The organism is Neoroseomonas alkaliterrae (assembly GCF_014199195.1).
Classification (GTDB): domain Bacteria; phylum Pseudomonadota; class Alphaproteobacteria; order Acetobacterales; family Acetobacteraceae; genus Neoroseomonas; species Neoroseomonas alkaliterrae.
Genome location: NZ_JACIJE010000004.1, coordinates 1 through 110,560 on the forward strand (window position 1 = coordinate 1; position 110,560 = coordinate 110,560).

Annotated in this window: 104 protein-coding genes and 3 pseudogenes (1 of these 107 cut by a window edge); 70 read left to right on the plus strand and 37 right to left on the minus strand. The window is 74.0% G+C overall.

All coding sequences use genetic code 11. From position 1 onward, the window contains the following. Positions 1-244, plus strand: a pseudogene (locus FHS88_RS08225) (IS5/IS1182 family transposase); the annotation flags it as partial. Here the strand turns inward: FHS88_RS08225 and FHS88_RS08230 are convergent. Further along, positions 241-1,842: an alkaline phosphatase D family protein gene (locus tag FHS88_RS08230; protein WP_184483459.1), complete on the minus strand. Its 1,602-nt coding sequence runs from the start codon at positions 1,840-1,842 to the stop codon at positions 241-243. The pseudogene FHS88_RS08225 and the gene FHS88_RS08230 overlap by 4 nt on opposite strands. A gap of 303 nt (positions 1,843-2,145) precedes the next feature. Between FHS88_RS08230 and rpsB the strand changes: the two genes are divergently transcribed. The 17 genes from rpsB (at position 2,146) to FHS88_RS21200 (ending at position 18,443) form a co-directional block, all read left to right on the plus strand. Then, positions 2,146-2,958: a 30S ribosomal protein S2 gene (gene rpsB / locus FHS88_RS08235; protein WP_184483461.1), complete on the plus strand. Its 813-nt coding sequence runs from the start codon at positions 2,146-2,148 to the stop codon at positions 2,956-2,958. A gap of 69 nt (positions 2,959-3,027) precedes the next feature. Further along, positions 3,028-3,966 (plus strand): translation elongation factor Ts, encoded by a 939-nt coding sequence (gene tsf / locus FHS88_RS08240; RefSeq protein WP_184483463.1) that lies wholly within the window; start codon positions 3,028-3,030, stop codon positions 3,964-3,966. A gap of 107 nt (positions 3,967-4,073) precedes the next feature. Next, the gene (gene pyrH / locus FHS88_RS08245; RefSeq protein WP_184483465.1) at positions 4,074-4,799 is read left to right on the plus strand and encodes a UMP kinase; all 726 of its coding nucleotides are present in this window, start codon (positions 4,074-4,076) and stop codon (positions 4,797-4,799) included. Between the two features lie 19 nt (positions 4,800-4,818). After that, complete coding sequence (gene frr, locus FHS88_RS08250; protein ID WP_184483467.1) at positions 4,819-5,385, plus strand: ribosome recycling factor; 567 nt, start codon at positions 4,819-4,821, stop codon at positions 5,383-5,385. Positions 5,386-5,465: 80 nt separating this feature from the next. Then, positions 5,466-6,212 (plus strand): polyprenyl diphosphate synthase, encoded by a 747-nt coding sequence (gene uppS, locus FHS88_RS08255; protein ID WP_184483469.1) that lies wholly within the window; start codon positions 5,466-5,468, stop codon positions 6,210-6,212. Between the two features lie 71 nt (positions 6,213-6,283). Continuing rightward, positions 6,284-7,066, plus strand: a complete 783-nt coding sequence (locus FHS88_RS08260) for a phosphatidate cytidylyltransferase (protein ID WP_408902358.1) — start codon at positions 6,284-6,286, stop codon at positions 7,064-7,066. After that, complete coding sequence (gene dxr / locus FHS88_RS08265; protein WP_184483471.1) at positions 7,063-8,244, plus strand: 1-deoxy-D-xylulose-5-phosphate reductoisomerase; 1,182 nt, start codon at positions 7,063-7,065, stop codon at positions 8,242-8,244. Before FHS88_RS08260 ends, dxr begins: the two co-directional genes overlap by 4 nt. 30 nt (positions 8,245-8,274) lie before the next feature. Next, a complete protein-coding gene (rseP, locus tag FHS88_RS08270) occupies positions 8,275-9,372 on the plus strand; it encodes an RIP metalloprotease RseP (protein ID WP_184483474.1) in 1,098 nt (365 codons plus the stop codon). A 115-nt stretch (positions 9,373-9,487) separates the two neighbouring features. Continuing rightward, a complete protein-coding gene (bamA, locus tag FHS88_RS08275; protein ID WP_184483476.1) occupies positions 9,488-11,800 on the plus strand; it encodes an outer membrane protein assembly factor BamA in 2,313 nt (770 codons plus the stop codon). 18 nt (positions 11,801-11,818) lie between these two features. After that, complete coding sequence (locus tag FHS88_RS08280) at positions 11,819-12,580, plus strand: OmpH family outer membrane protein (protein ID WP_184483478.1); 762 nt, start codon at positions 11,819-11,821, stop codon at positions 12,578-12,580. 5 nt (positions 12,581-12,585) lie between these two features. Then, on the plus strand, positions 12,586-13,629 hold the full coding sequence (gene lpxD, locus FHS88_RS08285) for a UDP-3-O-(3-hydroxymyristoyl)glucosamine N-acyltransferase (RefSeq protein WP_184483480.1): 1,044 nt from the start codon (positions 12,586-12,588) through the stop codon (positions 13,627-13,629). Next, complete coding sequence (gene fabZ, locus FHS88_RS08290; protein ID WP_184483482.1) at positions 13,626-14,096, plus strand: 3-hydroxyacyl-ACP dehydratase FabZ; 471 nt, start codon at positions 13,626-13,628, stop codon at positions 14,094-14,096. Before lpxD ends, fabZ begins: the two co-directional genes overlap by 4 nt. Before the next feature lie 2 nt (positions 14,097-14,098). Continuing rightward, positions 14,099-14,920 carry an acyl-ACP--UDP-N-acetylglucosamine O-acyltransferase gene (lpxA, locus tag FHS88_RS08295; protein ID WP_184483484.1) on the plus strand — a complete coding sequence of 274 codons (822 nt, stop codon included), beginning with the start codon at positions 14,099-14,101 and terminating at the stop codon, positions 14,918-14,920. 8 nt (positions 14,921-14,928) lie between these two features. After that, entirely contained in the window at positions 14,929-15,780 is an 852-nt protein-coding gene (locus tag FHS88_RS08300) for an LpxI family protein (RefSeq protein ID WP_184483486.1), read from the plus strand. Further along, positions 15,777-16,178 carry a lactoylglutathione lyase gene (gene gloA / locus FHS88_RS08305; protein ID WP_184483488.1) on the plus strand — a complete coding sequence of 134 codons (402 nt, stop codon included), beginning with the start codon at positions 15,777-15,779 and terminating at the stop codon, positions 16,176-16,178. The genes FHS88_RS08300 and gloA overlap by 4 nt, the downstream gene beginning before the upstream one ends. A 13-nt stretch (positions 16,179-16,191) precedes the next feature. After that, complete coding sequence (locus FHS88_RS08310) at positions 16,192-17,580, plus strand: YcjX family protein (protein ID WP_184483490.1); 1,389 nt, start codon at positions 16,192-16,194, stop codon at positions 17,578-17,580. Further along, complete coding sequence (locus FHS88_RS21200; RefSeq protein WP_184483492.1) at positions 17,577-18,443, plus strand: DUF697 domain-containing protein; 867 nt, start codon at positions 17,577-17,579, stop codon at positions 18,441-18,443. The genes FHS88_RS08310 and FHS88_RS21200 overlap by 4 nt, the downstream gene beginning before the upstream one ends. A 391-nt stretch (positions 18,444-18,834) precedes the next feature. On the opposite strand, the gene FHS88_RS08320 is transcribed toward FHS88_RS21200, so the two are convergent. Further along, positions 18,835-20,082, minus strand: a complete 1,248-nt coding sequence (locus FHS88_RS08320; RefSeq protein ID WP_184483494.1) for a flavin-dependent oxidoreductase — start codon at positions 20,080-20,082, stop codon at positions 18,835-18,837. Positions 20,083-20,133: 51 nt separating this feature from the next. Next, positions 20,134-21,231, minus strand: a complete 1,098-nt coding sequence (locus tag FHS88_RS08325; RefSeq protein ID WP_184483496.1) for an isocitrate/isopropylmalate dehydrogenase family protein — start codon at positions 21,229-21,231, stop codon at positions 20,134-20,136. Between the two features lie 116 nt (positions 21,232-21,347). On the opposite strand from FHS88_RS08325, the gene FHS88_RS08330 reads away from it, so the two are divergent. Both FHS88_RS08330 and FHS88_RS08335 read left to right on the plus strand, forming a co-directional pair. Beyond that, positions 21,348-21,746, plus strand: a complete 399-nt coding sequence (locus FHS88_RS08330) for a hypothetical protein (RefSeq protein WP_184483498.1) — start codon at positions 21,348-21,350, stop codon at positions 21,744-21,746. 71 nt (positions 21,747-21,817) lie between these two features. Next, the gene (locus FHS88_RS08335; RefSeq protein ID WP_184483500.1) at positions 21,818-22,801 is read left to right on the plus strand and encodes a Bug family tripartite tricarboxylate transporter substrate binding protein; all 984 of its coding nucleotides are present in this window, start codon (positions 21,818-21,820) and stop codon (positions 22,799-22,801) included. A 3-nt stretch (positions 22,802-22,804) separates the two neighbouring features. Here FHS88_RS08335 and FHS88_RS08340 read toward each other — a convergent pair whose 3' ends face one another. After that, positions 22,805-23,878: a mandelate racemase/muconate lactonizing enzyme family protein gene (locus FHS88_RS08340; RefSeq protein ID WP_184483502.1), complete on the minus strand. Its 1,074-nt coding sequence runs from the start codon at positions 23,876-23,878 to the stop codon at positions 22,805-22,807. Positions 23,879-23,961: 83 nt separating this feature from the next. Here FHS88_RS08340 and FHS88_RS08345 point away from each other — a divergent pair, with 83 nt between their 5' ends. Then, entirely contained in the window at positions 23,962-24,975 is a 1,014-nt protein-coding gene (locus tag FHS88_RS08345; RefSeq protein ID WP_184483504.1) for a hypothetical protein, read from the plus strand. A gap of 83 nt (positions 24,976-25,058) precedes the next feature. Here the strand turns inward: FHS88_RS08345 and FHS88_RS21295 are convergent. Together FHS88_RS21295 and gltX are read right to left on the minus strand one after the other, a co-directional pair. After that, a pseudogene (locus FHS88_RS21295) lies at positions 25,059-25,310 on the minus strand (WapI family immunity protein); the annotation flags it as partial. Positions 25,311-25,368: 58 nt separating this feature from the next. Then, complete coding sequence (gene gltX, locus FHS88_RS08355) at positions 25,369-26,763, minus strand: glutamate--tRNA ligase (RefSeq protein WP_184483508.1); 1,395 nt, start codon at positions 26,761-26,763, stop codon at positions 25,369-25,371. A 213-nt stretch (positions 26,764-26,976) separates the two neighbouring features. Here gltX and FHS88_RS08360 point away from each other — a divergent pair, with 213 nt between their 5' ends. Next, on the plus strand, positions 26,977-29,136 hold the full coding sequence (locus FHS88_RS08360) for a ComEC/Rec2 family competence protein (RefSeq protein WP_246419730.1): 2,160 nt from the start codon (positions 26,977-26,979) through the stop codon (positions 29,134-29,136). A gap of 12 nt (positions 29,137-29,148) precedes the next feature. Here FHS88_RS08360 and FHS88_RS08365 read toward each other — a convergent pair whose 3' ends face one another. The 3 genes from FHS88_RS08365 to FHS88_RS08375 form a co-directional block, all read right to left on the minus strand. Next, on the minus strand, positions 29,149-33,411 hold the full coding sequence (locus FHS88_RS08365) for a beta strand repeat-containing protein (protein WP_184483510.1): 4,263 nt from the start codon (positions 33,409-33,411) through the stop codon (positions 29,149-29,151). A gap of 127 nt (positions 33,412-33,538) precedes the next feature. Beyond that, the gene (gene lexA, locus FHS88_RS08370; protein ID WP_184483512.1) at positions 33,539-34,255 is read right to left on the minus strand and encodes a transcriptional repressor LexA; all 717 of its coding nucleotides are present in this window, start codon (positions 34,253-34,255) and stop codon (positions 33,539-33,541) included. Between the two features lie 118 nt (positions 34,256-34,373). Beyond that, positions 34,374-35,903: a hypothetical protein gene (locus FHS88_RS08375; RefSeq protein ID WP_184483514.1), complete on the minus strand. Its 1,530-nt coding sequence runs from the start codon at positions 35,901-35,903 to the stop codon at positions 34,374-34,376. A 105-nt stretch (positions 35,904-36,008) separates the two neighbouring features. Here FHS88_RS08375 and FHS88_RS08380 point away from each other — a divergent pair, with 105 nt between their 5' ends. Next, entirely contained in the window at positions 36,009-36,962 is a 954-nt protein-coding gene (locus FHS88_RS08380; RefSeq protein ID WP_184483516.1) for a glycosyltransferase, read from the plus strand. A 119-nt stretch (positions 36,963-37,081) separates the two neighbouring features. Here the strand turns inward: FHS88_RS08380 and FHS88_RS08385 are convergent, their stop codons facing one another. Beyond that, positions 37,082-37,285, minus strand: coding sequence for a hypothetical protein (locus tag FHS88_RS08385; protein ID WP_184483518.1), 204 nt, complete (start codon positions 37,283-37,285; stop codon positions 37,082-37,084). Positions 37,286-37,484: 199 nt separating this feature from the next. On the opposite strand from FHS88_RS08385, the gene rpsD reads away from it, so the two are divergent. The 7 genes from rpsD to FHS88_RS08420 all read left to right on the plus strand — a co-directional run bounded on the left by rpsD (position 37,485) and on the right by FHS88_RS08420 (position 44,829). Next, entirely contained in the window at positions 37,485-38,102 is a 618-nt protein-coding gene (gene rpsD, locus FHS88_RS08390) for a 30S ribosomal protein S4 (RefSeq protein ID WP_184483520.1), read from the plus strand. Positions 38,103-38,591: 489 nt separating this feature from the next. Then, entirely contained in the window at positions 38,592-39,245 is a 654-nt protein-coding gene (locus tag FHS88_RS08395; RefSeq protein ID WP_184483522.1) for a class I SAM-dependent methyltransferase, read from the plus strand. 695 nt (positions 39,246-39,940) lie between these two features. Beyond that, on the plus strand, positions 39,941-40,462 hold the full coding sequence (locus FHS88_RS08400; RefSeq protein ID WP_184483524.1) for a cysteine dioxygenase family protein: 522 nt from the start codon (positions 39,941-39,943) through the stop codon (positions 40,460-40,462). Positions 40,463-40,819: 357 nt separating this feature from the next. Further along, positions 40,820-41,710: a DMT family transporter gene (locus FHS88_RS08405; protein WP_184483526.1), complete on the plus strand. Its 891-nt coding sequence runs from the start codon at positions 40,820-40,822 to the stop codon at positions 41,708-41,710. After that, on the plus strand, positions 41,707-43,011 hold the full coding sequence (locus FHS88_RS08410; RefSeq protein ID WP_184483528.1) for an NAD(P)/FAD-dependent oxidoreductase: 1,305 nt from the start codon (positions 41,707-41,709) through the stop codon (positions 43,009-43,011). Before FHS88_RS08405 ends, FHS88_RS08410 begins: the two co-directional genes overlap by 4 nt. Next, complete coding sequence (locus tag FHS88_RS08415; protein ID WP_184483530.1) at positions 42,998-43,861, plus strand: hypothetical protein; 864 nt, start codon at positions 42,998-43,000, stop codon at positions 43,859-43,861. Before FHS88_RS08410 ends, FHS88_RS08415 begins: the two co-directional genes overlap by 14 nt. Beyond that, positions 43,858-44,829, plus strand: coding sequence for a hypothetical protein (locus tag FHS88_RS08420; RefSeq protein ID WP_184483532.1), 972 nt, complete (start codon positions 43,858-43,860; stop codon positions 44,827-44,829). The genes FHS88_RS08415 and FHS88_RS08420 overlap by 4 nt, the downstream gene beginning before the upstream one ends. A gap of 289 nt (positions 44,830-45,118) precedes the next feature. Here the strand turns inward: FHS88_RS08420 and cysN are convergent, their stop codons facing one another. Beyond that, positions 45,119-46,984: a sulfate adenylyltransferase subunit CysN gene (gene cysN, locus FHS88_RS08425; RefSeq protein ID WP_184483534.1), complete on the minus strand. Its 1,866-nt coding sequence runs from the start codon at positions 46,982-46,984 to the stop codon at positions 45,119-45,121. A gap of 1 nt (position 46,985) precedes the next feature. Further along, positions 46,986-47,900, minus strand: a complete 915-nt coding sequence (gene cysD, locus FHS88_RS08430) for a sulfate adenylyltransferase subunit CysD (RefSeq protein WP_184483536.1) — start codon at positions 47,898-47,900, stop codon at positions 46,986-46,988. A 128-nt stretch (positions 47,901-48,028) separates the two neighbouring features. Here cysD and cysQ point away from each other — a divergent pair, with 128 nt between their 5' ends. After that, a complete protein-coding gene (gene cysQ, locus FHS88_RS08435) occupies positions 48,029-48,823 on the plus strand; it encodes a 3'(2'),5'-bisphosphate nucleotidase CysQ (protein WP_338146469.1) in 795 nt (264 codons plus the stop codon). Here the strand turns inward: cysQ and FHS88_RS08440 are convergent. Beyond that, a complete protein-coding gene (locus tag FHS88_RS08440; RefSeq protein WP_184483538.1) occupies positions 48,780-49,211 on the minus strand; it encodes a PaaI family thioesterase in 432 nt (143 codons plus the stop codon). The two genes, cysQ and FHS88_RS08440, sit on opposite strands and share 44 nt — an antisense overlap. Positions 49,212-49,372: 161 nt before the next feature. On the opposite strand from FHS88_RS08440, the gene FHS88_RS08445 reads away from it, so the two are divergent. Together FHS88_RS08445 and FHS88_RS08450 are read left to right on the plus strand one after the other, a co-directional pair. Continuing rightward, positions 49,373-50,221, plus strand: a complete 849-nt coding sequence (locus FHS88_RS08445) for a GNAT family N-acetyltransferase (protein WP_338146470.1) — start codon at positions 49,373-49,375, stop codon at positions 50,219-50,221. Positions 50,222-50,318: 97 nt separating this feature from the next. Further along, the gene (locus FHS88_RS08450) at positions 50,319-51,812 is read left to right on the plus strand and encodes a hypothetical protein (RefSeq protein ID WP_184483540.1); all 1,494 of its coding nucleotides are present in this window, start codon (positions 50,319-50,321) and stop codon (positions 51,810-51,812) included. 81 nt (positions 51,813-51,893) lie between these two features. Here the strand turns inward: FHS88_RS08450 and FHS88_RS08455 are convergent, their stop codons facing one another. Together FHS88_RS08455 and FHS88_RS08460 are read right to left on the minus strand one after the other, a co-directional pair. Beyond that, entirely contained in the window at positions 51,894-52,430 is a 537-nt protein-coding gene (locus FHS88_RS08455) for a lipocalin family protein (RefSeq protein ID WP_184483542.1), read from the minus strand. A gap of 1 nt (position 52,431) precedes the next feature. Continuing rightward, complete coding sequence (locus FHS88_RS08460) at positions 52,432-53,331, minus strand: polysaccharide deacetylase family protein (protein WP_338146471.1); 900 nt, start codon at positions 53,329-53,331, stop codon at positions 52,432-52,434. A gap of 97 nt (positions 53,332-53,428) precedes the next feature. Between FHS88_RS08460 and cydD the strand changes: the two genes are divergently transcribed. Together cydD and cydC are read left to right on the plus strand one after the other, a co-directional pair. Further along, positions 53,429-55,105, plus strand: a complete 1,677-nt coding sequence (cydD, locus tag FHS88_RS08465) for a thiol reductant ABC exporter subunit CydD (RefSeq protein ID WP_184483544.1) — start codon at positions 53,429-53,431, stop codon at positions 55,103-55,105. Beyond that, a complete protein-coding gene (cydC, locus tag FHS88_RS08470; protein ID WP_184483546.1) occupies positions 55,105-56,775 on the plus strand; it encodes a thiol reductant ABC exporter subunit CydC in 1,671 nt (556 codons plus the stop codon). The genes cydD and cydC overlap by 1 nt, the downstream gene beginning before the upstream one ends. A gap of 104 nt (positions 56,776-56,879) precedes the next feature. Here cydC and FHS88_RS08475 read toward each other — a convergent pair whose 3' ends face one another. Beyond that, the gene (locus FHS88_RS08475) at positions 56,880-57,290 is read right to left on the minus strand and encodes an Hsp20/alpha crystallin family protein (protein ID WP_184483548.1); all 411 of its coding nucleotides are present in this window, start codon (positions 57,288-57,290) and stop codon (positions 56,880-56,882) included. A gap of 183 nt (positions 57,291-57,473) precedes the next feature. Between FHS88_RS08475 and FHS88_RS08480 the strand changes: the two genes are divergently transcribed. The 4 genes from FHS88_RS08480 (at position 57,474) to FHS88_RS08495 (ending at position 61,387) form a co-directional block, all read left to right on the plus strand. Next, entirely contained in the window at positions 57,474-58,433 is a 960-nt protein-coding gene (locus FHS88_RS08480; protein WP_184483550.1) for a radical SAM protein, read from the plus strand. Positions 58,434-58,506: 73 nt separating this feature from the next. Further along, positions 58,507-58,890: an OmpA family protein gene (locus FHS88_RS08485; RefSeq protein ID WP_184483552.1), complete on the plus strand. Its 384-nt coding sequence runs from the start codon at positions 58,507-58,509 to the stop codon at positions 58,888-58,890. Continuing rightward, entirely contained in the window at positions 58,890-60,722 is a 1,833-nt protein-coding gene (gene recQ, locus FHS88_RS08490) for a DNA helicase RecQ (RefSeq protein WP_184483554.1), read from the plus strand. Before FHS88_RS08485 ends, recQ begins: the two co-directional genes overlap by 1 nt. Before the next feature lie 95 nt (positions 60,723-60,817). Continuing rightward, positions 60,818-61,387, plus strand: a complete 570-nt coding sequence (locus tag FHS88_RS08495) for a hypothetical protein (protein ID WP_184483556.1) — start codon at positions 60,818-60,820, stop codon at positions 61,385-61,387. 67 nt (positions 61,388-61,454) lie between these two features. Here the strand turns inward: FHS88_RS08495 and grxD are convergent, their stop codons facing one another. From grxD to purL, 3 genes are read right to left on the minus strand one after another with little or no spacing between them, the layout of a single operon-like run. Continuing rightward, on the minus strand, positions 61,455-61,793 hold the full coding sequence (gene grxD / locus FHS88_RS08500) for a Grx4 family monothiol glutaredoxin (protein WP_184483558.1): 339 nt from the start codon (positions 61,791-61,793) through the stop codon (positions 61,455-61,457). Between the two features lie 11 nt (positions 61,794-61,804). Continuing rightward, positions 61,805-62,038, minus strand: a complete 234-nt coding sequence (locus tag FHS88_RS08505) for a BolA family protein (RefSeq protein WP_184483561.1) — start codon at positions 62,036-62,038, stop codon at positions 61,805-61,807. Then, complete coding sequence (gene purL, locus FHS88_RS08510; protein WP_184483563.1) at positions 62,038-64,272, minus strand: phosphoribosylformylglycinamidine synthase subunit PurL; 2,235 nt, start codon at positions 64,270-64,272, stop codon at positions 62,038-62,040. The genes FHS88_RS08505 and purL overlap by 1 nt, the downstream gene beginning before the upstream one ends. Before the next feature lie 494 nt (positions 64,273-64,766). Between purL and FHS88_RS08515 the strand changes: the two genes are divergently transcribed. Continuing rightward, entirely contained in the window at positions 64,767-65,708 is a 942-nt protein-coding gene (locus tag FHS88_RS08515) for a hypothetical protein (RefSeq protein WP_184483566.1), read from the plus strand. A 156-nt stretch (positions 65,709-65,864) separates the two neighbouring features. Here the strand turns inward: FHS88_RS08515 and purQ are convergent, their stop codons facing one another. The 7 genes from purQ to purB form a co-directional block, all read right to left on the minus strand. Beyond that, complete coding sequence (gene purQ, locus FHS88_RS08520) at positions 65,865-66,560, minus strand: phosphoribosylformylglycinamidine synthase subunit PurQ (RefSeq protein ID WP_184483568.1); 696 nt, start codon at positions 66,558-66,560, stop codon at positions 65,865-65,867. A gap of 12 nt (positions 66,561-66,572) precedes the next feature. After that, positions 66,573-66,794 (minus strand): hypothetical protein, encoded by a 222-nt coding sequence (locus tag FHS88_RS08525; RefSeq protein WP_246419731.1) that lies wholly within the window; start codon positions 66,792-66,794, stop codon positions 66,573-66,575. Between the two features lie 4 nt (positions 66,795-66,798). Further along, complete coding sequence (gene purS / locus FHS88_RS08530) at positions 66,799-67,038, minus strand: phosphoribosylformylglycinamidine synthase subunit PurS (RefSeq protein WP_184483571.1); 240 nt, start codon at positions 67,036-67,038, stop codon at positions 66,799-66,801. Beyond that, positions 67,035-67,799 carry a phosphoribosylaminoimidazolesuccinocarboxamide synthase gene (gene purC / locus FHS88_RS08535; protein ID WP_184483573.1) on the minus strand — a complete coding sequence of 255 codons (765 nt, stop codon included), beginning with the start codon at positions 67,797-67,799 and terminating at the stop codon, positions 67,035-67,037. The genes purS and purC overlap by 4 nt, the downstream gene beginning before the upstream one ends. Positions 67,800-67,914: 115 nt before the next feature. After that, on the minus strand, positions 67,915-68,664 hold the full coding sequence (locus FHS88_RS08540; RefSeq protein WP_184483575.1) for an NRDE family protein: 750 nt from the start codon (positions 68,662-68,664) through the stop codon (positions 67,915-67,917). 129 nt (positions 68,665-68,793) lie between these two features. Beyond that, positions 68,794-69,117 (minus strand): hypothetical protein, encoded by a 324-nt coding sequence (locus FHS88_RS08545; RefSeq protein WP_184483576.1) that lies wholly within the window; start codon positions 69,115-69,117, stop codon positions 68,794-68,796. Positions 69,118-69,230: 113 nt separating this feature from the next. Continuing rightward, a complete protein-coding gene (purB, locus tag FHS88_RS08550) occupies positions 69,231-70,568 on the minus strand; it encodes an adenylosuccinate lyase (RefSeq protein WP_184483578.1) in 1,338 nt (445 codons plus the stop codon). A gap of 201 nt (positions 70,569-70,769) precedes the next feature. Here purB and FHS88_RS08555 point away from each other — a divergent pair. Both FHS88_RS08555 and FHS88_RS08560 read left to right on the plus strand, forming a co-directional pair. Further along, positions 70,770-71,411 (plus strand): annotated as a pseudogene (locus tag FHS88_RS08555) (TerC family protein); the annotation flags it as partial. Positions 71,412-71,795: 384 nt separating this feature from the next. Next, positions 71,796-72,347: a hypothetical protein gene (locus tag FHS88_RS08560; protein WP_184483582.1), complete on the plus strand. Its 552-nt coding sequence runs from the start codon at positions 71,796-71,798 to the stop codon at positions 72,345-72,347. 33 nt (positions 72,348-72,380) lie between these two features. Here the strand turns inward: FHS88_RS08560 and FHS88_RS08565 are convergent, their stop codons facing one another. From FHS88_RS08565 to FHS88_RS08580, 4 genes are all read right to left on the minus strand, one after another. Continuing rightward, the gene (locus FHS88_RS08565; protein ID WP_184483583.1) at positions 72,381-73,436 is read right to left on the minus strand and encodes a S1C family serine protease; all 1,056 of its coding nucleotides are present in this window, start codon (positions 73,434-73,436) and stop codon (positions 72,381-72,383) included. A 58-nt stretch (positions 73,437-73,494) separates the two neighbouring features. Beyond that, positions 73,495-74,247: a RadC family protein gene (gene radC, locus FHS88_RS08570; RefSeq protein WP_184483585.1), complete on the minus strand. Its 753-nt coding sequence runs from the start codon at positions 74,245-74,247 to the stop codon at positions 73,495-73,497. A gap of 122 nt (positions 74,248-74,369) precedes the next feature. Beyond that, positions 74,370-75,194, minus strand: a complete 825-nt coding sequence (gene map / locus FHS88_RS08575; RefSeq protein WP_184483587.1) for a type I methionyl aminopeptidase — start codon at positions 75,192-75,194, stop codon at positions 74,370-74,372. 88 nt (positions 75,195-75,282) lie between these two features. Further along, positions 75,283-76,170: a methyltransferase domain-containing protein gene (locus tag FHS88_RS08580; protein WP_184483589.1), complete on the minus strand. Its 888-nt coding sequence runs from the start codon at positions 76,168-76,170 to the stop codon at positions 75,283-75,285. A gap of 154 nt (positions 76,171-76,324) precedes the next feature. Here FHS88_RS08580 and FHS88_RS08585 point away from each other — a divergent pair, with 154 nt between their 5' ends. The 4 genes from FHS88_RS08585 (at position 76,325) to FHS88_RS08600 (ending at position 79,594) form a co-directional block, all read left to right on the plus strand. Next, a complete protein-coding gene (locus FHS88_RS08585) occupies positions 76,325-77,914 on the plus strand; it encodes a rhodanese-like domain-containing protein (protein WP_184483591.1) in 1,590 nt (529 codons plus the stop codon). Further along, positions 77,889-78,719: a ComF family protein gene (locus FHS88_RS08590; protein ID WP_184483593.1), complete on the plus strand. Its 831-nt coding sequence runs from the start codon at positions 77,889-77,891 to the stop codon at positions 78,717-78,719. The genes FHS88_RS08585 and FHS88_RS08590 overlap by 26 nt, the downstream gene beginning before the upstream one ends. Positions 78,720-78,750: 31 nt before the next feature. Continuing rightward, positions 78,751-79,008: a glutaredoxin 3 gene (gene grxC, locus FHS88_RS08595; protein ID WP_184483595.1), complete on the plus strand. Its 258-nt coding sequence runs from the start codon at positions 78,751-78,753 to the stop codon at positions 79,006-79,008. 88 nt (positions 79,009-79,096) lie between these two features. Then, the gene (locus FHS88_RS08600; protein WP_184483597.1) at positions 79,097-79,594 is read left to right on the plus strand and encodes a DUF1178 family protein; all 498 of its coding nucleotides are present in this window, start codon (positions 79,097-79,099) and stop codon (positions 79,592-79,594) included. 109 nt (positions 79,595-79,703) lie between these two features. Here FHS88_RS08600 and ubiG read toward each other — a convergent pair whose 3' ends face one another. Next, positions 79,704-80,438 (minus strand): bifunctional 2-polyprenyl-6-hydroxyphenol methylase/3-demethylubiquinol 3-O-methyltransferase UbiG, encoded by a 735-nt coding sequence (ubiG, locus tag FHS88_RS08605; RefSeq protein WP_184483599.1) that lies wholly within the window; start codon positions 80,436-80,438, stop codon positions 79,704-79,706. A gap of 145 nt (positions 80,439-80,583) precedes the next feature. On the opposite strand from ubiG, the gene FHS88_RS08610 reads away from it, so the two are divergent. From FHS88_RS08610 to FHS88_RS08665, 12 genes are all read left to right on the plus strand, one after another. Further along, a complete protein-coding gene (locus FHS88_RS08610; protein ID WP_184483601.1) occupies positions 80,584-81,807 on the plus strand; it encodes an aspartate kinase in 1,224 nt (407 codons plus the stop codon). Positions 81,808-81,857: 50 nt separating this feature from the next. Then, on the plus strand, positions 81,858-82,850 hold the full coding sequence (locus tag FHS88_RS08615) for an NAD(P)H-dependent flavin oxidoreductase (protein WP_184483989.1): 993 nt from the start codon (positions 81,858-81,860) through the stop codon (positions 82,848-82,850). Between the two features lie 77 nt (positions 82,851-82,927). Continuing rightward, positions 82,928-83,893 (plus strand): helix-turn-helix domain-containing protein, encoded by a 966-nt coding sequence (locus FHS88_RS08620; protein ID WP_184483603.1) that lies wholly within the window; start codon positions 82,928-82,930, stop codon positions 83,891-83,893. Positions 83,894-84,092: 199 nt separating this feature from the next. Further along, positions 84,093-85,223, plus strand: coding sequence for a flavodoxin-dependent (E)-4-hydroxy-3-methylbut-2-enyl-diphosphate synthase (gene ispG / locus FHS88_RS08625; RefSeq protein ID WP_184483605.1), 1,131 nt, complete (start codon positions 84,093-84,095; stop codon positions 85,221-85,223). Beyond that, a complete protein-coding gene (locus FHS88_RS08630; protein ID WP_184483607.1) occupies positions 85,220-85,699 on the plus strand; it encodes a hypothetical protein in 480 nt (159 codons plus the stop codon). The genes ispG and FHS88_RS08630 overlap by 4 nt, the downstream gene beginning before the upstream one ends. 25 nt (positions 85,700-85,724) lie before the next feature. Then, positions 85,725-86,963: a histidine--tRNA ligase gene (gene hisS / locus FHS88_RS08635; protein ID WP_184483609.1), complete on the plus strand. Its 1,239-nt coding sequence runs from the start codon at positions 85,725-85,727 to the stop codon at positions 86,961-86,963. Between the two features lie 136 nt (positions 86,964-87,099). After that, positions 87,100-87,648 carry a thermonuclease family protein gene (locus FHS88_RS08640; protein WP_184483611.1) on the plus strand — a complete coding sequence of 183 codons (549 nt, stop codon included), beginning with the start codon at positions 87,100-87,102 and terminating at the stop codon, positions 87,646-87,648. 55 nt (positions 87,649-87,703) lie between these two features. Then, the gene (locus tag FHS88_RS08645) at positions 87,704-88,720 is read left to right on the plus strand and encodes a Bug family tripartite tricarboxylate transporter substrate binding protein (RefSeq protein WP_184483613.1); all 1,017 of its coding nucleotides are present in this window, start codon (positions 87,704-87,706) and stop codon (positions 88,718-88,720) included. Next, positions 88,717-90,147: an AMP-binding protein gene (locus tag FHS88_RS08650; RefSeq protein ID WP_184483615.1), complete on the plus strand. Its 1,431-nt coding sequence runs from the start codon at positions 88,717-88,719 to the stop codon at positions 90,145-90,147. Before FHS88_RS08645 ends, FHS88_RS08650 begins: the two co-directional genes overlap by 4 nt. A 158-nt stretch (positions 90,148-90,305) precedes the next feature. Further along, the gene (locus FHS88_RS08655; protein WP_246419734.1) at positions 90,306-90,818 is read left to right on the plus strand and encodes a M23 family metallopeptidase; all 513 of its coding nucleotides are present in this window, start codon (positions 90,306-90,308) and stop codon (positions 90,816-90,818) included. A 288-nt stretch (positions 90,819-91,106) separates the two neighbouring features. Further along, positions 91,107-91,634, plus strand: a complete 528-nt coding sequence (locus FHS88_RS08660) for a thiamine pyrophosphate-binding protein (RefSeq protein ID WP_184483617.1) — start codon at positions 91,107-91,109, stop codon at positions 91,632-91,634. Beyond that, positions 91,631-92,233: a thiamine pyrophosphate-dependent enzyme gene (locus tag FHS88_RS08665; RefSeq protein WP_338146473.1), complete on the plus strand. Its 603-nt coding sequence runs from the start codon at positions 91,631-91,633 to the stop codon at positions 92,231-92,233. Before FHS88_RS08660 ends, FHS88_RS08665 begins: the two co-directional genes overlap by 4 nt. 18 nt (positions 92,234-92,251) lie before the next feature. Here the strand turns inward: FHS88_RS08665 and FHS88_RS08670 are convergent, their stop codons facing one another. Next, a complete protein-coding gene (locus FHS88_RS08670; protein ID WP_246419742.1) occupies positions 92,252-93,034 on the minus strand; it encodes an SDR family oxidoreductase in 783 nt (260 codons plus the stop codon). A 106-nt stretch (positions 93,035-93,140) separates the two neighbouring features. On the opposite strand from FHS88_RS08670, the gene FHS88_RS08675 reads away from it, so the two are divergent. The 4 genes from FHS88_RS08675 (at position 93,141) to FHS88_RS08690 (ending at position 95,504) form a co-directional block, all read left to right on the plus strand. After that, on the plus strand, positions 93,141-94,175 hold the full coding sequence (locus tag FHS88_RS08675; protein WP_246419743.1) for an SPFH domain-containing protein: 1,035 nt from the start codon (positions 93,141-93,143) through the stop codon (positions 94,173-94,175). Continuing rightward, positions 94,160-94,585 carry an NfeD family protein gene (locus FHS88_RS08680; protein ID WP_184483619.1) on the plus strand — a complete coding sequence of 142 codons (426 nt, stop codon included), beginning with the start codon at positions 94,160-94,162 and terminating at the stop codon, positions 94,583-94,585. Before FHS88_RS08675 ends, FHS88_RS08680 begins: the two co-directional genes overlap by 16 nt. Positions 94,586-94,662: 77 nt before the next feature. After that, positions 94,663-95,151: a host attachment protein gene (locus FHS88_RS08685; protein ID WP_184483621.1), complete on the plus strand. Its 489-nt coding sequence runs from the start codon at positions 94,663-94,665 to the stop codon at positions 95,149-95,151. A 44-nt stretch (positions 95,152-95,195) separates the two neighbouring features. Then, on the plus strand, positions 95,196-95,504 hold the full coding sequence (locus FHS88_RS08690) for a hypothetical protein (RefSeq protein ID WP_184483623.1): 309 nt from the start codon (positions 95,196-95,198) through the stop codon (positions 95,502-95,504). 132 nt (positions 95,505-95,636) lie between these two features. Here FHS88_RS08690 and FHS88_RS08695 read toward each other — a convergent pair whose 3' ends face one another. Continuing rightward, positions 95,637-96,689, minus strand: coding sequence for an LLM class flavin-dependent oxidoreductase (locus FHS88_RS08695; protein ID WP_184483625.1), 1,053 nt, complete (start codon positions 96,687-96,689; stop codon positions 95,637-95,639). A gap of 51 nt (positions 96,690-96,740) precedes the next feature. Then, positions 96,741-96,992 carry a hypothetical protein gene (locus FHS88_RS08700; protein WP_184483627.1) on the minus strand — a complete coding sequence of 84 codons (252 nt, stop codon included), beginning with the start codon at positions 96,990-96,992 and terminating at the stop codon, positions 96,741-96,743. 310 nt (positions 96,993-97,302) lie between these two features. Between FHS88_RS08700 and FHS88_RS08705 the strand changes: the two genes are divergently transcribed. From FHS88_RS08705 to FHS88_RS08715, 3 genes are read left to right on the plus strand one after another with little or no spacing between them, the layout of a single operon-like run. Next, a complete protein-coding gene (locus FHS88_RS08705; protein WP_184483629.1) occupies positions 97,303-97,770 on the plus strand; it encodes a nucleoside deaminase in 468 nt (155 codons plus the stop codon). Then, complete coding sequence (locus FHS88_RS08710; RefSeq protein ID WP_184483631.1) at positions 97,767-98,249, plus strand: hypothetical protein; 483 nt, start codon at positions 97,767-97,769, stop codon at positions 98,247-98,249. Before FHS88_RS08705 ends, FHS88_RS08710 begins: the two co-directional genes overlap by 4 nt. Beyond that, the gene (locus tag FHS88_RS08715) at positions 98,246-98,725 is read left to right on the plus strand and encodes a hypothetical protein (protein ID WP_184483633.1); all 480 of its coding nucleotides are present in this window, start codon (positions 98,246-98,248) and stop codon (positions 98,723-98,725) included. The genes FHS88_RS08710 and FHS88_RS08715 overlap by 4 nt, the downstream gene beginning before the upstream one ends. Positions 98,726-98,801: 76 nt before the next feature. On the opposite strand, the gene FHS88_RS08720 is transcribed toward FHS88_RS08715, so the two are convergent. Then, complete coding sequence (locus FHS88_RS08720; protein ID WP_184483635.1) at positions 98,802-100,082, minus strand: DUF445 domain-containing protein; 1,281 nt, start codon at positions 100,080-100,082, stop codon at positions 98,802-98,804. 182 nt (positions 100,083-100,264) lie between these two features. Between FHS88_RS08720 and FHS88_RS08725 the strand changes: the two genes are divergently transcribed. The 4 genes from FHS88_RS08725 (at position 100,265) to FHS88_RS08740 (ending at position 104,825) form a co-directional block, all read left to right on the plus strand. Next, on the plus strand, positions 100,265-101,014 hold the full coding sequence (locus FHS88_RS08725; protein WP_184483637.1) for a metal ABC transporter ATP-binding protein: 750 nt from the start codon (positions 100,265-100,267) through the stop codon (positions 101,012-101,014). Between the two features lie 169 nt (positions 101,015-101,183). Continuing rightward, positions 101,184-102,053, plus strand: a complete 870-nt coding sequence (locus tag FHS88_RS08730; RefSeq protein WP_184483639.1) for a metal ABC transporter permease — start codon at positions 101,184-101,186, stop codon at positions 102,051-102,053. A gap of 51 nt (positions 102,054-102,104) precedes the next feature. Next, complete coding sequence (locus FHS88_RS08735; RefSeq protein WP_184483641.1) at positions 102,105-103,259, plus strand: NADH:flavin oxidoreductase/NADH oxidase; 1,155 nt, start codon at positions 102,105-102,107, stop codon at positions 103,257-103,259. 66 nt (positions 103,260-103,325) lie between these two features. Continuing rightward, on the plus strand, positions 103,326-104,825 hold the full coding sequence (locus FHS88_RS08740; protein WP_184483643.1) for a DASS family sodium-coupled anion symporter: 1,500 nt from the start codon (positions 103,326-103,328) through the stop codon (positions 104,823-104,825). 12 nt (positions 104,826-104,837) lie between these two features. Here the strand turns inward: FHS88_RS08740 and FHS88_RS08745 are convergent, their stop codons facing one another. Together FHS88_RS08745 and FHS88_RS08750 are read right to left on the minus strand one after the other, a co-directional pair. Then, positions 104,838-108,629: a translocation/assembly module TamB domain-containing protein gene (locus tag FHS88_RS08745; RefSeq protein ID WP_184483645.1), complete on the minus strand. Its 3,792-nt coding sequence runs from the start codon at positions 108,627-108,629 to the stop codon at positions 104,838-104,840. Between the two features lies 1 nt (position 108,630). After that, entirely contained in the window at positions 108,631-110,526 is a 1,896-nt protein-coding gene (locus tag FHS88_RS08750; protein WP_184483647.1) for an autotransporter assembly complex protein TamA, read from the minus strand. Here FHS88_RS08750 and FHS88_RS08755 point away from each other — a divergent pair. Further along, on the plus strand, positions 110,525-110,560 hold the 5' portion of the coding sequence (locus tag FHS88_RS08755; protein ID WP_184483650.1) for an amidohydrolase. The gene runs 1,116 nt beyond the window's last position; the window shows 36 of its 1,152 coding nt (coding positions 1-36); the start codon lies at positions 110,525-110,527; its stop codon lies beyond the right edge, outside the window. The genes FHS88_RS08750 and FHS88_RS08755 overlap by 2 nt on opposite strands.

Sequence of the window (110,560 nt, forward strand, 5' to 3'; positions counted from 1 at the left end):
GATCCGGCGGGACCTGCGCGACCGGGGGGCCGTGCCGGAGATCCCCACCAAGCGGAACCGCCATCTCCAGCACAGCGTCAGCAAGTCCCTCTACGCGCTGCGCAGCCGCATCGAGTGCTTCATCAACCGCCTCAAGAACAGCCGCCGCGTCGCTACCCGCTACGACCAGACCGCCGAGAGCTTCCTCGGCTTCGCGACACTCGCCTCCATCCGACTGTGGATCAGGTTTGTCCACGCGGCCTAGCCGCGCTGCAGGCCCGGCCGCCCGGCCTCGACAACCAGGCGCGCCGCCGTCTCCCGCGGCGCGCCCTCGCGCGTCACGAAGGGCAGCGCCACGAACTCGACCGTCATGCGCGCCGCCGTCGCCTCCGCCACGCAATAGCCGCGCTGGCCGTGGAACAGCGCGATGTCGGGGTTGCGGCGCAGCACCTCCTCCCCGGCGGGCGTCATCGGCGCCCCGTCGCCCGCGCTGGTGATGGAGGTGGCGGTGAACTCGGCCGCCACCGGCGCGCTCTCGGGATCCTCGGGCCGGGCGCGGATGGTCGCGGCCAGCGCGACATGCACATCGCCCGAGAGCACCACCGGGTTCGCCGCGCGCCGCGCGCGGATGCCATCCAGCAGCCGCTGCCGCGCCGCCGGGTAGGCGTCCCACTTGTCCATCGAGATGCCGCTGGCCAGCAGGCGCCGCATCATCGGCACCTGCTGGGCCAGGATGTTCCAGCGCGCCGGGCTGTCGGTCAGGCCATCGAGCAGCCAGGCCTCCTGCGCCGCGCCGAGCATCTGCGCGTCGGGGCGGTGCACCTCGGCGCAGGGCGCCTTCACGCCGTCCCCGCAGGGCTGGTCGTCGCGGAACTGCCGCGTGTCGAGCACATGCACCCGCGCCATCGTCCCGAAATCCAGGCGGCGATAGGCCGTGATGTCCGGCCCGCGCGGCAGGGCGGCGCGGCGCAGCGGCATGTGCTCGTACCAGGCCTGGAAGGCCGCGGCCTTGCGCAGCGCGAAGGTCTCGGGCGGCACGGCGATCGGGAAGCGCGGGCTGCCGTCCTCCTCGCTGATCGCGCCGGCCCAGTTGTTGTCCACCTCGTGGTCGTCGTAGCTCGTGAGGAAGGGATGGGCGGCATGCGCGGCCTGCAGGTCCGGGTCCAGCCGGTATTGCGCATAGCGGAGGCGGTAGTCGGCCAGGGCGATGGTCTCCTCGCCCAGATGCGGTCGGACCAGTGGCCCCCAGCCCGGCTGGCCGGGCACGCGCCCGCGGTATTCGTAGATGTAGTCGCCGTAGTGGAAGACGAAGTCGAGATCGGCCTCCTGCGCTATATGCCGCCATGCGGTGAAGAGGCCGTGCTCGTAGTGCTGGCAGCCGGCGAAGGCGAAGCGCAGCCGGTCCGTCGCCGCCCCGGGTGCCGGCGCGGTGCGGCTGCGCCCGGTGGCGCTGACCTCGCCGCCCGCGCGGAAGCGGTAGAAATAGGGCCGCCCGGGGGCGAGGCCGCTGACCTCGACGTGCACCGCATGGGCCAGTTCCGGCCTCGCGATGGCCTCGCCACGCGCGGCGATGCGCGCGAAGCGCTCGTCCTCGGCGACCTCCCAGGCGACCGGAAGGGCGGCGCGCACCATGCCGCCATCCGGGGCGAGGGGTTCGGGCGCGAGGCGCGTCCAGATCACGAAGCCGTCGGGGGAGGGCTCGCCGCTCGCGACACCCAGGGTGAAGGGGAAGGCGCGGAACAGCGGCTGCGCGACCCCCGGCCGCGCCGCCGGGCCGAGCGCCGCGAGCGCGGCGAGCCCGCCCGCGCCGCGCAGCAGCCCGCGTCGGGAGAGGTCGAGGATGTGGCGGGCGGTGCTGTTCATGGCGGCTCCCGTATCGGCTGGGGGCGGCAGGCTGGCCCGGCATCCCGCCCGCCGGGCATGAAGCCTGCGTGAAGCTTTCGCCGGCCGCCAGGGCCACCCTGGCACGCCGCGGGGCTGCCCGCGCCCGCCCGCCGGGGCTTGCCGCGCGGGCGGGTTTCGGCCATACCGCGCCCGCCGGTCGGGGGCAGCCCCGCCCGGTAATCCGCACGCGGCGCGCCCTTCCATCCCTGGCAGGGTCCGGTCCCCGGCAACGGGGGATGCGCCGCGGAGGCCCAACCGGACTGAAGGAAGGAGGCTCGCCCCATGGCGATGCGCGAAGTCACCCTGCGTGCCCTGCTCGAGGCAGGCGTTCATTTCGGCCACCATACGCGGCGCTGGAACCCGCGCATGGCGCCCTACATCTTCGGCGTCCGCAACCAGGTCCACATCCTCGACCTGCAGCAGACCGTGCCGATGATGGAGCGCGCGCTGAAGGCCGTGCGCGACACCGTCGCCGCCGGCGGGCGCGTGCTGTTCGTCGGCACCAAGAAGGCGGCGGCCGACTACGTGGCCGAGGCCGCGACGCGCTGCGGCCAGTACTACGTCAACCATCGCTGGCTCGGCGGCATGCTGACCAACTGGAAGACGATCACGGGCTCGATCAAGCGCCTGAAGCAGATGGACGAGCGTCTGTCCGGCGACACCGCCGGCCTGACGAAGAAGGAAATCCTGATGCTGACGCGCGAGAAGGAGAAGCTCGAGCGCGCCCTCGGCGGCATCAAGGAGATGGGCGGCCTGCCCGACATCCTCTTCGTCATCGACACGGTGAAGGAGAAGCTCGCGATCGAGGAGGCCAACAAGCTCGGCATCCCGGTGATCGCGGTGGTGGATTCCAACGCCGATCCCTCGGGCGTGACCTACCCGATCCCGGGCAATGACGACGCGATCCGCGCTATCACCCTCTACTGCGACCTGGTCGCCTCCGCCGTGCTCGACGGCATCTCGGCCGAGCTGCAGGCCTCGGGCGTGGATGTCGGCGCGGCCGAGGAGCTGCTGCCCGAGGCGCTGCCCGAGGTGGCCGCCGAAATCGCCCCGGAAGCGGCGGCCGAGGCCGCGCCCGAGCAGCCGCAGGCCTGACGCCTCTCCCGCCGGGGCCGCGCGGCCCCGGCGCCCGATCCTCACCACTGGCAACCACGGAGCATTCCGATGGCCGAGATCACTGCGGCAATGGTCCGCGACCTGCGCGAGAAGACCGGCGCGGGGATGATGGACTGCAAGAAGGCGCTGGTCGAAACGGGCGGCGACATGGAAGCCGCGATCGACTGGCTGCGCAAGAAGGGCCTTTCGGCCGCCGCCAAGAAGTCCGGCCGCGTGGCGGCCGAGGGGCTGATCGCGGTGGCCTCCGCCCCGCGCTCGGCGGCGATGGTCGAGGTGAACGCCGAGACCGACTTCGTCGCCCGCAACGAGCAGTTCCAGGCCTTCTGCGCCGCAGTGGCCGAGGTCGCGCTCTCGGTCGGCGACGACATCGAGGCGATCAAGGCCGCGCGCTACCCGGGCTCGATGGATCTGGTCGAGGGCGGCAGCGCCTACCGCACGGTGGGCGAGCAGCTCACGCACCTGATCGCGACCATCGGCGAGAACATGTCCATCCGCCGCGCCAAGCGCCTGCATGTCGAGCAGGGCACCGTCGCCACCTATGTCCACTCCGCGGTCAAGCCGGGGATGGGGAAGATCGGCGTGCTGGTGGCACTCGAGGGCGCGTCCGAGGCGGCGGTGATGGAGACGCTCGGCCGCCAGATCGGCATGCATGTCGCCGCCGCGCGGCCCGAGGCGCTCGACATCTCCGCCGTCGAGCCCGCCGCGCTCGAGCGCGAGAAGGCGGTGCTGACCGAGCAGGCCAAGGCCTCCGGCAAGCCCGAGGCCGTCATCCAGAAGATGGTCGAGGGCCGCATCCGCAAGTACTACGAAGAAGTGGTGCTGCTCGAGCAGGTCTGGGTCCATGACGGCGAGAGCCGGGTGAAGGCGGTGGTCGAGAAGGCGGGCGTGAAGCTCGCCGGCTTCGCCCGCTTCCAGCTCGGCGAGGGCATCGAGAGGGCCCAGTCCGACTTCGCCGCCGAGGTCGCGGCCGCGGCGGGCCAGGGCTGAAGCCCTTCAGGCGGGGTTTCGGCCCCGCCTGCCGCCTTATTGTCGCCCACGGGGCGCGGCCAGTATGGTGCCGCGCCCTTCACCCGACCGGAACCGTGACCCCGCCCATGAGCGACCAGCCCGCCTACAAGCGCGTCCTGCTCAAGGTGTCGGGGGAAGCCCTGATGGGCAGCCGTGACTACGGCCTCGACACCGCCGTCTGCCGTCGCATCGCGGAGGACGTGAAGGGGGTGGTGGATCTCGGCGTCGAGGTCTGCCTCGTCATCGGTGGGGGCAACATCTTCCGCGGCGTCGCCGGCGCCGCGGCGGGGATGGACCGCGCCCAGGCCGATTCGATCGGCATGCTCGCCACCGTGATGAACGCGCTCGCGATGCAGTCCGCGCTCGAAAAGATCGGGGTGCCGACGCGCGTGCAGTCGGCGATCCCGATGTCGAGCGTCTGCGAGCCCTTCATCCGCCGCCGCGCCGTCCGCCACATGGAGAAGGGGCGGGTGGTGATCTTCGCCGCCGGCACGGGCAACCCCTTCTTCACCACCGACACCGCCGCCGCCCTGCGCGCGGCAGAGATGGGCTGCGACGCGCTGCTCAAGGGCACGCAGGTGGATGGCGTCTATTCCGCCGACCCGCGCAAGAACCCGGCCGCCGAGCGGTACGTGACGCTGACCTATCTCGACATGCTCGCGCGCGACCTCGCGGTGATGGATGCGGCCGCGATCAGCCTCGCGCGCGAGAACCACCTGCCGATCATCGTCTTCAACATCCACGAGCCCGGCGCCTTCACCGCGGTGATGAAGGGCGAGGGCCGCTTCACCACCGTCCACGAGGACCACTGAACGAGAGCGGGAGGCCCCCATGGCCGCTGACTTCCAGGCCCTGAAGCAGGACCTGACGCGCCGGATGGACGGCGCGATGGAGACGCTGAAGAAGGAATTCGCCGGCCTGCGCACCGGCCGCGCCAGCCCCGCGCTGCTCGAGCCCATCCGCGTCGAGGCCTATGGCTCCATGACGCCGCTCAACCAGGTCGCGAACATCTCGGTCGCCGGGCCCGGGCTGCTCTCGGTGCAGGTCTGGGACAAGGCGCTGACCAAGCATGTCGAGAGCGCGATCCGGGAGGCGAATCTCGGCCTCAACCCCCAGGCCGAGGGCCAGGTCATCCGGGTGCCGCTGCCGCCGCTGACCACCGAGCGCCGCAACGAGCTCGCCAAGGCCGCAGCCCGCTACGCCGAGCAGACTCGCGTGGCCATCCGCGGCGTGCGCCGCGACGGCATGGAGCAGGTCAAGGCCTGGGTGAAGAAGCACGAGACGAGCGAGGACGAGGCCAAGCGCGCCGAGGACGAGATCCAGAAGCTCACGGACCAGTACGTGAAGCAGGTGGATGCCGCGCTGGCGGAGAAGGAAAAGGACATCCGGACGGTCTGATGCGTGCCGGAGGGCTCGGTGGCGGGGGACGATGACCGGATGGGCCTGATGCAGGGGCATTGCGGGGGAATGGCACGGGCATGAGCGCCGCCACGGGCCCCGCCCGCCTCGCCGCGGCGCCGGCCGGCGGGCCGCCCGCGCATGTCGCCATCATCATGGACGGCAACCGGCGCTGGGCGCAGGCCCGCGGCCTGCCGGTCGCGCTCGGCCACCGGGCCGGCGCGGAAGCCGCGCGCCGCACGGTCGAGGCGGCAGCGAAGCAGGGCGTCGCCTGGCTCACCCTCTTCGCCTTCTCCTCCGAGAACTGGCGCCGCCCGATCGAGGAGGTCTCGGCGCTGACCGGCCTTCTGCGCCTCTACCTGCGCTCGGAGGTCGCGAGCCTGGTCAAGGAGGGCGTGCGCCTGCGCGTCATCGGGGATTTCCACCGCTTCGGGCCGGAACTCGCGCGCGCCATCGCCGCGGCCGAGGAGGCGACGGCGGGCGGCACGCGGCTCAACCTCAACATCGCGCTCTCCTATGGCGGGCGGGAGGAGATCGTGCAGGCCGCCCGCGCCATCGCGGAACAGGCCGCCGCCGGCCGGCTCGATCCCGCCACGCTGACCGAGGCGCGCTTCGGCGCCTTCCTCCAGACCGCGGGCATGCCCGACCCCGACCTGATCATCCGCACCTCGGGCGAGCAGCGGCTCTCCAACTTCCTGCTCTGGCAGGCGGCCTATGCCGAATTCGTGTTCCAGGACGTGCTCTGGCCGGACTACGGCGCCGAGCACCTGGCCGAGGCATTGGCCGCCTACGGCCAGCGGGAACGCCGCTACGGGTCACGGCCCTGAGCGGGGCCGCCGCCCCCGCGGCCGAGCCGAAGCGCTGGCGGGACCTGCGCAAGCGCTTCCTCTCCGCCCTCGTGCTCGGGCCCACGGCGCTGGCCTGCATCTGGCTCGGCGCCGTGCCCTGGACGGTGCTGATCGCGGTCTCGGTCGCGCTGCTCGCCTGGGAATGGGTCCATCTCTGCGGCCTGTCCACCCGCGCGCTGCCGGGCATCGCGGTGCCGGTCGCGGTGCTGGCGGCGGGCACGCTCGCGGTGGCCGAGCACAGCCGCGCCGCGCTCGCGCTGCTGGTGCTGCTCTGGGCGGTCGCCTGGTGGCAGGCGCGGCGGATGCGCGGGCCGGAGCGGCCGGACCTGCCCGCCGCCTCGCTCGCCGCGGGCATCCTCTACATCGGCATCGCCGGCATCGCCCTGATCGAGCTGCGCCACGACAACGAGGCCGGGCGCGCCAATGTGCTGTTCCTGGTGCTGGTGGTCTGGGCCTCGGACATCGGCGCCTACATGGCCGGGCGGGCCTTCGGCGGGCCGCGCCTCGCGCCCGGCATCTCGCCCAACAAGACCTGGTCGGGCGCGGCGGGCGGGCTCGCCTCGGCCATCCTGGTGGGCGTCCTGGCCGCCTGGATCCTGGCGCCGGGAGGGGCTTCCCGCGCGGCCGCCGTCGCGGCCATGCTGGGGGTCATGGCGCAGGCGGGCGACCTTCTCGAAAGCTGGATCAAGCGTCACTTCGACGTGAAGGACAGTTCCGGCCTTATCCCGGGCCATGGCGGGCTGCTCGACCGGCTGGACGGGCTGATCGCCGCCGCCCCGCTCGCCGCCCTGCTCGCCTTCGCGCTGGGCCAGGGCCAGCCGCTGTGGCGATGACCCGCAGCGTCACCATCCTCGGCTGCACGGGCTCGGTCGGGCGCAGCACCGTGGCGCTGCTCGAGGAGGCGCCCGAGGGCGCCTTCCGCGTCGAGGCGCTGGTCGCCAACCGCGACGTGGCGCGCCTTGCCGCCCAGGCGCGGCGGCTGCGCGCCCGCCTCGCGGTGGTCGCCGACCCCGCCTGCCATGCCGCGCTGGCCGAGGCGCTCGCCGGCACGGGCATCGAGACCGCCGCCGGTCCCGAGGCCGTCATCGCCGCCGCCTCCCGCCCGGCCGACTGGACCATGGCCGCGATCGTCGGCGCGGCCGGGCTGCCGGCGACGCTCGCGGCCCTCGCGCGGGGCGGCGTCGTCGCGCTCGCGAACAAGGAGAGCCTCGTCTGCGCGGGGGAGATCGTGCTCGCCACCGCGCGCGCGTCGGGGGCGACGCTGCTGCCGGTGGATTCCGAGCACAACGCCATCTTCCAGGCGCTCGAGGCCCGCGGCGGCGCGGCCGACCCCTACGCCACGGTCGAGAAGATCGTGCTGACCGCCTCGGGCGGCCCCTTCCGCACCGCCCCGCTCGCCGAGATGGCCGCGGCCACGCCCGAGGACGCGGTGAAGCACCCGGTCTGGTCCATGGGCGCCAAGATCTCGGTGGACAGCGCCACCATGATGAACAAGGGCCTCGAACTGATCGAGGCGGTGCGGCTGTTCCCGTTGCCGGAGGAGCGGGTGGAGGTGCTGGTCCACCCGCAATCCACTGTCCATGGCCTTGTGCAATACGCCGACGGATCGGTGATGGCCCAGCTCGGCACCCCCGACATGCGCACGCCCATCGCCCATGCGCTCGCCTGGCCCGCGCGCATGGCGGCCTCGGTGCCGCGGCTCGATCTCGTCACCCTCGGCCGGCTCGACTTCTTCGCCCCCGACACCGAACGCTTCCCGGCCCTGCGGCTGGCGCGGGAGGCCTTGCGGGCGGGGGGCGGGGCGACCACCATATTGAATGCGGCGAACGAGGCCGCCGTCGGCATGTTCCTCGACCGTCGCATCGGCTTCCTCGACATCGCCGCGGTGGTGGAGGAGACGCTGGAGCGGCTCGGCGCGCCGCTGGCCGCGGACCTCGCGGCCATACTGGCGCTCGACGAGGCGGCGCGCGCGGAGGCGGCCCGGATCGCCGCGGAACGGGCGGCGGCCTGATCGCCGCCGCCATATCGGAAACGGACCCCCATGGACTTCCTGCCTGAGCCCTTCCGCACCATCCTCGCCTTCGTGGTGGTGCTGGGCGTGCTCATCTTCGTGCACGAGCTCGGCCACTACCTCGCCGCGCGCTGGCGCGGCGTGCATGTCGAGCGGTTCTCGATCGGCTTCGGCCGCGCCATCGCCTCCTGGAACGACCGGCGGGGCTGCGAATGGCGCGTCGGCTGGATCCCGCTCGGCGGCTACGTGAAGATGCACGGCATGGAACACGCGGCGGACACCCCGCCGGAGCCGGGCAGCTTCCGCGCCGGTGAGAGCTTCCACGAGAAGAGCGTGGGCGACCGCGCCATCATCGTCTTCGCCGGGCCGGCCTTCAATTTCCTGCTCGCGGCCGTCGTCTTCGCCGTGCTCTTCGCGACCGTCGGCCGGCCGGTGGGCTCAACCGCCGTGCAGTCGGTGGTCGCGGGTTCGGCGGCCGAGCGCGCGGGTCTCGTGCCCGGGGACCGGATCCTCGCCCTCGATGGCGAGCGCGTGCTGCGCTTCGAGGACCTGCAGCGCCACATCCAGCCGCGCGCCGGCCAGCCGGTCGAGGTGCTGGTCCGCCGGGGCGAATCGGAGGTGAAGCTCATCGCGACGCCCGCCGCGCGGGAGGACGGGCGCGGCGTGCTCGGCATCGCCGGCGGGGCGGTGGAGCGCGAGCGGCTCGATCCCTTCAGCGCGGTCCTCTACGGCTCCTGGCACATGGTGGTGGTCTCGGGCCAGACGCTCGCGGGCGTATGGCAGATGATCACCGGCAGCCGCGGGGCGGAGGAGATCGGCGGCCCGCTGCGCATCGCCCAGCTCTCGGGCGAGGTGGCGGACATGGGCATCCTGCCGCTGCTGACCTTCATCGCCCTGCTTTCGATCAACCTCGCCCTGATCAACCTCTTTCCCATCCCGATCCTGGATGGCGGGCACCTCGTCTTCTACGCGGCGGAGGCGATCCGCGGCCGGCCGCTGACCGCGCGGGCGCAGGAATACGCCTTCCGCGGCGGCTTCGCGCTGCTGGTCACGCTGATGCTGCTGGCGACCTGGAACGACCTCACGCAACTGGGGGTTGTGCGCTGGGTGGCCGGCCTGGTGGGCTGAGGCCGATCGTCTAGGCGGGGCGGCCACCGCCGCCGCGCCGCAGGGGGTGGCGGCGGCGGGGGGCCTCGGCTAGTGTCCGCGCGCCCTGTCGGCCCCAAGATCAGGTGGCGATTCGTTGTCCAGCTTGCGCTCCCTCCTCCTCGTCCTGGCCGCGCTGCTCGTGGCCCTTCCATCCTCGGCGCAGGCGCCCGGCCGGGTCGCCGCCATCGAGGTGCAGGGCAACCAGCGCATCGAGGCGGACACCATCCGCTCCTACATGCTCGTCCAGCCGGGCGAGGTGGCCGATCCCGACCGGCTCGACCGCAGCCTGCGCGCCCTCTTCGCGACCGGGCTGTTCCGCGATGTCGAGATCCGGCCCGAAGGCAACCGCGTCGTGGTCCGCGTGGTCGAGAACCCGGTGGTCAACCGCGTGGGCTTCGAGGGCAACCGCCGCGTGACCAGCGACGCGCTGCGCAGCGAGGTGCAGCTCGCCCCGCGCGGCGTCTTCACCCCCGCCGCCGCGCAGGCCGATCGCCAGCGCATCCTCGAGATCTACGCCCGCCGCGGGCGCTTCGGGGCGAGCGTCGAGCCCAAGATCATCGAGCTCGACCAGAACCGCGTGGACGTGGTCTTCGAGATCACCGAGGGCGACATCGCGCTCGTCTCGCGCATCAACTTCGTCGGCAACACCGCCTTCTCGGACAGCCGCCTGAGGGAAGTGGTCGCGACGCGCGAGCAGGCCTGGTACCGGCTGCTCTCGACCTCCGACGTCTATGACCCCGACCGCCTCGCCTTCGACCGCGAGCTGCTGCGCCGCTTCTACCTGCGCCAGGGCTACGCCGATGTGCAGATCACCGGGGCGGCGGCGGAACTCGCGCCCGACCGCAGCGGCTTCTTCATCACCTACACGATCGAGGAAGGCCCGCGCTACCGCATCGGCAGCATCGACGTCACCAGCACGCTGCGCGGCCTCGATCCCGCCACCGTGCGCCGCGACATCCGCGTCTCGGTCGGCGACTGGTACGACGGGGACGCGGTGGAGCGCGCCGACAACGAGCTGACCGACCTCCTGGTCGGCCGCGGCTTCCCCTTCGCCAATGTCGAGCCGCGTGTCGTGCGCAACCGCGAGGCCGCGACGGTCGATCTGACCTTCGAGATCAGCGAGGGCCCGCGCGCCTTCATCGAGCGCATCGAGATCACCGGCAACACCCGCACCCAGGACCGCGTGATCCGGCGCGAGTTCCGCCTCGCCGAAGGCGATCCGCTGATCACCCAGCAGGTGCGCCGCTCGCGCGACCGCATCCGCAGCCTCGGCTTCTTCTCGGACGTGCAGGTGACGACCACGCCGGGCTCGGCGCCGGACCGCGTGATCCTCAACACCCAGGTGCGCGAACGCGCGACCGGCGAGTTTTCGATCGGCGGCGGCTATTCGACCGATGCCGGCCTGCTCGCCGATCTCGGCCTGCGCGAGCGCAACCTGCTCGGCACCGGCATCGACGGCCGCTTCAACGTCACGCTGGCGCAGCGGCGCAGCCAGGTGGACATCTCGGTCACCGACCCGCAGTTCCTCGAGCGCAACCTCGCTGCCGGCGGCGACATCTTCCTGGTGCAGCGCGACCTGCGCGACACCTCCGGCTACCAGGAACGCCGCCGCGGCTTCGCGCTGCGCATGGGCTACGAGATCAACGAGCGGCTGCGCCAGTCCTGGGCCTACTCGCTGGTGGACCGCGACATCTACGACGTCGATCCCTTCGCCTCGCGCTTCATCCGCGAGCAGGCGGGCCGCACCCTGCTGAGCCAGGTCTCGACGACCATCACCTACGACCGCCGCGACAGCCGCATCGAGCCGCGCGAGGGCTATGTGGTGCGCGTCGGCATGGACCTCGCGGGCCTCGGCGGTGATGTCTCCTACGTGCGGCTGCGCGCCGATGCGCAGTACTACATCCCGTTCGAGCGGCTGCTCGGGGACCCCGAATACGTCCTGGTCTTCGCAGCCGGCGCCGGCCATCTCGCGCCCTACGGGGACCGCGACACGCGCATCGTGGACCGCTTCTTCCTCGGCGGCGAGAACCTGCGCGGCTTCGCGCTCGGCGGCGCCGGGCCGCGCGACGTCTCGACGCGCGACAGCCTCGGCGGCCAGACGATGTGGACGGGCTCGGCGGAGTTCCGCTTCCCGCTGCCGGTGCCGACCGAACTCGGCCTGATCGGCCGCGCCTTCGTGGATGTCGGCTCCCTCTCGGGGCTGCCGTCGAGCATCAACAACGCCGGCTGCCCCGTCACCGTGCCGAACTGCGTGCGCGACGAGGCGGACCCGCGCGTCGGCGTGGGCGTCGGCATCTCGTGGCGCAGCCCGATCGGCCTCATCAACATCGACCTCGCCCAGGCTGTGGTGAAGAAGTCCTACGACGAGACGCAGGTCTTCCGCCTGGGCTTCGGCACCCGCTTCTGATCCAGGATACCGCCTGACATGTTCCGATTCGTGCCTGCGGCCCTCGCGGCCGCCCTCTTCGCCTTTCCCGCCATGGCCCAGCAGGGGCAGTGGTTCGTCCCCGGCCAGGGCCAGCAGCAGGGGCAGCAGCGCCCCGCCCAGCCGCGCCCTGCCCAGGCGCCGGCCCAGCGCCCCGCCCAGCCCGACCAGCAGCCGCTTCCCCCCGGCCAATCCACGCCGGCGCCGGTGATCGGCATCGTGGACGTGCCCGAGATCCAGCGCATCTCCACCGCCTTCACCCAGGTCCGCGAGGAGGTGGAACGCCGCCGCGCCGCGCTGAACGACGACCTGCAGCGCGAGCAGCAGCGCTGGCGCGACGAGCAGCAGCGCCTCGCCACCGAACGCCCCGGCCTGACGCCCGAGCAGCTCCGCGCGCGCGAGCGCGACCTTCAGGACCGCATCACCGACAGCCAGCGCGCCCTGCGCGACCGCGCGGCGAACATCGAGCAGGTGGCCCAGGCCGCGCTGCGCGAGATCGAGCAGGCACTCGCCGTCATCATCCGGCAGGTGGCCACGGCGCGGAACATCAACATCGTGCTGCCGCGCCCGCTGGTCATCTACAACGACCCGCCCTTCGACCTGACGCAGGAGATCGCGGTGGAGCTGAACCGCGTCCTGCCGCGCCTGAACCTGCCGGCCGAGGCGGCCCAGACCCCGGCACCCGCCCAGCCGCGCGCCCAGCAGCAACCGCAGCGCCAGGGCGGGGCGCAGCCGCAGGGCCAGCAGCAGCGCCGGAACTGAGCGCGATGGGGGCGGATCCGCGCTTCTTCCCCGCGCGGGGCCCCTTCCGCCTCGCGGCGCTCGCCGAGGCGGTCGGCGCGCGCCTGGTCGGGGAGGGGGATCGCGAGGTTTCGGGCGTGGCGCCGCTCGCGCTCGCCGGGCCGGACGACCTCGCCTATCTCGAGGGCCGCCGCCATCTGGCGGCCCTGCGCGCCGCGCGCTGCGGCGCGGTGCTGGTGTCCGAGGATTTCGCCGCCGCCGCGCCCGAGGGCTGCGCCGTGCTCGTGACGCCGACGCCGCAACTCGCCTTCGCCCGCGCCGCAGCGCTCTTCCATCCCCGCCCCGCCCCCGTGCCCGGCATCCACCCCACCGCGAGCGTCGCGGCCGATGCGACGCTCGGCGAGGGCTGCGAGGTCGGGCCCTTCGCCGTCATCGGCGCGCGGGCCGAGATCGGCCCGGGCTGCATCATCGGCCCCCATGCGGTGGTTGGCGCGGGCTGCGTGCTCGGCGCCGGCTCCATCCTGCGCGCCCATGCGGTCATGGAGCACTGCCTCGCCGGGGCGGGGGTGGTGCTGCACCAGGGCGCGCGCGTCGGCAATGAGGGCTTCGGCTTCGTCACCACGGCGGCTGGCGAGCATGTCACGGTCCCCCAGGTCGGCCGCGTGATCCTGGGCGACGGTGTCGAGATCGGCGCCAATTCCTGCGTGGACCGCGGCGCGGGCGGGGACACGGTGCTGGGCCCCGGGACCCGGCTCGATAACCTCGTGCAGATCGGCCACAATGTCCGCACCGGGCGCGGCTGCGTGATCGTCGCGCAGGTCGGCATCGCGGGGTCCACCGAGCTCGGCGATTTCGTGGTGGTGGCGGCGCAGGCGGGGCTTGTCGGGCACATCAAGGTGGGCTCAAAGGCTCGGATAGGGGCGCAGGCGGGCGTGATGAACGACGTGCCGCCCGCGACCGACGTGGTGGGCAGCCCGGCCTGGCCGGCCCGGGAAACGATGCGTGCCTTCGCGCGCCTGCGCCAGCTCGCCACGCCGAAGAAGGACGACAAGACGGGCGGGACGCCATGAGCACCGAAGAGACCAAGGCCGGCGAGGTCGGCGCCTTCGACATCGCGCAGATCATGCACGCGATCCCGCATCGCTACCCGTTCCTGCTGGTGGACCGGGTGGTGGAGCTGGTGAAGGACGTCTCCTGCGTCGGCATCAAGAACGTCACCATCAACGAGAACTTCTTCCAGGGCCATTTCCCGACCATGCCGGTGATGCCCGGCGTCCTGATCATCGAGAGCATGGCGCAGACCGCCGCCGTGCTGGTGGTCGAGACGCTGGGCCCAGCCTGGGCGGGCAAGCTCGTCTATTTCATGACCGTGGACCAGGCGAAGTTCCGCAAGCCCGTGGTGCCGGGGGACCAGATGCGCGTGCACGTGAAGAAGGAACGCCAGCGCGGCAACATCTGGAAGTTCAGCGCCGAGGCGAAGGTGGACGGCAAGGTCGTGGCGGAAGCCACCTATGCCGCGATGATCCTGGACAAGTGAGCATGGCCGAGATCCATCCGACCGCGGCGGTTGCCCCCAGCGCCGTCATCGGCGAGGGCTGCCGCATCGGCCCCGCCTGCGTCATCGGCCCGCATGTCGAGCTCGGCGCGGGTGTCGAACTGATCTCCCATGTCGTGGTGGACGGCCATACGCGCCTCGGCGATGGCGTGCGCGTCTTTCCCTTCGCCACCATCGGGATGGCGCCGCAGGACCTCAAGTACAAGGGCGAGCCCACGCGCTGCGAGATCGGCGCGCGCACCCTGATCCGCGAGCACGCCACCATCCACCGCGGCAGCGTCGGCGGCGCGGGCGTCACGCGCGTGGGCGCGGACTGCATGATCATGGCGGTCGCGCATGTCGCGCATGACTGCACGCTCGCCGACCGCGTCATCATCGCGAACAACGTCATGCTCGGCGGCCATGTCGAGATCGGCGACACGGTCTTCGTCGGCGGCGGCACCGCCATCCACCAGTTCGTGCGCATCGGCCGGCAGGCCGTGATCGGCGGCATGAGCGGGGTCGAGGCGGACGTGATCCCCTATGGCTCGGCCATGGGCAACCGCGCGCGCATGATCGGGCTGAACCTGATCGGGCTGAAGCGGCGCGGCTTCTCGCGGCCGCAGATCCACGCGCTGCGCGGCGCCTTCCGCCTGCTGTTCAAGGAACCGGGCGTGTTCAGCGAGCGCCTCGAAGAAGCCGAGCGCCGCTGGGCCGACGATGCGCAGGTCGGCGAGATCCTCGCCTTCATCAAGGCGCCCTCGAAGCGCGGCCTGTGCAAGGCGGGGCGCGACCTCGGCGCCGATGACGCGGACGACGAGGCCTGAACGGCGCCATGGGCGCGGCTGAGCCGCTCGGCATCGTCGCCGGCGGCGGAGCGCTGCCGGTGCGCGTGGCACAGGCGGTCGCCGCCTCCGGCCGTCCCGTCTGCGTCGCGGTGCTGGAAGGCCATGGCGACCCCGCGGCCTATCCCGGCCTGCCTTGCGCGAGCTTCCGCTGGGGCCTCGCGGCCCAGCTGCTCGCCTGGCTGAAGCGCCAGGGGGTGCGGCAGGTGGTGCTGGCCGGCACCGTCGCGCGGCCCTCGCTGCTCTCGCTCCGGCCCGATGCGGCGGGGATGAAGCTGCTCGCGCGGATCGGGCGCGCCGCCTTCAGCGGGGACGATTCCATCCTGCGCGCGGTGATGAAGGTGCTCGCCGAGGACGGGTTCGAGGTGGTCGGCGCGCAGCAGGTGCTCGCCGGCCTGCTGCCGCCCGCCGCCCTGCTGGCCGGCCCCGCGCCCGACGACCTCGCGCGCGCGGACATCCAGCGCGGCCTTGCGGTCTGCCGCGCGCTCGGCGCGGTGGATGTGGGGCAGGGCTGCGTGGTGCAGCAGGGCCTCGTGCTGGCGGTGGAGGCGATCGAGGGCACGGACGCCATGCTCGCCCGCTGCGCCGCGCTGGCGCGCGAAGGCCCTGGCGGCGTGCTGGTCAAGGCGCTGAAGCCGGGCCAGTCCGTGCTGGCCGACCTGCCCACCATCGGCCCCCGCACCGTGCAGGGCGCGCAGGCGGCGGGCCTGCGCGGCTTGGCCTTCGAGGCCAACGGCACCATCCTGTTGGAGCGCGAGGCCACCATCGCCAGGGCCGAGGCGGCGGGACTCTTCCTGCTGTCCTTCGACCCGGCCGAGTTCACGGAAGGAACCACGACATGACCACCGGCCGCTTCCTGCACACCATGATCCGCGTGGGCGACCTGGAGCGCAGCATCGCCTTCTACACCAAACTCCTCGGCATGAAGGAGCTGCGCCGGCGCGACGTGCCCGAGGGCAAGTACACCCTCGCCTTCCTCGGCTACGGGGAGGGCAACAAGGAAGGCCAGGGCGAGATCGAGCTGACCTACAACTACGGCGTCGAGAAGTACGAGCATGGCAACGCCTTCGGCCACCTCGCCATCGGCGTGCCGGACGTGAAGGCGGCCTGCGAGGCGGTGCGCGCGGGCGGCGGCAAGGTGACGCGCGAGCCGGGGCCGGTGAAGTTCGGCACCACCGTCATCGCCTTCGTCGAGGATCCGGACGGCTACAAGATCGAGCTGATCGAGCGCATGTCCTGACGCCTGGGCGGGGATGGACCCGCTGTCGCTGCTCCGCGGCGTCCTCGACACGGCCGAGGACGCCGCCCGCGCGCTGATCGGGCGCGAGCGGCTGCGCCTTGCCGTCACCGGCCTCTCGCGCGCCGGCAAGACGGTGTTCCTCACCTCGCTCGTTGCCAACCTGATCGCCGCCGGGCGCGGCGCGCGCACGCTGCCGGCGCTCTCGGACGCGGCGGGCGGGCGCATCCGCCGCGTCTTCGTGGTCCCCGCGGACACCGAGACGGTGCCGCGCTTCGACCCCGAGGCGCATCTCGCCGCCCTCGCCGCGGACCCGCCGCGCTGGCCGGAACGCACCGAGGATTTCTCCACTCTCTCCATCGCCGTGGACGTGGAGCGCCGGACCTCGCTCGGCGGCATCCTGCCGGAACGGCGCGTCACGCTCGACCTCATCGACTACCCGGGCGAATGGCTGCTGGATCTGCCGCTGCTCGGCACCGGCTTCGCCGAATGGTCGGCGGCGACGCTTGCGCGCCTGCGCCGCGGCCGGCGCGCCGAGGCTGCGGCCGCCTTCCTCGACTTCCTCGACGCGCTGCCGCCGGACGCACCGGCCGAGGATGCGCTGGCCAAGCGCGGCTACGGCCTCTACCGCGACGCGCTGCGCGCCTGCCGGGACACGCACGGGCTGCGCCTGCTCCAGCCCGGCCGCTTCCTCAATCCCGGCCCGCGCGGGGAGGCGCCGCTGCTCTGGTTCTTCCCGCTGCCGGAGACGGCGCGCGGCGGCCTCGCGGCCCTCTGCGCGCGGCGCTACGCGGCCTATCTCGACGACCAGCGCACGACCTTCCTCGACCCCTTCTTCAGCCGCTTCCACCGCCAGGTCGTGCTGGTGGACGTGCTCGGCGCGCTGCATGCGGGCCAGGAAGCCTTCGAGGACACGGCGGATGCGCTCGCCGCCATCGCCGGCGTGATCTCGGGGGCCAACCTGATCGAGCGCCTGCTCGGCGCCGCCCCCACGCGCGTCGCCTTCGCCGCCACCAAGGCGGACCATGTGCCGACGCGCGCGCGGGATGCGCTCGCCGCGCTGCTCGAACACCTCGCCCTCGGCGCGCGCGGCCGCGCCGAGGCCTCGGGCGCGGCCACCGCCTTCCATGCGCTGGCCGCGATACGCTGCACCGAGGATGCGGTCGCGACCCTCGAAGGCCGCGCCTTCCCGGCCGTGCGCGGCATCCTTTTGAACGAGGGCAAGGGCGCCACCATCTATCCGGGCGAGGTGCCGATGAAACCGCCCGAACCTGCCTTCTGGGACGCCGCCTTCTTCCAGATGCCGGAGTTCCGGCCGCCGCGGCTCGACCCTGCGGGCGGCTCGGGCGTGCCGCATCTCGGCATGGATGGGCTGCTCGCCTGGCTGCTGGGGGACGCGCTGTGAGCGGCGCGCCGCAGCCGCGCATCATCCTCGACGAGGGCGCGGCCCCCGCCCAGCGTCTCGACTTCGGCTGGGAGAAGGCGGTCGCGGCGCCGCCGGCCGAGGCGGCGCGCTGGTCCTCGGCGGGCCTCGTCGCGGGCGGGATTGCGGTGCTGCTGCTCGGCCTCGCGCTGCTGGAGGCCGGCAATTTCGTCGCCGCGCAGTTCGCGCGCGCGGCGTGGCTCGGCGCCGTCACGCTCGCCGTGGCGCTCGCGGGCTTCGGCCTCGTGTTCTGGGGCATCGCGCGGGAGGCGCGCGGCTATCTGGGCCTCGCGAGCGTGGACCGCGCGCGCGCCGCCCATGCGCGCGGCGACGCCGCGGCGCTGCGGCGGGAACTCGCCGCCTGGCAGGCGCGGCTGCCGCCGGGCCGGGCGCGCGCCGGCGCGCTCGAGGACATGCCGATGGAGGCCGCCTGCGCGCTGGTCGAGAGCAAGGTGCTCGCGCCCATCGCCCAGGATGCCGCGGCACTCGGCCGCCATGCCGCGATGCAGGCCTTCGCGGTGACGGCGATCAGCCCCTCACCGGCGCTCGATGCGCTGGTCTTCGGCTGGCGCGGAATCCGCCTGGTGCGGCAGGTCGCAGCGCTGCACGGCTTCCGTCCCGGCATCGCGGGCACGCTCGCGCTGCTGCGGCGCGTGGCGATGGATGCGGCGACGGTCGCGGCCACCGATGTGGCGGTGGATGCGATGGTGCGCGGCCTGCTCTCGAGCCGCGTCGCCGAGCATGTGGCGGGCGAGGCCGCGGCCGGTGCGGTGGCGGCGCGGCGGATGATCCTGCTCGCCCGCGCGGCGGACGAGGCCTGCCGCGTCATCCCGCGCGCGCGCTGAGCCCGCCGGAGGGAGACCGCCGCGAGGTCCTGTGCGCCCGCGTCGCGTGCGGCCCTGGCTGGGGGGCTGCCAGTAAAGCCGTGCAAAAGCATCGGGCGGGCAAGGCCGCTCGCGTCTGCGCCGGGTGTCAGCCTCCGATCTGGCGCGCGCCGGCGCCACCAGCCCCGCGCGCGGCACCTGCGGGGACGGTGGCGCGCCCATCGCCCGCGAGCATCGCGGCGGCAGGTGCATGACCCGATGGCGCGTCCGGCGCCGTCGCGTCGGGCATCATGCCAGCGGACGGTTTGACCTTTCGCCCGCTGGCATCGCGCGCTGGGCTGGTGGCGCGGTCGCGCACGGAACAGGATCCTGACGCCCTGCGGACAAGGGACCAACCTTTGTCCGCAGGGAATCACGCCGCGCGTCGCGGCGGCGAGAGGCTCGGCCGCGCGTTGAGCGTCGCGGGCTCGAAGCCGGCCAGCCGCTTGTAGCGCATCGCGATCTCCTCGCGCTCGGCGAGCGGCATCACCGCCTCGATGTCCTCGAAGCCTTCCGGCGCGCGGGCGGCGGCAATGTCGAGCACCACATCCGGCCCGTCCCCGCGCGTCGCCTCGAGCAGCGCGGCCGTCGCGGGGCGGCGGATCGCCTCATAGGCGTCCAGCGCCGCCGCCGGATCCGCGATGGTGGCGAGCTTGAAGGCCAGCGTTCGCGCATCGAGTATGCCCTGCGAGGCGCCGTTGGACCCGATCGGGTAGAGCGGATGCGCGGCATCGCCCAGCAGCGTGACGCGCCCATGCGTCCAGCGCGGCAGGGGGTCGCGGTCTACCATCGGGAACTCGAACACCGCCTCGGCCGTGCGGATCAGCCCCGGCACGTCGAGCCACGGGAAGCGCCAGTCCGCGAAGGCCGGCAGGAAATCCTCGATGCGGCCCGGGCGGTTCCAGTCCTCGCGCTTCCAGGGCTGGCTGGGGTCGAGGCGGCGTTCGGCGATCCAGTTCGTCAGCATGCGCCCGTCCGGCAGGCTCGCGATGGGATAGACGACGAACTTCACGTCGCGCGTGCCGATCTGCGCCATGGTCGCGCCGGTCAGGAAGGGCTCGGCGATGCTGGTCGCGCGCCACAGCACCGCCCCGTTCCAGATCGGCGGGCCTTCGCCGGGGTGGAACAGGCCACGCACCGTGGAATGGATGCCGTCGGCGGCCACCAGCACGTCGCCGCGCGCCCGCCCGCCATCCTCGAAGCGCGCCGTCACGCCGGACGCATCCTGCTCGAAGCCGGACAGCCGCGCGCCGAGGTGGATGCACCCGTCTCCGAGCCGCTCGCGCGCCGCCTCCAGCAGCAGCATGTGCAGCCGCCCGCGATGGATCGAGACCTGCGGCCAGGCGTAGCCCGCCGCGAGGCCGCGCGGCTCGGACCAGATCATCTGGCCGAAGCGGTTGGCATAGACGAGTTCCCGCGTCGCCACCCCGGCCGCGAGCACGCGCTCCAGCAGGCCGAGCTCGGTCAGTTCCCGCATCGCATGGGGCAGGACGTTGATGCCGACGCCGAGCGGGCGGATCTCCGCCACCTGCTCATGCACCTCGCAGGCGATGCCCGCCTCGTGCAGCGAGAGGGCGAGGACGAGGCCGCCGATGCCCCCGCCCGCGATGATCACGCGCATGGCTTTCCGCTCCCGTGTCGCCCCGCAGTCTAGCGGCGGCGCGGCGGCCGGTCAGCCCGCGGCGCCGATGCGGCGCGCGACCGCCTTCGCCGCCGCCGCCGTGCCGTCGCCGCCGCCGATGTCGGCCGTGCGCAGCCCATCCGCGAAGGCCGCGTCCACCGCGCCCTCCAGTTCGGCGGCGGCATCCGCGAAGCCCTGGCCGGCGCCGCGTTCGGCGAGCCAGTCGAGCATCATCGCGGCGGAGAGGATCGTCGCCGTCGGGTTGGCGATGCCCTTGCCCGCGATGTCGGGCGCCGTGCCGTGGGCGGGCTGGAACACCGCATGGGTGTCGCCGATGTCCGCGCTCGGCGCGAAGCCCATGCCGCCCACGAGGCCCGCGCCGAGGTCGGAGAGGATGTCGCCGAACATGTTCTCGGTCGGCAGCACGTCGAAGGCCCAGGGACGGCGCACGAGGTCGAGCGCCATCGCGTCCACGTAGTGCGTCCCGTGCGCGACATCGGGAAACCCGGCCGCCACCTCGGCGAAGATGCCGCGCATGAAGGCGAAGGCGCGGAACACATTCGCCTTGTCCACCAGCGTCACCGTGCCCTTCCGCCCGCGCCGCGCCGCCCGCCGCCGCGCGAGGCCGAAGGAGAATCGCGCCAGCCGCTCCGTGGTCGGCCGCGTGATGCGCAGCGTCTCCTCGGCCATGTCCTCGGTCACGGTGCCGCGGCCGCGGGAGAAGAACAGCCCCTCGGTGCTCTCGCGCAGGATCACGAAGTCGATCTCCCGCGCGCGCGGATCGGCGAGCGCCAGCGGCACGCCGGGCAGGGCGCGGAAGGGCCGCACCCCGGCATAGAGGCCGAGGCGGAAGCGCAGGTCGAGCTGCGGCGCGATCTCGGTGCCGTCCGGCGTGCGGATCTCGGGCCAGCCCATGGCGCCGAGCAGGATCGCATCCGCCTTCGCGGCCTTCTCGAAGGTTTCCTCGCTCATCGCCGTGCCGGTGTCGCGGTAGCAGAAGGCGCCCGCGCGCAACTCCTCGAAGGCGAGGCCGATGCCGTGGCGCTTCGCGAGCGGCTCCAGCACCGCGAGCGTCGCGGCGGTGACCTCCGTGCCGATTCCGTCCCCGGGCATGACGGCGATGCGAAGCGTGTTGGAGGGCAGGGGCATCACGGACCTCGTGCGGTTCTGGCCGCCGACTACTCCCACGCGGCGCGCTGCCGCGCCAGGGCGTGTTCACCGCCGCGCAACCCGGCCCCGGCGATGCTGCGCAGGGAGATAAGGCCATGAAGCGCGACCCGATCGAGACCCTGGCGAGGCTGAAGGCGCTCGAACTCCGCGCCGCCCAGCGCGGGCTTGCGGAGGCGCGCGGCATGCAGGCGCTGGCGGAACGCCGGGCCGCGGAGGCCGATGCGATGCTGCGCAACGAGCCGCCCGCGCCGGCCACGCCGGGCTACGACGCCTTCCTCGCCCATGGCCTCGCCGAGCGCGACCGCCTCGCCGCCGAGGCCGCCGACCGCGCCGCGGCGAGCGAGGCGGCGCGGCAGGCCCTCGCGCTTGCGCGCGGTGCGGAGAAGGTGGTCGCCATCCTGCGCGAAAGGCGCGCCGCGGCGCGGCGGCGCGATGCGCTGCGCCGCGCGCAGCTCCGCCTCGAGGACGCGCTGCCCCGCGACGCGCAGGGCTGAGGCGGCCGCCCGCGCCCCGGTTCCACCCCGCCCGGCGTTGCACTAGCATCGCGGCCCGGGAGGACCACGCCATGACAAAGACCCTGCACCGCCGCGCCCTGCTGGGCGCCGCAGCCCTGCCCCTGCTGCCCGGCCTCGCCCGCGCCCAGTCCGACTGGCCGAGCCGCCCGGTGCGCGTCATCGTGCCCTTCCCGCCGGGCCAGGCGGCGGACATCTTCACGCGCCTCGTGGCCGACGAACTCTCCAAGCGCTGGCCGCACCGCGTGGTGGTGGAGAACCGCGCCGGCGGCGCCGGGGCCCCGGCGCTCGAGGCCGGGGCGCGCGCCGCGCCCGACGGCTACACGCTCATCACCGGCACCTCCGGCACGCTTGGCGTGAACCCCTCCGTGCTGCCCCGCATCCCCTACGACGCGGAGCGGGACTTCGCGCCGATCTCCAACATCTTCATCGCGCCGCTGGTGCTGGTCGCCCATCCCGCCCAGCCATTCCAGACCGCCGCCGCCTTCGCCGAGGCCGCGCGCGCCCGGCCCGGCGCGCTGGACTGCGCCTCGGCCGGGCCCGCCACCTCGCAGCACATGGCGACCGAGCTGCTGATGCTGCGCACGGGGCTGAGGCTCAACATCGTGCACTACCGCGGCTCGGGGCCCGGCATCACCGACCTGATCGCGGGCAATGTGCCGCTGATGATGGATTCGGTGGCCTCGGCGCTGCCGCATATCCGCTCCGGCCGGGCCCGCGCGCTGGCGGTGACGACGCGCGCGCGCATCTCCGCCCTGCCCGACGTGCCGACCATCGCCGAGACGCTGGTGCCGGGATACGAGGCGGTGGGCTGGTCGGGCCTCGTCGCCCCGGCCGCGACGCCCGCGCCCATCATCACGCGCATCAGCGCCGATGTCGGCGCCATCCTGCGCGAGCCCGCCATCGTCCGCCGCATCGAGGAGATGGGCGCGATCGCGGATCCCACCACGCCCGAGCAATACGCCGCCTTCATCCGCGAGGAGATCGCGAAGTGGCGCGAGGTCGCGCGCGCCGCGAATGTCCGCCTCGACGGCTGAGTCTCAGTCGAGCTCCGGCTCCCAGCCGAGCCCCGGCCCATCGGGCAGCGCGATGACGCCATCCCGCGGCACCAGGCGCTCGCCATAGGGCGCGCGATCGAGATCTGCGAAGTAGATCTCGATCGGCTCCTCCTCCTCGCTCGCCGCCAGGAAGTGCAACGTCGCGAGCAGCCCCGGGCCGAAATAGGGGCAGTGCGGCACCAGCCGCACGCCCATCTCGCGCGCGAGTTCCGCGACCTCCAGCATCGCCGAGATCCCGCCGATCTTGGTGACCGAGGGCTGCGCCACGTCCACCGCGCGCAACTCGAACATGCGGCAGAATTCCTCGACCGTGCCGTTGCATTCCCCGGCCGCGACCGGCACCGGCGATGCGGCGCGGATGCGCGCGATGGCGGGGATGTCCTCCGGCGGCCAGACCGGTTCCTCGACCCAGGCGGCGTTCATCGGCGCGACCGCCTCGCAGAACTCGATCGCCTCCTCCTCGCTGTCCCATGCGCAGTTGATGTCGAGCATCAGCGGCACCTCCGGCGCGGCGCGGTGCGCCGCGGCGATGCAGCGCAGATCCACCTCGTGCAGCTTGATGTGGCGATAGCCGCGCCCGAGCGCGCGCATGACGTTGCGTGCCACATCCTCCGGCTCGCCGTAGCGCAGCAGGCTCGCATAGGCGGGCACCGAGGCGCGCTGCGCGCCGCCGAGCAGCGCGTGCAGCGGCCGCCCCTCGGCCTTCGCGCGGATGTCCCACAGCGCGATGTCGATGGCCGAGAGGCCGAAGGTGACCGGCCCGTTCCGCCCGAAATTGTGCAGGCGGCGGAAGAGGCGGCGCATCAGCCCCGTGATGTCGCGCGCATCCTCGCCGATGCAGGCGGGCGCGATCAGCCGCTCGACCGCGTCCTTCGTCGTCTCCGCCAGGGTGAAGCCGAAACCCTCGCCCCAGCCATGGATCCCCGCATCCGTCTCGACGCGCACCAGCAGCGTGTCCATTGCGCGCAGATGCAGGTTGCCGCCGACGCCGGCGGCGCTCGCGCCATAGCCGAAGCCGGTGCGGTGGTGATGGGTGGTGACGCGGGTGATCCTCATCGGCCTTGCCTTCCGTGCGGCGCGCATCGCGCCGATACTGCGCGCAGGCGCCGGCGGGAAGAAGCCGCGCCGCGAGGATGGCCATGAATGCAAGCCCTGCCGTCACCGACCGCGCGGCCTGGGAAGCGGCGGGCGAGTGGTATCACGCCTGGTTCACCGGCATCGTGCTGATGGCGGTGTCCCGCCGCGGGCCGGCCGATGCCGCGGACCTCGTCTTCCGCATCTTCCGCCGCCAGCAGCAGGCGACCTTCCTGCCGGGCCTCGCGAAGCTCGGCCTCTCGGGCCTTCCGCCGGCGGTGGCGGCGGCGCGCTACCACTATCTCTCGAACTTCATCGGCGGCGTCGGCGTCGAGTATGTCGAGGAATCCCCCCGCAAGGCCTGGATCCGCTACCCGCCGCCGCGCTGGGTCTGGCCGGGCCCGGCCATCTGCGGCATCCCCTCCGAGGTGAACGCCGCGATGCTGCGCGGCTGGCACGCGAACAACGGCGTGATGCTCGGCCGCCTCGGCCTCGGCTTCGTCTGCACCGGGCAGACGGTGGACGGCGACCCGGGCCTCGAGGGCTACTACATCGAGCATGAGCGCGACCTCGCGGAAGAGGAGCGCCTGCGCTTCGCGAAGCAGGAAATCATGCCGCGCTTCGATCCGGCCGCCGCGCCCCGCCTGCCTTCCGCCGGCTGGCCGGCGGAGCGCCTCGCCAAGGCGAAGCGCGGCTACGCGATGGAATACTGCCGCAGCGCGATCGAGGCCGCGCTGGCGCTGTTCGGGCCCGAGCAGGGCGGCGCGCTGCTCGGGCATGCCGCGCGGTTGACGGCCATGCAGCACGTCCATGCCACGGCGGCCGCGCTCGGCGTGCAGGACTTCGCGGCCTTCCTCGTCGCGCTGGCCCGGGGCGAGGGCGATGCCGCGCGCGTCGAGGCGCAGCCCGATGGCAGCACGATCATCACCCGCGAGGCCGTCACCCCGCTGCGCGGCATCGCCGATCCCGCCGCCTTCGCGGCCTGGGAGGGGCTGCTCGCCGGCGCGCTGGCGGCCTGGGACCGCTTCGCGCGGCTGCAGCGGATCGCGCCCCTGGCCTGGCGCCTGTCGGGCCGCTGAACCCGCCTGCATTGCGCGGCCGGCGCGGGCGCCAGCGCGGTCTGGCCCACCGCGAAATCGAAGCGATGCGCCTGCGTCGCCGGATCGGACGAGATGTCCACCGTCAGGGCGATGTCGCCTCGGCTGCCGCAGGTCAGGGTGATGCGCAGCATCGCCTCCATGCCATCGAGCGTGGCGCTGCCGCGCAGGTCGCGATGCATCCGCACGAGCGCGTCATGCAGGCGCGTGAGGTCGGTGAGCCTCAGGAAATGCCCGCGCGCCTCGACCACCGCGCTCGGCGCCTCCACCCGCGCCAGCGCATGGATCCAGTCCTCGCGGGCGGCGGCCTCCGCCACGCCGGAGACGCTGAGGCTAAACCCGCCCAGGCGCAGGACCGGCGCGGCGTCGTCCCCGTCACGCCGCCGCCGCGTTGATCCGCAGCAGGCTCTCGTCGCGCCCCAGCGCCCAGAGCACGGCGTTGATCGGCGGGCTCGTCGTGCTGCCCGACAGCGCCACGCGCAGCGGCTGCGCCACGTCCTTGAGCTTGACCTGCTTCACCTCGGCATAGTCGCGCAGCCAGTGTTCGAGGTCCGCCTTCTCCCACGGCGCATCGGCGAGGAACTCCGCGAGGTCGGCGAGCCGCGCCTTGGCCTCCGGCGTCAGCAGCGCGAGCGCCTTGGCGTCCATCACGGGCGGGCCCTCATGCGCGGCGAAGGCGGCCGAGCCCGCGAGCTCCTCGATGGTGCGCGCGCGTTCCTTGAGGTCGGGCATCAGCATCGCAACGCGCTTCGCGCCATCCGTGCCGAACAGCACGCCGCGGCGGGCGAGCGTCTCCAGCACCGCGCGCGTCAGCCGCGCGTCGTCGGCCTGGCGGAGATAGATGCCGTTCAGGTGCGTCAGCTTCGCGTAGTCCATGCGCGAGGGCGCGCGCCCGACATCCTTGAGGTCGAACAGCTCGATCGCCCGCTCGCGCGGCACCACCTCCTCGTCGCCATGGCCCCAGCCGAGACGCAGCAGGTAGTTGCACACCGCCTCGGGCAGGTAGCCCTGGTCGCGGAAATCGAGCACCGAGACGGCGCCGTGCCGCTTCGAGAGTTTCGCGCCGTCCGCGCCGTGGATCAGCGGGATATGGGCGAAATGCGGCCGCCGCCAGCCCATGGCGTCATAGACCATGCACTGGCGGAAGGTGTTGGTCAGGTGGTCGTCGCCGCGGATGACGTGCGTGATCTCCATGTCGTGGTCGTCCACCACCACCGCATGGAGGTAGGTCGGCGTGCCGTCCGAGCGCAGGATGATCATGTCGTCCAGTTCGCTGTTCCGCACGCGCACCTCGCCCTGCACGAGGTCCTGCACCACCGTCTCGCCCTCGAGCGGCGCCTTGATGCGGATCGCGAAGGGCTTGCCCTCCTGCTCCGGGCCCGGCTCGCGGTCGCGCCAGCGGCGGTCGTAGCGCGGCGGCCGGCCCTCGGCGGCGGCCTGCTCGCGCATCTGGGCCAGTTCCTCGGGCGTGGCCCAGCAGCGATAGGCCTTGCCCATGGCCAGCAGCGCGTGGGCGATCTCGGCGTGCCGCGCCTCGCGGCTGGCCTGGAACACCGGCGGCTCGTCGGGCGTCAGGCCGAGCCACTCGAGGCTCTCCAGGATCTGGTCCACCGCTTCCTTGGTCGAGCGCTCGCGGTCGGTGTCCTCGATGCGCAGCAGATAGGCGCCCTTGTGGCGGCGGGCGAAGAGGAAGTTGAACAGCGCGGTGCGCGCCCCCCCGATATGCAGGTAGCCGGTGGGGGAGGGGGCGAAGCGGGTGCGGACGGTCATCGTGCCTGGACTCTGCTCTGAGGGCCGCCGTTATACCCCCCGCCGCCGCCGCCGACAGGTCCGCGCCGGTCGCGATTCCGGCCGTGCCCGCCTCCCGCCGCCGTCCCCGGCCCCGCTCGCCGGGGCCGCCGCGGCACCGGGCCGCCCCGGGCCTTCCCGGCATCGCAGCGCGGTTCCGCCGGCCTCGACGCTCGCATAGGATGAACGCGGGAGTTGCTGATCATCGAGGCCAACAGCACCATCGCGCGATACGCCGCCCCGCGCCTCCGCCCCGCCCTGCGGGACGCGGCGGCGCGCGCCGAGGCGCTTTTCGCGCGCGAACGCGGCCGCCTCGCCCCCTGGCTCGCGGTCGCCATGGCCGGCGGCATCCTCGGCTATTTCATGCTGCGCGAGGAACCCTCGGCCTGGGCGGCCGCGCCGGGCCCCGTCCTGGCCCTTCTGGCCTGGCGGGTCGCGGGCCGGGCGCCGCATGCCGGATGGGCGCTCGGGCTGCTCGCCGCCGCGGCCATCGGCTTCGGCGCGGCGGTGCTGCATGCCGCGCGCGCCCCGCCGCCGCTCGCGCCGCCGCGCACGGCGGTGGTGCTCTCCGGCATCGTACAGGCGGTCGAACTGCTGCCCGAGGGCCAGCGCGTGACCCTCGGCCATGGGCGTCTCGCGCTGGATACCGGGCCGCTGGAGCGCAGCATCCGCATCCGCCTGCGCGCCGACGACCCGGCCCGGCCGGCGCCCGGGGACCGGCTGACCGTGCGGGCGCTGGTGCGCGCGCCCTCGCCGCCATTCCATCCCGGCGGCTGGGATTTCCAGCGCGCGGCCTTCTTCTCGGGGCAGGGGGGCTCGGGCTTCGCGCTCGGGCCCGCCGAGGTGAGCCCCGCCGCCGGCGCCGCGCCGCCGCTCGCCGGCCTGCGCGCGGCGGTCGAGGCGCGCGTTGCCGCCACCCTGCCCGGGCCGGTGGGCGCCGTCTCGGCGGCGCTGCTGACCGGCGGGCGCAGCGCCATCCCCGGTGCCGACCTCGCGGCGATGCGCGATTCGGGCCTCGCCCATCTGCTCGCCGTCTCGGGCCTGCACATCGCCATCGTGATGGGCGTGACCTTCTGGGTGGTGCGCCTGCTCATCGCCTGCTGGCGCTGGCTCGCGCTGCGGGTGGACGGCAAGGTGGCCGCCGGGCTGGCGGCGCTCGCCGCGGGCGGCTTCTACATGCTGCTCGCCGGCGCGCAGGTGCCGATGCAGCGGGCCTTCGCCATGGCGGCCCTGGTCACGCTGGCGCTGCTCGCCGGGCGGCGGGCGGTCTCGATGCGCAGCCTCGCGCTCGCGGCCGCGGCGGTGATGCTGGCCGCGCCGGCGAGCCTGCTCGGGCCCTCCTTCCAGATGTCCTTCGCCGCGGTGATCGCGCTCGTCGCGGGCTGGGAGGCGCTGCGCGCCCCGCTCGCGCGGCTGCGCGGGGGTGGTGCATGGTGGCGGCGCGCGCTCGTGTTCGGCGCCGGCCTGCTCGGCACTTCGGTGCTGGCCGCGCTCGCCACCGCGCCGGTCGGCCTCGCACATTTCGGCCGGCTGCAATGGTACGGGGTGGCGGCGAACGCCGTCGCCGTGCCGCTGACCTCGCTCCTCGTCATGCCGGCGGGGATGCTCGCCATGCTGCTGATGCCCCTCGGCCTCGACGCGCCGGCGCTGGCCGTCATGGGCTGGGGGGTGGAGGGCATCCTCGCCGTGGCGCGGGCGGTGTCCGCCTGGCCCGGCGCGGCGCAGGGCGCGCCGCCGCTGCCGGGCTGGGGGCTGGCGCTCTACGGCCTCGGTCTGGCCTGGCTGTGCCTCTGGCGCTGCGCCTGGCGCTGGCTCGGCGTGCCGGTGATCCTGCTCGCGCTGGCGAGCCCGGCCCTCGACCGCCCGCCCGATGTGATGGTCTCCGGCGATGGGCGGCTGATCGGGCTGGCGGCGGGCGGGTCGCTCTGGATCGAGCGCCAGCGCGGAGCCTCCGCCTTCGTCCGCGAGCAGTGGCAGCGCGCCCATGGCGGGGCCGAGGCCGCGATCCTGCCGGCGGAAGGCGTCCTCGCCGACGGCGCGCTCGTGTGCGACCGCGAAGCCTGCCGCCTCCTCGCGCAGGGGCGGGAGATCGTGATCCTGCGCGCCGGTCCCGCCGCGCCGCATTGCGGCCGCGCCGCGCTGATCCTCTCCCCCGAGCCCGTGCGCGGACGGTGCCGCGACAGCGCCGTGGTGGACCGCTTCGCGCTGTGGCGGGACGGGCCGCACGCGGCCTGGATCGGCCCGGAGGGCGTCCGGGTGGTCTCGGACCGCGACTGGCGCGGCTCGAGGCCCTGGGTGCCGCCGGTGCCGCTGCCGCGCGGCGGCTCGGACCTGCCGCCGGCCCCCGTCGAGTAGCCGCGCCGCCGGCTACAGGAAGAACCAGGCGGCCTCCGGCGTGAAGGCGCTGACCACGGTGATGGCGAAGTCCGCGTCGCCGTCGCCATTCGTATCGCCGAGGACCTCGTAGACGTCGGCCGCGAGGATCTCGAAGCGCAGCTCCCCCGCGCTCGCCGCGCCGAGGCCGCCGAAGGCGGCATCCCCGATCCAGCGGAAGGCCTGGTCGCCCGCCGCAATTCCGTTCGCATCCACCGGCCGGAGGTCGATCCTGTCCAGGCCGGTCGCCGCCGCGAAGCCGAAGTCCTGGATCACGTCGCCCTCGGTGGGCGTGCTGTCCGAGGCCGAGAAGTAGCGGAAGATGTCGTTGCCCGCCCCGCCCGTCAGCGTATCCGCGCCCGCGCCGCCGACGAGCACGTCGTTGCCCGCCGCCCCGTCCAGCACGTCCCGGCCGGCGAAGCCGCGCAGTATGTTCGCCGCGCCATTGCCGGTGATGACGTTGTCGAGCCCGTTGCCGTTGCCTTCGATCGCCTCGGCGGCGGCGAGCACGAGGTTCTCGACATTGGCCCCGAGCGTGTAGGCCGCCCCCGAGACCAGCACGACGGTGTCGGTGCCGAGGCCCGCGCCCTCGAACACGCTGTCGCCGAGGGTGACGAGGAAGGTGTCGTTCCCCGCGCCGCCATAGAGAAGGTCGTTGCCGAGGCCGCCATCGAGCGTGTCGTTGCCCGCCCCGCCGAGCAGCGTGTCCGCCTCCTCCCCGCCGGTGATGCGGTTGTCGAGCCCGTTGCCCACGAAGTTCCGCGCGCCGGAGCCCGACGCGACCAGGTTCTCGACGTTGATCGTCAGCGTATAGGCGGCAAGGCTCGTCACGACGGTGTCGATGCCCTGGTTGGCGAGTTCCACGACCACGTCGCCCGCATCGCCGACGATGAAGAGGTCGTCGCCGAGGCCACCGAGCATCCGGTCGGCATCGGCGCCGCCATCGAGCGTGTCGTTGCCTGCCCCGCCCGAGAGCGTATCCGCGCCAGCGCCGCCGATGATGCTGTTGTCGAGGCCATTGCCCGTCAGGCTCCGCGCGCCCGCCCCGAGCGCCATCAGATGCTCGACATTGATTGGCAGCGTGTAGGCGTCGATCGTGGACAGCACCGTGTCCGCGCCCTGGTTCGCGAACTCCACCACCACGTCGCCGGCGTCGCTGACGATGTAGAGATCGTCGCCCAGGCCGCCGAGCATGCGGTCCTCGCCCTGCTGGCCGTCGAGCGTGTCGTTGCCGCCGCGCCCCTCGAGCGTGTCGTTGCCCTCCGCGCCGGCGAGGTGGTTGCCGAGCGCATTGCCGCGGATGATGTCGGCCGCCGTGCTGCCGATTGCGTGCTCGATCGAGAGGATGGTGTCGGTCGCGCCGCCGAAATCGGTCGCGCGCGCGGTGCCGAGGTCGATGGTCACCCCCGCCACCGGCAGCCGGTCGCCCGCCTCGTTGATCGTGTACTGGATGCCGCCGGGCGTGAAGCCGTGGCTGTAGGAGATGGTGTCCTCGCCCTCCCCGCCATTGACGAAGTCCGCCCCGGCATTCGGCGCGATCAGGTTGCCCTGGGCATTGCCGAAGATGCTGTCGTTGCCGAAGCTCGTGACCACGCCCTCGAAGCCGAAGATGGTGTCGGTCGCGCCGCCGACGTCGCGCGCGCGGTTGGTGGCGAGGTTGACCGAGACGCCGCCGGTGTCCGACGCGCCGTAGCTGAGAATGTCGAAGCCGCCCCCCGCATTGATGGAATCGGCGCCGTCGCCGGGGCTGATCCATTCGTCATGCGCGGTGCCGATCACGGTGTCGGCGAAGTCGCCGAAAAGCAGCACGCCGCGGATGTTCACCAGCGTGTCGGTGCCGCCCCTTCCGTCCTCGACGGTTCCCGCGCCGAGGTTGATCGAGAGCGCCTGCGTCTGGTCCGCATAGTCGGCACGGACATATTCGCCGAGGATGCCGACCAGCGTGTCGTTGCCCGCGCCGCCGCGCAGGTCGCTCGTCGAGCGCGCGGCCTGCGCGACGCCGGTGAGGTGGTCGTCATGGCTGCTGCCGATCACGTGCTCGAAGGAGATGAGCAGGTCGGTCCCGCCCTCGCCGTCGCTCGCCGTGCCGGTGGTCAGGTTCACGGTCACGCCCGAGGCGGCGCTGTTGTATTCCGCCCAGTCGCCGCCGAGGCCGCCATCGAGCGTGTCGTTGCCGCCGCGGCCGTTGAAGCGGTTGTTCTCCGCCCCGCCGCGGATCGAATCGGCGAATCGCGTGCCGTTGATCCGCTCGATGCCGAGGAGCGTGTCCGTCCCGCCCCACCCGTCCTGGGCGATGCCGGTCACGAGGTCCACCACCACGCCCTGGGTCGGCGCAGGCACGTTGCCCTGGCCCGATTGGTAGCTCAGCCGGTCCGACCCGCCGGCGCCGCCATCCACGTAGTCGTTGCCGCCGAAGGGGGCGAAGAACTCGTTCAGGCCGGTGCCGATGATGGTGTCGGCGAAGTTCGTCGCACGCACATCCTCGAAGCCGATGACGGTGTCGGTCCCGCCTTCGCCATCCTGCGCGCGCTGCGTGGCGAGGTTGACGCTCACCCCCGCGACCGATTGCGTGTAGTCGAGCTGGTCCGTGCCGCCGCGCCCGTCGAGGAAGTCGTTCCCGCCGCGGCCGCGGATGCGGTCGGCGCCCTCGCTGCCGAGGATGGTGTCCGCGAGGGAGGAGCCGCGGATCATGCCGATGTTGACCAGCAGATCCTGCCCGCCGAAGCCGTCCTCGGAGACGATCCCGCTCTCGAGGTCGGCGACGATCCCGTTGCTCATGCCGCTGAGCAGGTAGTCGGCCTGGACCGAGAAGTTGCGGTCGGCCATGCCGATGATGGTGTCGTTGCCCGCCCCGCCGCGCGCGTGGAAGGCCACCGGGATGTCCACCGAGAGGATCTCGATCACATCGCCGAAGTTCGAGCCCTGGATCGCCTCGATCTCGCGCAGCGTGTCGGTGCCGTCCCCGCCGGTGACGGTTGCGTTGTGGCCCGTGGTGCCGTTGAACTCCACCACCGCGGTGATGCCCGAGGCGGCGAAGACGTAGCTCGCGGTGTCGAAATCCGCCCCGCCGATCAGCCAGTCGTTCCCGGCGCGGCCGTTGAGCACGTCGTTGCCCGCCCCGCCCGCGAGGGTGTCGTCCCCCGTGCCGCCGATCAGGTTGTCGCTGAAATTGCTGCCCAGCACGTATTCGAAGCCGGTGACAGTGTCCGTCCCGCCCTGCCCGTCGAAGGCGCTGAGGGAGAACAGGCTCACCCCCACGGCGGCCGGCGCGGCGGAGAGGTCGAGCGTGTCCACGCCGCCGCCGCCCAGCAGCACGTCGTTGCCGGCGTTGCCGCGGATGCGCTCCGGCCCGTCCGATCCGATGATGGTGTCGTTGAAGGCGCTGCCGCGCACCTCCTCGATGCTGATCAGCGTGTCGGTGCCGCCATCCCCGTCCTGCGCGCGGCCGACCGTGAGATCCACCGAGACGGCGGCGGCCGCCTGGGTGTAGTCCGCGAGGTCGGAGCCCGCGCCGCCGTCGATCCAGTCGTTGCCGCCGCTCCCGCGGAAGCGGTCGTTGGTGTTGCCGCCGATCAGCGTGTCGTCGAAGGCCGAGCCGCGCACCGCGTTGATGTTGGAGAAGCTGTCGATGCCGCCGAGGCCGTCGCTCGCGAGGCCGGTGCCGAGATTGACCGACACGCCGCCCAACATGAAGGGCGCGAGGTAATCGAGGAACAGGCCGCGATTGAGCGTGGCCGGCCCCGCGATGCTGTCGTTGCCTCCGCCGCCCCGGATGTAGAAGAGGAAGCTGTCGGTATTGACCGAGTCGACGATGAAGGTGTCATCGCCCGCCGATCCGTTGACCTGCTCCACCGCCAGGACCGTGTCGTTGCCATGCACGGATCCGCTGACTGCGACGTTGTTCGACGTGCCAGCACTCGTGACCACGAAGGTCGGCGCGATCGGGCCCAGGATGGCGCCGTATTCGATGATGTCGAACCCGGCCCCGCCATCGATGAGGTCGTCGCCGAATCCGCCATCGATGATGTCATTGCCGTCGCCGCCGAAGATCAGGTCGTCGCCGAACCAGCCATAGATGACGTCGTTGCCCGCCTCTCCGCGGATAGTGTCGTTGCCGCCGCTGCCGTTGATGCTGTCCGCGCCGCCCCCGCCCAGGATCGAATCGGCGTCATCGCTGGGCTCCCCGCCGGTCACGCCGGCCGAGACATTGCCCGGATAGATCGTGTCGTTGCCGGCGGTTCCAATGATGGTGGCCATGGCGCGCGCTCCGGGCGGGGGGGAGCAGGCATCATCCCAGGAACGAAACTGTTTCTGCCACCAAATGAGGCGCGAGTTACCGAAGTTTCACGCCCGGCCCGCGCGAAACCATCTGGCCGGGCTAGCGTCAGTAGCGCCTGACCAGCCCCACCAATTGTCCCTGAACGCGCACCCGGTCCGGGCCGAAGATACGTGTCTCATGCCTTGGGTTGGCCGGCTCGAGGGCGATCGAGTTTCCCCGCCGCCGCAGCCGCTTCAGCGTGACCTCGTTCTCATCCACCAGCGCCACCACGATGGAGCCGTTCTCGGCGGTGTCGGATCGGCGGATGATCACCGTGTCCCCGTCGAGGATGCCGGCATCCACCATCGAATCGCCCGCGACCTCGAGCGCGTAGTGCTCGCCATTGCCGAGCAGGCTCGCCGGGACCTCGACCTGCGTGCCGTTGTCGCGCAGCGCCTCGATCGGCAGGCCGGCGGCGATGCGGCCATAGAGGGGCAGCGACACCGCCGCGCCCTCCGCCGCCCCGGGCTGGGGGCGCGCGGCGGGCTGCGCGCCGAAGGGCCCGCGGATGACATTGGGCCCGAGCGGCGCCTCGGCCGGCTTCGCGGCGCGCGCCCGCGGCCCCAGCATCTCGGGCAGGCGGATCACCTCCAGCGCCCGGGCGCGATGGGCGCGGCGGCGCAGGAAGCCGCGCTCCTCGAGCGCGGTGATCAGCCGGTGGATGCCCGACTTCGACTTCAGGTTGAGCGCCGCCTTCATCTCCTCGAAGGAGGGGGAGAAGCCTGTCTCGCGCAGGTGCTTGTCGATGAACATCAGCAGCTCGTGCTGCTTGCGGGTGAGCATCCGCGCCTTCCTCCTCGGCCGGCCGTCGCGGATCCGACGGAACAAACCGGCAACCGAAGCGATGTTCTAGGAAGGTTCCGGCTTCACCGTCAAACCTTTTCTCCTGTGGATGAGTGCCTCAACGATATGGAATGTCGAGGCCTTCCTGCAGCAGCCGCCGCATGTCGAGCTGTGGCAGCGGGTTCGCATCCACCTCCGTCCCCACGATGCCGGGCCGGAGAGGATCAGCCTCGCGGTAGTAGAAGCGGCTGCCCTGCGGGGCCTGGAACCGCTCGCCCGTGCGCGGGTCGGTCAGGCGCACGGTCCCGCCCAGGATGTCCTGCATCGCCTCGTGCCGCTGCCGCCCCGATTCCCAGCGTTCCTCGAGCATCGCCTGCTGGCGCGCGCTGCTGTCGCGGAAATAGGCCATCCAGCGGGCCGCATCCTGCGCCTGCATCCGCCGCTCGATCGCGAACCAGCGCGGATTGACGGCGAAGGAGCCCATCACGCGGGCGAGCGTCACGCCCAGCACCGCCGCCTCCGGCGCGGGGCCGGCGAAGCCGTAGAAATCCTCCACCGCCCAGCCGCCGCCCAGCCCCGGCACCACATAGCCGCTGGTGCTCACGTTCAGCAGCCCGATGCGGCCATCGGCAAGGCGGATATCGGCCTCGCCCATCGTCACATGCGCGCGCGAGCCCTCCATCACCGGCTGGCGCTGCGCGCGGAAGGCGGCCATGTCGGGCCGGTCGCGCCGCCCGGTCACCTGCAGGGGGCCGAGCCGCCGCTGCAGCAGCTCCGGCCCGATCTCGAGCGCATGGCGGAAGCGCATGATCACGTCCGTCCCGCCCGGATAGGACATGCCCTCGCGGTAGCCCAGATTGTCCAGCACCGGGCTCGGCAGGATGAAGCGCGGCAGGGCGGGATCGCCGATGAAGATCACGCTGCGCCCGTCCGGCGAGACCGCCCGCACCGCCGTGCGTGGCGAGGTGCCGTGGCGCAGCAGCCCGCCCTCGGCCCGCCATCCGGCCGGAAGGTCGAGGCTGAAGGCCGCCTCGTTCGGGTCGGTCCAGCGCGCGAGCGGCAGCGCGGCCGCCGCGCGCGGCCCCGGCTGCCCGCCCTCCGCGCCGCCGAGGCGGAAACTGTCGAGCACCGCGAAGAGCCGCTGCCACTCCGCCCCGCCCGTGCCCTCGGGCGCGGCGGCGACGAAGAGGGTCGCGACCTCCCCCCGCCGCACCGCGAGCACCACCGCGCGCCGCACCACGCCCGCCCGGTCGCGCACGAGGAAGACGCCGCGGGCCACATCCGCCCCCTGCGCCTCCACGCGGATCGCCCGCGCCTCGGCCACCTGCGCCTCGGTGCCCGGCCAGTCCCGCGCCAGCCACGCCGCGAGCGGCCCCCGCGCGACCCGCGCCCTGACCAGCGCCACGGCCTCCTCGCGCGGGCCGAGCACCGCCACCTCCGCCGCCCCGCCCGCCGCGACGCGCCAGCCATCGGGCACCGCGATGCTGAAGCCCGCCTGGTCCACATGCCGGCGCATCGCCCCGGCCGGCGGCGCGGGCGCCACCGCCGCCGGGCCGGCCGGCGCGCCGAGCGGCGGCGGCTTGGCCTGGCCGAACGCCACCGCCGGCAGCAGGGCCAGCAGCAGGGGAAGCGGGCTCCGCGGGATCATGCCGGTCTCCGGCCCTGTCGCTCCGCAAGCGTATCATCGCCTGCGCCCACGCGGACAGGATTTCCGCCCTTCGCGGCCCCGCCGGCCGCTGGCAGCATCGCCGGCGTGCGCCAGCCGGACCTCTCCATCCTCATCGCCGCCCATCGGGTGCAGGCCCTGGTGCCGGAGGCGGTGCGCTCCGTCCTCGCCCGCGCCGAGGGCGCGGCGGTGGAGGTGATCCTCGCCTCGGACGACGGCACCGACTACGCGCCCTGCCTGCCGCTCGACCCGCGCCTGCGCTTCACCGCCCCCGGCCCGGTCGCCACTGGCGCCTTCGCCGCGCGCAACCGCGCGCTCGCCATCGCGCGGGGGGCGCATGTGCTGATGCTCGACGGCGACGACGCGCTGGAAGGCCCGCCCGGGGCCATCGCGCGCGCCCTCGCCGAGGCGCGCGCCGCCGGCGCGGTGCTGCTGCCGAGCATCGTCCGCGACCCCGGCGGCGCGCCGCTGCGCCGCATCCCCGAGCCCGGCACGCTCCGCTTCGGCTTCGCGCAATGGGCCGACGCCTTCGCCTCGCTGCACCTGCTGGTGCGGCGGGACCTCGCGCAGCCCTTCCGGCCCTTCCGCCTCATTGACGACGTGCTGTTCGACCTCGCGGCGCTGGCCGCTGCCGGGGGCAGCGTCCCGGTCGCGAGCGGACTTGCCTATCGCTACCAGCTCCGCGCCGGGCAGATGACGGACACCGCCGGCGCGCGCTTCGACGCCGAATATGCCGAGGCGCTGCGCCTGATCGCCCGCGACGGCGCCGGCCTCGGCCCCCACGCCCCCGCCGCGGCCGCCGTGCTGCGCCGCTGGCGCGCCATGAACCGGCTGGTCGGCGGCGGGGGCACGCGCCCCGCGCTCGGGAACTACCACCGGGCGGTGGCGGGATACCTGGCCGGGGCATGGCCGGCGGGACGGCGAGGGGCGGGCGGGGGAGGGCGCCGCCCTCCCCCGGACCCCCTCCCGCCAGAGGCCGAAGGGCCTCTGGACACCGGAAGCGGATCGGGGAGTGCGGGGAGGGGCAGGGCACGCCCATGATCGCCGGAGCGCCGGCGGCGCCCCGTCCCGCATTCCCGGATTGATCCCTGGGTTTCCAAAGGCCCTTCGGCCTTCGGTGCGGAGAGGCCCGGAGAGGGCTACCCCTCTCCGCCACCTTCTCACATCTTCCGCGCCAGTTTCCGGGCCAGCAGCAGGCCGAGCCCGCCGCCGGCGGGGGCGGCGGGCAGGGCGATCAGCCAGCCCAGCGCGTGGTTCCCCGCCATGACCAGGGCGAGCCCGGCATAGAGCATCAGCCCGCCCACCAGGCTGCCGACCACGCCGGCCGTCAGCCCCAGAACCAGGATCTCGGATCGCGTCACCATGCCGCGCGACTAGGCGCGCGATGCGGGGTTTGACAAGCCCGCCCCGCGCGCGTATGCGGCCGACTCCTTCCGGGAACGTGGACGGGCCTTCGGGGTCCGCGCCCGCCGCTGCCCATGCCGGGCAGGGGCCTACCGGGACAACAGCCCTGCGGGGCACAGCGAAGAAGGCCCGACCGCGCAAGGCGGCGGGAAGCAGCGCATGACGAAGCGCGCCGAATCCAAGTACAAGATCAACCGCCGCCTCGGCGTGAACCTCTGGGGCCGCGCCAAGTCTCCGGTCGCCAAGCGCGAATACGGCCCCGGCCAGCATGGCCAGCGCCGCAAGCAGAAGCCGACCGACTTCGGCGTGCAGCTGATGGCCAAGCAGAAGCTCAAGGGCTACTACGGCAACATCGGCGAGAAGCAGTTCCGCAAGTATTACGAGGAGGCCGTGCGCCGCAAGGGTGACACCTCCGAGAACCTGATCGAGCTGCTCGAGCGCCGCCTCGACGCCGTGGTATACCGCATGAAGTTCGCGGTCACCCCCTTCGCCGCCCGCCAGTTCGTCAACCACGGGCATGTGACGGTCAACGGCAAGCGGGTGAACATCCCCTCCTACCTCGTGAAGGACGGCGACCAGATCGAGGTCAAGGAGAAGTCGAAGCAGCTCGTCGCGGTGCTGGATGCCGCCCAGAGCAGCGAGCGCGACGTGCCCGAATACATCGAGGTGGACCACCGCGCGATGCGCGGCAAGTTCCTCCGCGCGCCGAAGCTCTCCGACGTGCCCTACCCGGTCCAGATGGAACCGAACCTCGTCGTCGAGTTCTACAGCCGCTGACATTCCGCGGGCCCTGCCCCGCCCATGCCGGCGCGCCGTGGCCCATGCCGCGGCGCGCTTCGCATGCGTGGGGATGGGGTGCGGGTTCGTCCGGCAAGGTGGTGCAGGGGCCGCGTTCCGGGCGGAGAAGCGGTTGCCCGGCTGGCGCGCCCCGACCTCGCTGCGGAGGCGGATGAACCCCGCCCTGACCGCCGCTGCCCACCGCCGCGCCTGGACCCGCCGCGCACCGCCCCGCATGGCGGCGCGGCAGCCCCGATGGCCAGGACCGGCAGGCGACGGCCTATCCCTCATCCGCCGCCCGCCAGTCGCGGTGGTCACGCGGCTCGGCCGACATCCGCCGGGCAACGGCCTCGGCCTTCGTGTGCGGCCTCCCTCGCGAACGGGAATGCCGAACCTCCCCGCGGCATGAGGCCCGTCCCGGCTTCTCGCCGCGCTTGCCCCGCGCCACTCTGCCGCCGAGGACGGCACAGCGGAGCGGAACCGCCGACCATGCGCGACCTGCACGCCGGGGCCGGCCCGGCCGACGGAACCACCTTCACGCGGGACTGGTTCAGCCGCTGCATCCCGGCCTGGAGGGATCTCCTGCCGCGCGTCATGCCGCGCCCCGCCCGCATCCTCGAGATCGGCGCCTTCGAGGGGCGCGCGACCTGCTTCATGCTCGAAACCGTGCTCCCGCCCGATGCGGATGGCGAGATCCACTGCGTGGACACCTGGCAGGGCGGGGCCGAGCATGCCGGCATCGCCATGACCGAGGTGCTGGAGCGCTTCCGCGCCAATGTGCGCGCGACGCTGAGGCGCTGCGGCCGCCATCGCGTCATCACCCACTGCAAGCCCTCCGCGGCAGCCTTGCTCGGGCTGCTCGGGCAGGGCTTCGCCGGGCGGTTCGACCTCGCCTATGTGGACGGCTCGCACCAGGCGCCGGACGTGCTGGAGGATCTGGTGCTGGCCTTCCGCCTGCTCCGCCGCGGCGGGCTGATGATCTGCGACGACTACGCCTGGCAGCGCCAGGCGCCGGGCGCCGAGGATGTGCTGGACACGCCGAAAATCGCGGTGGATGCCTTCACGACGATCTACCGGCGGCGCCTGCGCCTGCCGGAATGGCCGAGCAGCTACCAGGTCGCGCTGGTCAAGACGGTGGAATAGGGCCGTCCCCGTCCGCCCGGGCGCGCGGCACCGCCTCCGTCCCCGCGCTTCGCCCGCATACGGCCCGGATCGGTGATCCGGCCTGATCCGGAGCCGCCCTCCGGCCCCTGCCGCTTCGCCCGGGGTGCGGGAACCCCGCCGGAGCGCGAAGGCGCGGCGACCGCGCAGGCGAGCCGCCTCGGCCGCTTGACCCGGCGTCGGGCGCGGTCCCCGCCACCGTCGGTGGCGCCTTTCCGCCCCGCCAGGCGGTGCGCGCGCCGGCATTGCGAGGCTCCGCGCATCGGGCCGTGCCGGCCAGGAACAAGGGACTCCGGCCTCCTGCCCGCGCCGCAGGCCCCGCGTCGGACCCGTCCCCGGCCATTTCCCCCGGGCGGCGATCCAGACCGCGCCGGGCGCCCGCCGTTGACAAGGCCCCGTGCCGCTCCGGCCCGCCGCGAGGCCCTCGACTGACACCGCGCGCCGAAGGCCCCCGGCAGGGCCCATCCCCCAGGCGATCCGGATACGCATCCTCCGGGTCCGTCCCTCGGCTGTCTTGGCAGGATGTGGCAGGGATCCACCGAACGAGGGAAGGATATTGCAGAGTTCGGGGCAAACGGGGTAAACGCTTCTTGCACCGTCATGCCCGCCGGGATGGCGGCGCATCCTCCGCGCCGCCGCCCCGGCGCGTCCCTTCGGCCGAGGAGACCAGGGGTGCCATGAACGTCATCGCCGCCCGCTCGCGCCTCGAAGCCCTGATCGCCTCGGTCGAGGCCGCGCTCGCCGCCGCGGATGGCGACCCCTCGGGCGCGGTGGCCGCGGCCATGGCGCCGCATGTCGCGGACCCGCTGCTGCTGCTCGGCCGCGACTGCCCCTGCCGCGCCGAGACCTATGTCCGCCACCTGCTGCACGAGGACGCCGCCGGCGGCTGGGCCATCGCCGCGCTGGTCTGGCGGCCGGGCCAGATGTCGCCTGTCCATGGCCACCATGTCTGGTGCGCCGTCGGCGTGCATCGCGGCATCCTCACCGAGACCTTCTACACCCCCGGCCCGGATGGCGCCGCCCCGACGCCCTGCGGCACCGTGCTGCGCCGCCCGGGGGAGATCACCTCCGGCCCGCCGCGCGAGGACGCGATCCACCGCCTCGCCAATCTCGGCACCGAGACGGCCATCTCGATCCACGCCTACGGCCTGCCCTATGCGCGTTTCTGCAGCGACCTGAACCGCGTCTACGCGGCCTGAGCGCAAGCCGCGCCGCCCCCCGGGCCGCCGGGCGCGACCCGGCGCCGTGGCCCGCCAGCACGCCGCGCCGTGGCGCCTTCGCGCGCCTTGGCTTGCGCCCGGCGTGGGGTGCCGCCGCCTTCCGGCCGGACGCCCGGCGCTCGGCCACGGCGCCGGGTGTCCCGCGCGCCGGTCCGCGCCGCCGGGCATCGCGCCGATGAGCGCAGGGCTGGTCGCCGCCGCACCCCCGGCCCACCGCGTCAGGCACCGGGCACGCGCCGATTCCCTTGCGCGGATGCCCCCCGCGCCGTGCGCGCAGGCCAGATCCGCGCCACAGCGACGTATCCGCCGGGCGCCGCCGCGTGCAGGCTGCGGGCGATGAATCCGAAGATCCTGCTCGGCCTCGCCCTCGGCGTCGCCTCCTCCGTCATCTGGGGCGGGCATGCGGTGGTGGCGCGGCCCGCGCTCGCCGGGCAGGGCTTCCATCCGCTCGACCTCGCCGCCTTCCGCTACGCGCCGGCCGCGCTGATCCTCGCCCCGCTCGCCTGGCGGGCGCGCGCGGCGCTGGCGCGCATCGGGCTTGCGCGCCTGCTCGCCCTCGCGGTCTTCGGCGGCGCGCCGAACCTGCTGCTGTTCCTCACCGCCCTCGTCTATGCGCCGGCCGCCCATGGCGGGACCATCGCGCCCATGACGGTGCCCATCGCCGGCGCGCTGCTCGCCATCCCGCTCATCCGCGAATGGCCGAGCCGCGGGCGCGCCGCCGCCCTCGGCGTGATGGCCGCGGGCGTGCTGCTGATCGGCTGGGACGGCGTGGCCGGCGCGCATCCCGGCGCCTGGCGCGGCGACATCCTGCTCGTGCTCGCCGGCGGCACCTGGGCGGTCTTCACGCTGCTGCTGCGCCGCTGGCAGGTGCCCGCGATCCCCGCCACGGCGGCGGTGACCATCCTCTCCGCGCTCGCCATCCTGCCCGCCTGGATGCCCTACCGCGCGGCGGAGGTGCTGGCCCTGCCGCCCGGCGCCGTGCTGCTGCACCTCGCGACGCAGGGCCTCGTGCTCGGCGCGCTCGCGATGTTCCTCTATGCCCGCGCGGTGGAGTTGCTCGGACCGACGCGCGCGGCCACCCTCTCGATCATGGTGCCCGTGACCGCGCTGCTCCTCGCCGCCCTGCTGCTGCACGAACCCATCTCCCTGCTGCAGGGAATGGGCGCCTCGCTCACCGTCGGCGGCATGCTCGCCGCGGTGCTCTTCACCGGAAGGAAGACGGCATGACCACGCCGCCCCCGATGCCCCCGAGCCTCTGGGCCGCGACCGCCCCGCCCGCGCCCGCCACCACGCCCTTCGCAGGCGGCGCGCGCACCGGCGTCGCGGTCATCGGCGGCGGCTTCACCGGCCTCTCGGCCGCGCTGCACCTCGCCGAGGCGGGCGTTCCCGTCACCCTGCTCGAACAGGCCGAGATCGGCTGGGGCGCCTCGGGGCGCAACAACGGCCAGGTCATCCCGACCCTTTCTCGCCTCGATCCCGACGAGATCGTCGCCGCCGTCGCGCCGGAGCATGGCGGGCGCGACAAGGGCGAGGAACTCGTCGGCCTGATCCGCGACAGCGCCGCGCTCACCTTCGACCTCATCCGCCGCCACGGCATCGAGGCGGAGGCGGTGCAGAACGGCTGGATCCAGCCCGCGCATCGCGAATCCCGCCTGCGCCTGTCCGAGAAGCGCGCCGAGCAGTGGGGCCGCCGCGGCGCGCCGGTGCGCCTCTATTCGCGCGCCGAGATGGCTGCGCTGACCGGCACCGACCACTGGTTCGGCGGCTGGGGCAATGCGACCGGGGGGCGGATCAACCCGCTCGGCCTCGCCCGCGGCCTCGCCGCGGCGGCGATGCGCGCGGGCGCCGTCATCCATACCGCGAGCCCCGCCGCGGGCATCGAGAAGGGGGCGGATGGCTGGCGCGTCGTGACGCCGCGCGGCGTGCTCACCGCCGATCGCGTGATCGTCGCGACCCACGCCTACACGGGCGATGTCTGGCCGGGGCTCAAGCGCACCATCGTGCCCGTGCGCTCCTACCAGATGGCGACCTCGGTGCTGTCGGACAACATCCGCAAGACCATCCTGCCCGAGGGCCATGCGCTGTCGGACACGCGGGGCGATCTCTACTTCTACCGCTTCGACGCCAATGGCCGGCTCGTCACCGGCGGCGGGCTGATCCTGCCCTTCGGCTGGGACAGCCGCATCCGCGCCCGCATCGCCGAGCGTGTGCGCCGCGTCTTTCCCCAGATCGGCGAGGTGCGCTTCGACTATGTGTGGTGGGGCTATGTCGCCGGCACGGCCGACCGCATGCCGCATCTCTACGAGCTCGCCCCTGGCGTTCTGTCCTGGACGGGCTGCAACGGGCGCGGCGTCGCACTCGCCGTCGCGCTGGGGCGGGAACTGGCGAAGGCGAGCAGCGGCACGCCCTATCGCGACATCGCCGCACCGGTGGAGACGCGGCTGCGCACCATCCCCGGCCATGCCTTCCGCGCCCTCGGCATCGCCTGGAACCAGGCGAAATTCCGCCGCATGGATGACCGTGACTGAGGTCGCGCTCGCCACCTCCATCCCGCCCTCCCTGGCCCTCGGCGCCTCGCCCGAGGGCGCGCGCCGGGCCGTCTGGGCCGCCTCCTGCCTTGCCTCCTGGCCCGGCGGGGGATGGCGCGTCCTGTCGCTGAACCCGGAGGCGGAACTGCCGCTGCTGCCCGCCCTGCCCGCTGGCGTCGTCGCCGCACCGGCAGGCCCCGGCGTGGCCGAGGCCTATGGCCGCCCCGGCGCCTGGATCGCCGAAGCGCTGGCCGGGGCCGTGGCCACGGGGGCGGAGGTGGTGGGGCTCGTCAACGCCGATATCCGCCTCGACCTCGACCCGGCCGCCCGCGCCGCCATCGCCGCGCGGGCGCGCGAGGGGATGCTCGCCTTCAACCGCATGGAGCTTGCGCATCCGGCGCAACAGGACGGGGCCTTCTACCGCTACGGCTACGATCTCGTGCTGATGCCGCGGGCGATGGCGGCGAGGCTCGACCTTGCCGGCTTCGCCTTCGGCGTGCCGTGGTGGGACTACTGGATCCTGCTCGACGCGCTGACCCAGGGGCTGCCGGCCTCGGTGGTCTGGTGCCCGGGGGTGCGCCACCTGGCCCATGCCCAGGCGTGGCGCATGGGCGCCTGGCGGCGCGGCCTCGCGCTGATCGCGGCGCGGCTGCCCGGCCGCCGGGACGCGCTGGCCGCGCTCGGAGCCGGGCCGGTCGCCCTCGCCCTGGCGGATCTGCTCGCCGCCCTTGGCGGGGACGCGCCTGAGGGCATCGGCCTCGCCGAGATCATCGAGCGCGCCGGCACGCGCTTCGGGCTCGAGATCGTCCGCCTTGCCGAGCGCGACGCCTGGAGCCTCGACGGCCCATGACCACCGCTCCCGCCTGGCGCCGCCGCGTGGTGCAGGACATGCTCTTTCCCGTCGCGGGCAGCGGGTGGCACGCGCCCGAACTGCACGGGGTGCAGGGCTGGCGCTGGAGCGGGCCCGGTCGGCTGTCCATCCTCCGCCTGTCGATCCCTCCGGGCCCCGGCCGGGCCGAGGCGCAGATCGTGCTCGATGCGCACGAGGCGCTGCCGCCCGTCGCCATCTTCCTGGACGGGCGGCCGCTCGACATCGCGGCCCGGCGCGTGGGGGATGTCGCGCTTCTTCGCTGCGGCTGGGACGGGGGGGCGCGACGCGCGGCGCCGCAGGCCGAGTTCTGGTTCCTCTGCGACCGGATGCGGGACCTGCCCGCGCCGGGGCGGGGAATGCGCCGCGTCGGCTTCCGCCTCTCCTGCCTGAGCGTCGAGGCGGCCGCGGACGGCCCCCCGCCCGGCGAGCACGGGCTCGCGCTGATCGCCGGCCGGCGGCTGCTTGCGGCGCGCCTTGCCGCCGAGCCCGGCCAGGCGAGGCTCGCATTCCGGACGGAGGGGGCGGCACGGCTGCTCGAGATGCGCCTCGAAGGCGCGCGGCTCGGGGCCGATCCGCAGCCTGCCCTGCTGGCCCGCCTGCGCGCCGGCAGCGAGGACGAGATGCGCCTCTCCCTCGGTCCGGCCGACGGGGCATCGCGGCTTGAGGGCGGCCTTGCGCCCGCGGGCGGGCTCGTCCTTTCGCCGCTGCCCGATCCGCATGGGGCGGCGCTGGTCGCGCGCCTGCTCGCGGCTCTGCCGCGCGCCTACGCGAACTGGCTCGACGCGGCGCTGGCCGGCGCGGCGCCGGATGCCGATCTCCTGGCCTTCTGGAAGCGCGCTCTCGACCGTCTCGCGCTCGCGGCCGAGGCCGCGCTCGCGGTCCATCTCGCGGAGAACGACGAGTTGTTCGCGGCCCCGTCGCGCGCCTTCGCCTGGCCTGCGGGCTGATCGCGAGGCTCGCTGCGCCCGGGCCCGCGCCGAAGCCCGCGCTGCGGCGCCCCGGCGCGCGCCCTGCGCCCGGCCACGGGCCGCCTCCGCGATGGATGGTGCCACGCGCGGGACGGGTGGATGCCGGGCCGGGCGGCCGCCCGGCGCATCAACGTCCGGACGCCGTGTTCCGGGGCGTGGTTCGCGCGCGGCCGCGCCTGCCAGCCCCCCCGCGTGCAACGCCAGCCTGCATCGGACCGCCGCCGGGCCTGCCTTCGTCGCGGGTTTCATGCCCCCCGCGCCTGGGCGATCAGCACTGCACGCCGCGCGCGCGCAGGGCCGCGAGAACCTCCTCGGCGCAGGCCTCGGGGCTGCGGTCGGCGGTGCGGAGCAGGAGTTCCGGCGCCTCGGGCGGCTCGTAGGGGCTGTCGATGCCGGTGAAGTTGCGGATCTGCCCGGCCCGGGCCTTGGCGTAGAGCCCCTTCGGGTCGCGCGCCATGCAGGCCTCGATCGGCGTGTCCACGAAGATCTCCAGGAACTCGCCCTCGGCCAGCATCTCCCGCACCATCCGCCGCTCGGCACGGAAGGGCGAGATGAAGGAGCAGAGCACCACCAGCCCCGCATCCACCATCAGCTTCGCCACCTCGCCCACGCGGCGGATGTTCTCCACCCGGTCCTCGGCGGTGAAGCCGAGGTCGCGGCAGAGGCCGTGGCGCACATTGTCGCCGTCGAGCGTGTAGGTCTGCCGCCCCGCGCGGTGCAGCGCCTGCTCGACGATGTTCGCGATGGTGGACTTGCCCGAGCCCGACAGGCCCGTGAACCACAGCACCATCGGCGCATTGCCCGAGAGCGCGGCGCGCGCCGCCTTGTCCACCGTGAAGCGTTCCTGGTGGATGTTGGTCGCGCGGCGCAGCGGGAAGGCGACCATGCCCGCCCCGGCGGTGCGGTTGGTGAAGCGGTCCACCAGGATGAAGGCGCCGGTCGCGCGGTTTTCCGCATAGGGATCGAGCGGCACCGCCTGCCCGGCCGAGAAGTTGCAGAAGCCGATCTCGTTGAGCGCGAGCCGCCGCGCCGCGTGCTCCTCGAGCGTGTTCACATCCACCCGGTGGCGGATGGAGGTGACGGAACAGGGCGTCCAGATGTTGCCGATCCTCATCATGTAGGACCGGCCGGGCAGCATCGGCTCCTCGTCCATCCAGAGCAGGTGGGCGGCGAACTGGTCGGCCACCGGCGGACGCTCGGCCGGGCGCACCAGGATGTCCCCGCGCGCCACGTCCACCTCATCCGTCAGCGTCAGCGTGACGGCCTGGCCGGCCTCGGCGGCCGCGAGGTCGCCATCGGCGGTGACGATGCGCGCGATGCGCGTCGCCTTGCCCGAGGCCGCGACCACCACCTGGTCCCCCGGCGCGATGCGCCCGCTCGCGATGGTGCCCGCGAAGCCGCGGAAATCGGCATCGGGCCGGTTCACCCACTGCACCGGGAAGCGGAAGGGCCGCGACGCGAGGTCCTGCGTCACGTCCACGCCCTCGAGATGCTCGATCAGCGAGGGCCCATGATACCAGGGCGTGTTGCCCGAGCGTGCCGCCACGTTGTCCCCGTAGCGCGCGCTGAGCGGGATCGGCACCACCGAGCGGAAGCCGAGGCCGGCGGCGAAGGTGACGTAGTCGCCGACGATGCGGTCGAAGGTGTCCTCGCTGAAGTTCACGAGGTCGATCTTGTTCACCGCCACCACGATGTCGCGGATGCCGAGCAGCGAGCAGATGTAGGAATGCCGCCGCGTCTGGGTCAGCACGCCCTTGCGCGCATCGATCAGGATGACGGCGAGCGAGGCGCCCGAGGCGCCGGTCGCCATGTTGCGGGTGTACTGCTCGTGCCCCGGCGTGTCGGCCACGATGAAGGAGCGCCGGGGGGTGGCGAAGAAGCGGTAGGCGACGTCGATGGTGATGCCCTGCTGGCGCTCGGCCTCGAGCCCGTCCACCAGCAGCGCGAGGTCCACCTCCTCGCCGGTCGTGCCGTGCTTGCGGCTGTCGCGCGTGATGGCCGCCAGCGTGTCCTCGAAGATCAGCTGGCTGTCGAAGAGCAGCCGGCCGATCAGCGTGGACTTGCCGTCATCGACCGACCCGCAGGTGAGGAAGCGCAGCAGTTCCCGGCTGCCCGGCGCGCGAGGGGTCATCATGTCAGAAATAGCCCTCGCGCTTCTTCTTCTCCATCGAGGCGTCCTCGTCGGTGTCGATCAGCCTTCCCTGGCGCTCGCTGGTGCGCGCGGCGCGCATCTCGGCGATGATGTCGGGAAGCGTCGCGGCCTCGCTCTCGACCGCGCCGGAGAGCGGGTAGCAGCCGAGGGTGCGGAAGCGGACCATGCGCATCTGCGGGCTCTCGCCGGGTTCGAGCGGCAGGCGCTCGTCATCCACCATGATCCAGGCGCCCGCACGCCGGACCACGGGCCGCGCCTTGGCGAAATAGAGCGGCACGACCGGGATGCCCTCGGCCAGGATGTAGTCCCACACGTCGTATTCGGTCCAGTTCGAGAGCGGGAAGACGCGGATGCTCTCGCCCTCGCGGATGCGCGTGTTGAAGAGGTTCCACAGTTCGGGGCGCTGCGCGCGCGGGTCCCAGGAATGGCCGGGGCCGCGGAAGGAGAAGATGCGCTCCTTGGCGCGGGATTTCTCCTCGTCGCGCCGCGCGCCGCCGAAGGCCGCGTCGAAGCCGTGCAGGTCGAGCGCCTGCTTCAGCGCCTCGGTCTTCATCACCTGGGTGTGCAGCGCCGAGCCGGAATCGATCGGGTTGATGCCCCGCGCGAGCCCCTCCCGGTTGGTGTGCACCAGCAGTTCCATCCCCACCTTGCGCGCCATGGCGTCGCGGAAGGCGATCATCTCGCGGAACTTCCAGGTCGTGTCGATGTGCAGCAGCGGGAAGGGCGGCCTGCCGGGCGCGAAGGCCTTCAGCGCGAGATGCAGCATCACGCCGGAATCCTTGCCGATGCTGTAGAGCATGACCGGCTTGCGGAAGGCGGCCGCGACCTCGCGGATGATCCCGATCGATTCCGCCTCGAGCCGCGCGAGATGCGGCGTCAGTGCGGCAGTCCTGCCCATGCGAATCGCGCCTCCGGAAGGCCCCGCGCCGCGGCCGCGGCCCGACCGTGCGAGGCGCCGCCTCTTCCCATGACCCCCCCGCCCGCGCAAGGTGAACGCCCTTCCGCAACGCCTGACGGAGCCGCCGCGTGAGCACCGATGCCGCCGACCGGCGCGCCCTGGCCGAGGGCTTCGCCGACCTCGCCCTCGCGGCCGGCGCGGCGATCATGGCGGTCCATGGGAAGGCCGATCCCACCGCCAAGGCCGACGGCAGCCCGCTGACCGAGGCCGACCTGCGCGCCCATGCCGCGATCCTTGCCGGGCTCGCGCGGCTCTGCCCCGGCATCCCCGTCATCTCCGAGGAGGACGCGGCGCATCGCGCGCCAGGGGGCCTTCGGCTCTTCATCCTGGTGGACCCGCTCGACGGCACGCGGGAGTTCCTCTCGGGCAATGGCGAGTTCACCGTGAACATCGCCCTCGTCGAGAATGGCGCCCCGGTCGCGGGCGTGGTGGCGGCACCCGCGCTCGGCCGCCTCTGGGCCGGCGCGGCGGGGCAGGGGGCGTGGTGCGCCGGCACCGATCGGCCCGGGCGGCAGGCGATCGCCGCGCGCCAGCCGCCCGAAGCCGGCCTCGTCGCCGTCGCCAGCCGCTCGCACCGCGATGCCGCGACGGATGCCTTCCTCGCGGGCCTTTCCGTGGCGGGCCTGCGCTCGGTCGGCTCCTCGCTGAAATTCTGCCTGCTCGCGGCGGGCGAGGCGGATGTCTATCCGCGCTTCGGGCCGACCATGGAATGGGACACCGCCGCCGGCCAGGCCGTGCTGGAGGCGGCGGGCGGCCGTGTCGTGACGCCCGAAGGCGCGCCGCTGCGCTACGGCAAGCCGGGCTGGCGCAACGGCCCCTTCATCGGCTGGGGCGCGGGCCCACTGCCGCCCAGCTCGTCGTGACATGCGCCGCGAGCTCCGCCGATCCCTCGCTGCGGATCAGCACCTCGCCATAGGTGATCCGCCCGCGCTTGAGGATGCGCGCCTCGGCCAGCACCGGCCCCGGCGCGAGGCGGCGGAGGAAGTGGATGGCGAGGCTGGTGGTCAGGCTCTCGTCCCGCCCGCCCGTCACCCCGAGCAGCGCGGCCCACATCGCCACATCCGCGAGTCCCATCAGGGCCGGCCCCGAGACGGTGCCGCCCGGCCGCAGCAGATCCTCGCGCCAGGGCAGCCGGCAGGTCGCCGTGCCGCCCGCGGCCTGCAGCACCTCGATGCCCCAGGCGGCGGCGAGCGGCACGCCGCGGTGGACGATCTCCTGGATGTTGGAGGGCGGCGGCGTGGCGTCGTGCATGAAGCGGTCCCGTGCTGTCCGGCCGCCGAGGCTGCCCGAGCCCGGGGCCGCCCGCCAGCCCGCACCCCCGGGAGAGCGCGCCGCCGCCCGGCTGCTTGCCGGCCCCGGCGCGCGCATCTACCTACCGCCGGTCAGCCCAGGAATGGCGGAGATGTGATGCCGTGAGCCCGCCCCAGATCCGCACGATGCGGCGCGAGGAACTCGACCTCGCGCTCGACTGGGCGGCCGAGGAGGGCTGGAACCCCGGCCTCGCCGATGCCGGATGCTTCCATGCCGCCGACCCCGGGGGCTTCCTGGTCGCCGAACGCGATGGCGAGCGGCTCGGCTGCGTCTCCGCCGTCCATCACGGCGCGGGCTTCGGCTTCCTCGGCTTCTACATCGTCCGGCCGCCCTTCCGCGGGCAGGGGATCGGCCTCGCGCTGTGGCGGGCGGCGATGGCGCGCCTCGCCGGGCGGGTGGTCGGGCTCGACGGCGTGGTGGCGCAGCAGGAGAACTACCGCCGCTCGGGCTTCGCCCTGGTCCACCGGAACATCCGTTATGGCGCCGAGGCGCCGGCCGCACCCGGCCGCGCCGGCCTGCCGGCCGTGGTGGCCGCCTCGGACGTGCCCTTCGCCGCCATCGCCGCCTGCGACCGCGCGGTGTTTCCCGCCGAGCGGGAGGCCTTCCTGCGCGCCTGGCTCGCCGCCCCCGGCCATGTCGCCCGCGCCGTGCCCGGCGCCGATGGCCTGCGCGGCTTCGCCGTGCTGCGGCCATGCCGGAGCGGCTCCAAGATCGGCCCGCTGGTCGCCGCCGATCCGGCGGCCGCGCGCGCCCTCCTTGCCGCGCTGCTCGATGCCGCGCCCGCCGGGCCGGTCTTCCTCGACCTGCCCGAGCCGAACCCCGATGCGCTCGCCATGGCGCGCGAGGCCGGGATGCAGCCGGTCTTCGAGACCGCGCGGATGTATGCGGGCGGCGTGCCCGACCTGCCGCTCGCGCGGATCTACGGCATCACCAGCTTCGAACTCGGCTGAGCGCCGCGGCCCGCGGTTGCCGACCGCCCCGGCAACGACGTTGACCGCCCGCCCCCGGCGGGTCTAGCCCTGGCGGCCCGCGAGGAGAGCGACCGCCATGACCCCCTGGACCGCCCTGCGTCATGCGCGAGGCCTAGCACTTCTCCTGGCCCTCGCGCTGGCCGCGGTGCCGGCCGGCGTCCGCGCCCAGCAGTCCCTCGCGCTCGACCAGTCGGAGGCCGCGCAGCGCCCGCCGCTGATGCCGGGCCAGCCCGTCAAGATCACGCTCGGCCGCGGCGAATCCGCCTATTTCCGGCTGCCGGAGGGGATGGGCGACCTCGTCGCGCAGACCCGCGCCCTGGCCGGGGAGACCGACACGGTCATGGCCCTGCTCGACGCCCAGGGCCGCGTGCTCGAGGAGGATGACGACGGCGGGGACGAGAACCTCGCCTCGCGCATCGAGATCGGCGGCGACCAGCGCGGCCCGCTCTTCCTGCGCGTGGGCGTGTTCGAGCAGGCCGCCGGCGCCTTCGAACTCGTCCTCGAGCACGCCCCGCCGCGCGACCCCGCCGCGCCGCCGCGCACGCTGACCGAGGCCGCGACGCGCCCGGCCCTCGATGTCGGCCAGAGCGTCGCGATCACGCTGCGCGCGCGGCAGGAGGCCTATTTCCGCCTGCCCGACGACGGCCGCGACCTCGTGCTCGCCACGCGCCGCCTCGCCCGCGGCACCGACACCGTCCTCGCGCTGCTCGACGCCAATGGCCGCGAGATCGCCGAGGACGACGACGGCGGGGAGGAGCCGCTCGCCTCGCGCCTCGAAGTGCCGGGCTCGCAGCGCCGGCCGCTCTATGTGCGGGCCGCCGCGCTCGGCAGCGGCGGCAGTTTCGAACTGACCATCCAGCCCGACACCGCCCCGGCGCCGCCCGCCTTCGCGCGCTCGATCCGCGAGGCGGCGGGCCGGCCGCCGCTCGGGATCGGCGAGCCCGTCGCGCTGCGGCTGCGGCGCGGCCAGTCCGCCTATTTCCTGCTGCCCGAGGGCGACATCGCGGTGCTGACGCGCAACCTGCGCCGTGGCACGGACACGCTGCTCTCGCTGCTCGACCGGGACGGCACCGAGATCGCCGAGGACGACGACGGCGGCGGCGGCCTCGCCTCGCGGCTGGAGGTGGAGGCCGCGCAGCCGCGCCCGCTCTTCGTCCGCGCCCGCGGCCTCGGCGACACCGCGGCGGAGTTCGAACTGGTGGTCGAGGCCGATTCGCGCGAGGCGCCGGCCTTCGCGACCTCGATGCGCGAGGCCGCCGCCGCGCCGCCGCTCGAGCCCGGCGCGGTGGTGGCGGTCCGCCTGCGCCGCGGCCAGTCGGCGTGGTTCGCGCTGCCGCCCGGCGCCTTCGTCGCGATGACGCGCAACCTGCGCGACGGCACCGACACGGTGCTGGAACTCTTCGACGACTCCGGCCGCTCCATCGCCGACGACGACGATGGCGGGGAGGGCCTCGCCTCGCGGCTCGAGGTGGATGGCCAGCAGAAGGGCCGGCTCTTCCTGCGCGCGGGCACGCTGGGCGACACGCCCGGCGCCTTCGACCTCGTGCTGATGCCGCAGGGCGGGCGGTAGGGCGGCTGCCATGCGCCGCGGCGCGCTGTCCCTCGCCCTGCCGGGCGCCGCCGCCCGGTCAGGCGATCGCGCGCCGCCCGCTCACGCCCCCCGCTGCACCGTGCGGCGCAGCCGCGTCGTGTCGAACCCCTCGCGCCGGGCGGTCTCGAGCGCGGCGGCGTAGTCGGCCTCGGCCATCCGGGCCTCGCGCGAGAGGATCCAGAGGAAGTCCCGCCCCGGCGCGCCCACCACCGCCCAGCGGTAGCCGGGGTCGAGGCCGATCACCCAGTAGTCGCCGAAGAAGGGCCAGAAGAAGGACACGCGCAGCCGGTCATTGCCCTCCGAGACGCTGCGCGCCACGCCGCGCGCCACCCGCTCGGCCCCGCCATCGAGGGCGTTGCGGCAGCGGTTGACCACATCCACCCCTCCGTCGGGCCGCAGCGTGTAGGTCGCGCTCACCTCCTCGCAGCGGATGCGCGGGCCGTCCTGGAAGGAGGTCGGGAAGCGCGCCGCCTCGAACCAGGTGCCGGCATAGCGCGCGAGGTCCACCTGCCCGACGGTGCGCGGCGTGCCGGGGCCGGGCGCGGTCGCGCAGGCGGCGGCGACCAGGGGCAGGGCGAGCAGGGCGCGGCGCAGCATCTCATCCTCCGGGAACGGTGCCGGGCGGCAGGCTCAGCACATGGTCGAGCACGCCGCCCGCGGTGGTGAACCAGACACCGCCGCGCCGCGACGCAAGATGCGCGAGCGCGCGCCGCAACTGCCTGATCCGGTAGGGCTGGCCCACGATGTAGGGATGCAGCGCGATGCCCATCACCTGCGGCAGCCCGTCCTCGACCTGTCGCAGCCGCTCCTCGAAATCCTCGACGATCATCTCGGCGAAGGCCGCCGCGCCGTCCTTGCGGGCGACGATCGCCGGAATGTCGTTGACCTCCTGCGGATAGGGGATGGCGAGCAGCCGCCCGGCCCGCGTGCGCATCCAGATCGGCGCGTCGTCGGCGCACCAGTTCAGCGTGTAGGCATAGCCCGCCTCGGCCAGCAGGTCCGGCGTGACGCGGCTCTCGGCGATCCAGGGCGAGAGCCAGCCGCGCGGCGGCCGCCCCTCGTGGCGGCGGATCGCCTCGGTGCTCTCGGCGATCAGGGCGCGTTCCTCGGCCTCGGGCAGCACGGACTGGCGTTCGGAATTGGTCCGCCCGTGGCCGGCGATCTCGTCCCCGCGCGCCCGGTGCGCGGCGACAAGCGAGGGCGCGTAGTCGTAGATCGCGCTGTTCAGCAGCACCGTCGCGGGCAGCCGCAGCTCATCGAGCAGCGCGAGCAGCCGCCACGCACCCACACGGTTGCCGTAGTCCCGCCAGGCGAAGTTCAGCACGTCCGGCTGCGGCCCGCCCGGGGCGAGTTCCGCGCCGAGGCCCTCGCCGAAGGCGAAATGCTCGAGGTTCACCCCGAGATAGACCGCAAGCCGCGCCCCGCCCGGCCAGGCATAGGCGCGGCGCGCCGGCCAGGGCTGGTAGTCGTACCGGTCATGGCCAGGCAGCATCGCCATCCCCCTTCCGCCCGACCGTGATGGGGCCGCCCGGCCCGCCCGGCAAGGCGTCCCGGGGGCGATTCCGCGCCTGCGCGATCTCCGGTATGGTCCGCGCATGGCTTCCCCCGCGCCGGGCGCGGACGCCGGCGCCGCGGCACTCCTGAAGCGGGAGGCGCGGGCCGAACGCGCCCGCCTCATCCCTCCCGTCCTGATCGGGATCGGCATCGCCGCCTGCGGCATTGCGCAGGCCTGGCTGCTCGCGCGGCTGCTCGCCACGCTGCTCGGCCGCGGCGATGCCGGCTGGGCTGAGCTCGCCGGCGCGGCCGCGCTCGCGCTGCTGATGGCCGGCCTCGGCGTCGCGCAGGAACGCGCGCAGATCGCCGCCGCCGAGCACGCCAAGGCGCGGCTGCGCGCGGCCGCCTTCGCCCGCCTGCTCGCCGCCGGCCCCGCCGACGAGCGCGCGGTGGGGGAGAAGAGCACCCTCGTCGTCGAGCGGATCGAGGCGCTGGAGGGCTATTTCGCCCGCTGGCTGCCCGCCGCGATGCTCGCCGTCCTCGCGCCGCTGCTCGTCGCCGGCGCGGCCGCGCTCGCCGACGGGCCGAGCGGCCTGATCCTGCTCGCCGCCGGGCTCGCCGTGCCGGTCGCCCAGGCGGTGTCGGGCATCGGCGCCGCGCAGGCGAGCCGGCGGCAGTTCGAGGCGCTGCAGCGCCTCTCGGGCCGCTTCCTCGACCGCATGCGCGGCCTGCCGGTGCTGGTGCTGTTCAACCAGCAGCAGGCCGAGGCGGCGCGGCTCGGCGCGGCGGCCGAGGAGCTGCGCGCGCGGACCATGCGCGTGCTGCGCATCGCCTTCCTCTCGGCCGGGGCGATGGAGCTCATCATCGCCACCGCGCTCGCCTCGCTCGCCTACCGCCACGGCGCGCTGGTGCAGGGGGCGCATCCGGCGCCGGTCGCCGCCCTCTTCGTGCTGCTGCTGGTGCCGGTGTTCTTCGCGCCGCTGCGCGCCTTCGCCGGCGCCTATCACGAGGCCATGGCCGCGCGCGGCGCGGCGGCCGAGCTCGCGCCCCTGCTCGACGCGCCGGAGGAGAGCGGCCTGCTGCTCGAGGAGATCCCGCCCAAGGTCACCGTCACCTTCCAGGACGTGACGCTCTCCTACGACCCATCCCGCCAGCCTGCGCTCGGCGGCGTCTCCTTCCGCGTCCTGCCGGGGGAGACGCTGGTGCTGACCGGCGCCTCGGGCGCGGGCAAGACGAGCGTGCTGCGCATCCTGATGGGCTTCCGCCGGCCGGATTCGGGGCGGGTTGCGATCAACGGGCACGACATCACCCGGCTGCGCCCCTCCGAGCTGCGGCGCCTGTCCTCCTATGTCAGCCAGCGCGCGCACATCTTCCCCGGCACGATCCGGGAGAACATCCGCCTCGCCCGCCCCGAGGCCGACGACGCGGCGGTCGAGGCCGCCGCCCGCGCGGCGCAGGTGAGCGAGTTCGCCGCCCTGCTGCCCCAGGGCCTCGACACCCCGGTGGGCGAGGGCGGCTACGGCCTGTCCGGCGGCCAGGCGCAGCGCGTCGCGGTGGCGCGCGCCTTCCTGCGCGACAGCCCGCTGGTGCTGCTGGACGAGCCGACCGCGCATCTCGACCCCGGGACCGAGGCGGTGGTGCTCGACGCGCTGCGCCGGCTTTGCGTCGGGCGGACGGCGATCCTCGCCTCCCATGCCCGCGCCGCGCGGGTGGGGCATGGGCGGGTGCTGGAACTGTCCCACGGGCGCGCGGGAGCCTCGCGCATGGCGGGGAACTGATGCTGCGGGACGTGCTGCGCATCCTCGGCCTGTGGCGCGGCCATGCCGGATGGCTGGCGGCGGGCGTGCTGGTCGCCGTGCTCTCGGCGCTGGCGGGCCTCGCGCTGCTGGTGCTCGCCGCGCGGGTGATCGCGGGGGCAGTCGCGGCGGGGCATGCCGATGCCGCGCTGCTCGCCGGGCTCGGCGTGGCGGCGCTGGTCTGGCTGCGCCCGGTGATGCTGTTCCGCCCGCTCGCCCGCTACGTCGAAAGGCTGGTGACGCACGAGGCGACCTTCCGCGCGCTCGCGGGCATGCGGGTCTGGTTCTTCCGCCGCCTCGCCGAGCGCCTGCCGACCGGCCTCGGCCTGCGCCGCGCGGGGGACCTGCTCGGGCGCCTCGTCTCGGATGTCGAGGCGCTGGACGGGCTCTACCTGCGCGTCATCGTGCCGGGGGCGGCGGCGCTCGCGGTGGTGCTCGCCATGGCGCTGCTCGTCGGCGCGGCGGAGCCGGGGCTGGCGGCGATCCTCGCCCTGCCGCTCGCCGCCGCGCTCGCCCTGCCGGTGCTCCTCGCCCCCGCCGCGGCGCGCGCGGGGGAGGGGGTGGCGCGCGCCCAGGGCGCGCTGCGCAGCGCGGTGGTCGAGCCGCTGACCGGCATCGAGGACACGCTCGCCGCCAATGCCGAGGGGCGCGCGGCCGCCCGCGTCGCCGCCGAGGGCGCGGCGCTCGCCGCCGCCCAGCAGCGCCTCGCGCGCCGCGGCGCCTGGGGCGGGGCGGCCGGCGCGCTGCTCACCCAGGCCGCGCTGCTCGGCGCGCTCGCCTGGGCGCTGGCGGCGGCGGAGCACGCCGTCGCTTCGGCGCTGCTCGCCGTCTTCCTCGCCGTCGCGGCGGCCGAATCGCTCGGGCTGATGCCGCGGGCCGGGGCGTCGCTCGCCGCCGCCGCGGCCGGCGCGCGTCGCCTCTTCGAGGCCGCCGACACGCCCGCCCCGGTGCCCGAGCCTGCCGAGCCCGCGGCGCCGCCCACCGGCCACGCGCTGCGCCTTGACGGCGTCACCTTCGCCTGGGCGCCGGACCGGCCGCCGGTCTTCGAGGGGCTCGACCTCGAGGTGCCGGCCGGGGCGCGGGTGGCGCTGCTCGGCCCCTCGGGCGCGGGCAAGTCCACGCTGGCGGCGCTGCTGCTGAAATTCGCGGCTCCGCAGGCCGGGACCATCACCCTCGGCGGGGTGGACCTGGCGCGGATCCCGTCGGCGGAGCTGCGCCGGCGCGTCGCCTGGCTGACGCAGGATGCGCGCCTGTTCGACGACAGCATCGCCGCCAATCTGCGCCTCGCCGCGCCCGAGGCGACGGAGGCGGATCTCTGGCGCGCGCTCGACCGCGCGCGCATCGGCGACCTCGTCCGCGCGCTGCCGGAGGGGCTCGAGACGCCATGCGGGGAGGCCGGTTCGCGCTTCTCCGGCGGGCAGGCGCGGCGGCTTGCGCTCGCGCGCACGCTGCTCTCGCCCGCGCCGGTGCTGATCCTCGACGAGCCGGCCGCCGGGCTCGATGCCGACACCGAGCGCGCTTTCCTCGAGACCCTCGACGAGGCGACGCAGGGCCGGACGGTCATCCTGATCCTGCACCGCCTGCTCGGCGTGGAGCGGCCCACGCGCATCCTGCGCCTGATCGGCGGCCGGGCGATCCCGGCCACCGGTTGAGCCCGGCGCGCCGGCCCTTGCGCGACAGCCGGGCATTGCCGCGCGGCGGAAGGGCGCCCCCTCTTCCGCCGGGCATGACATCGGGCGCGCGCGCCCGCCGGCGCTCAGCCCGCCGGCGGGGTTCCGCCGATCGGGATGCGGTTGACCTTCGCCGCGGCCTCGGGCGGGCGCTTCAGCGAGATGGTCAGCACGCCCTTGTCGAAGGCCGCGCTGGCCTCGGCCGGGTTGGCCGGCCAGGGCAGGCGGATGGCGCGGCGGAAACTGCCATAGGACCGCTCGGAGAGGTGGAAGCCCTCCTTCTCCTCGCTCTTCTCCTGCTTCTTCTCGCCCGAGATGGTCAGCACGTCGCCCTCGAGCGCGACCTCGACATCCTTCTCCTCGAGGCCGGGCAGTTCGGCTGTCACCACCACGCCCTGCTCGGTCTCCCTCATCTCGACCGAGGGCGCGAAGCCACTTGCAGGCAGGGCCATGCCACCGAACATCTGGTCGAAGACCCGGTTGACCTCGCGCTGCAAGGTCCCGAACAGGTCCGTGGAAGGCTCACCGCGTGGCACCGGAAGACGAGGCATCATGACGATCTCCCTCCTGCTTGAAACGCGGCCCGGCGGGATGCCGCCCGGCCAGGCCGGGTGGTTATCACCTACACCGGGCCGGGCCGGGATTCCTTGCCCTGGATCAATCCCCGCGCGGGGCCTGGCATGACCGCGCCCGTGCTCGCGCCGCCGGTCGCCCTCGACCCGGCCAAGTTCCGCGACCCTGCCGTCACGGCCAAGGGCGAGCGCCGCGCCGTGGTGGCGCTCTCGGGGCTGCGCACGCTCTGGGTGAACACCGGCACGCTGTGCAACATCACCTGCCGCAACTGCTACATCGAAAGCAGCCCGACCAACGACGCGCTGGCCTACATCTCCGCCGCCGAGGTCGCGGCCTTCCTCGACGAGGCCGCCGCGATCGGCGCGCCGCTCACCGAGGTCGGCTTCACCGGCGGCGAGCCCTTCCTCAACCGCGACCTCGTCGCGATGCTGCGGGACGTGCTCTCGCGCGGCCTCTCGGCGCTGGTGCTGACCAACGCGATGAAGCCGATGATGAACCACGCCTCGGCGCTGCTGGCGCTGCAGCGCGCATCCGGCGAGCGGCTGACCATCCGCGTCTCGCTCGATCATCACGAGGCCGCCGCGCACGACCTCGAACGCGGCGAGGGGGCCTTCGCCAGGACGATGGAGGGCCTGGCCTGGCTCGCGCGGCACGGCTTCCGCATCCATGTCGCCGGGCGCGCGGGCTTCGGCGCGGGCGACGAGGCGGCGATGCGCGCGGGCTACGCCGCGCTGTTCCGCGCCCACGGCATCCCGGTGGATGCCGCGGATCCGGTCGCGCTCATGCTCTTCCCCGAGATGGACGCCTCGGTTGACGTGCCCGAGATCACCGAGGCGTGCTGGTCCATCCTGCGCAAATCGCCCGACAGCCTGATGTGCGCCTCGGCGCGGATGGTGGTGAAGCGGCGCGGCGCCGAGCGCCCCGCGGTCGTCGCCTGCACCCTGCTGCCCTACGGTTCGCAGTTCGAGCTCGGCGCCACGCTCGCCGAATCGAGCCGGCCGGTCGCGCTCAACCACCCCCATTGCGCGAAGTTCTGCGTGCTCGGCGGCGCGGCCTGTTCGCGCTGATCCTTGCGGGAGGTTGACGGCCGGCCATTGGCCGCGCGACCAAGGGGCGCATTGCCCATCCGGAGTCGTGCCCATGCGCCGCCGCCATCTCCTCGCCACCGCCCCGGCCCTGCTCGCGGCCGCCTGCACGGCGCCGGCCCCGGCGCCGCCCGCGATCGCGGTCTTCTTCACCGCCGACAGCGCGAGCCTCGACGGCGAGGCCGCCGAGGTCGTCCGCCGCGCGGCCGCGGCGGCGCGCGGCGGGACCGGGCCGGTCACGGTGCTCGGCTTCGCCGGCCCCGCGGGTGGGGTGGCCTACAACCGCGCGCTCTCCGAGGCCCGCGCCCAGCATGTCGCGGACATGCTGATCGCCAACGGCGTGGCGCGGGAGCGCGTGCGCATCGTCCCGCGCGGCCCGGTGCCCTTCGAGGCGATGGCGACCGAGAGCCGGCGGGTCGAGATCCGCATCGGCGGCTGATGCGCGCGCTGGAGGATCCGGCGGAGGTCCTCCGCCGGGTCTTCGGCCATGAATCCTTCCGCGGCCGGCAGGAGGAGATCGTCCGCCACGCGACCGAGGGCGGCTCCGGCCTCGTGCTCATGCCCACGGGCGCCGGCAAGAGCCTCTGCTTCCAGGTGCCCGCGCTGTGCAGGCCCGGCATCGGCGTCGTCGTCTCGCCGCTGATCGCGCTGATGGAGGACCAGGTCGCCGCCCTGCGCCAGCAGGGTGTGGCCGCCGCCGCGCTGCATTCCGACCTGCCGCCCGAGGAGTCGCGCGCCGTGCTGCGCGACCTGCATGGCGGGCGGCTGAAGCTGCTCTACGCCTCGCCCGAGCGTCTGACCTTCGACGGCATGCTGCAGCGGCTGGAAGGGTTGCCCATCGCCCTCTTCGCGGTGGACGAGGCGCATTGCGTGAGCCAGTGGGGCCACCACTTCCGGCCCGAATACCGCGGCCTCGGCGTGCTCGGGGAGCGCTTCCCCGCGGTGCCGCGCCTCGCGCTGACCGCCACCGCCGACCCGCGCACGGTCGAGGACATCCGCCTCCAGCTCGGGCTGACCGACGCGCCGGTTTTCCGCGCCTCCTTCGACCGGCCCAACATCGTCATCGAGGCCGCCCCGCGCGAGAGCGAGCGCGCCCAGTTGCGCGCCCTGATCCGCGCCACGGGCGGCTGCGGCATCGTCTATTGCGGCAGCCGCGCCAAGGCCGAGAGCACGGCCGAATGGCTGCGCGCCGACGGCCACGACGCGCTCGCCTTCCATGCCGGCATGGATGCCGCGACGAAGCGCGAGGCGCATCGCCGCTTCGCGCGCGGCGATTCGGTGATCATGGCCGCGACCATCGCCTTCGGCATGGGCATAGACCGCCCCGATGTGCGCTGGGTGGCGCATCTCGACCTGCCGCGCAGCCCCGAGAGCTGGTACCAGGAGATCGGCCGCGCGGGGCGCGACGGGCTGCCCGCGCGCGCGCTGCTGCTGTTCGGCGCGGGCGACATGGCGCTCGCGCGCCACCGCATCGCCGAGAGCCCGGCGAGCGAGGAGCAGAAGCGCGTCGAGCGCGCGCGCCTCGATGCCATGATCGCCATCGCCGAGGCCGCGACCTGCCGCCGCGCGCTCCTGCTGCGCTGCTTCGGGGAGGAACCCGCGGCCGAGAGCTGCGGCGCCTGCGACGTGTGCCGCACCCCGCCCCGAATGTTCGACGGCACGGTGGCGGCGCAGAAGCTGCTCTCGGCCGTGCTGCGCACCGGGCAGCGCTTCGGCGTGGGCCATGTGGTGGACGTGCTGCGCGGGCGGCTGACGGACAAGGTGGCGCAGTTCGCCCATGACCGGCTGCCCACCTTCGGGGTAGGGCGGGAGCTGAGCGACGGCGCCTGGCGCGGCGTGGCGCGGCAGCTCGTGGCGCGCGGCGTGCTCGATGTCGCGGTGGAGAACCATGGCGAACTGGTCGCGACCGAGGCCGCGCGGCCGGTGCTGCGCGGCGAATCGCCCGTGATGCTGCGCGAGGAGACGATGCAGCCCGTCGCGCGCCGCGCCCCCGCCGCCGCCGCGCCGCCACCGGGCAGCGAGGATCCGGTGTTCGAGGCGCTGCGCCTCTGGCGCCGCGGCGTCGCGCAGGCGCAGGGCGTGCCGGCCTATGTGGTGGCGGATGACCGCACGCTCGCGGGCATCGCGGCCCGCCGGCCGCGCAACGCCGATGCGCTGCTGGAGGTGCCGGGCATGGGGCGTTCCCGCGTGGAACGCTACGGCGCGGAGATCCTGCGCATCCTGCGCGAGGCGATCGAGGCGGAGCAGGCGCACGCGCTGACGCATTCGTGACGCCGCGCGGCGCGCCTTGCCGCCTGTCCGTGACGCGCTTCATGGCCCCGCGGCGCGATGCCGGGATAAGGTGCCGCGGCTGCCGGAGGAGAAGCATGCACCGTTCGATCCTGTTCGCCGCCGCGCTCGCCGCGGGGCTTTCCACCGCCGCCGTGCGCGCCGACGAGGTGTCCGACGCCATCACCGAGGCGCAGCGCGCCTATCAGGGCGGCCGCATTCAGGCCGCGCAGACCGCGCTGCAGGAGGCGCTGCAGCTGCTCCAGCAGCGCGCCGCCGCCGGGCTCGCCGCCGCGCTGCCCGATGCGCTGCCGGGCTGGACGGCGGAGGAGGCGAGTTCGGCGACCGCCGGCCTCGCCGGCATGTTCGGCGGCAGCACGGCGTCGCGCACCTACCGCAACGCGCAGGGGCAGTCGGTCGAGATCCAGGTGATGAGCGACAACCCGATGATCGCCCAGCTCGCGGCGGTGATGGCCAACCCGATGCTGGCGGGCGCGATGGGGCGGCTCGTGCGCGTGGGCGAGCAGCGCGCCATCCAGGGCAATGACGGCAACATCCAGATGCTGGTGGACAACCGCATCCTGGTGCAGGTGCAGGGCGACGCGCCGGCCGAGGCGAAACTCGCCTATGCGCGGGCGATCAACCTCGCGCGGCTCGCGGGGCGCTGAGGCGCGCTCCCCGCGCCGTGGGCCGGCATCCCGGGGCGCGCCCGCTGGCGCGGCCCCGGGGGCGGCGTCAGGCCTCGGCCTTGTGGGGGATGCCCTTCTCGTTGAGCAGGGCGGCGAGTTCGCCGGACTGGAACATCTCCATCACGATGTCGCAGCCGCCGACGAACTCGCCCTTCACGTAGAGCTGGGGAATGGTCGGCCAGTTGGTGAAAGCCTTGATCCCCTCGCGGATCTCCATGTCCTCGAGCACATTCACGCCCTTGAAGGGCACGCCCATGTGGCTGAGGATCTGCACGACGCGCGCGCTGAAGCCGCATTGCGGGAAGACCGGCGTGCCCTTCATGTAGAGCACCACGGGGTTCTCCGTGATGTCGGCCTGGATGCGCTCGAAGGTCGGGTTGGACATCGGGTCGGGTCCTATTCCGGGGCGGAGGTCTGGAGGGCGAGGGCGTGCAGCACGCCGCCCATGCGGCCCTGCAGCGCGGCATAGACGATCTGGTGCTGCTTGACGCGGGAGAGGCCGCGGAAGGATTCCGAGACGACCTTGGCGGCGTAGTGGTCGCCGTCGCCGGCGAGGTCCTCGATGGTCACCTCGGCATCGGGGAGCGCCGCCTTGATCAGCGCCTCGATCTCCGCGGGTTGCATCGCCATCAGGCCGTCCTCCCTTCCATCAGCGCGGGCAGGGTCGATTCGTTCGCGTCCCGCAGCGCAGCCACCGATATGGAACGGCCTCCGGAGAGAACCAAGTCCCCGCCGCCGGAACGGCCGAGGCGCTTCGCCGGGACGCCCGCGGCCTGCGCCGCCGCCAGGAAGGCTCCGGCATCCTTGACCGCGACGACATAGCGGGACTGGTCCTCGCCGAACCAGAAGGCGTGTTCCGGCACGCCGGCGGGGGCGGCGGCGAGGGTCGCGCCGACGCCGGTTTCCATCGCCATCTCGGCGACCGTGACCAGCAGGCCGCCATCGGCGCAGTCGTGACAGGCGAGCACGGCGCCGGAGAGGATCTGCGCGCGGACGAAATCGCCGTTGCGGCGCTCGGCGGCGAGGTCCACCGGGGGCGGGGCGCCTTCCTCGCGGCCGGCGATCTCCCTCAGCCAGAGGGACTGGCCGAGATGGCCCGCCGTGGTGCCGACCAGGACCAGGTCGGCATTCGCGGGCAGGCCGAGGCCCACGGCGTGCCTCGCATCGTCCAGCACGCCGACGCCGCCGATGGCGGGGGTGGGCAGGATCGGCCGGCCTTCCGTCTCGTTGTAGAGGGAGACGTTGCCGCTCACGACCGGGAAGTCGAGCGCGGTGCAGGCGGCGGCCATGCCGCGCACCGCGCCGGCGAACTGGCCCATGATGCGCGGCTTCTCGGGGTTGCCGAAGTTCATGTTGTCGGTGATGGCGAGCGGCCGGGCGCCGGTCGCGGTGATGTTGCGCCAGGCTTCCGCGACGGCCTGCTTGCCGCCTTCCTCGGGGTCCGCGACCACGTAGCGGGGGGTGCAGTCGGTGGTCATGGCCAGCGCCCGGGCGTGGTCCTCGATCTTCACGATGGCGGCGTCCGCCGCGCCGGGGCGCTTCACGGTCTGGCCGTTCACCAGGCTGTCGTACTGGTCCCAGATCCAGCGGCGGGAGCAGAGGTCGGGGCAGGCGACGAGGCGCTTGAGCGCGTCCTCGATCGTCGTGGGGTTGGCGACCGTGGCGGGGTCGAGGAGGGGCTGCTTGGGCGTATCCTCGGTGGGGCGGCGGTAGAGGGGGGCTTCCGATTCCAACGGGGCCAGCGGGATGTCGGCTTCCACATGGCCCTTGTGGCGGATGACGATGCGCCCCGTATCGGTGAGGTGGCCGATCACCGCGAAGTCGAGCTCCCACTTGCGGAAGATGGCCTCAGCCTGGGCTTCCCGGCCGGGCTTGAGGACCATGAGCATGCGCTCCTGGCTCTCGCTGAGCATCATCTCGTAGGCGGTCATGCCCTCCTCGCGCTGGGGAACGTTGTCCAGCACGAGTTCGATGCCCATGCCGCCCTTGCCGGCCATCTCGACGCTGCTGCTGGTCAGCCCCGCCGCGCCCATGTCCTGGATGGCGACGATGGCGTCGGTGGCCATGAGTTCGAGGCAGGCCTCGATCAGCAGCTTCTCGGCGAAGGGGTCGCCGATCTGCACGGTGGGGCGCTTCTCCTCGGCGTCGGCGCTGAACTCGGCGCTCGACATGGTGGCGCCGTGGATGCCGTCGCGGCCGGTCTTGGAGCCGACATAGACCACCGGGTTCCCTACGCCGGTCGCCTTGGCGGTGAAGATGCGGTCGGCGCGGGCGATGCCGACCGTCATGGCGTTGACCAGCGGGTTGCCGTTGTAGGCGGGGTGGAAGTTGACCTCCCCGCCCACGGTCGGGACGCCGACGCAGTTGCCGTAGCCGCCGATGCCGCGCACCACGCCGTCGATGATCTGGCGCATGCGCGGCGCGTCGGGCGCGCCGAAGCGCAGTGCGTTGAGGTTGGCGATGGGCCGCGCGCCCATGGTGAAGACATCGCGCAGGATGCCGCCCACGCCCGTGGCCGCGCCGTTGTAGGGCTCGATCCAGGACGGGTGGTTGTGGGATTCCATCTTGAATACGGCGGCCAGCCCATCCCCGATGGCGATGACGCCGGCATTCTCGCCCGGGCCCTGGATGACCCAGGGCGCCTTGGTGGGCAGTTCCCTGAGCCAGACGCGGCTGGATTTGTAGGAGCAGTGCTCGCTCCACATCACCGAGAAGATGCCGAGCTCGGTGAGCGAGGGCGTGCGGCCGAGGATGGCGAGCGCGCGGTCGTATTCCTCGGGCTTGAGGCCGAACTCGGCGGCGAGCTGGGCGGCGCGGGCGGGGTCGAGCGAGACGGGGGCGCTCTGCGGGGCGGCGGCGGTCATGGGTGCCTTGTCGGCAGGCGGGGCGGCGCTGTCCAGGGGGGGGTGCGGCGCGGGGGCGTCATGAGCGGGCGAGGGGCTCCGCCCGCGGAATCGAGAGGATGCCCGAAGCGCGGCGGAGGAGGAGGCGGAAACCGCTCAAGATGTCCCGGCATATGCGGTCCTGGCCGGACGAGGTGGGCACGGTCGGTAGCGGGTTGGCACCGCTGTCAGGATGACGAGCGGGTCGAGGAGCATGGCCGGGCAGGGAACGGCTGCGGCAGCGCCTCGGGACGCGGGCGAAGGGCCGCAGCATGGCGACGATACATGTCATTAATGTAGAAGACTTTCGAGTCATAAGCGACCAAAGGGCGAAATCTTCATCCCCGCGTGAGAGTCTTCAGACGATGCAAATCGATGCAATGCGCAAACGACACGAGCATTCCGGGTAAAATATTGACGCGTCTCGCTTGGCATGCTCAGCATAGACAAGTCTGATGCGCGTTCGAGGTCTATCGATGATTTCACCTCTCCGTGTTCTTCTGATCGGCCTAGTCCTGGCCGCCGTGACCGGCCACCCTGCCGCCCTGGCGCAAACGCCTCCGCAGCGGGATATCCAGACCGCTCTTGCTGAGCGGCTCCCCCGCGGCTGGGAAGTCGCGTCCCTGCGCATCGAGGCGACGGAAAATCGCGGATCGGCCGTGACGCCGCGCATCCTCAGCCGCTTCGTGGCGGAGCTGAGGTTGCGTGAGACCACCTATCGGGAGGCAGGCCGGCTCGATGGCATCCTCGTACTTCAGCCCGCGCTGACCCCCGGGGCGCGGCGGACGCTGCACGGGATCGCGACCTCGGTCCTTTATGCTGGACGCTGGAGCACGGTGGTGGAGGTGCAGGGTGACCCCTTCGCCGCCGCGGGGCGACTCCGGGGAGAGTTCCTGCCGCCTACGCTGGTCGAAGGCACGCCCGAGTATGCGGCGGTGCGGGATCGTGCGGTCGCGGCGATGCAGCAGCGGGTGGCCGACGAGCGCGACCGACGGGCCCGGATGGCTGCAATCTTCGGTGATCCGCCGCGGATCCTGCGGGAAGTGCCCGAACTCGCGGGGGCCTTCATCGAGCCGAGCCGCAATCGCGTCACGCCTTTCCGGCTCGTCTTCCAGTCGCGCGACCTCGAGGCAGGCACCTTCACGGCGGAGATGATCTGGCCGGTCAGCGGCTCGGTGCTCTCCGCCCGCGGGCGGATCGTGGAGAACCGGCTCGAACTCGCCGAGACGGGCTATGTGCGCAATCCGCGGGGGCGGTCACCGCAGTTCGAGTCCTATCGCGGGACGATCGAACCTGCCGGGATCCGCGGCCTGGTCTGCCGCGAACCCGATTTGGAGCAGCCCTGCCGGCCCTCCGATCTGCGCTTCACTCTCTCGCTTCCCATGACCGCAAGCGAGACGTCGGCCGCCCGGCAATAGTGGCCGATCCTGGGCGGGTATTGGCCCAGGTCTTGAACATCCTGCGTCGTCGCAATCGGTGAGGGCCGCAACATCGATTGAACACCCAACCGGCCGAAGAGGGCAGGAAATCGGTGTCGTTACGACGTTCAGGGGCGGCACCCCTGCGAAGCGCCCTCAGGCCGAAACCAGACTCTCCGCCAAACTCTCGAACATCGGCAGCCCGTCCGTCCCGCCCATCAGCTCGTCCACCAGATCTTCCGGGTGGGGCATCAGGCCGCAGATGCGCAGGTTGGGGGAGAAGATTCCGGCGATGTTGCGGGCGGATCCGTTGCGGTTGGCCGCCTCGGTCGCCTCGCCGGCCTCGTTCACGTAGCGGAAGGCGACGAGGCCCTCGCCTTCCAGGCGGTCCAGTGTCGCCTCGTCGGCGAAGTAGTTGCCGTCGCCATGGGCCATGGGGGCGCGGAAGGTCGCACCCTTCTGCCAGCGGCTGGTGAAGGCGGTGCCCGCGCGCTCGACGCGCAGGATGCAGTCCATCGAGAGGAAGCGCAGCGAGGCGTTGCGCAGCAGCCCGCCCGGCAGCAGTCCGGCCTCGATCAGGATCTGGAAGCCGTTGCACACGCCGAGGATGTGGCCGCCGCGCGCGGCGAACTCCTTCACCTCCCGCATGATGGGGGATTGGGCGGCCATCGCGCCGCAGCGCAGGTAGTCCCCGTAGGAGAAGCCGCCAGCCAGCACCACGAGATCGAGCCCCGCGGGCAGCGGCTCGCGGTGAAACAGCATCAGCGGCTCGCGGCCTGTCGCGCGCTTGAGCGCGATGCGCATGTCGCGTTCGCGGTTGGTGCCGGGGAAGACGATGATGGCGGCTTTCATGGCGTGGTCCGGTCAGCCGAAGGAGATCCGCAGCCAGTGCAGCCCGCCCATGATGAGCATGGTCGAGCCGGCGGCCAGCGCGGCGGCGGTGACCCAGCGGTTCGCGGTGCGCTTGCCGCGGGCGATGATGCTGGGGCGCGGCGCCTTGGTGGTGGCGAGGCGCTCCTCGCGCCAGCGCAGCCCCATCGCGAAGAGGACGGTCAGCACCGCCATCGCGAGGAGGCTCGCCTTCATCATCTCAGGCGATCTCGACGCGGAAGGATTCGATCACCGTGTTGGCGAGCAGGCGGCGGGCCATGTCCTCCGCGGCGGCCTTCGCCTTCGCGGGGTCGGTCTCGGCGAGGTCGAGCTCGATCACCTTGCCCGCGCGCACCTCCTTCACGCCCGTGAAGCCGAGGCCTTCGAGCGCATGGCCGATCGCCTTGCCCTGGGGGTCGAGCACGCCGGCCTTGGGCATCACGTAGACGCGCGCCTTCACTGCATCACCTCCGGCCCGGTCATGTCGCGCGGGCCGGCCTCGGGCAGGATGCCGAGGCGGCGGGCGACCTCCTGGTAGCCTTCCTCGACCTTGCCGAGGTCGCGGCGGAAGCGGTCCTTGTCCATCTTCTCGCCCGTCTTGGCGTCCCACAGGCGGCAATTGTCGGGGCTGATCTCGTCGGCGAGGACGATGCGCATCTCCTCATTCTCCCACAGCCGGCCGAACTCCAGCTTGAAGTCCACCAGCGTGATGCCGACGCCAAGGAAAAGCCCGGTGAGGAAGTCGTTCACCCTGAGCGTGAGCGCGACGATGTCGTCGAGGTCCTGCGTGCTCGCCCAGCCGAAACAGGTGATGTGCTCCTCGGCGACCATCGGGTCGTTCAGCGCGTCGTTCTTGTAGTAGTATTCGATGATCGAGCGCGGCAGGCGCTGGCCCTCGGTGATGCCGAGGCGCTGGCTGAGCGAGCCGGCCGCGACGTTGCGCACCACGACCTCGAGCGGGATGATCTCGACCTCGCGGATCAGCTGCTCGCGCATGTTGAGGCGGCGGATGAAGTGGGTCGGGATGCCGATCTCGGCGAGGCGCGTCATTAGGTATTCGCTGATGCGGTTGTTGAGCACGCCCTTGCCGGTGATGGTGCCCTTCTTCTTCGCGTTGAAGGCGGTGGCGTCGTCCTTGAAGTACTGGACCAGGGTGCCGGGCTCGGGGCCTTCGAAGAGGATCTTGGCCTTGCCCTCGTAGAGTTGTCGGCGTCGCGCCATGGCGGGAGGAATCCTTCGTGTCGCCGCGCGGATGGGCCAACGGCGAGAGAGAGGCGGCGTATAGCAAGGGCGGGCCGGAAGGGCCATCGCCCATGCCCGGGGGGGCAGCCCCGCGTCAGGCGGCGAGCGCGCTGGCGAGCGGGGCGAAGGCGGCCTGGCCGGGCGGGGCGGGGCAGAAGAGCCAGACCGGCGCCCGGCCGGGGGCGAGCGCCATCAGGCTCGCGCAGACCGTGCCGAAGCCGCCCGAGGGCGGGACGTTGAGCGTCTCCGCGAGGCCGAATTCCGGCCCGTGGCCGCTGTCGGCGAGCAGCGCCTGCCAGGAGGACCAGTCGCCCGCATCCGGCTCGGGCGGCGGGGCGGCTCGGAAGCGGGGCAGGTGGCGCCGGGTGCGCGGGCTCGCCGGGTCGTTGGGGTCGTGGGCGGTGACCATGGAGAGGCCCTCGGGGAGCGGCCGGGTCTCCGGATGGCCCTGGCCGAGGCCGCGGAGGAAGAAGGCGTCGCGGTGGTCGGCGACGACCATGTTGAAGGGGCGCCAGCGTTCCGCCGGCAGGGCGGCGATGCGCGCCGCGCCGGCGGCGGCGGAGGGGGCGGCGGCCGCGACCAGCGGGAGCTCCCCGCGCGAGCGCTTGCCGGCCTCGGGGCCGAGGCTGCCGGGGCGGTTGAGCACGGCGGCGACGACCCCGCCCGGGCCGAGGGCCATCCAGGTGCCCCCCGCGCTGCGGTCGCGCCCGCCGATCAGGCCGGGCGATTCGGGCCACCAGGCGGCGGGCGGATCCCAGGGGCGGTCGAGGCGCTCGTCCCGGTTGGCGGCGAGCAGCAGCGGCCAGGGATGGTGCGGCCGCCGGAGGACGATCACCGTGCACATGAAGGAAGGCTGGGGCCGCGGGCCGAGGGGCGCAAGCCGGTGCGCCGCATCGTCGGCCGCGCCCCGGGCGTCAGCCGCCGAAGCATACCGGCGCGGGCGTCGCCGCCGCGCCCCTCGGCGGCCCAGGCGTCAGAAACGGAAGTTCAGCGACACGCCGGGCGCGTAATAGACGGGCGGCGGGGCGTAATAGACCGGCGGCGGCGGCGCGTAATACACGCGCGGCGGCGGGGCGTAGTACACCCGCGGCGGCGGCGCGTAGTACACGCGCGGCGGCGGGGCGTAGTAGTAGGCCGGCGGCGCGACATAGGCGTGCCGCGGTGGCGGCCCCCAGCCGCGGCCGGGATGGCCGCCATGGCGCCAATGGCGGTCGCCGGCCTCGGCCTGCGGGGCCGCGCCCATCAGGCAGGCGGCCGAGGCCAGGGCGGCGAGGCTGAGCGTCCGGATCAGGCGCATGGGTCGCTACCTCCTTGATTGCCGATTCCTAGCACATCGGTTGGGGCGGAATCGCGGCAGGCCTGCCTTGCTTCCGGCCCATGCGCCGGCATGGCGCGCGCCGAAGGGGTGGCTCAGCCCTCGCCGAAGACGCGGCGGAAGATGGTGTCCACATGCGCGAAGTCGCGCGCGGGGTCCATCGCCGCGGCGATGGCCGCGGGCGAAAGGACCGCACTGACCGCCGGGTCGGCCTCGAGATTCTCGGCGAAGCTGCGCCCGCCCGGCGTGCCGAGCGCCTGCCAGGTCGCCATCGCGGCGCGCTGCACGGCGGCATAGGCGTCCTCGCGGCTCATGCCCGCCTGGGTGAGGGCGAGCAGCACCTTCTGGCTGTGCACCACGCCGCCGAGCGATTCGAGGTTCGCGGCCATGCGCTCGGGATAGACGGTGAGCTTCTCCATCATGCCGGTCAGGCGCACGAGGGCGAAATCGAGCGCGATGGTGGCATCGGGGGCGATGACGCGCTCGACGCTCGAATGGCTGATGTCGCGCTCGTGCCACAGCGCCACGTTCTCGAGCGCGGGCACCGCATAGCCGCGCACCAGCCGCGCGAGGCCCGTCAGGTTCTCGCTCAGCACCGGGTTGCGCTTGTGCGGCATGGCGCTGCTGCCCTTCTGGCCGGGATGGAAGAACTCCTCGGCCTCGCGCACCTCGCTGCGCTGGAGGTGGCGCACCTCGGTCGCGAGGCGCTCGATGCCCGAGGCGATGACGGCGAGCGCGCAGAAGAAGGCCGCATGCCGGTCGCGCGGGATGACCTGGGTGCTGACGGGCTCGACCGCGAGGCCGAGCCGCTCGGCGACGAAGGCCTCCACGCGCGGGTCCACCGAGGCGAAGGTGCCGACGGGCCCCGAGATGGCGCAGGTCGCGACCTCGGCCCGCGCCGCGCGCAGCCGTTCCCGCCCGCGCGCGAACTCCGCGTAGTGGCCCGCGATCTTGAGGCCGAAGGTGGTCGGCTCGGCATGGATGCCGTGGCTGCGGCCGATGGTGGGGGTGCGCCGGTGCTCCATCGCGCGCGCCTTCAGCGCGGCGAGCAGCGCGTCGAGGTCCTCGAGCAGCAGGTCGGCGGCGCGGGTGAGCTGCACGGCAAGGCAGGTGTCGAGCACGTCGGAGCTCGTCATGCCCTGGTGCATGAAGCGCGCCTCGGGGCCGATGCCCTCGGCCATGAAGGTGAGGAAGGCGATGACGTCGTGGCGGGTGACGCGCTCGATCTCGTCGATGCGCGCGACCTCGGCCTCGCCGATCGCCGCCGCGCGCGGGGCGCCCTTCTCGCGGATGACGCGCGCCGCCTCGGCGGGGATGGCGCCGATCGCGGCCATCGCCTCGGCGGCGAGCGCCTCGATCTCGAACCAGATGCGGTAGCGCTCGGCGGGCGACCAGATGGCGGTCATCTGCGGGCGGGAATAGCGCGGGACCATGCGGGCAGGCTCCGGTGGGCGGGAACGCGGAGCGTTTGGCGCGGCGGGGCGGCGGGCGCAAGCCGCGGCGGGGCGGAAACGCCGCCGCCGCCATGCGACGGCATGGGCCGGGGCGCGGGCTGCGGGCTTGCGGAGGCCGGGGCGCCCCGGTAACGCTACGTGGCCGGTGAATGACCCCAAAATCCCTGGAATGTCCCCAGAATGTTGGAACTGCTGCCCGAATGGCTCCAGCCGTTGGCGATGGTGCTGTTCATCGACGTCGTCCTCGCAGGGGACAACGCCATCGTCGTCGGCATGGCGGCGGCCGGGCTGCCGGCCGACCAGCGCCGCAAGGCGATCTTCTGGGGGATCATCGCCGCGACGGTGATGCGCATCGCCTTCGCCTCGATCACGGTGCAGCTGCTGCAGATCGTCGGCATCATCCTCGCGGGCGGCGTGCTGCTGCTCTGGGTGTGCTGGAAGATGTACCGCGAGCTGCGCGAGGGCGGCGGCCACGACCACCCGGACACGACCGAGCAGCACGAGGGCGTGGAGGCGCTGGAAGGCGAGACGCCCGCGGGCGCGCCGCGCAAGACGCTGCGCCAGGCGATCACGCAGATCCTCGTCGCCGACGTCTCCATGAGCCTCGACAACGTGCTCGCGGTCGCGGGCGCGGCGAAGGACCATCCCTACATCCTGATCATCGGCCTTGCCGTCTCGGTGGTGCTGATGGGCGTCGCGGCGACCTTCATCGCGCGGCTGCTCGACAAGCACCGCTGGATCGCCTGGGTCGGCCTGCTGGTGATCCTCTACGTCGCGCTGTCCATGATCTACGAGGGGACGGAGCAGGTCGCCGCCGCGGTGCCCGAGGCCTATGCCTACCTGTTCCTGCCGCTCGGCTTCCTGGTGCCGGCGATCGCGGGCGTCTTCCCGGTCTGGCTCTGGGTCGGGGCGACGGTGTTCCAGATGATCGTCTACACCGCGATCATCACGCTGGTCGCGGGCGCGGTGCGCGACGCGAGCCGACGCTCCTCGGCCTGAGCGCGCAACGGCCGGAGCATTGCCGCGGCGGCCTTGCCGTGGTCATGGTTTGGCCGGATTCGGCTGGCTCCTTCGCGGGGCGTCCCTGGCCGGTCCGGTGACCGCGCCGCCGCGGGCGCCGCGCCACTTGGCGCGCGGGCCCGCCATCCGGGCGCAGCAACGGGAGGAGACGCCGTGCGGAATCCTGCAGCCGCGATGATTCGGACCATGAGGGGAAGGGCGCTGCCGCTCCTCGCCGTGCTCGGCCTCGGGGCCTGCGCGGCGATCGAGATCGGCGAGCGCCCGAGCCTCGATGCCGTCGCGGCGCGCATGCCCGCCCAGCTCGCGGGGTTCCAGCTCGGCGAGACGGCGCGCCGGCCCGGGCCATCGCTCGCGCTCGACTACGCCACGCCCAACCGTCGCGCGGTCGGCACCGTGCTGATCTATGACGCGCCGGGCGGTGCGGCGCCGACCGATCCGGGCGCGCCCGAGATTGACCGCGAGGTGACCGCCGCCGTCGCCGATGTCGCCGAATCGCCGCAGGGCCGCACGGGGCGGAGGCTCGCCGAGCGCGAGCGCGTCACGCTGCGCGAGGCCGGGCTGCGCTGCGCCATCCTCACCGGCGCCTTCGGGCGCGCGCCGGTGTCGCGCCATGTCTGCGTGGGCGGCGCGGATGGGCGCTTCGTGAAGGTGCATGTGACCATGCCGGACACGCGCCCGCCGCCGGCGGACGCCACCGCCTTCGCCGCCGCCGCGCTGCGCGCGGTGCGCGGCGGGTGAGAATGCGCCGCGCGGCGGCCTGACCGCCGCGGCTCAGCGCAGGCAGCGCAGGAAGACCGTGGAGGCGTGGGCGAGCTCGCCGATCTCCGCCGCCGTGCGCAGCGTGGGCGGCGGGTCGTCGAGCAGGGGCTGCACGCCGTGCTCGCGCATGAAGTCTACCGCCTCGGTGTGCTTCACCGCGAAGTTGACGTTCTGCGGTATGTCGCCGGTCGCCTGCGCGATTCGCTGCGCGTTGAGCTTGGAGACGATGACGCCGACCACCTGGCCGCGCAGGTCGAGCAGAGGCCCGCCCGAATTGCCCTGCTGGACCGGCGCGCTGATCTGGATCTGGCGCGCATTGTCGCCGATGCCCGCAAGCGCGGAGACATCGCCCGTGGTCAGCGTGGGCCCAGAGGAGAGCAGGCCCGCGAGCGGGAAGCCGTAGGTCACGACATTCTCCCCGCGCCGGACCTCGGCGGCGCGGCGGAAGGAGAGCACGGGGCCGGGATCGGCGTCGGTGCGAAGCAGGGCGAGGTCGCGCTCGCGGTCCGAGGCGATGACGGTCGCCGCGATCTCCTGCCCGTTGTGCAGCCGGGCGCGCATCGCCGTGCAGCCCTCGGCGACGTGCTGGTTGGTCATGATCTGGCGCGGGGCGACCACGAAGCCGGTGCCCGAGGAGACCTGGCGCGGCGCCTGGCGCTCGATGGGCGGGCGCGGCTGGATCCCGGCGATGGCGGGGCCGGGGCCGGGCCCGGGCGTCGCGCCGGGGCCGGGGCGCGGCACGGTGCCGGGGCCGGCGGCGGCGAGCGGCGGGGGCTTCTCGCGCGGCAGCGCGGCCATAGGGCCCTGGGGGAAGCCCGGGGGCTGCGCGGCCGGCCCGGGCGGGCGATAGGCGCCGCCGAGCGGCGGGGGCTTGTCGCGCGGCAGCGCCATCTGCGGCCCCGGCCAGGGCTGGGGCGCGGAGGGGCGGGCGCCGGGCGGCGGCAGGTTGCCGAGGCCGCCGCCGGTCTGGGCATCGGTCGCGCCGGCTGCGATGAGGCAGGCCACCGCGACGGCAGGCGGGATGAAGCGCATGGCGGAAGGGTGGCGCGCGAGCGCCGCGGCGGTCAACGGCGCAACGCGGCTCCGGCGCGCGTGCCGCGAAACGCTTCAGTCGCGCCGCCGCGGTTCAGAGCAGCCCCTCGCGCCGGAAGGAAACGTGGCGGCCCTGGCCCACCACGATGTGGTCGTGCAGCAGGATGCCGAGGCTCGCCGCGGCGGCCATTACCTCCTGCGTCATCGCGATGTCGGCGCGGGACGGCGTGGGGTCGCCCGAGGGGTGGTTGTGCACCAGGATCAGCGCGGTGGCCTGCAGTTCGAGGGCGCGGCGGACGACCTCGCGCGGATAGACCGGGGTGTGGTTGACGGTGCCGCGCGCCTGCGCCTCGTCGGCGATCAGGCGGTTGCGGGTGTCGAGGAACAGGACGCGGAACTGCTCGACCGGCTCGCGCGCCATCGCGGCGCTGAGGTAGGCGATGAGCCGGTCCCAGTTGTTCAGCACCGGCCGGTCCATCACCTCGGCGCGGGCGAGGCGCAGGGCGGCGGCCTGCACCGTCCGCAGCGCGGCCGCGCCGGCCTCGCCGAGCCCCTCCACCTCCCGCAGCGCCGGAAGGGGCGCGGCGATGGCGTTGGCGAAGGAACCGAAGCGGGCGAGCAGCGCGCGCGCGATGGGCTTGGTGTCGCGCCGCGGCAGGGCGAGGAAGAGGACCATCTCGAGCAGCTCGTGGTCGAGCAGCGCCTCGGGGCCGGCGCCGAGCAGCTTCGCGCGCATGCGGGCGCGGTGGCCGGCATGGCCGGGCGGCGCCGCATCGGCGGCGGGCGGGGGATCGAGGCCGATGGGCAGCGCCGGTGCGGCCTCCGCGAATTGTTTCCTGTGCGTCATGCCGGACCTGTCGCCGGTGGGGCCGGCGGAACCGAGAGTAGAAGCATGAAGCGAAAAAGGAAACCGTGGCGCGAGGCTCGGCCGCGATCCGACAGGGGATGCCCCCGCGGCGGCGAAGGCCGCTAGGACGCTGCCGGCACCCGCGCCCTGTCGTGCGGCCGGTGCAGGCCGGCAGGGGAGAGGGTGAAGATCTCGGCCCCCGTCTCGGTCACGCCGATCATGTGCTCGTACTGCGCCGAGAGGGAGCGGTCGCGCGTCACGGCGGTCCAGCCGTCATCCAGGATCTTCACCTCGGGCCGGCCGGCATTCACCATCGGCTCGACGGTGAAGAACATCCCCGGGCGCAGCCGGGGGCCTTCGCCGGGGCGGCCGTAGTGCAGGACATTGGGCGGCTCGTGGAAGTTGCGCCCGATGCCGTGGCCGCAGAAGTCGCGCACCACCGAGAAGCGGTGCCGCTCGACATGGCTCTGGATGGCGTGGCCGACATCGCCGAGCGTGGCGCCCGGGTGGATCGCGGCGATGCCCTTCATCATCGCCTCGTAGGTCACGTCCATCAGCAGCCGCGCCTTGGTCGAGGGCTCGCCGGCGACGAACATGCGGCTGGTGTCGCCATACCAGCCGTCGAGGATGACGGTGACGTCGATGTTCACGATGTCGCCCTCGGCGAGGATGCGCTCGCCGGGGATGCCGTGGCAGACGACGTGGTTGACCGATGTGCAGCAGGATTTGGTGTAGCCGCGATAGCCGAGCGTGGCGGGCACCGCGCCATGGGCGACCATGAAGTCGTGGCAGAGGCGGTCGATCTCGCCGGTGCTGATGCCGGGGCGCACATGGGCGGCGATCATGTCGAGCGTCTCGGCGGCGAGACGCCCGGCGCGGCGCATGCCGGCGAAATCCTCGGGGCTGTGGATGGTGATGCGGCGCGCTTCGCCGCCCTGCTGCTCCATGGAGCGTTCCGGCCTTGTCGTCAGGTGAAGGCCAAAGATGCGCCCTGGCCCCCGCGGTTGCAAGGACCGCGGGGCGCAGGGGCGGGCCTCACGGGCCGGGTTTCTCGCCCGTGCCGTGCTCGACGGTGCCGAGCGCACCGGCCAGCCGCACCGTGGCGCTGCCCGGCCGCGCCGGCCGGGGCTGGCCCACCGCGGGCGCCCAGCCGGTGAGCACGACGAGGCGCAGCGTCGCCGGCACGCCGGCCGCATCGCCCGCCATGCGCGCGGCCGCGAGCGGGAAGAGCGCGCGCGGCGGCGTCCGGGCATCACGCGCCAGCACGGCGTTGCCCTCGCCCGCCGCGCGCAGGTCCGCGAGCAGGCCGAGCGGGTCGCGGTAGCGCAGCGGGATGTCCTCGGCATCGGCGACCGGCAGGGCGAAGCCGGCGCGCTGGAGCAGGCCGGCGCCGTCGCGCAGTTCGGGGAAGGGCGAGACGCGCGGGGAAAGGCCGCCGCGCAGCTCCGATTCGGCCTCGGAGAGCGCGGCGCGGAGTTCCTGCAGGCTCGGCAGGCAGGGCAGCATGGCGAGGAACAGCCCGTCCGGGGCCAGGGCGCGGCGGATCTGCACCAGCGCGCCGGGCAGGTCGTTCACCCAGTGCAGGGACAGGCAGGCCACCACCAGGTCGAAACTGCCCTCGGCGAAGGGCAGCCATTCCTCGTCCAGCGCGACGGGCAGGCCGCCCGCCGCGCGGGCCTGGCCGGCGGCGAGGTCGGCCGAGACCACGAAGGGGATGCCGCGCGCGGCGAGCGCGGGGGCGATCAGGCCGCGGCCGCCGATCTCGAGCGCGCGGGTGAAGCGGCGCGTGGTGTCATCGAGCCGGTCGAGCAGCCGTGCGGCGGCTTCCTCGAGGATGGGCGCGACCCGATGCTGGGTCGTCGCGGCGCGCTCGCGCCTGAGCCGCACCAGGCGACGGTCGAAGATCCGGATCGCATCGGGCATGGGCTGCAGATGCGGGTTCGCCGGGCGCGAGGCAAGCCTCCTCCGCCCACCCGCCCGGGGGCCGAGGTTTCCCGAAGCGCCCGTTCCGCCGTAGCGTCGCGCCCGGAGACCAACGGGACGGGACGCCGCGCCGCGCGGCAGGGACGGGACGCACATGGCGAAGGACATCGAGGCCGCGACGCTGAAGGGCTGGATCCGCGACGGGGGCGAGCTCGCCATCCTGGATGCGCGGGAGGAGGGCGAGTTCGGCCGCTCCCACCTGTTCTGGGCGGTGCCCTGCCCGCTGTCCAGGAAGGAGGTGCGCGCGCGCGCGCTGCTGCCGCGGCGCGATGTGCGGGTGGTCTGCGTGGATGGCGGGGAGGGGCATGCGGCCCGCCTCGCGGCCTATCTCGAAGGGATCGGCTGCACCGATGTCTCGGTGCTGTCGGGCGGCACGCCGGCCTGGGCGGCGGCGGGTTATGTCGCCTTCTCCGGCGTCAACGTGCCCTCCAAGGCCTTCGGCGAATGGGTCGAGCACCACTACCACACGCCGAGCGTGGACCCGGCCGAGCTCAAGGCGATGATGGATGCGGGGACCGACATGGTGGTGCTCGACAGCCGCCCGATCGAGGAGTTCCGGCGCATGAGCATCCCGACCGCGGTGAACGTGCCGGGGGGCGAGCTGGTCTATCGCATCGGCGAGTTCGTGAAACGGCCGGAGACCACCATCGTCGTGAACTGCGCGGGCCGGACGCGCTCGATCCTCGGCGCGGAATCGCTGCGCAGCGCGGGCGTGCCCAACAAGGTGGTGGCGCTGCGCAACGGCACCATGGGCTGGGAACTGGCGGGCTTCGCCTGCGAGCGGGGCCGGACCGAGCGCTACCCCGAGCGCGCCCCCGCCGGTGCCGAGGAGGCCTTCGTGCGCGCCGACCGCTTCGCCCGCCGCCACGGCGTGCGCTTCGCCACCCGCGCGGCGTTCGAGGCGATGTGCGCCGAGCCGGGGCGCACGACCTATGTGCTCGACGTGCGCGACCCGGCCGAGTTCGCTTCCGGGCACATGATCGGCAGCCGCTCGGCGCCGGGCGGGCAGCTCGTGCAGGCGACCGACCAGTGGGTGGCGGTGCGCGGGGCCCGCATCGTGCTGGTGGACGACACCGGGGTGCGCGCGCGCATGACCGGCGGCTGGCTGCGCCAGCTCGGCGGCTGGGAGGTCGTCGTGCTGACCGACGGCCTCGCCGGGCGGCTCGAGGAAGGCGCCTGGCAGCCCGAATGCCCGGAGGCGCAGGCGGTGCGGGTGCCGCGGATCGCCCCGGCGGAACTCGCCGCGCTGCTCGCCGAAGGCGCGGCGCAGGTGGTGGACCTCGCGCGCTCGATCGATTTCCGGGAGGGCCACATCCCCGGATCGCTCTGGGGCATCCGCACGCGGCTCGACCGGCTGGCGGGCCGGCTCGCGGGCGACCGGCAGGTGGTGGTGGCCGCGCCGGAGGAGGCGCAGGCGCGGCTCGCCGCGGCCGAACTGCAGGCGATCGTGCCGGCGCCGGTGAAGCTGCTGGCCGGCGGCGTGGCGGCCTGGAAGGCCGCGGGCTTCCCGCTCGCCGCCGACCGGCGCAACCCGCCCGACGCCGAATGCGCGGATTTCTACCTCCGGCCCTATGACCGCAACGAGGGCGTCGAGGAGGCGATGCGCGAATACCTCTCCTGGGAGATCGACCTGGTGCATGAGGTGGCCAAGGACGGCGATGCGCCCTTCGGCGCCTGGGGCTGAGCCGCGCCGCGCGGCCGGGCTGCAGCGCCTCGCGGCGGCCGGGCGGGCGGCGGCGGCGCGCCTGCTTGACGCGCTGCTGCCGCCCCGCTGCCTGACCTGCGAGGCCGAGGTGGCGGTGCAGGGCACGCAATGCCCGGCCTGCTTCGCCGGGCTTTCGGTCATCACCGAGCCCTTCTGCGCCCGCTGCGGCGTGCCCTTCGCGCACGAGGCCCAGGCGGCCGAGCGCGGCCCGGCCGGGGCCGTCTGCCCCGCCTGCACCGCGCACCCGCCCGCCTTCGCGGCGGCGCGCGCGGCGCTGCGCTACGACGCGGCGGCGAAGCGGCTGATCCTGCCCTTCAAGCATGGCGACCGGACCGAACTCGCCCGGCCGCTGGCGCGGCACATGGCGCGCGCCGGTGCGGGGCTGCTCGCGCGGGCGGACGCCATCGCGCCGGTGCCCGCGCATTGGCGGCGCGTGATCGCGCGGCGCTACGACCAGGCGGCGCTGCTGGCCGCCGAACTCGGCCGGCTGGGCGGGCGGCCCGTGCTGCCCGACCTGCTGCGCCGCGCGCGTCGGACCCCGCCGCTGAACGAGCGCGGGGCGGCCGAGCGCGCCCTGACCGTGGCCGGCGCCTTCGCCGTGCATCCCGCCCGGCTGCGCGCGGTGCGGGGCGGGCGGGTGCTGCTGGTGGACGACGTGCTGACCTCGGGCGCCACCGCCAATGCCTGCGCCGAGGCGCTGCTGGCCGCAGGCGTGGCGGCGGTGGACGTGCTGGCCGCGGCGCGCGTGCCCGATCCGCGCCTGCGGAATGACGGCGCGGCTTGATCCGCGCGCGGCGCGGGCCAATTCTCGCGCCATGGCCAAAGTCGAGATCTACGTCCAGGATTTCTGCCCCTATTGCGCGCGCGCCAAGGCGCTGCTGGACCGCAAGGGCGTCGCCTACCGCGAGATCTACGCGCCGAACGGCTCGGCCGCGCGGGCCGAGGCGATCGCGCGTTCGGGCGGGCGGACGACGGTGCCGCAGGTCTTCATCAACGGCGTACCGGTGGGGGGCTCGGACGACCTCCACGCGCTCGAGCGGGCGGGGCGGCTGGACGCGATGCTCGCGGCCTGAGCGGCGGGGGTCTGGCACTCCTGTCATTTGAGTGCCAAATCTCCGCAACACGCCCGGCGCAGGGTGGGCCGGGGCAGGACGGGGACCGATGATCCACTACCAGCTGCGTTGCACCACGACCGGGGAGGAGCACGCCTTCGACGGCTGGTACAAGGACAGCGCCGCCTTCGAGGCGCTGCTCAAGGCGCGGCTGGTCGAATGCCCCGTCTGCGGCGGGACCGAGGTTGGCCGCGCGCTGATGGCCCCGGCCATCCCGAAGAAGGGGCGCCCGGCGCGCAATGCGGCCGCGCCGGCCGAGGCGCCGCCCGTGGCGCCGCCCGCCGCCGCGCCGCCGGCCCAGGCGCCGGTCGCGGCCGGGCCGATGCCCGCGCAGCTGCGCGCCATGCTCCAGCGGCTGCGCGCCGAGGTTGAGCGCAACTGCGACTATGTGGGCGCGGATTTCGCCGAGGAGGCGCGGCGGATGCACCGCGGCGAATCCGAGCGGCGCGGCATCTTCGGCGAGGCGACCGACAGCGAGGCCGAAGCCCTGCGCGAGGAAGGGATCGCGGTGGCGCGGATCCCGTGGGTGCCGCCGTCCGACGCCTGACGCGCGGCCGGCGTGGGCCGGCCCCTGCGCGGGGATCGCGCTGCCGTTTCGCGCGCCGCCGCGCGCGACGTGCCGGGCCTGCCGCCCGCCGCGATGAGGGTGCGGCGGCTCAGCGCGCGCGGGCCATCACCAGGTAGTTGACCGAGACATCGCGGCAGGCGCGCCAGCGGCCGGTCAGCGGGTCCATCGCCATGCCGGTGATGTCGGCGACCGCGAACCCCGCCCGGCGCAACTCGGCGCCGAGTTCGCCCGGGGTGACGAACATCCGCCAGTCATGCGTGCCCACGGGCAGCAGCCGCAGCAGGTATTCCGCGCCGAGCTTGGCCATCAGGAAGGACCGCGCGGTGCGGTTCAGCGTCGAGAGGAACATCAGCCCGCCCGGCCGCAGCGCGCGCGCCAGCGCGGCGAGGAAGGCCGCGCGGTCGGCGACATGCTCGATCACCTCGAGCGCCACCACGGCGTCGAAGGTCTCCTCGGGCGGCAGGTCCTCGGGCAGGCCCTGCCGGTAGGTGATGGCGAGGCCGCCGGCCTCGGCATGGGCGCGGGCGGCGGCGAGCGCCTCGGGTGCCGCGTCGAGGCCGGTCACCGCCGCCCCGCGCCTGGCGAAGGCCTCCGAGGCGAGGCCGGCGCCGCAGCCGACATCGAGCAGCGCGAGGCCGGCGAGCGCATCGCGCGCCGCGGGGTCGCGGCCGTGGTGGCGGGCGAGGCGCTCGGCGATCCAGCCGGTGCGCAGCGGGTTCATCCGGTGCAGCGGCTTCATCGGCCCGTCGGGGTCCCACCAGCGCGCGGCGAGCGCGTCGAACTTGGCGATCTCGGCGTCGAGAACGGTGCCTGTCGGCGGCATGGATCGTCCCTTCGGGGCGTGCGCGGTTCCTGCACGGCGCGGGTTGCGCGCCGCCCGGCCCATCGGTATCTGTCCCGGCCCGCCGCCCGGCGCAACCGCCCGGGCGGCCTTTCCCAGCCCGGCCCCAGGAACCAGACCGCCGCCGATGGCCCGCATCGTCATGAAGTTCGGCGGCACTTCCGTCGCCGACCTCGACCGCATCCGCAACGTCGCCGCCCGCGTGAAGCGGGAGGTGGAGGCCGGCCACCAGGTGGCCGTCGTCGTCTCCGCCATGGCCGGGGTGACGAACCAGCTCGTGAAATGGTGCCAGGACCTCTCGCCGCTGCACGATGCGCGCGAATACGACACCGTGGTCGCGACCGGCGAGCAGGTGACGACGGGGCTGACCGCCATCGCGCTGCAGGCGATCGGGGTGGATGCGCGCTCCTGGCAGGGCTGGCAGGTGCCGATCGTGACCGACCAGGCGCATGGCAAGGCGCGTGTCGAGCACATCGACGGCTCCGTGCTGATCGAGCGCATGGAGGCGGGCCAGGTGCCGGTGATCGCCGGCTTCCAGGGCATCGAGAACCAGCGCCACCGCATCACCACGCTCGGTCGCGGCGGGTCGGACCTCTCGGCGGTGGCGATCGCGGCCGCGGTGAAGGCGGACCGCTGCGACATCTACACCGACGTGGACGGGATCTACACGACCGACCCGCGCATCGTGCCGCGCGCGCGCAAGCTCGAGCGCATCTCCTTCGAGGAGATGCTGGAGCTGGCCTCCGTGGGTGCCAAGGTGCTGCAGACGCGCTCGGTCGAACTGGCGATGAAGCTCGGCGTGCGGGTGCAGGTCGTGTCCTCCTTCGAGGACAAGCCCGGCTCGCTCGTGGTGGATGAGGACGAGATCGTGGAACAGCCCGTGGTTTCCGGCATCGCGTATTCCCGCGACGATGCCAAGGTGACGCTGCGCCGCCTGCCGGACCGCCCGGGGGTGGCGGCAAAGGTGTTCGGCGCGCTCGCGAAGGCCAATGTGAACGTGGACATGATCGTCCAGAACATCGGCGCCGACGGCATGACCGACATGACCTTCACGGTCGGCAAGGCGGACCTCGCCCGCGCCCAGGACGTGATCGGCAAGGCGCGGGAGGAGCTCGGCTTCGAGGCGCTTCTCGCCGACCCGGACGTGGCCAAGATCAGCGTCGTCGGCATCGGCATGCGCAGCCATGCGGGCGTCGCCAACACCATGTTCAAGGCGCTGGCCGAGAAGGGGATCAACATCCAGGTGATCTCCACCTCCGAGATCAAGGTCAGCGTGCTGGTCGCGGCCGACTACACGGAGCTCGCGGTGCGCGCGCTGCACAGCGCCTACGGGCTGGACGCGCCGGCGTGAGCGGCGCCGCCACGGCCCCCGAATGGGCGCGGGCCGAACTCGACCGGCTGATGGCGCGCGGCACCGCCTTCCTCGGCAGCCGCTACGCCATCCTGGGCGGGGCGATGTCCTGGGTGAGCGAGCGCAACCTCGTCGCCGCGCTCTCCAATGCCGGGGCCTTCGGGGTCATCGCCTGCGGCGCGATGGAGCCGCCGCGCCTCGCCGAGGAGATCGCCGCCACCCAGGCGCTGACGGACAAGCCCTTCGGGGTGAACCTGATCACCATGCATCCGCGGCTCGACCAGCTCGTGGATGCCTGCCTCGCGGCGAAGGTCGGGCACATCGTCTTCGCCGGCGGCATCCCGCCGGGCGGCGCCATCAAGAAGGCGAAGGACGGCGGGGCGCGGGTGGTCTGCTTCGCGCCCGCGCTCGTGCTCGCGAAGCGCCTGATCCGCAGCGGGGCGGATGCGCTGGTGATCGAGGGCTCGGAGGCGGGCGGGCATATCGGTCCGGTCTCGCTGAACGTGCTCGCGCAGGAGATCCTGCCGCATGTGAAGGAAGTGCCGGTCTTCGTTGCCGGCGGCATCGGGCGGGGGGAGGCGATCCTCTCCTTCCTCGAGATGGGGGCGGCCGGCGCGCAGCTCGGCACGCGCTTCGTCTGCGCCACCGAATGCATCGCCCATCCGGCCTTCAAGCAGGCCTTCATCCGCGGCCAGGCGCGCGACGCGATGCCGACCGTCCAGCTCGACGAGGCCTTCCCGGTCATCCCGGTGCGGGCGCTGCAGAACGGCGGGACGCGGCGCTTCATCGAGTTCCAGGCCGAGACCATCCGCCGCTTCAAGGCGGGCGAGGTGGAGAAGGAGGCCGCGCAGCTCGACATCGAGCATTTCTGGGCCGGCGCGCTGCGCCGCGCGGTGATCGAGGGCGACGTGGAGAACGGCTCGCTGATGGCGGGCCAGTCGGTCGGGATGGTCACGAAGGAGCAGCCCGCGGCCGAGATCATCGCCGAGCTCGTCGGCCAGGCGGCGGCGGCGATCGCCGCGCGGCGCCCCGACGCCGCCTGAGGCGCCCGCGCGCCGCTTCCGCGTTTGCGGGGGCGGCCCCGCGGGGCTAGAAGCAGCCCGGCCACGACCGGATTCCGATGAAGCGAAACCAGCGCCCCGACATCACCGCCGCCGAGGCCGCCCGCGTGGGCGAGGCCCTGCGCGAGGCGCGCCTGACGCTCGGCGCCAGCGTCGAGGACATGGCCGCGCGGCTGCGCATCAACCGCCGCTACATCCATGCGCTTGAGGAAGGGCGGGTGAAGGACCTGCCCGGCACGGCCTATGCGGTCGGCTTCGTGCGCTCCTACGCGACCGCGCTCGGCCTCGACGCGGACGAGGCGGTGCGGCGTTTCCGCGACGTGACGGGCGGCGCCGCGGCGCGGCCGGGCGATCTGGTCTTCCCCGAGGCGGTGCCCTCGCGCGGGGTGCCGGCGGGCGCGCTGGTCGCGGCGGGGGTGGTGGTGTCCATCATCGCCTATGTCGCCTGGTACAACTGGAGCGGCTCGGGCAACCGGGTGGTGGATGCGGTGCCGCCGCTGCCCGAGCGGCTGGAGCAGGTGGCGCCCGCCACCCCGCGCGAGCCCGCCGCGGCGCAGGCCGCGCCGCCCGCCGCCGCGCCGCCCGCAGCAGGGGCGCCGCCCGCGGCCGGCGCGCCTGCCGCCCCGCCCGCCGCGGGCGCGCCGCGGCCGGGCCAGCAGCAGGCCGCCGCGCCCGCCCCGCCGGCGACACCGGCCGCGCCCCCGGCGGCCGCGCCCGCCGCCGCCCCGGCCGCGAACGAGCCGCGGGTCCAGCTCCGCGCGCGGGGCGAATCCTGGGTGCAGGTGCGCGACACGCGCTCGAACCAGGTCATCCTCGACCGCGTGCTGCGGAGCGGCGAGAGCTGGCCGGTGCCCGCCCGGGAAGGCCTGGTGCTGACCACCGGCCGGGCCGAGAATCTCGATGTCGTGGTGGACGGCCAGGCGAGCGGCGTGCTCGCCGGCGTGATCGGGGTGCGGCGCGGCATTCCGCTCGACGCCGACCGGCTGCGGACGGGGCCGGAGACGGGGGCGCCGGCGCGGCCCTGAGGACCGCCCGGGCGGGCCGGTTCCGCCGGCCTTCGCCCGCGCGTCGCGCGACCTGGCGGGCCGGGCGGCTGCCGGCGCCGCGGCCCGCCGGATCATGCGCGGGGGCATCGCGCCGCCCGCGCGCGCAGGCGACTTCCGGTGCGCGGCCGGCATCGCCATAGTGAGGTCCTCGCCGCGCCGAGGGATGCAGGAACCGAGCATGTCGTACCGCCCGTATCAGCAGATCCTGCGCCGCAGGTCGCGGCAGATCGGCGTCGGCAGGGTCCGGGTCGGCGGCGATGCCCCGATCTCGGTCCAGACCATGACCAACACCCCGACCGAGGACGCGAAGGCGACGATCGAGCAGATCCGCCGCTGCGAACTGGCAGGCGCCGACATCGTGCGCGTCTCCTGCCCCACCGAGGAGAGCACCGCCGCGCTGGCCGAGATCGTGCGCGAGGTGAACGTGCCGGTCGTGGCCGACATCCACTTCCACTACCGCCGCGCGATCGAGGCGGCGGAGGCGGGTGCGGCCTGCCTGCGGATCAACCCGGGCAACATCGGCTCGAAGGAGCGCGTGAAGGAGGTCGTGAAGGCCGCGCGCGACCATGGCTGCTCGATCCGCATCGGGGTGAATGCCGGCAGCCTCGAGAAGCACCTGCTGGAGAAATACGGCGAGCCGAACCCCGAGGCGCTGGTGGAAAGCGCCCTGTGGCACGCCGACCACCTGCTCCAGGAAGGCTTCGACGAGTTCAAGATCAGCGTGAAGGCCTCCGACGTGTTCCTCGCCGTCGCGGCCTATCAGCAACTGGCCGAGGCCTGCGACCACCCGCTGCACATCGGCATCACCGAGGCCGGCGGGAAGCGCGCGGGCACGGTCAAGAGCGCGATCGGCCTCGGCTCCCTGCTCTGGGCCGGGATCGGGGACACGCTTCGGGTCTCCCTCAGCGCGGAGCCGGAGGAGGAGGTCGCGGTCGGCTGGGAGATGCTGAAATCCCTGCATCTGCGCCACCGCGGGGTGAAGATCATCTCCTGCCCCTCCTGCGCGCGGCAGGGCTTCGACGTGATCCGCACCGTGGAGGCGCTCGAGGAACGCCTCGCCCATATCCGCGAGCCGATCACCCTCTCGATCATCGGCTGCGTCGTGAACGGGCCGGGGGAGGCGCTGCTGACCGACATCGGCCTGACCGGCGGCGGGGCGGGCACGCACATGGTCTATGCCGCGGGCAAGACCGACCACACGGTGCGGACCGAGGAGATGATCGAGCACATCGTCGGCCTCGTGACCGCGCGGGCGGAGGCGATGGCCGCGGCGAAGCGGGCCGAGGCCGAGCGCCAGGCCGCCGAATGAGGGCCCGCCTCTCCGGCATCGGGCCCGCGCTGGCGCTGGCCGCGGCACTCGGCCTCGCCGCGCCGGCGGCGGCGCAGATGCAGATCGAGATGATCGAGACGATCGAGGAGCCCGACCCGTCGGCCAGCCAGCCGCGCGACGGGTCCGTGCCCTGCTCCGAGATCAACAACCGCGCGATGGAGGCGAGCCTCGTCATCCGCCAGCATGCGAGCGCGCTCTCGGCCGGGTTCGAGCCGGATGCGCGGGCGCAGGCGATGGTGCTGCTCGCCTGGCTCGACCAGTGGACGGGCCGGCTGCGCGGGCTCGTGGACCTCGGCGAGTTCACCCAATGCCTGGACGAGGGCGACAGCGAGACCTACCGCCGGGCGCTGGCCACGGCCGCGCGCGTGGGCAACCAGGCGCGCAGCGACCTCCTCCAGGCGGCGACGCGGCCGCAGGCGCAGCCGGCGCAGCAGCAGCGCGGCCGCCGCTTCTAGACACCAGCCTTCCGGACCGACCAGCATGACCGCATTGCAGCCCGTGCGCGGGACGCGCGACCTCATCGGCGAGGAGTTCCGCCGCCACCACCATGTCGCGGAGACGGCGCGGCGCGTCAGCGCGCTCTACGGCTTCGAGGAATGGGCGACGCCGGTCTTCGAGGACACGCGCGTCTTCGCCCGCGGCCTCGGCGACACCTCGGACGTGGTGATGAAGGAGATGTATTCCTTCACCGACCGCGGCGGGGATTCGATCACGCTGCGCCCCGAGATGACGGCGGGCGTGTGCCGCGCGCTGGTCTCGAACGGGCTCACGCAGTCGAACCTGCCGCGCAAGGTGTTCTACGCCGGGCCGATGTTCCGCTACGAGCGGCCGCAGAAGGGCCGCTACCGGCAGTTCCACCAGATCGGCATCGAGGTGCTGGGCGCGGCCGAGCCGCTGGCCGATGCCGAGGTGATCGCCTGCGGGTGGGACATCCTCTGCGCGCTGGGTGTTTCCGACGGCACGGTGCTCGAGATCAACACGCTCGGCGATGCGGAGAGCCGGGCCGCCTACCGCGCCGCGCTGGTGGCCTTTTTCTCCGCCCACAAGGATGCGCTCAGCCACGACAGCCGCGTGCGGCTCGAGAAGAACCCGCTGCGCATCCTCGACAGCAAGGACGAGACGGACCGCGCCATCGTCGCCGCCGCGCCGGTGATCGGGGAGCACCTGACCGCGGCCGCGGCCGCCTTCTACGCGTCGGTGAAGGCGCATCTGACGCGCTTCGGCGTGCCCTTCCGCGAGAACCCGCGCATCGTGCGCGGCCTCGACTATTACAGCCACACCGCCTTCGAGTTCGTCACCGACCGGCTCGGCGCGCAGGGCACGGTGATGGCCGGCGGGCGCTACAACGGCCTGGTCGAGGAGATGGGCGGCCCGCCCACGCCCTCGGTCGGCTGGGCGGCGGGGATCGAGCGCCTCGCCATGCTGCTGCCCGAGGCCCCTCCCGCGCCGCGGCCCGTCGCGGTGATCCCGGTGGGCGAGGCGGCCGAGGGGCCGGCGCTCGATGTCCTGCAGGCGCTGCGGCGCGCGGGCGTGGTGGCCGAGATCGCCTATCGCGGCAACCTCAAGCGGCGGATGGAACGCGCCAACCGCATCGGGGCGCGCGCGGCGGTGATCCTGGGCGAGGAGGAGATCGCGGCCGGCGTCGCCCAGCTCCGCGACCTCGATGCCGGGACGCAGGAGAGGGTGCCGCTCGCGCAGGTGGCGGCAAGGCTGGGCTGAGGCCGGCGCCGCGTGGCAGGCTTGGCCGCGCGGGGGTCGGGCCTCCGTGTTCCGGGACAGGGCCATGCGTGACCGCAGGAGAGGGACCGCGCGCATCGCGTGGCGGGCAGGGGGCTGGCGCAGGCCGCGCCTGTCCATGGCCGCGTGGTTTGCGCTCGCCGGGCTGCTGGCCTTCGGCCTTGTCCAGTGCGGCGAGGTGACGCCGTGGCGCGAGGGCACGCCGCGCCTGCCCACGGTGCTCCACGGCCCCGGCAGCCCCGCGCCGGAGCCGGCGGGCTTCACGGTCCGGGTCTCGGTGGTGGACGGGGATTCCCTGTCCTCCGGCGCGCGGCGGCTGCGCCTGCACGGCATCGACGCGCCCGAGGCCGGGCAGAGCTGCGTCCGCGGCGGCCGCCCCTATGATTGCGGCGCCGAGGCGGCCCAGGCGCTGGCGCGCATCGTCGGGCGCGGCATGCTGACCTGCCGCGCGCTCGACACCGACCGCTACGGGCGCGAGATCGTGCGCTGCCACGACGAGCGCGGCGTGGATGTCGCGGCGGAGATGGTGCGGCAGGGCTGGGCGATCGCCTTCCGCCGCTTCTCCGAGGAGTATGCCGGGCAGGAGGCCGAGGCGCGCGCGGCGCGGCGCGGCCTCTGGGCGGGCAGTTTCGAGGAGCCCTCCGACTGGCGGCGGCGCCACCGATGAGGCCGCGGCGGCCGGTGGCCGGGCCCGTCCTGGACTTCGGGGTGGGATCCGGGGCATGGCGCGGCGCATGGCGATGACGCATCCCATCGGGCGCGCCCTGCCGCGGCGCCGGGCGGTCGGCGCCGCGCTCGGCCTCGCGCTGGCGGGCGGGCCGGCGCGCGGGGCGGCCCCCTGGCAGCCCCTTCGGCCGGTGACGCTGGTCGTCCCCTACGCGGCGGGCGGGACGGCCGACACCCTGGCGCGCCCGCTCGCGGAAGGCATGGCGCAGCGTCTCGGCGTGCCCGTGGTGGTGGAGAACCGCCCCGGGGCGCAGACCGCCATCGGCGCCGAGGCGGTGGCGCGCGGCCCGGCCGACGGGCACCGGCTGCTGCTCAGCGCCACGGCGACGCTCACGGTGAACCCGCTGCTGCGCCGCGACCTGCCCTATCGCGCCGAGGATTTCGCGCCGGTGGCGCTTCTCGCCACGCTGCCCTACGCGGTGGCGGTGCGAGACGGTCTGCCCGCCGCGCTGCCGGACTTCATCGCGCATGTGCGGGCCTTTCCGGGGCGGGTCAGCCTCGGCCATCTCGGGCCGGGGTCGTCGCTGCACCTCGCCGGGGCGCTGATCGCGGCGGGACTCGGCCTCGCCTTCAACGAGGTCGCCTATCGCAGCGACGGGCTTGCCGCCAACGACCTCATGGCGGGCATCCTGGATGCGGCGGTGCTCGGGGGGCCGGCGGCGCTGGCCGCCGCTCGCACCGGCCGGGCGCATCTGGTGGCCTGGACCGCCGCGGCGCGCCTGCCGGGCCGGCCCGAGGAACCGGTCTTCGCCGAGGCCGCGCCCGGCCTCGTCGCGACGGGCTGGCTCGGCCTGCATGCGCCGGCGGCGACGCCGCCCGCCGCCATCGCGCGGCTGAACGCGGCGGCGGCCGGGACGCTGCACGCCGACCCCCTCCTGCGGGAGCGGCTGCAGGACCAGGGTCTGTTCCTTGCCGAAGCCGGGCCGCCCGCGGCCTTCGCGGCCCATCTGGCCCAGGAGAGGGAGAGGCTGGCGGCGCTCTTGGCGCGGATCGGCCTCCGGCCGGGGCCGTGAGGGGGCAGGTCGGGGCGCTGATCGGCCGGCTGCACGCGATGGCGGCGGCCGATCCGGCGCGGGTCGCGGTGCTCGGCCCCGGCCTGCGCCTCGGTTTCGGCGCGCTGATGGCCCGGGTGGAGGCGCAGGCGGCGCGCCTCGCCCGGCGGGGCATCGCGCCGGGGCAGACGGTCGGGATCACCATCCGCGAGGATGCGGCGCATCTGATCGCCTGCCTCGCGCTGCTCCGGCTCGGCTGCCGGCAGGTCACGCTGGCGAGCCACGACCCGCCGGCGATGCGCGCCGGCATCGCGGCGCGGCTCGGCCTCGCCGTGGTGCTCGGGGAGGATTGCGCGGCGGCGCTGCCGGGCCACCCCTTCCTGCCCTGGGAGGGCGAGGCGCCGCCGGAGAGCGAGGCGCCGGCGGGCGGGGAGGGCGTGGTGATGCTGACCAGTTCCGGCACCACCGGGCGGCCGAAGCTGATCGGCTTCGGGGAGGCGGCGCTGCTCGCCCAGGCGGGGCATCGCGCGGGCCGGGGCCAGGTGATGCACCGGCCGGTCGGCATGGAGCACAACAACGGCAAGCGCTTCGCGCTCTCGGTGCTCGCCAATGGCGGGGCTTGGCTGCTGCCCGCTGCCTCGCGCGAGGGGGGCATGGCCGAGGCATGCCGGCGCTACGGCGTGGACCTGCTCGCGATCGCGCCGCACCAGGCGGAGGCGTTGCTCGCCACGGCGGGGGCGGGCGCCTGGCCTGCGCGGACGCGCATCGACCTCACCGGCGCGCCGCCGGGGGAGCGGCTGATCGAGCGCCTGCAGGCGCGGCTGACGCCCGCGGTGCATCTGCGCTACGGGGCCACCGAAGTCGGCACCATCGCCGAGGCCGGCCCCGAGGATCACGCGGCGGATCCGGGCGGGACGGGCCGCCTTCTGCCCGGCGTGGCCGTGCGCGTGCTCGGCGCGGGCGGGCGGCCGCTGCCCGCCGGCGAGATCGGCATCCTGCACCTGCGTGCGCCGGGGATGGCGCAGGGCTACCTCGACGATGCGGAGGCGAGCGGGCGCGCCTTCCGCGACGGCTGGTTCGTGCCGGGCGACATGGGGCGGCTCGACGCCGCGGGGCGGCTGATGGTCGCGGGGCGGGCGGACGAGATGATGATGCTGGGCTCGGTCAACGTCTTCCCGGCGGAGATCGAGGCGGCGGCGGCGGGCTTCCCGGGCCTCGGCGAATGCGCGGCCTTCGCGCTGCGCAGCAAGGCGCTGGGCGAGATCCCGATGCTCGCCGCGGTGCCGGCGCCGGGTGCCGCGCTCGACGGCGCGGCGCTGCTCGCGCATTGCCGGGCGCTGCTCGGCCTGCGCGCGCCGCGCCGGGTGCTGGTGCTGGAGCGGCTGCCGCGCAATGCCGCGGGCAAGGTGCTGCGGCGGGACCTCGCGGCGCTGGCGGCGGCGCGCTGACGGGCGCGCGGGGGGCGGCCCGCATCGCTCGAAACATGCGCGGGCGCGCCGTTTCCCGCGCGGAACGCTGTGGACAAGCCGCCCGGCCCGCCTTGACGCCGCCGGCCTGCCGGGCGACCCCCTCCGGGCTTCACGCAACCAACGGAGATGACCCCGGCATGAGGATGACCCGCCCGCCTGCCTGGCTGCTTGCCGGGATCGGCATGGCCTGCGCCGCAGCGGTCCCGGCCGCGCCCGCCGCCCTCGCCGCGCCCTGCCCGGTCGCGACGCCGGTGGTGGGGGAGTTCTCCTCGGGCTTCGGGATGCGCGGGCGGCGGCTGCATCCGGGCGTCGATCTGCGCGCGCCGGTGGGCACGCCGGTGCAGGCTCCGGTGGCCGGCGTGGTGCGCTTCACCGGGCGCTACTACGCCTACGGGCTGATCGTGGACATCGAGCACCGCGACGGCTCGGTCTCGCGCTACGCGCATCTCTCGCGCATCGAGCCGGGGCTGCGGCCGGGCGTTCTCGTGGAGGCGGGCGAGCGCATCGGCGCGGTCGGCCGTACCGGCCGCACCACCGGGGCGCATCTGCACCTGGAACTGCGGCGCGAGGGGCGGCCGGTGGACCCATGGCCCTGGCTGACGCGCACCGCCTGCCTCGACGACCGGCAGATCGCCGAGGCGCCGCGCTGACACGCTGCGTTGGGGGGGCTTCGGCCTCCGGGATCCCGCTGCCACCCAGGCCCCGCGACGCGGCCAAGGATGATCGCCCGCATGGCGGCCGCGCAGGGGCGCAACCGGCCTGAGGCCGGTCCGGCAGCCTGGGCGGGCTCGCGCCGGCCGGCGCATCCGCGGGCCGCACCGGGCGCGGCGGCCGTCGTCGGCGCAACGCGCGCCGGAGTGGGCAGCCGCCGCGCGCCGTCTTGGCGGGCCGGCCGCGCGGTGCGATACCGCGGCCAAGCGCGAGGAGATGTTCGAGCGATGAACGAACCGGCCCGACCGGCGAACACCTGGCATGAGATCCTGCGCCAGGCCTTCAAGGACCACGACGTCCGCCTGGTGACCTATGTGCCCGACAACGTGCTGCGGCCGCTGATCGAGGGCTGCCACGCCGATCCCTTCTTCACCACCTTCCCCTGCGTGCGCGAGGAGGAGGCGGTGGGCATCGTCACCGGCGCGACCATGGCCGGGATGCGCGGCGTGGTGCTGATGCAGACCTCGGGCTTCGCGACGCTGCCGAACGTGCTCGCCTCGCTGGTGGTGGCCTGCCAGGTGCCGGTGGTCATGGTGGTCTCCGAGCGCGGCACGCTCGGCGAGTTCAACCCGGGCCAGGCGATCGTCTGCCGCACCATGCGGCCGATCCTCGATTCCATGGGCATCGAGCACCACACCATGACCCGGCTGGACGAGGCCGCCTTCATCGCCGACCGCACCATCCGCCAGGCCTTCGCCACGCGCTGGCCTGCCTGCCTCATCCTCTCGCCGCTGCTGACCGGGGGCCGCAAGTGACCGAGACCACGGGCAACCTGCATGTGATGAACCGCGCCGCGCTGACCAAGCGCCTCGTCGCGGGGCTGAAGAACCGCGAGGCGGTGATCGGCGGCATCGGCAATTCCAACTGGGATCTCTGGGCGGCGGACCGCACGCGGGGCGAGAATTTCTACATGCTCGGCAGCATGGGCCTCGCCGCGCCGATCGCGATGGGTGTCGCGATCGCGCAGCCGAAACGCCGGGTCTTCGCCCTCGAGGGGGACGGCTCGCTGCTGATGCAGCTCGGCTGCCTGTCCACCATAGCCGCGCAGGGGGTGAGGAACCTCTGCGTGGTGGTCTGGGACAACGGCATCTACCAGATCACCGGCGGGCAGGGGACGCCGGCGCGCGCCTCGGGCACCGACATCGTGGCGATCGCGCGCGCCTCGGGCATCGCGTCCGCCGCCTGGGCGGCGGACGAGGCGGAGTTCGACGCGCTGGTGGCCCGCGCGCTCGCGACCGACGGGCCGCACCTGATCGGCGTGAAGATCGACAACGAGCCGGGCCGCGAGCAGACCGACCGCGACCCGATCCGCTTCCGCGAGAGCTTCATGCGCGCGATGGCGCTGCCGGTGTGACCGGTTTCGCCCCGGCTCTCAGCCCAGGCGCTGCAGGTCGCCGTCCACCGCCAGCGCCTGGCCGCTGATCGTCGCCCCGAAGGGCGAGCACAGGTAGAGCGCCATGTTCGTGATGTCCTGCGCGGTGACGTAGCAGCGCAGCGAGGCGTCCCTGAGCAGTTCCGCCTCCTTCTCCTTGAAGGAGACGCCTTGCGCCTGGGCCTTGGCCTCGATCAGGCGGCGGATGCGGTCGCCCGCGACGAGGCCCGGCAGGATGGCGTTCACCCTGATCCGGTCCGGGCCGAGCTCGATCGCGAGCGACTTCGTGAAGCCCACCACGCCCCATTTCGCGGCGGCATAGGGGCTGCGCAGCGGGAAGCCAAAGCGCCCGGCGGCGGAGGAGAGGTTGACGATGCTGCCCCCGCCCGCCGCGCGCAGATGCGGCACGGCGCGGCGCACGCAGTGGAACATCGCCGCGAGGTCTATGCGCAGCGTCGCCTCCAGCGCCTCGGGTGTCACGTCCTCGACGCGGGCGGTGGGCCCGGCGATGCCGGCGTTGTTCACCAGCACGTCGAGCCCGCCGAGATGGGCGGCCGCGGCGTCCACGAAGGCCTCGCATTCGGCCGTCTCGCCCATGTCGGCGCGCATCTTCGGGTGCGGGCAGGCGGCGAGCGCCTCGGCATCCACATCGCAGACGAAGACGCTCGCGCCGCGCGCGGCGAAGCTGTCGGCCATCACGCGCCCGATCCCGCCCGCGCCGGCGCTGATCGCGACCCTGAGGCCCGTCAGCGCCACCGGCAGCGGCGTGTCCGCACCCTGCATCCCTCTCTCCCTTGCTTGGTGAAATGCTTCGGTCATCGTCCGGCCTGCCGGGCGCGCGGGCAAGGCCCCCGTTCCGTTCCGGCCGCCGCATGGCTAGGATGGCCGCATGAACATGCTCGAGATCGTCTCCGCCACCACCATCGTGCTGATCGTCCTGCTGCTGCTCGCGGTGCTGACCGCGACGCGCGGCATCCGCACCGTGCCGCAGGGCGAGGTCTGGACGGTCGAACGCTTCGGCGCCTTCACCCGCATGCTCGGGCCGGGGCTGAACTTCATCATCCCCTTCATCGACGGCATCGGCCGGAAGGTGAATGTCCAGGAGCAGGTGCTCGACATCCCCGAACAGGCCGTGATCACGCGCGACAACGCGACGGTGGCGGTGGACGGCATCGTCTATTACCGCGTGATGGACGCGGCCAAGGCGGCCTATGCGGTGCAGGACCTGAGCTTCGCGCTGGCCGCGCTCGCCATGACCAACATCCGCGCCGTGGTGGGCGAGATGGAGCTCGATGCGACGCTCTCGGGGCGGGAGCGGATAAACTCCTCGCTGCTGTCCATCCTCGATGGCGCGACCGACCCCTGGGGCGTGAAGGTCAGCCGCGTCGAGATCCGCAAGATCGAGCCGCCGGACAACCTGATTCGCGCCATGAACCTGCAGATGACCGCCGAGCGCGAGCGGCGCGCCACCGTCGCCAAGGCGGAAGGCGAGCGCGAGGCCGAGATCAAGCGTGCCGAGGGCGAGAAGCAGTCCCTCATCCTCGCCGCCGAGGGCCGGCGCGAGGCCGCCTTCCGCGACGCCGAGGCGCGCGAGCGCCTGGCCCAGGCGGAGGCCGAGGCGACCCGCATGGTCGCCGAGGTCGCCGCCGGGGCGGGCACGGACGCGCTGCGCTACTTCATCGCGGACAAGTACGTGAAGGCGTTCGAGGCGCTGGCGGGCAACCCGGCGCAGAAGCTCGTGATCGTGCCGATGGAGAGCACGGCGCTGGCCGGCGGCATCGCGCAGGCTATGGAACTGCTGCGCGCGCCGGGCGCGGGCGGCGGCGCTGGCGCTGGCGGCGGCGTGCCGCCTGCGCCCCCCGCGCCGCCGCGCCCGCCGGCGCCACCCGCGGCCGAGATGCCCTCGCCGTGGACCCCGCGCTGATCTGGATCCTCGCCGGGCTGCTGCTGCTCGGCGCGGAGATCCTGCTGCCCGGCGTCTTCCTGCTCTGGATCGGGCTCGCGGCGGTGGGCACGGGGCTGCTGCGGCTGTTCGTGGATCCGCCCTTCTGGGTCAGCGTCGTCGTGTTCATCGGCCTGCTCGGGGCCGGCATCGCGGTGGCGCTGCGGCTGCGCCGCGCCGGGCAGCCGCGGCCGCGGGTGAACACGCCCGATTCCGGGCTGGTCGGGCGCATCGGCGTGCTGATCGAGCCGGAGGCGGCGGGGCCGCGCGTGCGGCTCGGCGATTCCGACTGGGCGGCGCGGCTGCCGCGCGACGCCGCGGGCGCGCCGCCCGGCACGCGGGTGCGCGTCGAGGGTGTGGACGGCACCACGCTGGTGGTGCGGCCGGAATAGCCCTGCCTCCCTTGCCCTGGATCAAGGCGCCGCGCCGGCCGCGGCGCGATTCTTCGTAAAAAATGCAGGAGCACTCCATGAGCGCACATCCGGGCAGCATCGAGGGTGGGCACGCCCGCCGGCTTTTCGTCGTGGCCAATGGCAGCCGCGGCTTCGGCTATCTCAAGCGGCTGGGCGAGACCGGCTATGACGCGGTCATGCGATGGGACTCGCCCGACGCGCGGAGCCGGGATTCCGAACTCGGCGAGGACCGTCCGGGCCGCGCCTTCCCCGCCGCCGGTTCGGTGGCGCGCAGCGGCATGGAGCACGAGGGCGAGGACACGCCCAAGGCCCATGCCAAGCGCGACCACGCCCACGCCATCGCGGAGGACGTGCTGGCGGCGCTGAAGGCGCAGAAACTCGACAGCGTGGTGCTCGTCGCACCGGCGCCGGTCGCGGCGGCGATCCGCGGGCACATGCCGGCGGCGATGCAGCGCGCGATCGCCGGCGAGGAGCATCACGACCTCACCGGCCTGCCGCTCGCGGACCTCTTCGAGAGGCTCGACGCGCTGCGTCACGGATCGTAACGGGGCTTGATCGGCAGGCGGCGATGGGCCACGTCCATCAGGCCATGGACACCGATCGCCGCCCGCCCGTCCTCGACATGACGCCGGAGGGGGAGTTCCGCGACCCCGGTCCGCCGCGTCCGGCCGGGCTGCTTGACCGCGTGCTGGCGCGGCTCGGCGGCATCGCCGTGCTGGTCGCCGCCGCCGCCGGTGGGCTGGTGCTCGCGGGCGTGGCGCTGCTGGCCATTGGCATCCTGCTCCCGGTGATGATCCTCGCCGGGGCCATCGGGGCGGGCTCGATCTGGTGGCGGATGCGCCGGGCACGGCAGCAGGGCGGGCCGCAGGCGGTCCGCGTCGTGGTCATCCGCCGCTGAGGCGGGCGGGCGCGGCTTTTCCTTCCGTCAGGGCGTGGGCGTCTGCGGGCTCGCCGCGCGCGGCGCCGGCCGTCGTGCCTCCCGCGCGCCGGAGCCGCCTTCGACGCCTGCCGCGCGCCTGCCCGGCCTCGCCTACTCCGCGGCCAGCGGCACGCCGCCGGCGCGGATGCCGAAGACCTCCGCGAGCAGCGTGTAGGACCGGCGCCGCGCCTCGGCGTCGTGGCAATGCGTGATGACGGCGAATTCCGCGATGCCGCCATGGGCCGCCGAGAGCGCCTCGAGCCGCGCCTTCACCTGTTCCGGCGCGCCGACCATGGCGGCCGCGCGCATGCGTTCGAGGCGGGCGAGTTCGAGGTCCGAATAGGCATGCGCCTCGGCTTCCTCGACGCTCGGCAAGGGCAGGTAGAGGCCGCGGTCGCGCTTGAGGCGCCAGAGCTCGCGCGAGCGGAACAGGCGCCGCGCCTCGGCTTCCGTGTCCGCCACGAGGCAGAAGACGCCGAGCGCCGGATGCGGCGCGGCAAGGCGCCCCGGCATGCCGGGCTTGGGCTGGAAACTCTCGCGATAGACCGCGATCGCCTGCTCGGAGCCGCCGCCGTCGGAGAAGAAGTGGGCGAAGCAATAGGGCAGGCCGAAATAGCCGGCGACCTGCGCGCCGTAGTCGGAACTGCCGAGGATCCACATCTCCGGCCGCGTCTCCACCGCCGGCTGGGCGATGATGGAGCGGAAGGGGTGGTTCTCGGGCAGCCCGTCCCCGTGCCAGCCGAGGACTTCCATGACCTGGGCGGGGAAGCGGTCGGCGGCCTCGTTCGCGTTGGGGTTGAGAGCGAAGGCGGTGCGCCCGTCCGAGCCGGGTGCGCGGCCGACGCCGAGGTCTATGCGGCCCGGGGCGATGGCTTCCAGGACGCGGAACTGCTCGGCGACCTTCAGGGAGGAATAGTGCGGCAGCATCACCCCCGCCGAGCCGATGCGGATGCGCTGCGTGGTCGCGGCGATGGCGGCGATCAGGATCTCGGGCGCGCTGCCGGCATGGGAGGCGGAGTTGTGGTGCTCCGCGCACCAGTAGCGGCGGAAGCCGAGGGCGTCGCAATGCCGCGCGAGGGCGAGGGTCTCGCGGATCGCCTCCCCGGGCGTGCGGCCCGAGGCGACGGAGGACTGGTCGAGGACCGAGAGGGTGAAGCCGCTCATGCTCCGCAAGGTAGCGCAGCGCCCGCCCGGCGGGAGGGGGCGCCGGGCGGATCAGGCGACGTCGGCGATGCGGGTCTCGGTGCCGAGGGCGATGACTGGCAGGACCGGCGTGGCGCGGCGCGGGCGGGGCGGCTCCTGGCGCGCCAGCATGGCGTCGAGGGCGGCGCCCACCGGGGGCTGCTGACCATAGAGCGAGAGCACGCCGCGGATCTCTTCCAGGCGGCGATAGCTCATGCTGCGTCTCAACTCGTCAAGAATGAGGCGCTCCTCCTCCTGGAGGCTGGCAACCAGGTTCGCGTCCATCGAGATCCCCCCGCGAGCCGATGATCGTTGCGAAGGATAGCGCCGAAAGAATTGCAATATCAACGGGTTGATTGGCAAGGCTCCGGCTGCGCGAAGGCCGCGATGTTGTGGCCGGGCGAAGGCGCGCCCGCCAGATGTTGTGCGCGTGGGGGTTGAAGGCGCCTGGGCACCCGCGTCGCGCGATTGACGATTCGGTCCCGAAAACAAGATTCCGCGACCGCTGTGGCCGGCTGGCAACGCGGTCGCCGCAGGGGCGTGGCGGGCCGGGCGGGTGCGGGCCTATGCTGCCCCGTCACCGAAGGTCGGGGGGATGGACGAAACGCGCTTCATGCGCAGGGCGATCGCGCTCTCCTGCCAGGGCGTGGAGCAGGGCGGCGGGCCCTTCGGCGCGGTGGTGGTGCGTGACGGGCGCATCCTTGGCGAAGGCTGCAACGCGGTCGTGCCCAACCGCGACCCCACCGCCCATGCCGAGATCGTGGCGATCCGCGCGGCGTGCGCGGCGGCGGGGACGCACGACCTCTCGGGCGCGGTGATCTATTCGAGCTGCGAGCCCTGCCCGATGTGCCTCGGCGCCGTCTGGTGGGCGCGGATCGGCGCGGTGGTCTATGGCAATGACCGCACGGATGCCGCGGCCATCGGCTTCGACGATGCGGCGATCTATGCCGAGATGGCCGCACCGCCCGACGCCCGGCGCCTGCCGCTGCGCCGGCTGCTGGCCGAGGAGGCGCGCGAGGCCTTCCGCCTGTGGCAGGCCAAGCCCGACAAGGTGCCGTATTGAGCGCGGAGCCGCCGCCCGGCGCCGTCGTGCTCCTCATCTCCGGGGTGCGCGGGGGCATGGACCGGGTGGCGGTGGAGGAGGCGATCCGCCGCTTCGACCCGGCCGCGCGGATCTGGACCAACTGGCCGAAGGGCATGGTGGCGGTCGAGACCGCCGCGCCGGCCGAGGCGCTGCGCATGGCCGTCCAGGATGCGGGCTATGTCGCCGGGCTGCGGCAGGGCGGTGCGGCGGCGCGGGAGCCGGTGGACATCGCCGCGGCGGTGATGCGCGTCATCGGCCTGACCTTCGCGGGCTTCGTCCTCGGCACGCTGCTCGGGGCGGCGCTCGGCGTCGGCAACGCGCTGCTGAACCCGCTCTGCGCGACCCCGGGGGATTCGGGCGGTTGCGCCATGGGGATCCCGTCGGTGGCGCTGGCGGCGGGCAGCCTCGGCGCGCCGCTCGGCTTCGCCCTGGCGCTGTGGCGGGCGCTCCGGCGATGAGCGCGGTGCCGCCGCCCGATGCGCGGGTGCTTGCCGTGCCGGGGCTGGCCGGTCCGGCGGAGCGGGAGGCGGTGCTGCGGGCGATCGCGGCCTGCGATCCGGCGGCGCGGAGCTGGGCGGACTGGCCGCGCGGCATGGTGGCGGTCGCCTCCGCCGCCCCGGCCGCGGCGCTGCGCGATGCGGTGCGCGCGGCGGGCTACCCCGCGACGATCCTGCGCGCGGGCCGGGGCGGGGGAGCGGCCTCGGTGGTCGGGCGGGTGATCCTCTACGCCGTGCTGGGCGGGGCGCTGGGGGTCGCGCTGGGGTCGGGGCTCGGGATCGCGAATGCGGTGCTGAACCCGGAATGCACGCGGCCCGGGAGCAGCGGAGGCTGCGCGATCGGCGTCGGCATCTTCGCCGTCCTCCTGGGGATGCTCGGGATTCCGGCAGGTGCGATGGCCGGGCTGGTGCATGGGCTGGCGCGGCGGCGGGGGTGATCCGGCGGGAGATTATTGTTTCTGAACCAAAGGCTTGCCGGTCTTTTCTAAGAGCGCATGCAAGCCTCTGCCGGGGCTAGTGGCTCACCCCGCCGAAGGCCCAGTTCAGCAGCGCGAACAGCACCCCGCCGACAAGGAAGCCGACCAGCGTCCCGTTCACCCGGACATACTGGAGGTCGCGGCCGACCCTCAGTTCGATCTTCTCCGCCACCGTCTGCGCGTCCCAGTTCGCCACCACCCCGGCGATGAAGTCCGAGAGCTGGGATTGCGCGCTGGGCAGCAGGGTGATCAGCACGCCCTCGGCCGCGCGGTTGAGGCGTTCGCGCGCCGCCTCGTCCTCGGCCAGCAGCCTGCCCGCATTGGCGAAGAGGCCGGCGAGCAGCGCCACGGTGCGGCCATCCGGCCGCGCGGCATCGGCGACGAGGGCGGCGCGCAGCCTGCCCCAGACATCCATCAGCCAGGCGGCGACGGAAGGGTGGGAGAGCGCCTCGCGCAGCACCCGCCCGATCGCCGCGGCGCGCTCGGGGTCGGTCTCCAGCCGGTCTATCTCCTGCGCGAGCCAGGCGGCGAAGGCGGCGCGGAGTTCGGAATCCTCCGGCTCGACCTTCTCGAGCTCGGTGTTGATCGCGTGCAGGATGCGCTTGGCGACGGTCGCGCCGGCGAGCCAGCCCAGCACCGCGCCGCCCTCGGCGCGGACGCGGGCCTCGATCGCCTCGCGCAGCCGGTCCTCGCGGGCGGCGAGGAGGATCTTGAGCTGCCCGACGGCGAGGGAGAATACCTCCTGGTGGCGGCCGGAGGTGACGAAGGCGCGCAGCACGCGCGCGACCAGCCGCGCCCCGGCGGGGCCGGAGACGATGCGCGGCAGCAGCCGCACCAGGAAGCGCCGCGCCCGCCCGTCCTCCAGGCTCGCGACGAGGCGCGGCATGGAGCCGGCGAGCGCCAGCGCCGCCGGCCGCGCGGCCGCCGGGTCGGCAAGGAACTTCTGCAGGATGCGCGCGAGGTCGAGCCGGCCGATGACGCGCCGCACCTCGGCCTCGGTGAAGACATGGGAGGAGACGAAGCGTCCGAGGGCGCGGCCGAGGCGCTCCTTCTGGTTCGGCACGATGGCGGTGTGCGGGATGGGCAGTCCGAGCGGGCGGCGGAACAGCGCCGTGACGGCGAACCAGTCGGCGATGCCGCCCACCACGCCGGCCTTGGCGCTCGCCTGGAGCATGTCGGTCCAGTAGCCGGGCGGCATGTGGTAGGTGCCGACCAGCAGCCCTGTCATGCCGACGAGCAGGCCCGTGGCGAAGGCCCGGTGCCGGGCGAGGCTGCGGCGGAGATCGGCATCGGGGTCGGGCGGGAGGCTGGGTTGCATCGCGCGCCGAGATAGGCCGCCGCGACGGCCTTGCCCAGAAGGGGGCGTATGTTACATCATAACCCTATGCTTTCCCGATTGACCGACCCGCTCGCGCTCGCCTCCGGCGCGGCCTCCCGCCTGATGCTGGCGGGCGCCGTGGCTCTGGTGCTGTGGGGCGCGGTGGCCTGGGCGATGGCGGCATGAGCGCGCGGCGCAAACCGGCCGCGCTGCGGCTCGAGAACCTGACGCTGACCCATGGGCGGCACCCGGCGGTGCACCACCTTTCGGGCTGCTTCGCGCCGGGCAGCCTGACGGCGATCGTCGGGCCGAACGGGGCGGGCAAGACGACGCTGCTGCGCGGCCTTGCCGGGCTGCACCGGCCGGAGGGCGGGCGGGTGAGCCTGCAGGGCGAGGCGCGCATCGCGCTGCTGCCGCAGATGGCGAGCCTCGACCGGGCCTTCCCGATCGCCTGCCTCGATGTGGTGATGCAGGGGCTGTGGGCGCGCAGCGGCGCCTTCCGCGAGATCCGCGCCGAGGACCGTGCGCGGGCGGTGCAGGCGCTGGCGGCGGTGGGCCTTGGCGGCTTCGAGCGGCGGCCGGTGGGATCGCTCTCGGCGGGTCAGACGCAGCGGCTGCTGTTCGCGCGGCTTCTGGTGCAGGATGCCGACATCCTGCTGCTCGACGAGCCCTTCAACGCGGTGGATGCGAAGACCTCGGCCGACCTGCTGCGCCTGGTGCGCGACTGGCACGGTGAGGGGCGGACGGTGGTCGCGGTGCTGCACGACCTCGACCTCGTGGCGCGGGAGTTCCCCGAGACGCTGCTGCTCGCGCGCGACCCGATCGCCTGGGGGCCGACCGCCGAGGCGCTGAGCGCGGCCAACCGCCTGAAGGCGCGGATGATGGCGGAGGCCTGGGCGGACGAGGCGGGGCGCTGCCAGCGGGCGGCGTGAGCGCGGGCGCGGCCCATCGCGCCCGGCGGCGCCATCCGTCGGCGAACCGGCGCCTTCCCGTGCTCCGGCCCGCCCGCGTCCCGGTTTTCCCGGTATCGGTTTCCAAAGGCCTTTCGGGCTTTGGTGGGGAGAGGTCCGGAGAGGGGCAAGGCCCCTCTCCGGGTGCGCCATGCACGACCTGCTGATCGCCCCATTCACCGAGTTCGGCTTCCTGCGCCGTGCGCTGGTGGGTTGCCTCGCGCTCTCGGTCAGCGCGCCGGTGCTCGGCGTCTTCCTCGTGCTGCGGCGGATGAGCCTGACGGCGGATGTGCTGGCCCATGGCGCGCTGCCCGGCGTGGCGCTGGGTTTCCTGATCGCCGGCATGGCGGCGCCGGCGCTGTGGCTGGGCGGGCTCGTGGCGGGGCTGGTGGTGGCGGTCGGCGCGGGCGCGCTCTCGCGCGCGACGGGCGGGCGGGAGGATGCGACGCTCGCCGCACTCTACCTGGTCGCGCTGGGGCTCGGGGTCGCGATGATCTCGATGGGCGGTGGCGGCGCGTTGGACCTGACGCACATCCTGTTCGGCAGCGTGCTCGGGGTGGATGACGCGGCGCTGCTGCTGATGGCCTCGGTGGCGACGCTGAGCCTCGTGGTGCTGGCCTTCGCCTGGCGGCCGCTGGTGCTGGAGTGCTTCGACCCCTCCTTCGCGGCCGCCGCGGGGGCGCGGGGCGGGCTGTGGCACCTCGTGTTCCAGGGCCTCGTCGTGCTGAACGTGCTCTCCGCCTTCCAGGCGCTGGGCACGCTGATGGCGGTGGGGCTGATGATGCTGCCGGCGATCGCGGCGCGGCACTGGGCGCGGGAGGTGGGCGGCATGGCCTATGCCGCGGTGGGGATCGCGCTGCTGGCCTCGGTCAGCGGCATCCTGTTCTCGTATCACCTCGACGTGCCGACGGGGCCGGCGATCGTGCTGATCGCGGGCGCGGCCTGGGCGGCCTCGGTGCTGGTGGGGCCGGTGGACGGGCTGCTGCCGCGGCTGTTGCGCCGGCGGCATCTGGCCGGATAGGCGCGGGCGTTCCATCCTTCGCGGCGACAACGACACCGGAGGACGTCCCTGATGGGATCGCTGCTGTTCTCGCCGCTCGCGCTGCGTGGCCTGACCATCCCCAACCGGGCGGTGGTGCCGCCGCTCTGCCAGTATTCCGCGCAGGAGGGCATGGCGAACGACTGGCACTTGGTCCAGCTCGGCCGCTTCGCGGTGGGCGGCTTCGGGCTGGTCTTCACCGAGGTTGTCTCGGTGCTGCGGGACGGGCGCATCACCCATGGCGACCTCGGCCTGTGGTCCGATGAGCACATCGCGCCGCTCAGGCGCATCGCGGATTTCATCCGGGCGCAGGGCGCGGTGCCGGCGATGCAGCTCGGCCATGCCGGGCGGAAGGGCTCTATGCAGCGGCCCTGGGAAGGCAACGGCCCGCTCGGCCCCGAGCAGTTCGCCAAGGGGGAGGGGACCTGGGACATCGTCTCGGCGGTGGCGAAGCCGCTGGCCGAGGGGCACCTGACGCCCGCCGCGCTCGATGCGGCGGGAATGGCGCGCATCCGCGACGCCTTCGCCTCAGCCGCGCGGCGCGCGCGGGCGGCGGGCTACGAGGCGATCGAGGTGCATTGCGCGCATGGCTACCTGCTGCACCAGTTCCTCTCGCCCATCTCGAACACGCGCAATGACGGCTTCGGGGGCGATCTCGCGGGGCGGATGCGCTTCCCGCTCGATGTCATCCGCGCGGTGCGCGAGGCCTGGCCGGAGGACCGGCCGGTCTTCGTGCGCATCTCGGCGGTGGACGGGATGGAGGGCGGCTGGACGATGGAGGACAGCCTCGCCTTCGCGGCCGCGATGAAGCCGCTCGGGGTGGATGTGGTGGACTGCTCCTCGGGCGGGATCGGCGGCTCGGCCACGGGCAGCAAGCGGGTGCCACGCGGCTACGGCTTCCAGGTGCCCTATGCGGCGCAGATCCGGCGGGAGGTGGGGCTCGCGACCATGGCGGTGGGGCTCATCATCGGCCCCCACCAGGCCGAGGCGGTGCTCGCCGAGGGGGAGGCCGACCTGATCGCCGTCGGGCGCGAGGCGATGGCCAACCCGAACTGGGCGCTGATGGCCCGCGGCGTGCTGGAGCCCGGCAGCACCGAGGATGTCTATGCCTGCTGGCCGCCGCAGCATGGCTGGTGGCTCGAGAAGCGGGCGGCGGTGATGCAGGCGCTCGGCACCCCGCCGGATTGATTCGCGTCAAGGCGGCGGGGCGCCGCCGGGGCGAGGCTCCGCCCCACACATCGGGGGGAGGCTCGCATGACGGCGCCGGCAGCGGATGGCGGGAACGGGGCGCGGCGCTGGGTCGGCCTCGGCCTCGCGGTCATGGTGCTGGCGGCGGTGGTGCTGGCCCCGCCCATCGCGGGCCTGCCGGTGGCGGGGCAGCGCGCGATCGGCATCCTGCTTTTCGCGGTGGTGCTGTGGGTGAGCGAGGCGGTGGACCTGACCGTCTCGGCCTTCCTGATCGCGGTGCTGATCATCCTGCTGGTGGGCACGGCGCCCGACCCGCAGAACGCCCAGCGCATGCTCGGCATCGCCCGGGCGCGGGACTGGGCGATCGCGGGCTTCGCCAACAATGCGGTGGCGCTGGTGGGTGCGGCGCTGGTCTTCGCGACGGCGGTGACGGCGACGGGGCTCGACCGGCGCATCGCGCTCTCGACCCTTTCGCGCGTCGGCACGCGGCCGCAGGGCATCTTCGCGGGCACGCTGGCGGTCGGCGTGCTGCTCGCCTTCCTGGTGCCCTCGGCCACCGCGCGCGTCTCGGCGGTGGTGCCGATCGTGCTCGGCATCATCGCCGCCTTCGGCATGCAGCGGGATTCGCGGCTGGCGGCGCTGCTGATGATCGGCTCGGCGCAGGTCTGCTCGGTGATGAATGTCGGCATCCTGACCGCGGCGGCGCAGAACGCGACGGCGCTCGGGCTGATCGGGCGGGCGGTGCCGGGGGCGACGATCACCTGGCTCGACTGGTTCATCGCCGCCGCGCCCTTCTGGATCGTGATGGTGCCGCTGGTCTACCTGATCCTGTGGCGCTTCCACCGGCCGGAGGAGACGGTCGGCGCGGGCGGGGCGGCGGCCGTGGCGGAGCAGCGCGCGGCCCTCGGCCCGATGAGCGGGGCGGAGAAGCGCACGCTGCTCGCGGGGCTCGTGCTGCTTGGCTTCTGGGCGACGGAGGGGCGGCTGCATCCGCTCGACACCGCCTCCTCCACCATCATCGCCGTGACGGTGCTGCTGCTGCCGCGCATCGGGGTGATGACGTGGAAGCAGGCGCAGGCCGCGGTGCCCTGGGGCACGCTGATCCTGTTCGCGGTGGGCATCGCGCTCGGCACCGTGCTGGTGCAGACGCGCGGGGCGGCATGGATGGCGAACCAGATCGTGGACGGCTTCGCGCTGCGCGAGGCGACGCCCTTCATCGTCGTCGCCGTGATGGCGGCCTTCCTGATCGTGGTGCATCTCGGCTTCGCCTCGGCGACCGCGCTGGCGGCGGCCTTCATCCCGATCGTGATCTCGGTGCTGCAGGAAGTGGCGCGCGCGGGGGTGCCGGTGAACGTGGTCGGGCTGACCATGGTGCTGCAGTTCACCGTCTCCTTCGGCTTCATGCTGGTGGTGAACGCGCCGCAGAACATGGTGGCCTACGGCACCGGCACCTTCGCGGCGCGGGATTTCACGCGCTCGGGCATCGTCATCACCATCGCGGGCTACCTGCTGGTGCTGCTGCTGACGCTGACCTGGTGGGACTGGCTGGGCTATGTGCGGGGGTAGGGGGCGGGTCGGTCAGTATTCCCACTCGAAGGACAGCCCGACCCTGTCCCCCCCGGCGCTGTTGCCGCCCGTCTCGGCCTCGATGCGCACGCGCGGCAGCACGTCGATCTGCACGCCGATGCGCGGCGGGCCGCCCTCGCTCGACTGGCGCAGGCCGAGATAGACGCCGTCCGCCACGTAGCGGCCGGTCTCGAGCGTCGCACCCTGGCCGCGCCCGCCGTCGCGGCGCTGCTCCTCGCCCACCGCGAGGCGGTCGAGCGCCAGCGTGCGGCGGATGCGGTCGAGGATGCCGCCCGCGCCCGGCGTCTCGATTCCCGCCGCGCCGGCCAGCACCTGCGCGAGCTGGGCGAGCTGGAAGGGCGAGAGCTCGCTCGCGCGCCGGTCGAACAGCAGCCGCGCCAGGATCTCGTCCTGCGGCAGCTCCGGCGTGGAGGAGAAGGCGATGCGCGGGTCGTTCGCGGGCCCCGTGACGGTGACATTCGCCGTCACCTCCCGCGCGCGGGAGGAGGCGAGGAAGTCGAGCCCCGGCACCAGCGTGCCGGCGTCGAAGGCGATGCTCCCGCGGCGGAAGGCGATGCGGCGGTCGAACACCGAGATCTCCCCCCGGCGCAGTTGCAGCCCGCCCGTCGCCTGGGGCGCTGCGATGGTCCCGCCGATGCCGATGGTCCCGCCGAACTCGGCGTCGATCCCACGCCCGCGCACGAAGACGGCGCGCGGCGCGGCGATCTCGACCTCGAGCGCGATGTCCGGCATGGCGGCGGGCGCGCCGGCCGGCGCGGGCGGCGCGAGCGGCGGCGTGCCGGGCGGCCGCGCGCCGCGCTCGCGCACGCCCTCGAGCCGCTGGACCGACGGCGGCAGGCGCTCCGGCACGGTGATGTCGAGCCGGCCGACCGCTATGCGCCCGGCAAGGCGCGCCTGCTCCGCGAGCCGGCCGGTCAGGCGCAGATCGGCATCGAAGACGCCGGTGGCGAGGTCCGAGCGCATCGGGCGGGCGTTGCGCGCGCCGAGCGTGATCTCGGCCGGGATCCCCGGCGCGGCGGGGGAGAGGAAGCCGCCCGCCGTGATGGCGCCCCCGCCGGGCGTCCGTGCCTCGAAGCGCTCGATGGTCACGCGGTCGCCCTCCCCGCGCAGGCTCGCCGTGATGGCGGTGAGGGTGATGCCCTGCGCGAGGTCGCGGAAACTGCCATCGGCCAGGGTGAGCCTGCCGCCGAGGCGCGGCGCGCCGAGCGTGCCCGTGGCCTCGGCCTGCAGGCTCGCCCGCCCGGTCACGCGCTGCGCCCCGGCGGCGAGCAGCGGCCCGGCGAGCGCGGCGAGGTCGGCATTGGCATCGAGCCGCGCCGCGAGCGGGGCGGATGCTGCTAAGCCGTCGGGCAGGCGCAGCGTGCCATTGGCGCGCAGGGCGGTGCCGGCGGCGGCCTCCAGCCGCAGATCGGCGGCTGCCGCCCCGGCCGTGCCCTCGACCGTCACGCGCGCCGGCGGCAGGCCGCGCGCCGCCTCGTCCAGCAGCCGCAGCCCGGTGGCATCCAGGCGGAAGCGTGCGGCGGGGTCGGCGACCGCGCCGGTGATGCGCGCCTCGGCCGCGATCATGCCCTCCGCGCGCAGATCGGGCGCGGCGAGGGCGGTGATGGCGGCGAGCGGCAGGGCGGCGAGGCTCGCGCGGATATCGGCGCTCTCCGGCCCCCAGCGGCCTTCGGCGCGCAGCGTGCCGCCGCGGCTCGCCGTCAGCGCGATGCCGGCGAGTGCGATGGCGCCGTCGGCACCGATCGTCACCCGCGCGGGGGCGGCGAGGCGCAGGCTGTCCGCGCCCCGGCGCAGCAGCAGGTCCGGGATCTCGATGCGCCGCGCCCCCTCCTCCTCGGCCATGCTCGCGCGCGTGGTCAGGCGCGCATCCATCGCGCGGGCCTCGAGTTCCGCCTCCAGCGCCGCGAGCGTGCCGCGCGCGGCAAGGCGCCCGCCCAAGGGGGTGCCGCCGGCGCTCGCGGCGGGGATGTCGAGAGAGAGGTCGAAACCCTGGACGCCGCCCGGCGCATCGAGCCTGCCGCGCAGCGCGAGGCGGCCGGTGAGCGGCGTGCCGGCGAGCGCCGAGAAGGGGGCGAGGTCGTCGGCGGCGAGCGCGACCTCGCCGGCGAAGGTCGCCGCCCCGGGGTCCAGGAGGCCGCTCGCCTCCAGCCGCGCCGGGCCGAAGGCGGCATCGAGGCGCCGGATGCGCAGGCGCTCGCCCTCGGGCTCGCCGTCGAGGTCGAGGTGGAGGTCGAGCCCGGCATAGCGCGCCGCGATGCGCCCCTCGGCGCGCGGGGCGGAGAAGGGGGTGGCGAGGCTGAGCCGAGCCTCGGGCGCTTCGAGCACCTGGCCGTCGCGCTCGATGCGCTCGCCGCGGGCGATGAGGTCGAGGCTCGGGTCGGCGCGCGGGCCGCTGGCGCGGAGTTCGGCGCGCAGCCCGCCGGCGAGGCCCGGCACCAGCGCGGCGAGGTCGGCGATCTCGGCGGTGAGTGTCGCGTCGAGCCTCTCGCCGACATCGCCCGCGGCCTCGGCGCGCAGCCCGGCGCCTTCGAGGCTCAGCGCCTCGATGCGGTCCGGCAGGGCGGCGCGCAGGCGCAGGCGCGGCGTGGCGCCGAGGGCGGCGAGGATCGCCGGGGTGTCGCTGCCGAAGCCGGTGGCGGCGAGGTCGAGGCCGAGGCGCGGCGCGGCCATCGGCCCCTCGACGCGGGCCTCGAGGCGCAGTCCCTCCCACCGCGCCGCGGGCGGCAGCAGCGCGCCGAGCGGCGTGCTGGGGCCGAGCTCGGCCTGCAGCGTGAGGTCGAGCGTCTCCTCGGCCAGCGCCGCCCCGCCATGCGCCGAGAGGCTGCCGAGCGGCGCGCGCACCACGAGCCGGCGCAGCGCCAATCGCTGCCCGGCGTCGAGCGCGGCGTCGAGGCCGATCTCGGCCGGCATGGCGGCGGCGCGGAGGTCCTCGGGCAGCAGGGGGGCGGCGGCGAGGCGCAGCGTGAGGTCGGCGGCGGCCGCGCCATCGGGCGATGCGCTGACCGTCCCTTCGGCGGCAAGGGTCACGTCCTCCCCGAGGCTCGCTTGCAGGTCGAGCCGCGCGCCGCTTGCTGGGCCGTCCAGGCTGAGCCGCGCCAGGGCCGCGCGGTCGGACAGGCCGAGCAGGCCGGCGAGGATGCCGCCGGGCGGTTCGGCGGCATCGAGCCGCGCGGTCAGGCGGTCCGCGCCGGGGGCGAGGTCGAGCGCGAGCCGCGCCTCGGCCGGCGCGTCGAGGCGGCGGGCATCGAGCCGGGCGGAGAGCCGGCCGGCGGCGAGCAGCGCCTCGCCCTCGACGGCGAGGACGGCCTCGGTGCCAAGCAGCGGCGCGCCGAGTTCGATGCGCTCCACGGCGAGGCGGTCGAGGCGCAGCGCAACCGGCAACTCGGGCAGGGCGGGCAGCTGCGGCGCGCCGGGCTCGGGCGGCGCGGGCTCGCCGGAGGAGGCGGGGGCGCGATGGAGCGCGATGCGGCGGGCGCTCAGCGCCGCGATGCGCGCCTCGCGCCGCAGCAGCGCCGGGAGGTCGAGGGCGATCCGCGCCTCCTCGATCTCGAGCCAGGGGCCGTCGGCATCGGCCATGACGAGGCGCGCGACGCCGATGCGCCCCGGGAGCGGGCCGGTCAGCCCCTCGATCGCGAGGCCGTCCACGCTGCCGGCGGCAAGGCGCGCGATGACGGCGCGCCCGCCGTCGGTATTGGCCCAGAGCAGCCCGCCCGCTGCCGCGGCGAGCAGCAGCAGCGGCAGGCCGATGACGAGGCCGAGCAGGATGCGCCGCGCTCGCCGCATGTCAGAAGGCCTGCCCGATGCCGACATAGAGCGCATAGGCGGAATCGCCCCGCTGGCGGTTCAGCGGCACGCCGATGTCCACGCGGATGGGGCCGATCGCGGTCGCGTAGCGCAGCCCCGCGCCGACGCCCACGCGCAGGTCGCCATTGCCGGGGTAGCTCTCCTCGCCGACGCTGCCGGCATCGAGGAAGGCGACCGCGCCCCAGGGGCCGGAGATGCGCTGGCGCCATTCCACCGAGAGTTCGAGCAGGCTCGCCCCGCCGAGCGGGCGGTTGCCGGCATCGCGCGGGCCGATGGACTGGAAGGTGTAGCCGCGCACCGAGCCGCCGCCGCCGGCGTAGAAGCGCTTGTCGAGCGGGATCTCGTCGCGCGTGGCGCCGAGCGTCGCGCCGAGCGCGCCGCGCAGCGCGAGCACGCTCCGCGCATCGCCGGTGAGGTCGAGATAGGTGCTGCCGGTGGCGAGCACCCGCGTGAAGCTCGTGCCGTCGCGCACCGACCAGAAGGGCGTTGCGGTGATGCTCGCGCGGACGCCGCTCGAGGGGTCGAGCAGGCTGGTGGTGCCGTCGTAGCGCAGCCCGGTGACGAAGCCGAGCAGCGAGAAATCCTGGAACTCCCCGTAGCGCCCGATGCGGCCCTCCTCGTAGACCGGCCCGCCCTGGATGGCGAGGCGCTCGGTCAGCGCCCGTTCGGCGAGCGCGGAGGCGAGGATGGCGTCGCGGTCATAGGCGTCGAGCCGCTCGCGCACCGCGCCGATGCGCGCGGTCAGGCGCGCATCCATGCGCCAGATCTCGGGCAGGGTTAGCGTCGCGAAGGCGCGCCAGGTCGCGTTCTCGAAACTGGATTGCCCGAGCCTCGCGCCCTCGGCCTCGAGCCGCAGCCGCTCGGCGCCGCCGAAGAGGTTGCGGTGCTCCCAGAAGAGGCTGGCGGCGAGGCCGAAATTCGTCTCCCAGGCCAGGCTGCCGCCGATCGCGCGCAGCGGCCGCTCGCTGACATGGAAGGTGACGGGCAGGCGGCCCTCGGCATCGAGCGCGCCGGCGGGCTCGGCGCGCACGCTCTCGAAGACGCCGAGGGCGAGCAGGGCGCGGCGGCCCCGTTCCAGCGTGGCCGGCGAATAGTCGCGCCCCTCCATCGGCCGCGCGGCGGTGCGCCTGAGCAGGCCGGCCCGGGTGCGGACCTGGCCGGTCACCTCGGGTGCGGCGAAGCGGGCGCGCGGGCCGGGTGCCACGCGCCAGGCGATGTCCATCGCGCGGCGGTCGTGGTCCACCCAGATCTCGCGCCCGGCGATGGCGGCGAGCGGATGGGCCTCGCGCCGCAGCGCGTCGCGCATCGCCGTCTCGGCGGCGAGCACGGCTTCGGCGCGGGCGGGATCGCCCTCCGCGAGGCCGGATGCGGCCGCGGCGGCGCGCACGATGGGCGCGGCCTCGGGCGGCTCGGCCGCGATGGCGATGCGCCCGATCGCATAGCGCGGGCCTGGGATCAGGGTGAGCACCACCGCGACCGGCCCGCGCGCGGCCTGCAGCAGCGCCGGCAAAGCGGGGTCGTCCGGGGCGAGGCCGGCGATGGTGGCGCGCACCTCGCCACCCCAGTAGCCCTCGGCGCGCAGCACCTCCTGCAGGCGCGGCAGGTCGGCGCGGACGCGGCCGATCAGGCCGGGCGCGTCGGTGGGCGCGCGCTCGCGCAGCGTCAGCGTCTGGGCGACGGCGGCGGCGATGGCCGCGAGGCCCTCCGCGCCCTCCACCGGCGCGATCTCGGCGGTGTAGGGGAAGGGGGGCGGATCGGGCGGATCCGGGGTGTCCTCGGCGCGCAGCGGCGCCGCCCAGAGCAGGACGGCCAGGGCCGCGACGGCGCCAGGGGCGGTGGTGCGGCGCCTCCGGGCGCTGTAGGGTCGGCTCGTCATGCACAGTGATCTCGCCGAGACCCTTACAGCCTGG

Excerpts from the sequence above, each read along its gene's own strand:
- FHS88_RS08230 (WP_184483459.1), bottom strand. The coding sequence starts at position 1,842 with ATGAACAGCACCGCCCGCCACATCCTCGACCTCTCCCGACGCGGGCTG.
- rpsB (WP_184483461.1), top strand. The coding sequence starts at position 2,146 with ATGGCGATGCGCGAAGTCACCCTGCGTGCCCTGCTCGAGGCAGGCGTT.
- tsf (WP_184483463.1), top strand. The coding sequence starts at position 3,028 with ATGGCCGAGATCACTGCGGCAATGGTCCGCGACCTGCGCGAGAAGACC.
- pyrH (WP_184483465.1), top strand. The coding sequence starts at position 4,074 with ATGAGCGACCAGCCCGCCTACAAGCGCGTCCTGCTCAAGGTGTCGGGG.
- frr (WP_184483467.1), top strand. The coding sequence starts at position 4,819 with ATGGCCGCTGACTTCCAGGCCCTGAAGCAGGACCTGACGCGCCGGATG.
- uppS (WP_184483469.1), top strand. The coding sequence starts at position 5,466 with ATGAGCGCCGCCACGGGCCCCGCCCGCCTCGCCGCGGCGCCGGCCGGC.
- dxr (WP_184483471.1), top strand. The coding sequence starts at position 7,063 with ATGACCCGCAGCGTCACCATCCTCGGCTGCACGGGCTCGGTCGGGCGC.
- rseP (WP_184483474.1), top strand. The coding sequence starts at position 8,275 with ATGGACTTCCTGCCTGAGCCCTTCCGCACCATCCTCGCCTTCGTGGTG.
- FHS88_RS08280 (WP_184483478.1), top strand. The coding sequence starts at position 11,819 with ATGTTCCGATTCGTGCCTGCGGCCCTCGCGGCCGCCCTCTTCGCCTTT.
- lpxD (WP_184483480.1), top strand. The coding sequence starts at position 12,586 with ATGGGGGCGGATCCGCGCTTCTTCCCCGCGCGGGGCCCCTTCCGCCTC.
- fabZ (WP_184483482.1), top strand. The coding sequence starts at position 13,626 with ATGAGCACCGAAGAGACCAAGGCCGGCGAGGTCGGCGCCTTCGACATC.
- lpxA (WP_184483484.1), top strand. The coding sequence starts at position 14,099 with ATGGCCGAGATCCATCCGACCGCGGCGGTTGCCCCCAGCGCCGTCATC.
- FHS88_RS08300 (WP_184483486.1), top strand. The coding sequence starts at position 14,929 with ATGGGCGCGGCTGAGCCGCTCGGCATCGTCGCCGGCGGCGGAGCGCTG.
- gloA (WP_184483488.1), top strand. The coding sequence starts at position 15,777 with ATGACCACCGGCCGCTTCCTGCACACCATGATCCGCGTGGGCGACCTG.
- FHS88_RS08310 (WP_184483490.1), top strand. The coding sequence starts at position 16,192 with ATGGACCCGCTGTCGCTGCTCCGCGGCGTCCTCGACACGGCCGAGGAC.
- FHS88_RS08320 (WP_184483494.1), bottom strand. The coding sequence starts at position 20,082 with ATGCGCGTGATCATCGCGGGCGGGGGCATCGGCGGCCTCGTCCTCGCC.
- FHS88_RS08325 (WP_184483496.1), bottom strand. The coding sequence starts at position 21,231 with ATGCCCCTGCCCTCCAACACGCTTCGCATCGCCGTCATGCCCGGGGAC.
- FHS88_RS08330 (WP_184483498.1), top strand. The coding sequence starts at position 21,348 with ATGAAGCGCGACCCGATCGAGACCCTGGCGAGGCTGAAGGCGCTCGAA.
- FHS88_RS08335 (WP_184483500.1), top strand. The coding sequence starts at position 21,818 with ATGACAAAGACCCTGCACCGCCGCGCCCTGCTGGGCGCCGCAGCCCTG.
- FHS88_RS08340 (WP_184483502.1), bottom strand. The coding sequence starts at position 23,878 with ATGAGGATCACCCGCGTCACCACCCATCACCACCGCACCGGCTTCGGC.
- FHS88_RS08345 (WP_184483504.1), top strand. The coding sequence starts at position 23,962 with ATGAATGCAAGCCCTGCCGTCACCGACCGCGCGGCCTGGGAAGCGGCG.
- gltX (WP_184483508.1), bottom strand. The coding sequence starts at position 26,763 with ATGACCGTCCGCACCCGCTTCGCCCCCTCCCCCACCGGCTACCTGCAT.
- FHS88_RS08365 (WP_184483510.1), bottom strand. The coding sequence starts at position 33,411 with ATGGCCACCATCATTGGAACCGCCGGCAACGACACGATCTATCCGGGC.
- lexA (WP_184483512.1), bottom strand. The coding sequence starts at position 34,255 with ATGCTCACCCGCAAGCAGCACGAGCTGCTGATGTTCATCGACAAGCAC.
- FHS88_RS08375 (WP_184483514.1), bottom strand. The coding sequence starts at position 35,903 with ATGATCCCGCGGAGCCCGCTTCCCCTGCTGCTGGCCCTGCTGCCGGCG.
- FHS88_RS08385 (WP_184483518.1), bottom strand. The coding sequence starts at position 37,285 with ATGGTGACGCGATCCGAGATCCTGGTTCTGGGGCTGACGGCCGGCGTG.
- rpsD (WP_184483520.1), top strand. The coding sequence starts at position 37,485 with ATGACGAAGCGCGCCGAATCCAAGTACAAGATCAACCGCCGCCTCGGC.
- FHS88_RS08395 (WP_184483522.1), top strand. The coding sequence starts at position 38,592 with ATGCGCGACCTGCACGCCGGGGCCGGCCCGGCCGACGGAACCACCTTC.
- FHS88_RS08400 (WP_184483524.1), top strand. The coding sequence starts at position 39,941 with ATGAACGTCATCGCCGCCCGCTCGCGCCTCGAAGCCCTGATCGCCTCG.
- FHS88_RS08405 (WP_184483526.1), top strand. The coding sequence starts at position 40,820 with ATGAATCCGAAGATCCTGCTCGGCCTCGCCCTCGGCGTCGCCTCCTCC.
- FHS88_RS08410 (WP_184483528.1), top strand. The coding sequence starts at position 41,707 with ATGACCACGCCGCCCCCGATGCCCCCGAGCCTCTGGGCCGCGACCGCC.
- FHS88_RS08415 (WP_184483530.1), top strand. The coding sequence starts at position 42,998 with ATGACCGTGACTGAGGTCGCGCTCGCCACCTCCATCCCGCCCTCCCTG.
- FHS88_RS08420 (WP_184483532.1), top strand. The coding sequence starts at position 43,858 with ATGACCACCGCTCCCGCCTGGCGCCGCCGCGTGGTGCAGGACATGCTC.
- cysN (WP_184483534.1), bottom strand. The coding sequence starts at position 46,984 with ATGATGACCCCTCGCGCGCCGGGCAGCCGGGAACTGCTGCGCTTCCTC.
- cysD (WP_184483536.1), bottom strand. The coding sequence starts at position 47,900 with ATGGGCAGGACTGCCGCACTGACGCCGCATCTCGCGCGGCTCGAGGCG.
- FHS88_RS08440 (WP_184483538.1), bottom strand. The coding sequence starts at position 49,211 with ATGCACGACGCCACGCCGCCGCCCTCCAACATCCAGGAGATCGTCCAC.
- FHS88_RS08450 (WP_184483540.1), top strand. The coding sequence starts at position 50,319 with ATGACCCCCTGGACCGCCCTGCGTCATGCGCGAGGCCTAGCACTTCTC.
- FHS88_RS08455 (WP_184483542.1), bottom strand. The coding sequence starts at position 52,430 with ATGCTGCGCCGCGCCCTGCTCGCCCTGCCCCTGGTCGCCGCCGCCTGC.
- FHS88_RS08460 (WP_338146471.1), bottom strand. The coding sequence starts at position 53,331 with ATGGCGATGCTGCCTGGCCATGACCGGTACGACTACCAGCCCTGGCCG.
- cydD (WP_184483544.1), top strand. The coding sequence starts at position 53,429 with ATGGCTTCCCCCGCGCCGGGCGCGGACGCCGGCGCCGCGGCACTCCTG.
- cydC (WP_184483546.1), top strand. The coding sequence starts at position 55,105 with ATGCTGCGGGACGTGCTGCGCATCCTCGGCCTGTGGCGCGGCCATGCC.
- FHS88_RS08480 (WP_184483550.1), top strand. The coding sequence starts at position 57,474 with ATGACCGCGCCCGTGCTCGCGCCGCCGGTCGCCCTCGACCCGGCCAAG.
- FHS88_RS08485 (WP_184483552.1), top strand. The coding sequence starts at position 58,507 with ATGCGCCGCCGCCATCTCCTCGCCACCGCCCCGGCCCTGCTCGCGGCC.
- recQ (WP_184483554.1), top strand. The coding sequence starts at position 58,890 with ATGCGCGCGCTGGAGGATCCGGCGGAGGTCCTCCGCCGGGTCTTCGGC.
- FHS88_RS08495 (WP_184483556.1), top strand. The coding sequence starts at position 60,818 with ATGCACCGTTCGATCCTGTTCGCCGCCGCGCTCGCCGCGGGGCTTTCC.
- grxD (WP_184483558.1), bottom strand. The coding sequence starts at position 61,793 with ATGTCCAACCCGACCTTCGAGCGCATCCAGGCCGACATCACGGAGAAC.
- FHS88_RS08505 (WP_184483561.1), bottom strand. The coding sequence starts at position 62,038 with ATGGCGATGCAACCCGCGGAGATCGAGGCGCTGATCAAGGCGGCGCTC.
- purL (WP_184483563.1), bottom strand. The coding sequence starts at position 64,272 with ATGACCGCCGCCGCCCCGCAGAGCGCCCCCGTCTCGCTCGACCCCGCC.
- FHS88_RS08515 (WP_184483566.1), top strand. The coding sequence starts at position 64,767 with ATGATTTCACCTCTCCGTGTTCTTCTGATCGGCCTAGTCCTGGCCGCC.
- purQ (WP_184483568.1), bottom strand. The coding sequence starts at position 66,560 with ATGAAAGCCGCCATCATCGTCTTCCCCGGCACCAACCGCGAACGCGAC.
- FHS88_RS08525 (WP_246419731.1), bottom strand. The coding sequence starts at position 66,794 with ATGAAGGCGAGCCTCCTCGCGATGGCGGTGCTGACCGTCCTCTTCGCG.
- purC (WP_184483573.1), bottom strand. The coding sequence starts at position 67,799 with ATGGCGCGACGCCGACAACTCTACGAGGGCAAGGCCAAGATCCTCTTC.
- FHS88_RS08540 (WP_184483575.1), bottom strand. The coding sequence starts at position 68,664 with ATGTGCACGGTGATCGTCCTCCGGCGGCCGCACCATCCCTGGCCGCTG.
- FHS88_RS08545 (WP_184483576.1), bottom strand. The coding sequence starts at position 69,117 with ATGCGCCTGATCCGGACGCTCAGCCTCGCCGCCCTGGCCTCGGCCGCC.
- purB (WP_184483578.1), bottom strand. The coding sequence starts at position 70,568 with ATGGTCCCGCGCTATTCCCGCCCGCAGATGACCGCCATCTGGTCGCCC.
- FHS88_RS08560 (WP_184483582.1), top strand. The coding sequence starts at position 71,796 with ATGAGGGGAAGGGCGCTGCCGCTCCTCGCCGTGCTCGGCCTCGGGGCC.
- radC (WP_184483585.1), bottom strand. The coding sequence starts at position 74,247 with ATGACGCACAGGAAACAATTCGCGGAGGCCGCACCGGCGCTGCCCATC.
- map (WP_184483587.1), bottom strand. The coding sequence starts at position 75,194 with ATGGAGCAGCAGGGCGGCGAAGCGCGCCGCATCACCATCCACAGCCCC.
- FHS88_RS08580 (WP_184483589.1), bottom strand. The coding sequence starts at position 76,170 with ATGCCCGATGCGATCCGGATCTTCGACCGTCGCCTGGTGCGGCTCAGG.
- FHS88_RS08585 (WP_184483591.1), top strand. The coding sequence starts at position 76,325 with ATGGCGAAGGACATCGAGGCCGCGACGCTGAAGGGCTGGATCCGCGAC.
- FHS88_RS08590 (WP_184483593.1), top strand. The coding sequence starts at position 77,889 with ATGCGCCCTTCGGCGCCTGGGGCTGAGCCGCGCCGCGCGGCCGGGCTG.
- grxC (WP_184483595.1), top strand. The coding sequence starts at position 78,751 with ATGGCCAAAGTCGAGATCTACGTCCAGGATTTCTGCCCCTATTGCGCG.
- FHS88_RS08600 (WP_184483597.1), top strand. The coding sequence starts at position 79,097 with ATGATCCACTACCAGCTGCGTTGCACCACGACCGGGGAGGAGCACGCC.
- ubiG (WP_184483599.1), bottom strand. The coding sequence starts at position 80,438 with ATGCCGCCGACAGGCACCGTTCTCGACGCCGAGATCGCCAAGTTCGAC.
- FHS88_RS08610 (WP_184483601.1), top strand. The coding sequence starts at position 80,584 with ATGGCCCGCATCGTCATGAAGTTCGGCGGCACTTCCGTCGCCGACCTC.
- FHS88_RS08615 (WP_184483989.1), top strand. The coding sequence starts at position 81,858 with ATGGCGCGCGGCACCGCCTTCCTCGGCAGCCGCTACGCCATCCTGGGC.
- FHS88_RS08620 (WP_184483603.1), top strand. The coding sequence starts at position 82,928 with ATGAAGCGAAACCAGCGCCCCGACATCACCGCCGCCGAGGCCGCCCGC.
- ispG (WP_184483605.1), top strand. The coding sequence starts at position 84,093 with ATGTCGTACCGCCCGTATCAGCAGATCCTGCGCCGCAGGTCGCGGCAG.
- FHS88_RS08630 (WP_184483607.1), top strand. The coding sequence starts at position 85,220 with ATGAGGGCCCGCCTCTCCGGCATCGGGCCCGCGCTGGCGCTGGCCGCG.
- hisS (WP_184483609.1), top strand. The coding sequence starts at position 85,725 with ATGACCGCATTGCAGCCCGTGCGCGGGACGCGCGACCTCATCGGCGAG.
- FHS88_RS08640 (WP_184483611.1), top strand. The coding sequence starts at position 87,100 with ATGGCCGCGTGGTTTGCGCTCGCCGGGCTGCTGGCCTTCGGCCTTGTC.
- FHS88_RS08645 (WP_184483613.1), top strand. The coding sequence starts at position 87,704 with ATGGCGCGGCGCATGGCGATGACGCATCCCATCGGGCGCGCCCTGCCG.
- FHS88_RS08655 (WP_246419734.1), top strand. The coding sequence starts at position 90,306 with ATGAGGATGACCCGCCCGCCTGCCTGGCTGCTTGCCGGGATCGGCATG.
- FHS88_RS08660 (WP_184483617.1), top strand. The coding sequence starts at position 91,107 with ATGAACGAACCGGCCCGACCGGCGAACACCTGGCATGAGATCCTGCGC.
- FHS88_RS08670 (WP_246419742.1), bottom strand. The coding sequence starts at position 93,034 with ATGCAGGGTGCGGACACGCCGCTGCCGGTGGCGCTGACGGGCCTCAGG.
- FHS88_RS08675 (WP_246419743.1), top strand. The coding sequence starts at position 93,141 with ATGAACATGCTCGAGATCGTCTCCGCCACCACCATCGTGCTGATCGTC.
- FHS88_RS08685 (WP_184483621.1), top strand. The coding sequence starts at position 94,663 with ATGAGCGCACATCCGGGCAGCATCGAGGGTGGGCACGCCCGCCGGCTT.
- FHS88_RS08690 (WP_184483623.1), top strand. The coding sequence starts at position 95,196 with ATGGACACCGATCGCCGCCCGCCCGTCCTCGACATGACGCCGGAGGGG.
- FHS88_RS08695 (WP_184483625.1), bottom strand. The coding sequence starts at position 96,689 with ATGAGCGGCTTCACCCTCTCGGTCCTCGACCAGTCCTCCGTCGCCTCG.
- FHS88_RS08700 (WP_184483627.1), bottom strand. The coding sequence starts at position 96,992 with ATGGACGCGAACCTGGTTGCCAGCCTCCAGGAGGAGGAGCGCCTCATT.
- FHS88_RS08705 (WP_184483629.1), top strand. The coding sequence starts at position 97,303 with ATGGACGAAACGCGCTTCATGCGCAGGGCGATCGCGCTCTCCTGCCAG.
- FHS88_RS08715 (WP_184483633.1), top strand. The coding sequence starts at position 98,246 with ATGAGCGCGGTGCCGCCGCCCGATGCGCGGGTGCTTGCCGTGCCGGGG.
- FHS88_RS08720 (WP_184483635.1), bottom strand. The coding sequence starts at position 100,082 with ATGCAACCCAGCCTCCCGCCCGACCCCGATGCCGATCTCCGCCGCAGC.
- FHS88_RS08725 (WP_184483637.1), top strand. The coding sequence starts at position 100,265 with ATGAGCGCGCGGCGCAAACCGGCCGCGCTGCGGCTCGAGAACCTGACG.
- FHS88_RS08730 (WP_184483639.1), top strand. The coding sequence starts at position 101,184 with ATGCACGACCTGCTGATCGCCCCATTCACCGAGTTCGGCTTCCTGCGC.
- FHS88_RS08735 (WP_184483641.1), top strand. The coding sequence starts at position 102,105 with ATGGGATCGCTGCTGTTCTCGCCGCTCGCGCTGCGTGGCCTGACCATC.
- FHS88_RS08740 (WP_184483643.1), top strand. The coding sequence starts at position 103,326 with ATGACGGCGCCGGCAGCGGATGGCGGGAACGGGGCGCGGCGCTGGGTC.
- FHS88_RS08745 (WP_184483645.1), bottom strand. The coding sequence starts at position 108,629 with ATGCGGCGAGCGCGGCGCATCCTGCTCGGCCTCGTCATCGGCCTGCCG.
- FHS88_RS08750 (WP_184483647.1), bottom strand. The coding sequence starts at position 110,526 with ATGACGAGCCGACCCTACAGCGCCCGGAGGCGCCGCACCACCGCCCCT.